At 68.8% G+C, this 115,343-nt stretch carries 94 protein-coding genes, 2 tRNA genes, 1 other RNA gene and 2 pseudogenes (1 of these 99 running past the window's edge); 22 read left to right on the forward strand and 77 right to left on the reverse strand.

Annotated features, from left to right (window positions below; genetic code table 11):
* Window positions 1-267: 267 nt before the first annotated feature.
* From KIH73_RS02510 to KIH73_RS02530, 5 genes are all read right to left on the reverse strand, one after another.
* Window positions 268-344, reverse strand: a tRNA-Arg gene (locus KIH73_RS02510).
* A gap of 27 nt (window positions 345-371) precedes the next feature.
* Window positions 372-445 (reverse strand) — tRNA-Arg (locus KIH73_RS02515).
* Window positions 446-542: 97 nt separating this feature from the next.
* Window positions 543-1,205, reverse strand: a complete 663-nt coding sequence (locus KIH73_RS02520) for a hypothetical protein (RefSeq protein ID WP_219080220.1) — start codon at window positions 1,203-1,205, stop codon at window positions 543-545.
* Window positions 1,206-1,216: 11 nt separating this feature from the next.
* A complete protein-coding gene (locus KIH73_RS02525) occupies window positions 1,217-2,569 on the reverse strand; it encodes a hypothetical protein (protein ID WP_219080222.1) in 1,353 nt (450 codons plus the stop codon).
* Entirely contained in the window at window positions 2,566-3,312 is a 747-nt protein-coding gene (locus tag KIH73_RS02530; protein ID WP_219080224.1) for an ABC transporter ATP-binding protein, read from the reverse strand. Before KIH73_RS02530 ends, KIH73_RS02525 begins: the two co-directional genes overlap by 4 nt.
* 165 nt (window positions 3,313-3,477) lie before the next feature.
* On the opposite strand from KIH73_RS02530, the gene KIH73_RS02535 reads away from it, so the two are divergent.
* The gene (locus KIH73_RS02535; RefSeq protein ID WP_219080226.1) at window positions 3,478-4,122 is read left to right on the forward strand and encodes a response regulator; all 645 of its coding nucleotides are present in this window, start codon (window positions 3,478-3,480) and stop codon (window positions 4,120-4,122) included.
* 5 nt (window positions 4,123-4,127) lie between these two features.
* Entirely contained in the window at window positions 4,128-5,417 is a 1,290-nt protein-coding gene (locus KIH73_RS02540; protein ID WP_219080228.1) for a sensor histidine kinase, read from the forward strand.
* A gap of 38 nt (window positions 5,418-5,455) precedes the next feature.
* Here the strand turns inward: KIH73_RS02540 and clpX are convergent, their stop codons facing one another.
* The 12 genes from clpX to KIH73_RS02600 all read right to left on the reverse strand — a co-directional run bounded on the left by clpX (window position 5,456) and on the right by KIH73_RS02600 (window position 19,182).
* Window positions 5,456-6,790 carry an ATP-dependent Clp protease ATP-binding subunit ClpX gene (gene clpX, locus KIH73_RS02545; protein ID WP_219080230.1) on the reverse strand — a complete coding sequence of 445 codons (1,335 nt, stop codon included), beginning with the start codon at window positions 6,788-6,790 and terminating at the stop codon, window positions 5,456-5,458.
* Window positions 6,791-6,915: 125 nt separating this feature from the next.
* The gene (locus KIH73_RS02550; protein WP_219080232.1) at window positions 6,916-7,617 is read right to left on the reverse strand and encodes an ATP-dependent Clp protease proteolytic subunit; all 702 of its coding nucleotides are present in this window, start codon (window positions 7,615-7,617) and stop codon (window positions 6,916-6,918) included.
* Between the two features lie 17 nt (window positions 7,618-7,634).
* Window positions 7,635-8,243, reverse strand: coding sequence for an ATP-dependent Clp protease proteolytic subunit (locus tag KIH73_RS02555; protein WP_219080234.1), 609 nt, complete (start codon window positions 8,241-8,243; stop codon window positions 7,635-7,637).
* 37 nt (window positions 8,244-8,280) lie between these two features.
* Entirely contained in the window at window positions 8,281-9,600 is a 1,320-nt protein-coding gene (locus KIH73_RS02560) for a chloride channel protein (protein WP_236022535.1), read from the reverse strand.
* Window positions 9,601-9,690: 90 nt separating this feature from the next.
* Window positions 9,691-9,864: a hypothetical protein gene (locus KIH73_RS02565; RefSeq protein ID WP_219080441.1), complete on the reverse strand. Its 174-nt coding sequence runs from the start codon at window positions 9,862-9,864 to the stop codon at window positions 9,691-9,693.
* Window positions 9,865-9,977: 113 nt separating this feature from the next.
* A complete protein-coding gene (gene tig, locus KIH73_RS02570) occupies window positions 9,978-11,363 on the reverse strand; it encodes a trigger factor (RefSeq protein ID WP_219080238.1) in 1,386 nt (461 codons plus the stop codon).
* Between the two features lie 53 nt (window positions 11,364-11,416).
* Window positions 11,417-12,700, reverse strand: coding sequence for an HRDC domain-containing protein (locus KIH73_RS02575; RefSeq protein ID WP_219080240.1), 1,284 nt, complete (start codon window positions 12,698-12,700; stop codon window positions 11,417-11,419).
* Window positions 12,693-13,325, reverse strand: coding sequence for a DUF3000 family protein (locus KIH73_RS02580; protein ID WP_219080242.1), 633 nt, complete (start codon window positions 13,323-13,325; stop codon window positions 12,693-12,695). The genes KIH73_RS02575 and KIH73_RS02580 overlap by 8 nt, the downstream gene beginning before the upstream one ends.
* A gap of 299 nt (window positions 13,326-13,624) precedes the next feature.
* Entirely contained in the window at window positions 13,625-14,506 is an 882-nt protein-coding gene (pflA, locus tag KIH73_RS02585) for a pyruvate formate-lyase-activating protein (protein WP_219080244.1), read from the reverse strand.
* Between the two features lie 193 nt (window positions 14,507-14,699).
* A complete protein-coding gene (gene pflB / locus KIH73_RS02590) occupies window positions 14,700-17,075 on the reverse strand; it encodes a formate C-acetyltransferase (protein ID WP_219080246.1) in 2,376 nt (791 codons plus the stop codon).
* Window positions 17,076-17,189: 114 nt separating this feature from the next.
* The gene (locus KIH73_RS02595; protein WP_219080248.1) at window positions 17,190-17,390 is read right to left on the reverse strand and encodes a hypothetical protein; all 201 of its coding nucleotides are present in this window, start codon (window positions 17,388-17,390) and stop codon (window positions 17,190-17,192) included.
* Between the two features lie 94 nt (window positions 17,391-17,484).
* A complete protein-coding gene (locus KIH73_RS02600; RefSeq protein WP_219080250.1) occupies window positions 17,485-19,182 on the reverse strand; it encodes an NAD+ synthase in 1,698 nt (565 codons plus the stop codon).
* A 129-nt stretch (window positions 19,183-19,311) separates the two neighbouring features.
* Between KIH73_RS02600 and KIH73_RS02605 the strand changes: the two genes are divergently transcribed.
* Window positions 19,312-20,190, forward strand: a complete 879-nt coding sequence (locus KIH73_RS02605) for a Cof-type HAD-IIB family hydrolase (protein ID WP_219080252.1) — start codon at window positions 19,312-19,314, stop codon at window positions 20,188-20,190.
* Window positions 20,191-20,586: 396 nt separating this feature from the next.
* Here KIH73_RS02605 and KIH73_RS02610 read toward each other — a convergent pair whose 3' ends face one another.
* The 7 genes from KIH73_RS02610 to KIH73_RS02640 all read right to left on the reverse strand — a co-directional run bounded on the left by KIH73_RS02610 (window position 20,587) and on the right by KIH73_RS02640 (window position 27,267).
* Entirely contained in the window at window positions 20,587-21,699 is a 1,113-nt protein-coding gene (locus KIH73_RS02610) for an SLC13 family permease (protein WP_219080254.1), read from the reverse strand.
* Window positions 21,700-21,944: 245 nt separating this feature from the next.
* The gene (gene pcp, locus KIH73_RS02615; protein WP_236022537.1) at window positions 21,945-22,601 is read right to left on the reverse strand and encodes a pyroglutamyl-peptidase I; all 657 of its coding nucleotides are present in this window, start codon (window positions 22,599-22,601) and stop codon (window positions 21,945-21,947) included.
* A 49-nt stretch (window positions 22,602-22,650) separates the two neighbouring features.
* Complete coding sequence (locus tag KIH73_RS02620) at window positions 22,651-23,595, reverse strand: DUF979 domain-containing protein (protein ID WP_219080256.1); 945 nt, start codon at window positions 23,593-23,595, stop codon at window positions 22,651-22,653.
* 4 nt (window positions 23,596-23,599) lie between these two features.
* Window positions 23,600-24,319, reverse strand: a complete 720-nt coding sequence (locus KIH73_RS02625) for a DUF969 domain-containing protein (protein ID WP_219080257.1) — start codon at window positions 24,317-24,319, stop codon at window positions 23,600-23,602.
* A 173-nt stretch (window positions 24,320-24,492) separates the two neighbouring features.
* A complete protein-coding gene (locus tag KIH73_RS02630) occupies window positions 24,493-25,314 on the reverse strand; it encodes an ABC transporter permease (RefSeq protein WP_219080259.1) in 822 nt (273 codons plus the stop codon).
* Window positions 25,311-26,045 carry an ABC transporter permease gene (locus tag KIH73_RS02635; protein WP_219080261.1) on the reverse strand — a complete coding sequence of 245 codons (735 nt, stop codon included), beginning with the start codon at window positions 26,043-26,045 and terminating at the stop codon, window positions 25,311-25,313. Before KIH73_RS02635 ends, KIH73_RS02630 begins: the two co-directional genes overlap by 4 nt.
* Window positions 26,046-26,100: 55 nt before the next feature.
* Window positions 26,101-27,267 (reverse strand): ABC transporter ATP-binding protein, encoded by a 1,167-nt coding sequence (locus KIH73_RS02640; RefSeq protein WP_219080263.1) that lies wholly within the window; start codon window positions 27,265-27,267, stop codon window positions 26,101-26,103.
* A 169-nt stretch (window positions 27,268-27,436) separates the two neighbouring features.
* Here KIH73_RS02640 and KIH73_RS02645 point away from each other — a divergent pair, with 169 nt between their 5' ends.
* Complete coding sequence (locus KIH73_RS02645) at window positions 27,437-27,940, forward strand: SRPBCC family protein (protein ID WP_219080265.1); 504 nt, start codon at window positions 27,437-27,439, stop codon at window positions 27,938-27,940.
* Between the two features lie 81 nt (window positions 27,941-28,021).
* Window positions 28,022-28,564 carry a peptidylprolyl isomerase gene (locus tag KIH73_RS02650; protein ID WP_219080267.1) on the forward strand — a complete coding sequence of 181 codons (543 nt, stop codon included), beginning with the start codon at window positions 28,022-28,024 and terminating at the stop codon, window positions 28,562-28,564.
* A 106-nt stretch (window positions 28,565-28,670) separates the two neighbouring features.
* Here KIH73_RS02650 and KIH73_RS02655 read toward each other — a convergent pair whose 3' ends face one another.
* Window positions 28,671-30,068 carry an ATP-binding cassette domain-containing protein gene (locus KIH73_RS02655; protein ID WP_338023938.1) on the reverse strand — a complete coding sequence of 466 codons (1,398 nt, stop codon included), beginning with the start codon at window positions 30,066-30,068 and terminating at the stop codon, window positions 28,671-28,673.
* Window positions 30,069-30,072: 4 nt separating this feature from the next.
* Between KIH73_RS02655 and KIH73_RS02660 the strand changes: the two genes are divergently transcribed.
* The gene (locus KIH73_RS02660) at window positions 30,073-30,432 is read left to right on the forward strand and encodes a hypothetical protein (protein ID WP_219080271.1); all 360 of its coding nucleotides are present in this window, start codon (window positions 30,073-30,075) and stop codon (window positions 30,430-30,432) included.
* A 1,095-nt stretch (window positions 30,433-31,527) separates the two neighbouring features.
* On the opposite strand, the gene KIH73_RS02665 is transcribed toward KIH73_RS02660, so the two are convergent.
* From KIH73_RS02665 to KIH73_RS02675, 3 genes are all read right to left on the reverse strand, one after another.
* Window positions 31,528-33,855, reverse strand: a complete 2,328-nt coding sequence (locus tag KIH73_RS02665) for a RelA/SpoT family protein (RefSeq protein ID WP_219080273.1) — start codon at window positions 33,853-33,855, stop codon at window positions 31,528-31,530.
* A gap of 74 nt (window positions 33,856-33,929) precedes the next feature.
* Window positions 33,930-34,406: a dUTP diphosphatase gene (gene dut / locus KIH73_RS02670; RefSeq protein WP_219080275.1), complete on the reverse strand. Its 477-nt coding sequence runs from the start codon at window positions 34,404-34,406 to the stop codon at window positions 33,930-33,932.
* Window positions 34,406-34,699, reverse strand: coding sequence for a DUF4193 domain-containing protein (locus tag KIH73_RS02675; protein WP_219080277.1), 294 nt, complete (start codon window positions 34,697-34,699; stop codon window positions 34,406-34,408). Before KIH73_RS02675 ends, dut begins: the two co-directional genes overlap by 1 nt.
* A gap of 154 nt (window positions 34,700-34,853) precedes the next feature.
* On the opposite strand from KIH73_RS02675, the gene sepH reads away from it, so the two are divergent.
* The gene (sepH, locus tag KIH73_RS02680) at window positions 34,854-35,813 is read left to right on the forward strand and encodes a septation protein SepH (protein ID WP_219080279.1); all 960 of its coding nucleotides are present in this window, start codon (window positions 34,854-34,856) and stop codon (window positions 35,811-35,813) included.
* Window positions 35,814-36,107: 294 nt separating this feature from the next.
* Here sepH and KIH73_RS02685 read toward each other — a convergent pair whose 3' ends face one another.
* Window positions 36,108-37,328 (reverse strand): alkaline phosphatase family protein, encoded by a 1,221-nt coding sequence (locus KIH73_RS02685; protein WP_219080281.1) that lies wholly within the window; start codon window positions 37,326-37,328, stop codon window positions 36,108-36,110.
* Between the two features lie 121 nt (window positions 37,329-37,449).
* On the opposite strand from KIH73_RS02685, the gene KIH73_RS02690 reads away from it, so the two are divergent.
* Window positions 37,450-40,161, forward strand: a complete 2,712-nt coding sequence (locus KIH73_RS02690) for a DNA gyrase/topoisomerase IV subunit A (RefSeq protein WP_219080285.1) — start codon at window positions 37,450-37,452, stop codon at window positions 40,159-40,161.
* Between the two features lie 50 nt (window positions 40,162-40,211).
* Here the strand turns inward: KIH73_RS02690 and KIH73_RS02695 are convergent, their stop codons facing one another.
* From KIH73_RS02695 to KIH73_RS02715, 5 genes are all read right to left on the reverse strand, one after another.
* A complete protein-coding gene (locus KIH73_RS02695) occupies window positions 40,212-40,844 on the reverse strand; it encodes an ABC transporter ATP-binding protein (protein WP_219080287.1) in 633 nt (210 codons plus the stop codon).
* Window positions 40,845-40,897: 53 nt separating this feature from the next.
* On the reverse strand, window positions 40,898-41,563 hold the full coding sequence (locus tag KIH73_RS02700) for a hypothetical protein (protein ID WP_219080289.1): 666 nt from the start codon (window positions 41,561-41,563) through the stop codon (window positions 40,898-40,900).
* A gap of 1 nt (window position 41,564) precedes the next feature.
* Window positions 41,565-42,251, reverse strand: coding sequence for a hypothetical protein (locus tag KIH73_RS02705; protein WP_219080291.1), 687 nt, complete (start codon window positions 42,249-42,251; stop codon window positions 41,565-41,567).
* The gene (locus KIH73_RS02710; RefSeq protein ID WP_219080293.1) at window positions 42,241-43,038 is read right to left on the reverse strand and encodes an ABC transporter permease; all 798 of its coding nucleotides are present in this window, start codon (window positions 43,036-43,038) and stop codon (window positions 42,241-42,243) included. The genes KIH73_RS02705 and KIH73_RS02710 overlap by 11 nt, the downstream gene beginning before the upstream one ends.
* Before the next feature lie 135 nt (window positions 43,039-43,173).
* A complete protein-coding gene (locus KIH73_RS02715) occupies window positions 43,174-43,593 on the reverse strand; it encodes a hypothetical protein (RefSeq protein ID WP_219080295.1) in 420 nt (139 codons plus the stop codon).
* 412 nt (window positions 43,594-44,005) lie between these two features.
* On the opposite strand from KIH73_RS02715, the gene KIH73_RS02720 reads away from it, so the two are divergent.
* Window positions 44,006-44,665, forward strand: coding sequence for a response regulator transcription factor (locus KIH73_RS02720; protein WP_219080297.1), 660 nt, complete (start codon window positions 44,006-44,008; stop codon window positions 44,663-44,665).
* A gap of 110 nt (window positions 44,666-44,775) precedes the next feature.
* On the forward strand, window positions 44,776-45,843 hold the full coding sequence (locus KIH73_RS02725) for a sensor histidine kinase (RefSeq protein WP_219080299.1): 1,068 nt from the start codon (window positions 44,776-44,778) through the stop codon (window positions 45,841-45,843).
* Between the two features lie 406 nt (window positions 45,844-46,249).
* Here the strand turns inward: KIH73_RS02725 and KIH73_RS02730 are convergent, their stop codons facing one another.
* The 9 genes from KIH73_RS02730 to KIH73_RS02770 all read right to left on the reverse strand — a co-directional run bounded on the left by KIH73_RS02730 (window position 46,250) and on the right by KIH73_RS02770 (window position 58,885).
* Entirely contained in the window at window positions 46,250-47,413 is a 1,164-nt protein-coding gene (locus KIH73_RS02730) for an ABC transporter permease (RefSeq protein WP_219080301.1), read from the reverse strand.
* Entirely contained in the window at window positions 47,401-48,072 is a 672-nt protein-coding gene (locus tag KIH73_RS02735) for an ABC transporter ATP-binding protein (protein ID WP_236022538.1), read from the reverse strand. Before KIH73_RS02735 ends, KIH73_RS02730 begins: the two co-directional genes overlap by 13 nt.
* An 86-nt stretch (window positions 48,073-48,158) precedes the next feature.
* On the reverse strand, window positions 48,159-49,037 hold the full coding sequence (locus KIH73_RS02740) for an efflux RND transporter periplasmic adaptor subunit (RefSeq protein ID WP_236022539.1): 879 nt from the start codon (window positions 49,035-49,037) through the stop codon (window positions 48,159-48,161).
* A 79-nt stretch (window positions 49,038-49,116) separates the two neighbouring features.
* Window positions 49,117-49,608 carry a hypothetical protein gene (locus KIH73_RS02745; RefSeq protein ID WP_236022540.1) on the reverse strand — a complete coding sequence of 164 codons (492 nt, stop codon included), beginning with the start codon at window positions 49,606-49,608 and terminating at the stop codon, window positions 49,117-49,119.
* A 158-nt stretch (window positions 49,609-49,766) separates the two neighbouring features.
* Complete coding sequence (locus tag KIH73_RS02750; protein WP_219080305.1) at window positions 49,767-50,153, reverse strand: hypothetical protein; 387 nt, start codon at window positions 50,151-50,153, stop codon at window positions 49,767-49,769.
* Between the two features lie 654 nt (window positions 50,154-50,807).
* A complete protein-coding gene (locus tag KIH73_RS02755) occupies window positions 50,808-51,350 on the reverse strand; it encodes a hypothetical protein (RefSeq protein ID WP_219080307.1) in 543 nt (180 codons plus the stop codon).
* Between the two features lie 119 nt (window positions 51,351-51,469).
* The gene (locus tag KIH73_RS02760; RefSeq protein ID WP_219080309.1) at window positions 51,470-56,347 is read right to left on the reverse strand and encodes an Lhr family ATP-dependent helicase; all 4,878 of its coding nucleotides are present in this window, start codon (window positions 56,345-56,347) and stop codon (window positions 51,470-51,472) included.
* A 63-nt stretch (window positions 56,348-56,410) separates the two neighbouring features.
* Window positions 56,411-57,586, reverse strand: a complete 1,176-nt coding sequence (locus KIH73_RS02765; protein WP_219080311.1) for an MFS transporter — start codon at window positions 57,584-57,586, stop codon at window positions 56,411-56,413.
* Window positions 57,587-57,700: 114 nt separating this feature from the next.
* The gene (locus tag KIH73_RS02770) at window positions 57,701-58,885 is read right to left on the reverse strand and encodes an MFS transporter (RefSeq protein ID WP_219080313.1); all 1,185 of its coding nucleotides are present in this window, start codon (window positions 58,883-58,885) and stop codon (window positions 57,701-57,703) included.
* A 562-nt stretch (window positions 58,886-59,447) separates the two neighbouring features.
* Between KIH73_RS02770 and KIH73_RS02775 the strand changes: the two genes are divergently transcribed.
* Window positions 59,448-59,939, forward strand: coding sequence for a DUF2975 domain-containing protein (locus KIH73_RS02775; protein WP_219080315.1), 492 nt, complete (start codon window positions 59,448-59,450; stop codon window positions 59,937-59,939).
* Window positions 59,939-60,151 carry a helix-turn-helix domain-containing protein gene (locus KIH73_RS02780; RefSeq protein WP_219080317.1) on the forward strand — a complete coding sequence of 71 codons (213 nt, stop codon included), beginning with the start codon at window positions 59,939-59,941 and terminating at the stop codon, window positions 60,149-60,151. Before KIH73_RS02775 ends, KIH73_RS02780 begins: the two co-directional genes overlap by 1 nt.
* 215 nt (window positions 60,152-60,366) lie before the next feature.
* On the opposite strand, the gene KIH73_RS02785 is transcribed toward KIH73_RS02780, so the two are convergent.
* The 3 genes from KIH73_RS02785 to KIH73_RS02795 form a co-directional block, all read right to left on the reverse strand.
* The gene (locus KIH73_RS02785; RefSeq protein WP_219080319.1) at window positions 60,367-62,688 is read right to left on the reverse strand and encodes a DNA gyrase/topoisomerase IV subunit B; all 2,322 of its coding nucleotides are present in this window, start codon (window positions 62,686-62,688) and stop codon (window positions 60,367-60,369) included.
* Between the two features lie 82 nt (window positions 62,689-62,770).
* Window positions 62,771-64,207, reverse strand: coding sequence for an RNA polymerase sigma factor (locus KIH73_RS02790; protein ID WP_236022541.1), 1,437 nt, complete (start codon window positions 64,205-64,207; stop codon window positions 62,771-62,773).
* 132 nt (window positions 64,208-64,339) lie between these two features.
* Entirely contained in the window at window positions 64,340-65,212 is an 873-nt protein-coding gene (locus KIH73_RS02795) for a hypothetical protein (RefSeq protein ID WP_219080323.1), read from the reverse strand.
* A 195-nt stretch (window positions 65,213-65,407) separates the two neighbouring features.
* Here KIH73_RS02795 and KIH73_RS02800 point away from each other — a divergent pair, with 195 nt between their 5' ends.
* Window positions 65,408-66,469, forward strand: a complete 1,062-nt coding sequence (locus KIH73_RS02800; protein WP_219080325.1) for a polyprenyl synthetase family protein — start codon at window positions 65,408-65,410, stop codon at window positions 66,467-66,469.
* Window positions 66,470-66,542: 73 nt separating this feature from the next.
* A complete protein-coding gene (locus KIH73_RS02805; RefSeq protein ID WP_219080327.1) occupies window positions 66,543-68,816 on the forward strand; it encodes a Stk1 family PASTA domain-containing Ser/Thr kinase in 2,274 nt (757 codons plus the stop codon).
* Window positions 68,817-69,752: 936 nt separating this feature from the next.
* On the opposite strand, the gene KIH73_RS02810 is transcribed toward KIH73_RS02805, so the two are convergent.
* Window positions 69,753-70,439, reverse strand: a complete 687-nt coding sequence (locus KIH73_RS02810) for a lysophospholipid acyltransferase family protein (RefSeq protein ID WP_219080329.1) — start codon at window positions 70,437-70,439, stop codon at window positions 69,753-69,755.
* Between the two features lie 57 nt (window positions 70,440-70,496).
* Between KIH73_RS02810 and KIH73_RS02815 the strand changes: the two genes are divergently transcribed.
* Window positions 70,497-71,045 (forward strand): hypothetical protein, encoded by a 549-nt coding sequence (locus tag KIH73_RS02815; protein WP_219080330.1) that lies wholly within the window; start codon window positions 70,497-70,499, stop codon window positions 71,043-71,045.
* A gap of 290 nt (window positions 71,046-71,335) precedes the next feature.
* On the opposite strand, the gene KIH73_RS02820 is transcribed toward KIH73_RS02815, so the two are convergent.
* From KIH73_RS02820 to hpf, 8 genes and pseudogenes are all read right to left on the reverse strand, one after another.
* Window positions 71,336-73,234, reverse strand: a complete 1,899-nt coding sequence (locus tag KIH73_RS02820) for an ABC transporter ATP-binding protein (RefSeq protein WP_219080332.1) — start codon at window positions 73,232-73,234, stop codon at window positions 71,336-71,338.
* Window positions 73,215-75,155, reverse strand: a complete 1,941-nt coding sequence (locus KIH73_RS02825; protein ID WP_219080334.1) for an ABC transporter ATP-binding protein — start codon at window positions 75,153-75,155, stop codon at window positions 73,215-73,217. The genes KIH73_RS02820 and KIH73_RS02825 overlap by 20 nt, the downstream gene beginning before the upstream one ends.
* 305 nt (window positions 75,156-75,460) lie before the next feature.
* On the reverse strand, window positions 75,461-76,141 hold the full coding sequence (locus KIH73_RS02830) for a sensor histidine kinase (RefSeq protein WP_219080336.1): 681 nt from the start codon (window positions 76,139-76,141) through the stop codon (window positions 75,461-75,463).
* 45 nt (window positions 76,142-76,186) lie between these two features.
* The gene (locus KIH73_RS02835; protein ID WP_219080338.1) at window positions 76,187-76,894 is read right to left on the reverse strand and encodes a LytR/AlgR family response regulator transcription factor; all 708 of its coding nucleotides are present in this window, start codon (window positions 76,892-76,894) and stop codon (window positions 76,187-76,189) included.
* Between the two features lie 113 nt (window positions 76,895-77,007).
* On the reverse strand, window positions 77,008-78,069 hold the full coding sequence (gene trpD / locus KIH73_RS02840) for an anthranilate phosphoribosyltransferase (protein WP_219080340.1): 1,062 nt from the start codon (window positions 78,067-78,069) through the stop codon (window positions 77,008-77,010).
* Between the two features lie 203 nt (window positions 78,070-78,272).
* A pseudogene (locus tag KIH73_RS11260) lies at window positions 78,273-78,455 on the reverse strand (SEC-C metal-binding domain-containing protein); the annotation flags it as partial.
* Window positions 78,456-78,623: 168 nt separating this feature from the next.
* Window positions 78,624-81,260 (reverse strand): annotated as a pseudogene (gene secA, locus KIH73_RS02845) (preprotein translocase subunit SecA); the annotation flags it as partial.
* 222 nt (window positions 81,261-81,482) lie between these two features.
* Complete coding sequence (hpf, locus tag KIH73_RS02850; protein WP_219080344.1) at window positions 81,483-82,154, reverse strand: ribosome hibernation-promoting factor, HPF/YfiA family; 672 nt, start codon at window positions 82,152-82,154, stop codon at window positions 81,483-81,485.
* Window positions 82,155-82,397: 243 nt separating this feature from the next.
* Between hpf and rnpB the strand changes: the two genes are divergently transcribed.
* An RNA gene (rnpB, locus tag KIH73_RS02855) (RNase P RNA component class A) lies at window positions 82,398-82,767 on the forward strand.
* Window positions 82,768-82,914: 147 nt separating this feature from the next.
* Here the strand turns inward: rnpB and KIH73_RS02860 are convergent.
* From KIH73_RS02860 to KIH73_RS02890, 7 genes are all read right to left on the reverse strand, one after another.
* On the reverse strand, window positions 82,915-83,640 hold the full coding sequence (locus tag KIH73_RS02860) for a regulatory protein RecX (RefSeq protein ID WP_420830211.1): 726 nt from the start codon (window positions 83,638-83,640) through the stop codon (window positions 82,915-82,917).
* Window positions 83,640-84,845: a recombinase RecA gene (gene recA / locus KIH73_RS02865; protein ID WP_236022542.1), complete on the reverse strand. Its 1,206-nt coding sequence runs from the start codon at window positions 84,843-84,845 to the stop codon at window positions 83,640-83,642. Before recA ends, KIH73_RS02860 begins: the two co-directional genes overlap by 1 nt.
* 270 nt (window positions 84,846-85,115) lie before the next feature.
* Complete coding sequence (locus KIH73_RS02870; RefSeq protein WP_219080348.1) at window positions 85,116-85,358, reverse strand: DUF3046 domain-containing protein; 243 nt, start codon at window positions 85,356-85,358, stop codon at window positions 85,116-85,118.
* Between the two features lie 124 nt (window positions 85,359-85,482).
* Window positions 85,483-85,995 carry a helix-turn-helix domain-containing protein gene (locus KIH73_RS02875; protein WP_219080350.1) on the reverse strand — a complete coding sequence of 171 codons (513 nt, stop codon included), beginning with the start codon at window positions 85,993-85,995 and terminating at the stop codon, window positions 85,483-85,485.
* A 63-nt stretch (window positions 85,996-86,058) separates the two neighbouring features.
* Window positions 86,059-86,592: a CinA family protein gene (locus tag KIH73_RS02880; protein ID WP_219080424.1), complete on the reverse strand. Its 534-nt coding sequence runs from the start codon at window positions 86,590-86,592 to the stop codon at window positions 86,059-86,061.
* Between the two features lie 77 nt (window positions 86,593-86,669).
* The gene (gene pgsA, locus KIH73_RS02885; protein WP_219080351.1) at window positions 86,670-87,317 is read right to left on the reverse strand and encodes a CDP-diacylglycerol--glycerol-3-phosphate 3-phosphatidyltransferase; all 648 of its coding nucleotides are present in this window, start codon (window positions 87,315-87,317) and stop codon (window positions 86,670-86,672) included.
* Window positions 87,318-87,339: 22 nt separating this feature from the next.
* Window positions 87,340-90,093, reverse strand: a complete 2,754-nt coding sequence (locus tag KIH73_RS02890) for a DNA translocase FtsK (RefSeq protein ID WP_219080353.1) — start codon at window positions 90,091-90,093, stop codon at window positions 87,340-87,342.
* A gap of 208 nt (window positions 90,094-90,301) precedes the next feature.
* Here KIH73_RS02890 and KIH73_RS02895 point away from each other — a divergent pair, with 208 nt between their 5' ends.
* On the forward strand, window positions 90,302-90,967 hold the full coding sequence (locus KIH73_RS02895) for a Fic/DOC family protein (RefSeq protein WP_219080426.1): 666 nt from the start codon (window positions 90,302-90,304) through the stop codon (window positions 90,965-90,967).
* Window positions 90,968-90,991: 24 nt separating this feature from the next.
* Here KIH73_RS02895 and KIH73_RS02900 read toward each other — a convergent pair whose 3' ends face one another.
* The 9 genes from KIH73_RS02900 to miaB form a co-directional block, all read right to left on the reverse strand.
* Window positions 90,992-91,840, reverse strand: coding sequence for an ABC transporter ATP-binding protein (locus KIH73_RS02900; RefSeq protein WP_219080355.1), 849 nt, complete (start codon window positions 91,838-91,840; stop codon window positions 90,992-90,994).
* Between the two features lie 28 nt (window positions 91,841-91,868).
* Window positions 91,869-92,954, reverse strand: coding sequence for a taurine ABC transporter substrate-binding protein (locus KIH73_RS02905; RefSeq protein ID WP_219080358.1), 1,086 nt, complete (start codon window positions 92,952-92,954; stop codon window positions 91,869-91,871).
* Window positions 92,955-92,989: 35 nt separating this feature from the next.
* On the reverse strand, window positions 92,990-93,820 hold the full coding sequence (locus KIH73_RS02910) for an ABC transporter permease (protein WP_219080360.1): 831 nt from the start codon (window positions 93,818-93,820) through the stop codon (window positions 92,990-92,992).
* A gap of 68 nt (window positions 93,821-93,888) precedes the next feature.
* Entirely contained in the window at window positions 93,889-95,019 is a 1,131-nt protein-coding gene (locus KIH73_RS02915) for an iron-containing alcohol dehydrogenase family protein (RefSeq protein WP_219080362.1), read from the reverse strand.
* 23 nt (window positions 95,020-95,042) lie between these two features.
* Window positions 95,043-96,389: an aminotransferase class III-fold pyridoxal phosphate-dependent enzyme gene (locus KIH73_RS02920; protein WP_219080364.1), complete on the reverse strand. Its 1,347-nt coding sequence runs from the start codon at window positions 96,387-96,389 to the stop codon at window positions 95,043-95,045.
* A 221-nt stretch (window positions 96,390-96,610) separates the two neighbouring features.
* A complete protein-coding gene (locus KIH73_RS02925) occupies window positions 96,611-97,786 on the reverse strand; it encodes a PucR family transcriptional regulator (protein ID WP_219080366.1) in 1,176 nt (391 codons plus the stop codon).
* A 50-nt stretch (window positions 97,787-97,836) separates the two neighbouring features.
* Window positions 97,837-98,553: a sulfite exporter TauE/SafE family protein gene (locus KIH73_RS02930; protein ID WP_219080368.1), complete on the reverse strand. Its 717-nt coding sequence runs from the start codon at window positions 98,551-98,553 to the stop codon at window positions 97,837-97,839.
* A gap of 181 nt (window positions 98,554-98,734) precedes the next feature.
* Window positions 98,735-99,838 carry a tRNA (adenosine(37)-N6)-dimethylallyltransferase MiaA gene (gene miaA, locus KIH73_RS02935; protein WP_219080370.1) on the reverse strand — a complete coding sequence of 368 codons (1,104 nt, stop codon included), beginning with the start codon at window positions 99,836-99,838 and terminating at the stop codon, window positions 98,735-98,737.
* Window positions 99,825-101,285 (reverse strand): tRNA (N6-isopentenyl adenosine(37)-C2)-methylthiotransferase MiaB, encoded by a 1,461-nt coding sequence (gene miaB / locus KIH73_RS02940; protein ID WP_219080372.1) that lies wholly within the window; start codon window positions 101,283-101,285, stop codon window positions 99,825-99,827. The genes miaA and miaB overlap by 14 nt, the downstream gene beginning before the upstream one ends.
* A gap of 91 nt (window positions 101,286-101,376) precedes the next feature.
* Between miaB and KIH73_RS02945 the strand changes: the two genes are divergently transcribed.
* Together KIH73_RS02945 and KIH73_RS02950 are read left to right on the forward strand one after the other, a co-directional pair.
* Entirely contained in the window at window positions 101,377-102,114 is a 738-nt protein-coding gene (locus KIH73_RS02945; RefSeq protein ID WP_219080374.1) for a GTP pyrophosphokinase, read from the forward strand.
* Window positions 102,115-102,295: 181 nt separating this feature from the next.
* A complete protein-coding gene (locus tag KIH73_RS02950) occupies window positions 102,296-103,132 on the forward strand; it encodes a Bax inhibitor-1/YccA family protein (protein WP_219080428.1) in 837 nt (278 codons plus the stop codon).
* 148 nt (window positions 103,133-103,280) lie between these two features.
* On the opposite strand, the gene KIH73_RS02955 is transcribed toward KIH73_RS02950, so the two are convergent.
* From KIH73_RS02955 to KIH73_RS02965, 3 genes are all read right to left on the reverse strand, one after another.
* Complete coding sequence (locus KIH73_RS02955) at window positions 103,281-103,733, reverse strand: NanQ anomerase/TabA/YiaL family protein (RefSeq protein ID WP_219080376.1); 453 nt, start codon at window positions 103,731-103,733, stop codon at window positions 103,281-103,283.
* A gap of 1 nt (window position 103,734) precedes the next feature.
* A complete protein-coding gene (locus KIH73_RS02960; protein WP_219080378.1) occupies window positions 103,735-106,752 on the reverse strand; it encodes a glycoside hydrolase family 2 TIM barrel-domain containing protein in 3,018 nt (1,005 codons plus the stop codon).
* A gap of 154 nt (window positions 106,753-106,906) precedes the next feature.
* Window positions 106,907-107,686 (reverse strand): DUF5067 domain-containing protein, encoded by a 780-nt coding sequence (locus KIH73_RS02965; RefSeq protein ID WP_219080380.1) that lies wholly within the window; start codon window positions 107,684-107,686, stop codon window positions 106,907-106,909.
* Window positions 107,687-107,960: 274 nt separating this feature from the next.
* Between KIH73_RS02965 and KIH73_RS02970 the strand changes: the two genes are divergently transcribed.
* From KIH73_RS02970 to KIH73_RS02980, 3 genes are all read left to right on the forward strand, one after another.
* Complete coding sequence (locus tag KIH73_RS02970) at window positions 107,961-109,310, forward strand: sensor histidine kinase (protein ID WP_219080430.1); 1,350 nt, start codon at window positions 107,961-107,963, stop codon at window positions 109,308-109,310.
* An 82-nt stretch (window positions 109,311-109,392) separates the two neighbouring features.
* The gene (locus KIH73_RS02975) at window positions 109,393-110,073 is read left to right on the forward strand and encodes a response regulator transcription factor (RefSeq protein ID WP_219080382.1); all 681 of its coding nucleotides are present in this window, start codon (window positions 109,393-109,395) and stop codon (window positions 110,071-110,073) included.
* A gap of 114 nt (window positions 110,074-110,187) precedes the next feature.
* Complete coding sequence (locus KIH73_RS02980) at window positions 110,188-111,372, forward strand: MFS transporter (protein ID WP_219080384.1); 1,185 nt, start codon at window positions 110,188-110,190, stop codon at window positions 111,370-111,372.
* A 593-nt stretch (window positions 111,373-111,965) separates the two neighbouring features.
* On the opposite strand, the gene KIH73_RS02985 is transcribed toward KIH73_RS02980, so the two are convergent.
* The 3 genes from KIH73_RS02985 to KIH73_RS02995 all read right to left on the reverse strand — a co-directional run.
* Window positions 111,966-112,898, reverse strand: a complete 933-nt coding sequence (locus KIH73_RS02985; RefSeq protein WP_219080386.1) for a DUF559 domain-containing protein — start codon at window positions 112,896-112,898, stop codon at window positions 111,966-111,968.
* A gap of 277 nt (window positions 112,899-113,175) precedes the next feature.
* The gene (locus KIH73_RS02990) at window positions 113,176-113,814 is read right to left on the reverse strand and encodes a sugar O-acetyltransferase (protein WP_236022544.1); all 639 of its coding nucleotides are present in this window, start codon (window positions 113,812-113,814) and stop codon (window positions 113,176-113,178) included.
* Window positions 113,815-114,415: 601 nt separating this feature from the next.
* Window positions 114,416-115,343, reverse strand: partial view of a glycoside hydrolase family 3 protein gene (locus KIH73_RS02995; RefSeq protein ID WP_219080390.1) — the 3' portion only. Its footprint extends 1,928 nt past the window's final position; only the last 928 of its 2,856 coding nucleotides appear in the window; the start codon falls outside the window, past its right edge — the gene reads right to left on this strand; it ends in the stop codon at window positions 114,416-114,418.

Consider the following 115,343-nt stretch of genomic DNA (forward strand, 5'->3'; position numbering starts at 1 on the left):
GGCTTCACCAACCTCGGCAACTACATCACCAGAAGCCTCCTGCACGCCGGAGGATTCAGACAAACCATACGGGAACGAATCTCACAACCATGAACCCGACACACACGAAAACCGGAAGAGCCGACAAACCATACGGGAACGAATCTCACAACCATGAACCCGACACACACGAAAACCGGAAGAGCCGCCATACGACGCCGGCCGGAAACGAAAAACCCGCATCCTTCCAGATGCGGGCCAATGCCTACTGCCAGTAGGCTTTCGAGGTGGTGCGCCAGACAGGATTCGAACCTGCGACCTTCTGATCCGTAGTCAGATGCTCTAATCCGCTGGGCTACTGGCGCATGCCGCGGTATCGCTACCCCGGCGAGTGCGCGAGACAGGATTCGAACCTGCGACCTGCTGATCCGTAGTCAGCTGCTCTAATCCGCTGGGCTACTCGCGCATGTTGTCTTCCGGCAACTCGAAATAAACTACACCAATGTGCTTCCTGATGCAAATCGGCGTGTTGCGCCGTTCCGCCCGCACCAAAGTCGCGGACGTCACATCACCAGCAATGGTCTGGCACCAAACCGACTGCGCGCGGCCATGACCACCGCGACCATGGACATCGTCAGGCACAGCGCCACCCGCGCCGCACCGCACTCGTCGACGTCCAGAGGAAGCAGCGACGCCCCGAACCACTGCCGTTGGAGGGAGCCCGTCGCCACCAACGCAATCAGCATGGCGAGACCAACCGCGCCCCCGCCGCACCCCACCGCCGACACGGCCATGAGCACGACCGCCATGCCGAACACCGATATGCAGCAGTGCAGCACGGCGACCGGCAACGCAGAGCGCGGGTCGTGCGACAGCAGCCACAGCCACGGCGTTCCGGCGGCGTACGCCATCAAGGCCATCGCGCACATGCCCTCATACCGCCCGCTCCCGTCGGCGACCGCATCACACCACGGCATCACCCCGACGCATCCACGCACCATGGCCGCCTCGCATACCAGCAGCAGCATGACGTTCATGCCCACATTGACCGCATCGGCCCCCGTCAACGCCTGGGGTACGCACAGCACGTCCAGCCAGGGCAGCGCGGCCGCGACGCATCCCAGACCGGCGAATACGCCGACAGCGACGGGGCGCCGGGCCCGAATCCACAGCCGCCACTCCGCCATCGGCGTCCGGGAGACCACCTGGCGGGATTCCCCGTCCACGCCATATGCATTCATCGGTTCCAGTCCTTCCACGACAGCGAACACGTCCGGATGGGCTCCCGCCTCGCCTCATACCATGACGCCGGATCCGACGCCATGCCCGGACCCGCATCGCCGTCGTCGGGAAACTCCCCATCGCGCAGATACGATTCAAGATCCCGCCACAGCAGGTAGGCGATGTCCGCGGACTCCCCCGAAGCCTCGCCGCACGCCGAGACGCCGGACAGGTCACGGGCGACGTCGCCAAGCACCATATCCCGATAACTCCGGGGCGTATCGGCATCGGACACGCCAAGTCCGACATCCGCGACCCGATATCCGTCAGCATCCGGCACACCCGGAACGTCACGCAGAAACGCCGCATGCAGTCCCGCGCCGATCACCAGCTTCGGAACCCCCGGTTCGAACCGCTCGTAGACATCGGACACCCCATCCGACACCGGCGACAGCAACGCCGAGTACGAGGATTCCACGCAGGTAAGAACCATCCCCTCGCGGCGGCAGACCGCCCGGGCATCCCGGTCGGGCACGACAAGGTTGGGCTGCATCGACGTCACGACCACGACCATGACCATCGGGGGCACCAGCCACAGCAACGACGCCGCGCGATGCGCCATGGACCCACGGGACAACCAGGCGCCCATCATCGTGACGGAGCACACCGCCGACAGCACGGCGAAGCAGATACGCGACACCGTCACCGCCACGGACAATGCATCACCGACGAACGGAAACTCCAACCCCCAGTATGGGGCCAGGGCCAACAGTGACACCCCGACGGGATTCGTGCTCAACGCCACCGGAACGGCGCAGCACGCCGCGACGGCGCCGACGGACACGGCCACGGCGATCAGTCGCGGACAGCGGCGCGACACGAGACCGGCGATGACGAAGGCCACCACCGCCAGCGTGCCGACCCCGAACGCGACGCTCAGATACGACAACACGTCGAACCTTCCGCCCGTGGCGACGCGCGAAGTTACCACGGCCAGGGGGATGAAGCCCACGGCATAGCACAGCGACACCCAACACCACAGCACGGCGGACTCGCGTGCCAACCGCTTCGCGACCGGCCGTCCTCCATATGCCGGTTCGATGATGGAGTCTTTCGACAGCACCGTGGCATGCACGGCCGCCGCGATCGATGACACCATGACCGCGGGGAGTTGGGATTCCCTCACCGTGGCCGCCACATCGTGCCATGTCCGCGGAGGCCAATCACCGCACAACCGGGACGAGGCCAGACCGACGACGACGATGATCAATCCCGGCGCCAGCAGTTCGGCCGGATGCCAGGGAAACACCAGCCCGGCGAACATGCCGCGACTGCAATCATGCCGCGGATTCCCCATCTGCGCCCTCATGCCCGTCCCGCCCCTTCCAGCGCACGGATATACGCCGATTCCCAGAGCGTCGAGTACGATCGTTCGTCCCCGAGGGAGCGGAACCGTTCGACCGACCCGTCGAACACCATGTGTCCGGAGTCAAGAACCAGCACGCGGTTCGCCAGCGTCGGAACCTCATCCACGATATGGGTGCTCATCAGGACGATCGCCCGCTCCGCATACCGGACAAGGAAGCGCCGGATCTCCAAACGCTGCCGGGGATCGATGCCCACCGTAGGTTCGTCGAGCAGCAGGATGCCGGGCGCATGGGCAATCGCGCACGCCATGCCCATACGTTGCCGCATGCCGCCGGAGAGACGGCGTGCGGCGGTACGGGCGTGCTCGCGCAGACCGGTCACGTCCAGGGCGCGGTCCGCGGCCCTCTCGCAGTCGCGTATGGCGACGCCATGCGACCATGCGCTGTACACGACGTTGTCGAGCACGGAAGCGTGATCCATGCAGGAGAATCGCTGAGGCAGATACCCGACCGCGGAGCGGAACCAACGAAGATCGCGTTCCGTCGCCACGGGGTGCCCCGCATAGGCGATCGTTCCGGCGGCGGCACGCAGTTCCGTGGCGAGCACGCGCAGCAGCGTGCTCTTCCCGGCGCCGTTAGGCCCCAGGATGATGGAGATGCCGTTCGGGGCGCGGAACGATATGCCGTCGAGCACCCGGTTCCCGGCATATCGATATGCGATATCCCGGCATGTCAACGCGTCCATGCCCGCACACCCCGTGTCATTCGACCCATCGCGTTCTCCTTTCCAATGGCGGGACGTTCGTCCGCGCCCTCCGTGCCGCGGTTCCGCGGTACGTTCTACAATGGCCGTGTACGGGCCTCGTCCGCAATGGTTGCCGTACCAGGAACGGCACGGGTTGGAGGGGATATGGCGATGACGGACGCCGTCACGATCGGGGTGGTCGACAACGACGACATGGCGCTTCGCGCTCTGCGCGCGATCATAGGCAGCCTGGACGCCGGTTTCTCGGTGGTCTGGGCGGTCACGTCGCCCTCAAGCGCGGCCCGCCGCTGCATGGTCCCGCGCACCCGTCCGGATGTCGTGGTGATCGACATGGCCATGAACGAGATGCCCGGGTACGAACTGTGCGGCAAGATCCGCGGGCTGTGCCCCGGCGTCGGTATCGTCGGCATCACCTCGTACCCGCTCGATCACTATCGCCGGCGGGCCGCATACCATGGCGCGCATGCGCTGGTCGCCAAGCATGATGTCGCGGCGCTTGCCGCCGCGATAACCGGCGCCGCCGCTCACGGACGCAATTCCATCCGTGAATCGGACGAACCCGCGGCCGCCGCAGCAATCACCGGCACCGACGGGCCGGCGGCATTATCGTCGCAGGAACTGCGCATCATGCAGGCCTATGCCCAAGGGTCGCGGACCAGCGACATCATGGCCATGTTCGGGATCACCAAAAGCACCGTAGCCTCATACGAACACCGCGCATGCGCCAAACTCGGCGCGCGCACCCGCGCGCACGCCATCGCCATCTGTATTCGCGAACACCTGTTCTGACAGTCATGACCGACCACGCTCCCGATGCGATGTCGCCGCCGCCGTACCGGCAGCCGATGGTCGCCGCCTGTGTGCTGACCTGCACGGCACTCATCCTCATCGAGGCCCTGATCGGGCATGCAATGATGATGGTGTCCGGCTTCTCCACGGCGTTCGCCCTGGTGCTGGCCTGCGCCGAGATGATGACGCTCCGGCTGCCGATCGCCGGCTCGTGGTGCACTGTGATGCTCGGTGTGGGCTGCCTGTGGGCCAGCCCGGCGATTGATGCCGTCAACGGCCTGTTCGCCGCATTCGCCCTGCAACCGACGGGAGCACCGACCCCGCCGGTTGCCATCGCTCTCGCCGTGCCGCTGGCGATGTACTGTCTGGCCTACCGGACGCGGGCCCAGGCCTTCATGGCGGGGATGTTGCTCGCCGTTGCGGCGGCCGTCCACATCGTCACCCAGAGCCGGTTCGGCCTCGCCCCCACGGCCGTTCCGCTCATCCTGCTGACGGCGGTCACCGCCCTGGCGGCGCTGCTGGGATTCCGCCACGCCGCCGTCCGACAACGTCACGAGCGACGCCGGGCGCAACGTCTCATCGCCGAGCAGCGCGACCGGATGCGCCGCATGCAGACCATCACCGGCAGATTGCATGATTCGGTCACGAACGATCTGGCGGCGATCATGCTCCTGTCGACACGGCGTCCGGACGGCGATGCGCCGGCGAACGCGCACGCACGCGATGACATCATCCACGACCTGGCGCACCACGCGCTTTCCGAAGCGCACCGCGCCATCCAATTGCTGGAGGGCGGAGGGCGCGACGGGACCGATCATCCCGGCACCCACTCCATGGACACAGCGAGTCCTTCGGAAATCCCCATGCAGGAGGTCCAGGACCTGCTCGATGCCAATGACCGAATACTGCACGCGCTGGGCCTTCGGGGCGCATCCAGCGTAAGCCCGGCCCGCACCGGCGCCAACATGGCCATCCCGTGCGACCGATGGCCGCTGGTCCGCACGGCGATCACCGAGATTCGCGGCAACATCGCGCGACATGCCGACATCGACGGCGGATACGACTGCACTGTCGTAGTGGATGCGCAACGGTGTGTGATCCTCGCGTCGAACCTCATCGGCCGGAACGCCGATCATCGCGATCGGGACGCACCCGTCTTAGGAACCGGACTGCGCCGGCTGCGCGAACGTCTCGGCGAGGTCGGGGGCATCCTATCCGCGCATGGCACCGACGAGGGCGAGTGGCTGGTCCGAGTGGTCGTTCCGTTCGAGGAATCACGCGATGGCGGTGTATGAGGCACTGCCATGGCCGTGACACCGGCCGCCGCCCGCCCTCACGCCACGCGGCGGCGTGCGGTCCGCCGGTCGTCGGCACGCACGAGCTTCGGCTCGCTGTCGCCGTTCACCGACGCGGCGTCGACGATGACCTGCGAGACGTCGTCCAGGCTCGGCAGCGTGAACATCGTGCCCTCCAGCGTCCGTTCGATGATCGAGCGCAGCCCGCGCGCGCCGGTGCCCTGCCGGATGGCCGTCGCCGCGATCGCCGCGATCGCCTCCTGGGTGAACAGCAGCTCGACGCCGTCCACCGCGAACAGCTTGCGGTACTGCTTGGTCAGGGCGTTGGCCGGGCGCGTGAGGATCTCGCGCAGGTCCTCCTCGCCCAGCTCGTCGAGCACGCTGACGACCGGCAGGCGGCCGATGAACTCGGGCAGCAGCCCGAACTCGGCCAGGTCGTCGGCGGTGACCTGCGCGAGCAGCTCGCCGCGGCTGACCTCGTGGTCGTGCCACGCCGCGCCGAACCCGCTTTCGCGCGTGCCGAGCCGGCGCTCCACGATGTCGGTCAGGCCGACGAACGCGCCGCCGCAGATGAACAGGATGCCGCGAGTGTCCAGCTGGATCGTCTCCTGCTCGCGGTGCTTGCGGGTGCCCTCGACCGGCACCGAGGCGATGGTGCCCTCGAGGATCTTGAGCAGCGCCTGCTGCACGCCCTCGCCCGACACGTCGCGGGTGATCGAGGTGTTCTCCCCCGACTTGCGCGCGATCTTGTCGATCTCGTCGATGTAGACGATGCCGTGCTGCGCGCGGCTCACGTCGCCGTCGGCGGCCTGCAGCAGCCGCTGCAGCACGGTCTCCACGTCGTCGCCGACGTAGCCCGCCTCGGTGAGCGTGGTCGCGTCGGTGATCACGAACGGCACGTTCATCATGTTCGCCAGCGTCTGGGCCAGATAGGTCTTGCCCACGCCCGTGGGGCCGAGCAGCAGGATGTTCGACTTGGCGACCTGCACGTCGGCGAGCGGGTCGTTCCGCCGCCGCGCCCGGATCGGCCGGCCCTGTCCCGAGGCGCCCAGCTCGGTCGCGGCCTCGCGCAGCTCCATGTTCACGCGTTTGTAGTGGTTGTACACGGCCACGGACAGCGTGCGCTTGGCCGCGTCCTGGCCGACGACGTAGCGGTCCAGGTACGCGCAGATCTCGGCCGGCTTGGGCAGCCGCAGCGTGTTGACCTCGGCGTCGCGCTCGCGCTCCTCGGCGATGATGTCGACGCACAGGGCAATGCATTCGTCGCAGATCGCGGCCGCCGGACCGGTGACCAGCTTGCGGACCTGGTGCTCGCTCTTCCCGCAGAACGTGCAGCACGGCACGTCCTCGTTGTAGCTGACCACACGTCCCATATCGTCTCCCTCGTCGTTCCCGGGCGTCCGCGGGCCGCGCCGCGACGCGACGACGCCCCCTCACGAAGAATACCGCAACGGGTCTTCGTCGGGGGCGTCCGAGTTGTAAAGGTCGTGCGCGGGTGTCAGGAGCGGTGCTCGAGCACCTCGTCCACGATGCCGTATTCCTTGGCCTGCTGGGCCGTCAGGAAGGTGTCCACCTCGATGTCGCGGCGGATGCGCTCGATGTCCTGGCCGGTGTGCTTGGCCAGCGTCTCCTCCAGCCATTCGCGCATGCGCAGCATCTCGCGGGCCTGGATCTCGATCTCGGTGGCCTTGCCGAAGCCCTGGTCGATGGCCGGCTGGTGGATCAGCACGCGGGCGTTCGGCAGGATCAGGCGCTTGCCGGGGGCGCCGGCGGCCAGCAGGATCGCGGCGGCCGAGGCGGCCTGGCCGAGGCAGACGGTCTGCACGTCCGGCTTGATGTACTGCATCGTGTCGTAGATCGCGGTCATCGCGGTCATCGAGCCGCCCGGCGAATTGATGTACATCATCACGTCGCGGTTCGGGTCCTGGCTTTCGAGCACGAGCAGCTGGGCCATGATGTCGTCGGCCGCGGCGTCGTCCACCTGCACGCCCATGAAGATGATGCGGTCCTCGAACAGGCGGGTGTACGGGTCCTGGCGCTTGTAGCCGTACGGGGTCTTCTCCTCGAACTGCGGCAGGATGTAGCGGTCCTGCGGGGCGAACGCGGCCTCGCGGGCCGCCCGGGGCATGAAGCCGACGACGCCCTGCGGGCCCGCAAGGCGCTCGGCGCGGGATGCGAACTGCGCTTCTTCACTTGCCATGTGGTGACGATCCTTTCTCAGTCGGCGTTGATGGTGTCGGGCGTGGTGACGATCTTGTCGACGAAGCCGTACTCCAACGCCTGCTGCGCGGTGAACCAGTGGTCGTACTCGTTGTCGCGGTAGATCTCCTCGACCGTGTGGCCGGTCTGCTCCGCGGTCAGCTCCGCCAGCGTCTTCTTCATGTCCATGATCAGCTCGGCGTTGATGCGCACGTCGGTGGTGGTGCCGCCGATGCCGCCCGAGGGCTGGTGCATCAGCACGCGGGCGTGCGAGGTCAGGTACCGCTTGCCCTTGGCGCCCGAGCTGAGCAGGAACTGGCCCATCGAGGCGCACATGCCCAGGCCCACCGTCGCCACGTCCGGCTCGATGAGCTGCATCGTGTCGTAGATCGCCATGCCGGCCGTGATCGAGCCGCCCGGCGAGTTGATGTACAGCCAGATGTCCTTCTTCGGGTCCTCGGCGGCCAGCATCAGCATCTGCGCGCAGATGCGGTTGGCCATGTCGTCCTTGACCTCCTCGCCCATCCAGATGATGCGGTCCTTGAGCAGACGATTGAAAATCGGGTCGACAGGCCCGGCCGGCGCGTCCTCGCCCGCCATGACCGGAAGCGTCAGAGTATTGCTCACCTTGTCTCCTTGTCGTACTGTGCTGATGTTCCTCAGACTACCGCCCCGAAGCGACCTCACGGCGCATTTTGCGCTGCCCGCATAGCGTCGGCAGCCGGCCGCCCAGCCACTTCGAGGTCAGCGCGCCGACGGCCACGGCCAGCCCCACCGGCACGAACAGGTTCAGCGGCGCGTCGGCCAGCTCCATGACCAGGCACATCGCCATCAGCGGCGCCTGCTGCGAGGCCGCCAGCAGCGCGCACGCCCCCAGCAGCGCGTACACGCCGATCGAGTTGGTGCCGAAGCCCTGCATCCACAGGATGCCCAGCACCGCGCCGAGCGAGGCGCCCAGGGCGATGCCCGGCGTCAGCACGCCGCCGGAGGCGCCCGCGCGGATCGTCAGCAGCGTCATCACGGCCTTGGCCGCGAACGACAGCAGCAGCACGCCGATCAGGGCCGTCTGCGCCGTCGCGCCGAAGCCCATCTGCGCGGTGGCGCGGCCGTTGCCCATCACCTGCGGCACCCAGACGGCCACGACGCCCGTGGCCACGCCGGCCAGCGGCAGCTGCCACAGGATCGCGCGCCCGGTCGCCCTGTGGCGCTCCGCCCAGGACGAGCCGAGCCGGAACAGCGTCCCGCACACGCCGCACACCGCGCCCGCGACCAGCGCGAACGCCATCAGGTCGGGCGTGAACAGGCCGTCCACCGCGCCCATGTCGTAGAACGTGTGCGTGCCCTTGAGCAGCGTCGCGACCCATGCGGCCACCGACGAGCAGGCAAACGAAAGCGCCACGGTCTCCAGCGTGACGTCGGCCAGCAGGATCTCCACGGCGAAGAACGCGCCCGCCAGCGGCGCGTTGTACACGCCGGCCAGGCCGGCGCCGGCCGCGATCGCGACCACCGTGCGCGTGTCGCGCCCGTCCAGGCGGCACAGCGCCACGGCGCGCTGGCCCGCCATCGCGCCGAATTCTCGCGGCGCGACCTCGCGTCCGATCGACATGCCCGTGCCGACGATCCAGATCTGCAGCAGCACGTGCACGACCGTCTGCCACACCGGCATCCGCGCGCCGCCCACGGCCTTGTTGACGGACGGCACCGCGGTCGTCCGCGTGCGCAGCAGCCACCACGCCACGGCGGCGACCAGCGCGCCGACGACCACCGACAGCGCGCGCCGCCACGCCGGCGTGCCGAACGGCCCCGGCCGGTCCGGATTCTCCACGAACCCCAGCGCCACCTGCTCGATGCCGTACAACAGCAGCGTCAGCAGCCCCGCGACCAGACCGATGACCACGCCGAGCGCCAGCGCCGCGGCGACCAGCGCGGCCAGCCGCCGCGCGCCGTCGGCCGGCCGCGCGTTCCTTATGTTGTCCTCATGCATACGCCCCACGATACGCGCGGCCGGGTATCGCCACGGCGCGTCGGCGCCGCTCATGCCGTCCACGCCGCCCGCGCCGCCCGATCGCGGCGTTCAGCCGCGTTTGGAGCCCTGCCGGCTGATGCCGCCCTTGTGGCCGGTGGCCTTGAACGGCATCGTGCCGCGGCCGAAGCGGATGCCGGCGTTGCGCCCGTGGTCCCTCGCCGCGCCGATGCCGCCGCCGGCGTGCGCGGCGCCGCCATGACGCCGATTCGTTGGTTTGCCCATGGCTCCGTTATAGCAGCGCCGGTACGACGAAGGACCCGTCGCACCGGCGACGGGCCCTTCCCATGCGTCACATGTCACGGCCGATGCGCCCGGCGGGCGCCCGGCCGGACGGCTCACTCGGCGTCGTTCGACTCCTCGGCGGCGTCGTCGGCCTGCGCGAGCTCGTCGGCGACGGCGGCAGCGGCGGAGGCGGCCTCGACCGACTCGGCCTCGGCGTCGTCCTCGCCGAGGAAGGCGCTCAGGTCGAGCGTCTCACCCTCGGAGACGAACTTGACGGCACGCATGCCGGCCAGCAGGCCCTTGGAGCGGCCGACCTCCTGCACGGCCGAGCCGAGCTGGCCGTTGCGGACGATCGCGTTGATGAACGCGCTCGGATCCATGCCATACTGCTGGGCGATGGAGGCCAGGAAGTTGGTCACGTCGGCCTGGGAGACGGAGACGGCCATCTTCTCGGCGAGGGTGTCGAGCACGATCTGGTCGCGCAGCTCCTTCTCGGCGGCCTGCTCGGCCTCGTCCTTCTGCTCCTTGGTGGCCTTCTCCGGATCCGGGGTCATGCCCTTGAGGTGCTGCTCGACGGCCTCGGCCTTGACGCCCTTCGGCACCGGGATCTCCAGGCCCTCGACGAGGCGGGCCAGGAACGCGTCGCGCGCGTCGGTGGCCTGGCGGGCCTCGAGGTCGCGCTCACAGGTCTTGCGGATGTCGGCCTTGAGCTCCTCGAGCGTGTCGAACTCGGAGGCCTCCTGGGCGAACTCGTCGTCCAGCTCCGGCAGCTCCTCGGCCTTCACCGAGTTGACCTTGACCTTGATCTGGGCCTTCTCGCCCTCGTGCTCGCCGGCCTCCAGCGTGCCCTCGAAGGTGGTCTCCTCGCCGGCGGACAGGCCGTCGAGCGCCTCGTCCAGGCCGTCGAGCATCGTGTTCGAACCGAGCTCGTAGCTCACGCCCTCCTGGGAGTCGACGGCCTCGCCGTCGATCTCGGCCACGAGGTCGATGTTCGCGTAGTCGCCCTTGGCGGCCGGGCGGTCGACGCCCACCAGGGTGCCGAAGCGCTGGCGCAGGCTCTCCAGGCGGCGGTCCACGTCCTCGTCGGAGACCTGCGGCTTGGCGACCTCGATCTCCATGCCCTCGAGCTCCGGCAGCTCGATGTCGGGGCGGCGCTCCACGGTCGCGGCGAACTTGAGCTTGGTCTCGTCCTTGGCCGACTGCGGGACCTCCTGCACGTCGATCTCCGGCTGGGCCATCGGGTGGATCTTCTTCTCCTCAAGCGCCTTGGAATACAGCTCCGGCACGCCGTTGTTCACGGCCTCGCCCGCGACGGCCGCGAAGCCGATGCGCTGGTCGATGATCTTGCCGGGCACGTGGCCCTTGCGGAAGCCGGGGATGGTGACCTGCTTGGCGATCTCCTTGCGGGCGGCATCCAGATACGGGTTGAACTCCTCGGGGTCAACGGTGACGGTGAGCTTCACCTTGGTGGGTTCGAGGTTCCTGACGCTGATTTTCACGCTTGCGCTCCTGAATATCTCGTATTCGACTTGTTCTGCCCTGTAGGCAACCGTTACATGATAGCGCGACTCACGGACGCGGCCACCAGCGACACCTGCCAGCGCCGCGCGCCCTGCTCGGCGAGGAACGCGGCCACGTCCCGCCGCTCCGGCTCGTCGGTCCAGCACAGGTTGCGGATGATCTGCGGTTTGACGATCATCTCGGCGGGCGTGCGGGTGTCTTCCGCTATCCGCGTGATCACGCGGCGCGCCGCCTGCAGACGCCGCAGCCGGTCGGGGTGCTTGGCCGCCCACACCTTCATCGAGCGCGGCGCGTTGCCCTGCGCGTCCCCGGCGGCGGCCGGCGGCGAGGGCCACCGGCTCGGCGGCAGCGCCAGGGCCTCCTGGATCACGGCCTTCCACGTCGAGGGCTTGACGGCGCGCTGGATCGGCGCGTACCGCTCGAACATCTTGTCCTGCTCGCCGCCCGTATGGATGCGCACGCGTTCGTTGAGCGAGCGTATCGCGCGGAACTCGCGGGCGTTGTGAGGCTTGCGCTGCGCGGCCTCGATGATCGCGGCGTCGGAGAGCAGCAGCCCCGGCGCGATGTCGTAGCGCCGCGCCAGGCGGTCGCGCTCCTCCCACAGCGCCTTGGCGACCGCCAGCCCGCGGCGGTCGCGGCTGAGCACGTTGATGTGGGAGATGCGCATCCAGGGCGTCGGATGCTCCCGGCGCGGTCGCAGCCCCTCATGCAGCGCGTGCTCGAACTCCTCGCGGGCCCAGCCGTCCTTGCCCTGCCGTTTGAGGTCGGCGCTCATCAGCGACTCCAGCTCGATCAGCAGCTCCACGTCCAGCGCCGCGTAGTTGCGCCAGTCGCGCGGCAGCGGGCGGTACGACCAGTCGGCCGCCGAATGCTCCTTGGCCAGCGTGACGCCGAGATACTGCTCCGTCACCGCAGCCAGGCCGAACCGGTGCATGCCCAGCAGCCGCGCGGCGATCTCGGTGTCGAACAGCGCACGGGGGCGCAGCCCGATCTGCGCGAACCCGGGCAGGTCCTGCGAGGCATCGTGGATGACCCACGTCGCGTCCGCCACCGCGTCGTCGAACTCCGACCAGTCGACCCCCGCCCGGGTCAGCGCCACCGGGTCGAGCAGCCCGATGCCCGCGCCGTCGCGTTTGAACTGGATCAGCCAGTCCTCATGCCCGTACCGGAACCCGGACGCCCGCTCGGCGTCCGCCGCCAGCGCGCCCGTCGACCCGCGCAGCGCCGAACAGTACCGCCGATACTGCTGGACCGTGTCGATGACGTCGGGGACTCCCCCGCGCGGCTCGGCCTGCAGCCTCGGTTCCCTATCCAAGCGTCTCCCTTTCGTCGTCGCGCAGCGATGCGCGCAGGAACCTCGCCCACGCCATCACCTGTCCGCCGGCGTCCACTCCGCCCGGCGTCTCCGTCGGCGTCCATGATACGCGCATCTCGCAACCGACGTGGGGCTCGTCCGGCGCCTCGCCGAAGGACGTGTTCCGGGCCACCGTCACCGTGCCCTTGACGTCGTCCGGGTCGGCGGCGCCCAGCGTGTCCATCATGTCGTCCCAGTACATCGCCGGGGTCAGGCAGTCGTTCGCCCCGCCGTCCAGCGGCAGCCGGGCGAAGGCCACGCAGCGCCAGCGCGACCGCCAGTCGGATCGCGGCCTGGCCGAATACAGCGTCATGATCCAGCCGGAGGCCGCGTCCTGCGCGGGGTCCGGCCCGGCCTCGCACGAGAGCTCCACGCCGATGCCGAAGTCGGCCAGCGACGACGAGACGGGGATCTCACGGTAGCGCACCCCGTCGAGCCGGGGCATGTCCCGGACGGATTCGACGGCGCGCCACACCGCGTCGGGCACGCCGTGCGGCCGCTCCAGCGCCGCGGGACCGTCCGCGCGCGACATCCCTGCCCGTCCCCCATCGGACGCCGGTGTCGGAAATGCAACGATGTCTGCCATATCTTCAGAGTATCCGCCGAACCCGTCCGCGCCCGGCATCTCACGTGCGTGTCCCGCCAAAAGGACGGGAATCGCCCGTGACGTCCGCTCCGGCGGAACGGACGTTGGCCACGCGATCCGCCGAGGATCGCACGCGCACAGGCAACGGCAGTTCGAGGACCACCCCACGCAGCAAACGGTCAGTAAACGACGAAACCGTGACGTTCGCTCCAGTGGAGCGAACGTAGCCGTGCGATCCGCCAAGGATCGCACGCGCACAGGCAACGGCAGTCCGAGGACCACCACCGCGCAGCGAACGGTCAGTAGACGACGAAACCGTGGTCCTCGAACTGCCTCGTCACGCGCGCCTTGAGCGCGGCCGAGGGGCCCTTGGCGTCCTCCAGCGGGTAAGGGATGCGCAGCTCGTGCCACTTCGGCCGGCCCAGCTGGTGGAAGCCCAGCACGTCTATGTGCTCGATCGCCTCGCCGAAGGTCTCGCAGATGCGCGCCACGTTCTCGACGTTCTCTTCGGAGTCGGTCAGTCCGGGCACGAGCACGAACCGCACCCAGATCTTCTTGCCGGCCCGGGCCAGGCGCTGGCCGAATTCGATGGTCGGCGCGAGCACGCCGCCGGTGACCCTATGGTAGGTCTCCTCGTCGCCGGATTTGACGTCGAGCAGGCACAGGTCGATGTCCTCGATCATCTCGTCGGTGTAGTTCTTGTTGAGGAACCCGGAGGTGTCGAGGCAGGTGTGCACGCCCATCTCCTTGGCGGCGCGGAACACGCGGGAGACGAACGCCGGCTGCATCATCGACTCGCCGCCGGAGAACGTGATGCCGCCGCCGGTGGCCTTGAACAGGTCGGCGTAGCGTTCGACCTTCTTGATCATCGCCTCGAGGTAGACGGGCCGGCCGTCGCGCATCTTCCATGTGTCGGGGTTCTGGCAGTACTGGCAGCGCAGCGGGCAGCCGCTCATGAACACGGTCATGCGCGTGCCGGGGCCGTCGACGGAGGTGTTGATGTCCCAGGAGTGCACGAAGCCGATGTCGCCGGTCTTCAGCGCCTCGATGCGGTCGCGCCGGTCCAGGCCGATCGGCGATTCGAAGCCCGACAGGCCGCCCATCAGGGTCTGGCTGGCGTACTGCCTGGAACGCTTGAGCATGTGACGAGTCGTGGTGCGGAATTCGGTGGTCTCGGACATCGTCGTCCTCCTTTCGCGCGTGGCGCCCGGTGGTCAATGATCCTGATGTCATCGTACGGCCATCGTCCGCGTGGACACGCGACCGACACGTGTGACCCTCGTCACCTTCGGCCGGCCCGGATGCGCGAACGCGCGCACCCCGGCGAACCGGGATGCGCGCGTTCGATTTCAGTCAGTTATGCGATCGTCGGAATCAGTCGACGACGGCGCCCTGGTGGAACGTACGGGAGATCACGTCGAGCTGCTGCTCCTTGGTGAGCTTGACGAAGTTCACCGCGTAGCCGGAGACGCGCACGGTCAGGTGCGGGTACTTCTCCGGGTGCTCGACGGCGTCCTCGAGCTGCTCCTTGCGCAGCACGTTGATGTTGGCGTGGTACAGGCCGTGGCCGTTGCCCGCGTCCAGGATGCCGACCAGGTTCGAGATGCGCTCGTCCTCGTCGCGGCCCAGGCCGTCGGGGGTGATCGTGTTGGTCAGCGAGATGCCGTCCAGCGCGTCGTTGTAGTCGATCTTGCCGACCGAGAACATCGAGGGCAGCATGCCGTGGGAGTCCATGCCGTTCTCCGGGTTCGCGCCCGGGGCGTACGGGGTGCCCTTCTTGTGGCCGGACGGGAACGAACCGGTGTTCTTGCCGTACTCGACGTTCGAGGTGATCGTCAGGATGGACTGGGTCGGGACGGCGCCGCGGTACACCGGCAGGCGCTTGACCTGGCCCATGACCGTGGAGACGACCCACTTGGCGATGTCGTCGGCGCGGTCGTCGTCGTTGCCGTAGACCGGGAACTCGCCCTCGGTGCGGTAGCCGACCACCAGATCGTCGTCGGCGCCCTCGACGTACTCGTACTCGTGGCCGGGCATGTCCTTGGCGTCCTTGTTGTAGATCGGGTAGACCTTGGCGTACTTCACGGCGGACAGCGAGTCGGCGGCGATGGACAGGCCGGACATGCCGCAGCCGAGGGTGCGGTACACCTCCTTGTCGTGCAGCGCCATCTCGATGGACTCGTAGGCGTACTTATCATGCATGTAGTGGATGATGTTCAGCGCCTGCACGTAGGTCTCGGACAGCCACTCGAGGGCCTTCTCGTAGTTGTTCTTGACCTTCTCGTAGTCCAGGGTGCCGTCGGCCTCCGGGGTGATCGGGTCGATCACGCCCTTGTCGATGACCTGCATGCCGGTCATCTCGTCGCGGCCGCCGTTGATCGCGTACAGCAGCGCCTTGGCGGAGTTCACGCGGGCCGCGAAGAACTGCATCTGCTTGCCGACGCGCATCGGGGACACGCAGCAGGCGATGGCCGCGTCGTCGCCCCAGTGGCCGCGGATCTCCTTGTCGGACTCGTACTGGATGGCCGAGGTGTCGATGGAGATGCGGGCGCAGAAGCGCTTGTAGCCCTCCGGCAGCTTCGGATCCCAGAAGATCGTGATGTTCGGCTCCGGGCCCGGGCCGAGGTGCTCCAGGGTCAGCGTGTTGAGCAGGCGGAACGAGGTCTTGGTGACCATCGTGCGGCCGTCGTCGCCGAAGCCGGCGTCGGACCAGGTCGCCCAGTACGGGTCGCCGGAGAAGATCGAGTCGTAGTCCTTGGTGCGCAGGAAGCGGACGATGCGCAGCTTCATGACGATGTTGTCGATGATCTCCTGGGCGTCGGTCTCGGTGATCAGGCCGTTCTTCAGGTCGCGCTCGAAGTAGCAGTCGAAGAAGGTCGACAGGCGGCCGATCGACATGGCGGCGCCGTCCTGGCTCTTGACCGAGGCGAGGTAGCCCATGTAGGTCCACTGCACGGCCTCCTGGGCGGTCTGCGCCGGGCGGGACAGGTCCAGGCCGTACTCGTTGCCGAGGTTGATCAGCTGCTTGAGGGCCTTGATCTGCTCGTCGTGCTCCTCGCGGAAGCGGATCCAGTGCTCGATCTCCGGCTCGGTGAAGTCGTTGCGGTACGGCACGGAGTCCTTGTCGCGCTGCTTGAACTTGATCAGGGCGTTCACGCCGTACAGGGCCACGCGGCGGTAGTCGCCGATGATGCGGCCGCGGCCGTAGGCGTCCGGCAGGCCGGTGAGGATCTTGTTGTGGCGGGCCACCTTGATGCGCTTGGTGTACACGCCGAAGACGCCGTCGTTGTGGGTCTTGCGGTACTTGGTGAAGATCTTCTTGATCTCCGGATCCGGCTCCTTGCCGGCCTCCTTGATCGCCTGCTCGACCATGCGCCAGCCGCCGTTCGGCATCATCGCACGCTTGCAGGGGACGTCGGTCTGCAGACCGACGATGACGTTGTCGACCTCGGGGCCGTCGATGTAGCCGGCCGGGAACGCGTCGATGCCCGCCGGGGTGTGGGTGTCCACGTCGTAGACGCGCTGCTGGCGCTCCACGGCGAGGTAGTTGTCGTCGAGGTACTTCCACAGGTGCTTGGTCTTCTCCGTCGCGTCGGCCAGGAAGGACTCGTCGCCCTCATAGGGGGTGTAGTTCTTCTGGATAAAGTCGCGAACGTCGATGTCCTCCTGCCAATGGCCACCTTCGAAGCCGGCCCAGGCCTTGGCGTTCAGCTCCTCCGGGGAGACCGCGGTCGCATCAACTGCTGTCATATCCACTCCTTTTGGGTGATCCGTGGCGACGCATCGTTACGCCGTCGTTGCTATTCGATTGTAGCGACCCCCGTTGGCAAAGCGGTTGGAATCCGACGTGAGATTCGTCACATTTCACTGGGCGTCGTCATCGTACCAGCGGCGCCACTCGCGGTCGTCCTCGTCCCACGCGCGGTTGCGCTCCTCCACGGTCGCCCACGCGTCCTCGGCGTCCTCGCGGGTCGCGTACGGTCCCAGCCGGCACGTGTCCGGCCACAGCTTGCCCTGCGCGACCTGCCCGGTCGCCGTGTTGACGTACCAGCGTCTGTCGGGCATCGTCCCTCCCTGCCTTGGTCATGAATATCGGCCACGGGTGCATGGCCGGGGTGCCCCCGATGCGCGACGGGGACCCCGGCCGTGCGCGACGCGGCTACTCGCGGAACGCGTTGGTGACCGGCAGCCGGCGGTCGCGCCCGAAGGCGAGCGCGGTGACCTTCGGCCCCAGCGGGTACTGGCGGCGCTTCCACTCGGCGCGGTCGACCAGCCGCATCACCGTGTCGACGGTGCGCTCGTCGAAGCCGTCCGCCAGCAGGTCGGCGCGGCCGTGCGCATGCTCGATGTACGCGGCGAGGACGCGGTCGAGCAGCCCGTACTCCGGCAGGCTGTCGGAGTCCTTCTGCCCGGGCCGCAGCTCGGCGCTCGGCGCCTTGGTGATCGAGTTGACGGGGATCATCACGCCGTGCGGCAGCGGCGTGCCGGCGCCGCCGGACTCGTTGCCGACCACGGCGACGCCGCCGATGCCCACGCCGGCCGCCGCGGCCCGGTTGCGCCAGCGGGCCAGCTCCCACACGCGGGTCTTGAGCAGGTCCTTGATCGGCGCGTAGCCGCCGACGGCGTCGCCGTAGATCGTGGAGTAGCCGCAGGCCAGCTCGGACTTGTTGCCGGTGGCCAGGGCCAGCAGCCCCTTGGCGTTCGAGTAGGCCATGACGATGACGCCGCGGATGCGCGCCTGCAGGTTCTCGGCGGCGACCCCGTCGAGCGCGAGCTGGTCCTGGTAGGCGACGAACAGCGGCTCGATCGGCTGGACGTCGTAGTGCGCGCCGAGGTTGGCGGCCAGCTCGGCGGCGTCGTCCTTCGAGCCGTCCGAGGAGTACATGCTCGGCATCGAGATGCCCCACACGTTCGCGCCGCCGCACGCGTCGGCGGCCATCGCGGCGACCAGCGCCGAGTCGATGCCGCCGGACAGGCCGAGCGTGACGCCGGTGAACCGGTTCTTGCGCATGTAGTCCTTGAGCCCCAGCACGCAGGCGGCGTACACCTCCTCGTCGGGGTCAAGGGCCGGGGCGATCCGGCCCGGCGTCTGCCGGTCGGCGTCGGTGTCGAGGTCGAACAGGCCGAGGTCCTCCATAAACATCGGCGAGCGCTGCAGCAGCGTGCCGTCCCGGTCGACGACGAAGCTGCCGCCGTCGAAGACCAGGTCGTCCTGCCCGCCGACCTGGTTGAGGTAGATCACCGGGGCGCCGACCTCGGCGGCGCGCCGCGAGGCCAGCTCGAGGCGGGTGTGGGTCTTGCCCTCCTCGTACGGCGAGCCGTTCATCGTCAGCAGCAGGTCGACGCCCAGCCCGGCCAGCTCGGCCACCGGGCCGCCGTCCTGCCAGATGTCCTCGCAGATCGCCACGCCGATGCGGGCGCCGTCCACGTCGAGCACGACCGTGCGGTCCCCGGGCGAGAAGATGCGGAATTCGTCGAACACGCCGTAGTTCGGCAGGAAGTGCTTGTCGTAGCCGGCCCAGACGACGCCGTCGTGCAGCACGACGAGCCGGTTGCGCGGCTTGTCGGTGGCCGGGTCGGTGCCGACGGTGCCGACGGCGACGTACAGGCCGCCCATCCCCTCGGCGGCGAGCGCGGCGGCCAGCTCGTTCGCCTTGTCCCACGCCGCCCGGCGGAAGGTGCCGCGCAGCGCCAGGTCCTCGATCGGGTATCCGGTGAGCGTCATCTCGGGGAACACCACCACGCGGGCGTGCGCGGCCACGGCGCGGCGGGCGTAGTCGAGCACCTTGGCGGCGTTGCCGTCGAGGTCGCCGACGCAGGTGTCGATCTGTGCTAGGGCGAAGCGAATCTGTGTCATGCTGCCCAGTCTATCCCGCACATGTCACGGCCTGACACACGGCGGGGCGAACGTTGCGGCCCCTTTCTAGACTGGAGGCGGCATGGCGCCGCGGACGCGGCGCCGCTTCGAGCACGCGGAGGCACCATCATGACGACATCCGACATCCCCCACGCTCCCTTCATTCCCGGCCGAGACGGCGCCGAACGCGCCGCCGAGCCGGCCGCGCCGGCCGACATCCGCGCCGTGTTCTTCGACGTGGACGGCACGCTGACCAGCTTCGTGACGCACGAGGTGCCCGAATCGACGGTCCGCGCGCTGCGCATGCTGCACGAGCGCGGCGTGCTGACGTTCCTGTGCACGGGGCGCGCGAAGGCGCAGCTCGACGTAGTGATGCGGATGCTGCCGGTGGACTTCGACGGCGTCGTGGCGATGAACGGCCAGTACTGCTTCGACGACCACGGGTTCCTGGACGCCTGTCCGCTGGACGTCGAGGACGTCGCGACGATCACCGCATGGCTCGACCGGCACCCCGACATCGCCGCCGACTACTGCGAGGCCGACTACGTGTACTTCAACCAGATCACCGAGGAGATGCGCGCCAGCTGGCGGCAGCTGGGCAGGACCGCGCCGACGCGGCACGTCGACGACCCGCACGTGCGCCCGCTGACGCATGACACGTTCCAGATCAGCCCGTTCGTCACGCCCGAGCAGGAGGCCGAGCTGGTGGGGCTGTGCCGCAACACGATGGGCGTGCGATGGAACCCCGACTTCACGGACCTGATCCCGGCGGACGGCGGCAAGCCGCGCGGCATCCGCAGCTTCATGCGGCTGCACGGCTTCGCCCGCGAGCAGACGATGGCGTTCGGCGACGGCGGCAACGACATGGCGATGCTCGAATACGCGGGCATCGGCGTGGCGATGGGCAACGCGAACGACGAGGTCAAGGCGTGCGCCGACCATGTGACCGACGACGTCGACCACGACGGCGTGATGAACGCGCTGCTGCACTTCGGCGTGCTGGATTAGGCCGATGCGGACGGATGACACCGATGCATCGAAGCGGTTTGAGATAGGTCGGGGCGCCTGATGCCAATGCGACGGGGCCACGTCGGGCCGCCATCAGGCGCCCCGACGGCTTCGGTAGGCACTTCGGGGCTTCAGTAGGCACCCGTGTCACGGTATGCCGATATGACCGGCCTTGGAAAACCGCCGATTCGACCGTGCGGCATCCGATCAGGGGTGCCTACGGAACGGACAAAGTGCCTACGGAAGCCGCCATGGCCGTGATGAGGCACTGATACGGCCGGATCCCGGACACGATCGGCGGCCGGACATACCTGGGCGCCGATGGCGCCGATGTTCGGGCAGCGGTTCATCCACCACGCCGGCGACCGGCGCCGGGCACGCCTGGGCGCCGAAGCATTACAGCACCGCGGACAACGCCAGCAGCAGCGCCAGCATCGCGACGTTGGCGGCGGTGAACCACAGCAGGTAGCGGCCGCGGCGGTCCGGGTACTCGCGGGCGACCATCTTGTAGGAGATCAGGCTGGCCATCGAGGCGATCAGCGTACCGAGGCCGCCCAGATTGCATCCGATGATCAGCCCGGCCCAGTCGTCGGTGAACCCGGAGAGCAGCAGCGCGGCCGGCACGTTGCTGACGACCTGGCTGGCCAGCACCGACACGATCGCCACACGGCCGTCGAGCGCGGCCTCGAGCGCCTCGCGGAACGGGCCGATGCAGCCCACGTTGCCGATGAACACGAAGAAGGCGACGAAGGTGGCGAGCAGCGCGTAGTCCACGCTCGCCAGCACGCGGCGGTTCGCCACGAGCAGCACGGCGGCGATCGCCGCGGCGATGGCCGGGGGCGGCAGCACGGCGAAGATGCCCAGCATGCACAGCGCGAACCCGGCGATGCAGCACCACAGCGCCCTGGGATCGGTGAGGTCCGCGTCGACCGCCACGGCCCGGACCGGCTCGGGCCGGCGCAGCAGCACGGCGACGGCCGCGGCGATCACGACGCCCGCCGTGGCGACGTACGGCAGGGTCAGCGCGAGCAGCGCGCCGACGCCCATGCCGGAGCGCGCATATAGATACAGGTTCTGCGGATTGCCCATCGGGGTGAGCATGCTGCCGAGGTTCGCGGCGATCGTCTGCAGCGCCACGACGGGCACGACCAGCCGCTCGCGCCCGGCCATGCGCAGCACGACCAGCGCGAACGGCACGAAGGTGATCAGCGCGACGTCGTTGGTCACCACCATGCTCAGCAGGAACGGCAGGAACACCAGCGCCATCGCCATGCCCCGGGTCGTCGAGACGCACCCGAGCAGCCCGTTGCTCAGCCGCGCGAACACGCCGATCTGCTGGAACCCCTTCATCACGGCCATCAGCGCGAACAGCAGCGCCAGCGTGTCCCAGTCGACGTAGTCCAGATACGCGGCCGACGGCGGGACGAGGAACGCCGATGCCACGGCCAGAACCACCGCGACGCACAGCACGACCTCGTCGCGCATCGCCCTGACGCATGCGCCCACCATGCGAGCCATCATCCGATTCCCTCTCATGTCTCGTCGTTTCCGACGGGACGTCCGCCGCCGGACGTCCGCATCACGGGCACCCATATAACACGAGGGTGCGGATGCGGGGCGTCGGTTCGCCTCGCATCCGCACCGTATCATGGGCGCACGGGCACGCGCCTCCGCCGATGGATGACGCGCGTTCCCCGAGGAGCCTTCGCATCCGCACCGTGCCCGGGCATGCGCGGTCGCGGCGCCCGCAGGGCTCAGTGCGTGGTGCCCATCGCCTCGCCGTCGGCCGTCCCGGCGCCGCCGGACACCACGGCCTCGATGGCGTACTCCAGCGACCGGGCGATGGTCTCCAGCGGCATCGACGGCGTGCCCTCGGGCTTGTCGACGACCTGGCCGGGCTCGTAGGGCACGTGCATGAACCCGGCGCGCACGCCGGGGAAGCGCCGTTCGCACAGGTACAGCGCATGGTACATGATGCTGTTGCACACGTACGTGCCGGCCGTGTACGAGACGAACGCGGGCAGGTGGTGGGCGCGCACGTTGGCGACCATCGCCTTGACGGGCACGGTGGCGAAGTACGCCGCCGGGCCGTCCGCGCGCAGCGGCTGGCCGATCGGCTGCTCGCCGTCGTTGTCCGGGATGCGGGCCTCGGCGAGGTTGACGGCCACCTGCTCGACGGTCAGCGCGCTGCGGCCCCCCGCCTGGCCGACGCAGATGACGGCGTCGGGGCGTTCGCCCTCGATCGCGCGCTCCAGCAGTTCGGCGCTGCGGGTGAACACCGTGGGGATCTCGAGCTTGACGATCCGCGCGCCGGCGATCGTTTCGGGCAGCAGCTTGACCGCCTCGAAGGCGGGGTTGACGGATTCGCCGCCGAAGGGGTCGAATCCGGTGACGAGGATGGTGTCGATCATGTGACGCTCCTTGACGTTCCGTATGTTGCGTTCGGTTCCGGCCCGTCGCTCAGCAGGCGACGAGCATGTAGACGATCTGCACGACGATCATGACCAGGGCCGGCAGCACCTGGTTTTTGATGACGCCCATGCGGTCCTTCATCTCCAGCATCGCGACGGGCACGATGTTGAAGTTCGCGGCCATCGGCGTCAGCAGCGTGCCGCAGTAGCCGCAGGTCAGCGCCAGGATGCCGACGACGGCGGGGTTCGCGCCCTGCGAGAGCACGAACGGCGCACCGATGCCGACGGTCATCACGGTGATGGCGGCGAAGGCGTTGCCCATGATCATCGTGAACAGCATCATACCCAGCGCGAACACGATGATGCCGACGGTCAGGTTGCCCTGCGGGATGATGCCGCCGACGATCCCGGCGATGACGTCGCCGACGCCGGCCGCGTCGAATATCGCGCCGAGGCTGGCGAGCAGCATCGGCAGCATGCTCAGCGGGCCCATCGCCGACAGCAGGCGCTCCGAGTCGTCGAGGAAGACCATCGGCCGGTTGGCGTGGTTGAGCGCCCACAGGATGAGCGCGGAGACGAACACGCCGATGCAGCAGCCGGCGAGCGCGCCGACGGACGGAATCAGCGCGCCGGCGATGGCGAACACGCCGATGGCGAGCGCCGGGACGAACACCTTCGAGCCGATGCGCCTGAAGTTCGCCTCGACCTCGGCCTCGCCCGGCTCGGCGGACGAGCCCTTGGCCACGCGGCGGAAGATCGCCGGCAGCACCATGACCACGATGAGCACGCCGTCGATCATCGCCGGGATCCAGCGGCCGAAGGCGAGCACGACGCCGAGCAGCGTCCAGAACACGAAGGTGCCCCAGCGCGACGGGTTGGACTTGTCGCGCAGGTTGCGCACGCCGGCGTACACGCTCATGAAGCCCATGAACATGTAGAAGACCTCCATCAGCTTGTCGCCGAGCAGGATGTCGGGATCCATGAAGAACGCCATCGTGTCACTCCCCTTCCTTCGCGACGGCGACCGACGCGGCCGCGGCCGGCGAATCGCCGTAGTACCGGCGACGCAGCCCGTTGTCCTTGACGATGTAGTAGGCGGCCGTCACGCCCACGGCGATGAGCGCGACCGGGATCTCGATCAGCGCCAGCTGCAGCAGATCGACGTCGTAGCCGAGCGGCGCCAGCGTGGTTTTGACCAGGATCGCGCCGGAGGTGCCGACGAACAGCACCTGGCCGAAGAACCAGGCGACGTTCTCCATGCCGGAGGCCATGCCCTTGAGCTGTTCGACGTAGTCCTCGTCCGGCTTGTGGCCGGCGGCCTCGATGGCGCCGACGGCCATCGGCATGATGATCGGCCGCACGAAGCCGGCCACGCCGCCGAAGCTGACGTTGAACGCGGCGAACACCAGGCGCATCACGCCGTACAGGGCGATGATGATGCCCGGCGTGGCGCCCTTGGCCCGGCCGATCAGCTCGGCCGCGGCCTGCTTGAGGCCGTTGCGTTCCAGCGTGCCCGTCACGAGCAGGATGATGATGAACAGCGTCACGCTGCGGTTCGATACGAACGACTCGCCCAGCGTGGTCAGGAAGCCGTCGATGCCGAGGTCGCCGAGCAGCGCGGTCACCACGGCGGCCAGGAACACGATCAGGATCGCGTCCAGCCGCAGGGCGAAGCCGACGATGACCACGGCGATGCCCAGGAGCACAAGATATTCCATGACAATCCCCTTGTCCGTCCGCCCGCGCCGCTCCGGCGCGACGGGCACGGAGTCGGCACGGGCGGTTCACGTACCTATGACTGATCAGGCAGCACTCTACACGAGTGCATAGTCATACACAAAAACGCATAGGCATGCATGGTCGGGCGCGGGTCGGGGCGGCGGGGCCCGGGCTACAGGCCGATGCCGGCGATGGTGTCGTGGCGGCGGCTGACGGCCCGGCACAGGCGCAGGGTCGCGACGGCGGCAAGGCCCCATGCGGCGCCGACGGCGATGCCGACGCCGGCGCAGGCCAGGGCGCGCGTCGTATGCGCGGCGGCGGCGCGGGCCGCGTCGGTCGTCCAGGCGATGGGGGTCATGTACGCCAACGCGCGCCAGGGCTGGGGCAGGGCGCCCGCGGGCGCGACCAGGCCGCACCCGATGGGCAGCAGGTAGCCGGCGAGGTTGGCCGGGAACAGCGCGTCGGTGCAGGCCAGCGAGAGCGCGGCGATGCACAGGCCCATGCCGAGCGAGGCCAGGCACGAGACGGCGGTCAGGGCGAGCGCGGCCGGGAGCAGGGCCAGCGGCGTGCCGCCGGGCCATGCGTCGGCCGGCGTGGCGGCGAAGGTGGCGGCCAGCGAGGCGAGCCCGCCGAGCAGAGCGACCAGCAGCATCGCGGCGAAGCGCCCGGCCCAGGAGCGCACGCCCGTGCCGGCGGCGACGAGCTCGTGCGGCAGGGTGCCCTCATAGCGGTCCTCGGACAGCGTGGAGGCGACGAGGGTGACGGTCTGGACCGCGCAGGAGCCGACGAGCGCGGCCAGCGTCGCGCCAGCCCCGCCCGCTTCCGACTGCCCCTGGCCGCTGCGGGACAGCAGCAGGTAGAACAACGCCGTGAACGCGGGCGCGGCGAGGGTCTGGACGGCGACGGCGGCCGGCGAGCCGAATTCCGGCATCGTGCGCAGGGTGACGCGCAGGCCGGTCATGAACGGGCCGGTCATGAATCGTGACGTGCTCATGCCAGATCGAGGGTTCCTTCCTGCCGGGCGCGGCGCAGGGCCTCGCGCAGGCCGAACGCGGCGGCCGCGGCGTAGGCGGCGGACAGGGCGAGGCACCCGGCGGCCTGCACGGGCATGGCCGGGTCGAAGGCCCGATGCCGGGCGACGTCGACCGCGAAGGTCAGCGGGTGCAGGTGGGCGATCAGCCGCAGCGGCGCGGGCAGGGCGGCGGACGGCGCGACGATGCCGCACAGCAGCCACACCGGGATCATGATCAGCGGTTCGAAGGCGATGGCGTGCCGGGAGAGCACGACCGCGCACGACAGCAGCGCCGCGCTCGCGCAGCAGGCGACCAGCGCCAGCAGGTAGCCGGCCGCCTGCGTGGCCAGGGCGGACGGTCCGGTCGCGTCCGCGCCGCCGCGGAACGGCAGGGTGGCCAGCACGGCGACGGGCAGGCCGACCACGCCGATGAGCGCGGCGGCGGCCACGACCGGCAGGAACACGGCCCACGCGGGCTGCACGCCAGCGGCCAGGTACTGCAGCACGCCCTGGAAGCGCTGGAAGCCGATGATGCCGGTCGCCAGCGTGGTCGTGGCCCACAGGCCGGCGACCGCGGCGTCGAACCATACCGTCGGGCCGGCGTGCCCGTGGTCGGCGACGATCCGGAGCAGCGCGAAGCTCAGCGGCGTGGCCAGCGCCGTCTGCAGGAAGAACGCGGTGGACAGCAGGCTGCGCATATGGAACAGGGTCATGCGCGCGGCCGCCGCCCAAGGGCGCTGCCGGCCGGGCGCGGCCGGGAAGTTCCGCTCACGCATCGCCGGCCTCCCGCTCCCCCGCGGCCGATGCGGCGACCGGGGCCGCGGTCGTGGTGGCCGCGGCATCGGTGGTGTCCGGGGAGTCGGCGTCGTCCGGAGCGGCTGTGTTGCGAACGCCTGTGTTGTCCGGAGCGCCGGCACCGCCCGGCGCGTCGCCCACGGCATCCCCGCTACCCACGTCACCCGCGTCGCCCGTGTCGCCCGCCGCGCGGCGTTCGCGCAGGATCGCCAGATAGGTCTCCTCCAACGTGGGCTCGCGCACTCCCATGCGGCGCAACCCCTCGGGCAGACCGTCCGGATCCGGCTCGCGGCCGCGCCAGGCGACGTCGACCGACCACACGCCGTTGCGCAGCGCCATGTCCACGCCGCGCACGCCCGGCAACGCATCCAGGCCCGTCGGGCCGTCCGCGCCGAACAGGCCGGCCGGCGCCGTGTACGAGGTCACCCCGTCGATCCGGACCATGCCGGCCAGGTCCCGCACGCCGCCCGAGGCGATGATGCGGCCGTCGTCGATGACGTGGATCCGGTCGGCCAGCGCCTCGGCCTCGGGCATCGCGTGCGTGGTCAGCAGCACGCCCGCGCCCTCGTCGCGCATGCCCGCCACCAGGGCGCGCACCTCGAGCGCGCTCTCCGGGTCCAGGCCCGTGGTCGGCTCGTCCAGCAGCACCAGCCGCGCGCGGCAGACCAGCGCGCGGGCGATGTGCAGACGCTGGCGCATGCCCCGCGAGAACGTCTCCACCCGTTCTCGCGCGTGCCCGCCCAGAGAGACCCGCTCCAGCGCGGCCGCGATCCGGGGCTCCTGCTCGGCGCGCGGCACGCCCGCCAGCTGGGCGAAGAACCGCAGGTTGTCGACCGCGCTGACGCGCAGGTAGAAGCCCCGCTCGCCGCCCAGCACCAGCGACAGGTCCGCGCGCGCCCGGCGCGGCTCGCGCACCGCGTCCACCCCGCACACCCGTATCTCGCCGGAATCCGGCACCAGCAGCGTCGACGCCATGCGCACCGTCGTCGTCTTGCCCGCGCCGTTCGGCCCCAGCAGGCACACCACCGAACCCGCGGGGACGTCGAACGAGACGCCGTGCACCACCTCGCGGCGCGCGGCCCCGCGGCCGAACGAGCGGCGCACCTCGCGCATCGACAGCACAGGTACAGTACGATCCATATACCCCCCAGTTTCTGCGAAAACAGCATCATCATACGGCACGCTCGCGAACGACGCCATCCCCGCCTTCCCCGGCGGCGCACAATCGATGCGTCCCGCCGACGGCCATACCCCGCCGGACGTAGAATGGCATCGATTTGCCGTGCGAACACGACGGAAAGGATTCCCCATGACCGATAACACCTTCACGTACGACGAGCTCATCGACCTGCCCATCGACGCCGTGTGGTCGGCGATGAAGCGCACCAGCGAGCTCGACGTCCTCGGCGGGCAGCAGGTCATCGAGCGGGACTCGGACGCCGACTGGACGTGCCGCACCGACGAGCGCAACACCTCGCGCTGCCATGCGGACTATGACGAGCCATCCCGCACCGTGACGGTGACGATCGCCTCGACCGCCAAGCGCGTCAAGGACACGACCACCATCGAAGCCAGGGCGGAGGGCGACGGCACGCGCGTCGCGGTCACCGCGGTCATCCGCGGCGGCGCCGTCGTCTCGGCCATGCTCAAGCTCATCGGCCGCGCCGGCGTGCAGAGCGTGAACAGGCGCATCGTGGCGAACATCGCCACGCTCGCACGGGGCGGCGCCACCCATACGATGACCGAGGAGGAGATCTCCGCGGCGGCCGGCGACCGGCTCGACGCGCTCAGGGAGCGGTCCGGGCGCCGGTGAGGGGCCGGCCCGCGGCCTTGCGACGCGGCCTTGCGACGCGGCCGCGGACAAGGTCGCGAGACCATGCGAAACTTGAGGACCATGAGCACTACAGTCATCATGCACACCTCCGAAGGTGACATCACGATCAACCTGTTCGACGACCAGGCCCCGGAGACGGTGGCCAACTTCGTCGGCCTGGCCACCGGCGAGAAGACCTGGACCGATCCGATGACCGGCGAGAAGCGCAACGACCCGTTCTACGACGGCCTGACGTTCCACCGCATCATCAAGGACTTCATGATCCAGGGCGGCTGCCCGCTGGGCACCGGCACCGGCGGCCCCGGCTACGACTTCGACGACGAGATCGTCCCCGAGCTGAAGTTCGACCACCCCTACCTGCTGGCGATGGCGAACGCCGGCCTGCGCCGCGGCATGGACGGCAAGATCCACGGCACCAACGGCTCGCAGTTCTTCATCACCACCGTGCCGACCCCGTGGCTCGACGGCCACCACACGATCTTCGGCGAGGTCGCCGACGACGAGTCGAAGGCCGTCGTCGACAAGCTCGAGTCGGTGCCCACCGACCGCTCCGACCGCCCGATGGAACCGGCCGGCATCATCTCGGTCGAAGTGGTGAAGTGACCGTTTCCCCGTCGCCGCGATAGGCGGTAACGACGACGAGGCCCCGCCCAGGCGGGGCCTCGTTGCGTATCCGGGCGGTCACGCGCCTACGGATGGACGTGTTCCGTTACCGGATGTCGTCGTCCGCGCGGGCGACGTCCACGACAGTGCCGTCGCGCATCGTCACGATGGCGCTGGCGTGCCCGGTCAGCCACGGGCTGGCCCGGTGCGTGACGATGACGGCGCAGCGGAACGCGCCGGCGATCACCCGTTCGAGCCGTTGTGCGGTGTCGGCGTCCAGTCCGGTGTCGAACTCGTCGAGCAGGCAGCACCCATAGCCCTGCGCGAAGACGCGGGCGAGCAGCAGCCGCTGCCGTTCGCCGCCCGACAACAGGTTGAGGCTGTCGTCCACGACCGCATCCAGCCCACGTTCCCGCGCCCACCCGCCCAACTGGGCGGCGTCGAGCGCCCGCAGCACCGCGGCGTCGTCCATGCGTTCGTCGAACAGCCTCACGTTCTCTCGGATCGTGTCATGGAACACATGGCTGTGCTGCGACAGGTACCCCGGCCGCATCGGCGGGGCGTCGCGGCCCGTCGATGCGGCGTCGCGCATCCGCGCGATTCCCCGATAGTCGTCGTCGAGTCCGGCAAGCGCCCGCAGCAGCGACGATTTGCCGGCCCCGGACGGTCCACGCACGACGATGACGCCGTCCATCGGCAGATCGAGGTCGAACGCCCGACCGGCGCCGTGCAACCGCAGCGCGCGGCAGACGAGGCGGACCGTGCCCGCCGCTCCCCCGGCCGACGGTTCGCCCACGACGCCCGTGGAACACGTGCCGCTCGCCGCGGCATCCAACGGGCCGGAGGACGGCGCTGCGGCAACCGGCACCGCTGCACCGCGCGATTCGGATGCCGGCACCGTGGTATCAGACGATTCCGGCGTCGAGCCGCAAGACGTCGCTCCGCCGCGATTCCACGATGCGACCTCACGTCGCAGTGCCGCCAGCGTCTCGCATCCGGCGTGCCATTGGGCGATCAGCCCTGACATCTGGAACAGCGGCACCGAGATGTTGCCGATCAGCGCGTACATGGCGACGATGCGCGCGACATCGAGGTTCCCGCGCATGACCAGCGCGCCGCCGATCAGCCAGATGCCGAAGATCAGCACATGGCTGAGCGCGTTGACCACAGCATCGACTCCGGTCTGCACCGCGGCGTCCGTTTCCGCCCTCTGCAGCCAGGATTCATTGCATCGGGCGAAGCGCTGCACGACCTGCCGGCCGCGGCCGAACAACCGCCAATCGGCCAGACCGCGCAACAGGTCGCCGAGGCGGGCGTTCAGGTCGTTTTCCGCCTCGACCAGACCGCCGCGGGCGCGTTCCACCCGGCTCCGCGCGGCGATCGGCACCAGCGCCATCGGCACGCATAGCACCAACGCGCACATGCCCAGCAACGGGCTTATCGCCATGATCGCGGCGATAGCGAAAGCGACCTGCGACGCCAGTATCAGACCATAGAGCCCCACGTCGATGAGGTCGGCCCTTGATCTGGCCCAGTTGGGCCGTCATCTGCGAAAGCAACCGGTCGGCGTCGATGCCCGCCAGTCCGGAAAGCGGCACGTCATCGAGACGCAAGAAGACGCGCGAACGCAGTTCGGCAAGCAGCCGACGCGCCAGCCGTTCGGCGCACGACTGCCGCCGCCAGTAGACCAGCGCCTCGACGGCGACCACCGCCACCGCCGCAGCGGCGCAGACGGCGAACCGTCGTCGCCCGCCGCCCTCGACGGCCCCGATCAGCGCCTGCAGCACGAACGCATCGGCCGATATCAGCATGCCCAGCACGACGGTGAGCACGCAGCACATGGCCACGAACCGTCGCTGGGCGCATAGGATGTCCTTCATTGCATATACCCCAGTCATTCCGGGGCGTCGGTTCATCGTCGCCGTCGGGTGGCGCGGCATTCATGGCCGGGCGACGCCCATGGCGGGCGTGCCCATGGCTGACGCAATGCCTGATTGCACGGTATCCAGTTGGCGCGCGGCCCGGCCGGCACAATGCCCAGCCAACGCAATGCCTGCCCGCGCGGTGCTGGGCCGGTTGGCTATGGCGTCCCCAGCCGGCGCGGCACGCACTCCCCGGTCGTTTCCCGATGGGGCGTCGGTTCGGTAGCACTTGTGGCGGTACCTGTGCTACCGAACCGACACTGGGGATCACCCAGTGTCGGGTAAAACGCAGCCGCCCCGTTGTTTATCAACCAAAACCGACGCTGGCAGACACCGGGCCCCGCAACCATCGGACCGCAACCACCGACCCGCAACCACGGGCCTACGGTCACCTGCACCGCATCCACAGACCCACGGTCACCGGGAACTGACGACAGCACGGTTGGTATCCGGAACGCCCGCAGCCACGGGCCCACGGTCACCGAACTGCACCACAGTCACCGGACGAAACCTCCGGACACGGTCACCGGACCACAGCCACCTGACAAGACCGGACCGACCACTGCTCGGGGACGCGTCCGAAACGGCCGCCGAACATGACGCCGGACTCTGGACACGGGCGGACGCCGGAGAACGGCGAACGTACCCGGCCGTCAGGCAGGCGAAAGTCGGGCATGCGCAAGCGAACACAACCGCCCACCCTTGCGGCGGACGGGACGGCCGTGCCCTGAGACACGGCGACGATGGGGCGACGCCCCTCATCCTTCATTACGACAACACCGGCCGCAAAGGCCGGAATGCGAAACCAGACGGCGGCGCGCCCACGGGTGCGGGCGACGCGGGCCGACGATTCTGGTCACGCAACCGGATGGATGTCGAACAACAGCGCGTGGTACATAACAACCCCCAAATCGGATCCCGGGCGCGGCCATGCGGCACTCGCTCCGGAACCATGCCGATACTCCTGTGGTTCCAGACGAACCTCGTTCATCCTACCATCACACGACTCCGACACGGGCGCGACCGCCCACGGAGCGCCCGCTACTGCATGCGGCGCAGGCGCGGCTCGGCGGAGTCCTTGGCGCCGGTGATGCGGTAGACGTCGAAGACGCCGTCGATCTTGCGCACGGCGGCCAGCAGCGTGTTCAGGTGCTGCGGGTCGGCCATCTCGAACGAGAACTGGCTGGTGGCCACGCGGTCGGCGCCGGTGGTGATGTTGCCGGACATGATGTTGACGCCGTGGTCGGAGAGCACGCGCGTCACGTCGCTGAGCAGATGCGGCCGGTCGAGCGCCTCGACCTGGATCTTGACCATGAACAGGCCCTTGGTGCTCGTCCACTGCACCGGCACGACGCGCTCGGGCTGGCGGCGCTGCAGGTCGATCATGTTCTGGCAGTCCGTGCGGTGCACCGACACGCCCTGGTTGCGGGTGATGAACCCGACGATGTCGTCGCCCGGCACCGGGGTGCAGCAGCGGGCCAGCTTGACCCACACGTCGCCCACGCCCTTGACCGAGATGCCGAGCGCGTTGGTCGGCTTCTTGCGTTCGGGGGCGCGCAGCGGCAGCAGCTCCTGCTCGGCCTCCTCGTCGACCTCGTCGCTGCCGGCGTCCTTGACCAGGTGGGCGATGACGTTCTGCGTGGAGACCTGGCCGTCGCCGATCGCGGCGAACAGGCTGTCGGGATTCGGATAGTTGAGCTCGTCGGCCACGCCGATCAGCGCCTCGTTGGTCATCAGCGCGGAGACCGGCAGGTTGCGCTTGCGCATCGCGCGGGTCAGGTCGTCGCGGCCCTCCTCGATGGCCTCGCTGCGGCGCTCCTTGCTGAACCACTGGCGGATCTTGTTGCGCGCCTTCGGGCTCTTGACGAAGCTCAGCCAGTCGCGCGAGGGGCCGGCGGTGTCGGACTTCGAGGTCAGCACCTCGACGGTGTCGCCGTTCTCCAGCTTGGTGTCCAGCGGAACGAGGCGCCCGTTGACGCGCGCGCCCATGGTGCGGTGGCCCACCTCGGTGTGCACCGCGTAGGCGAAGTCCACCGGCGTGGCCTCCGCGGGCAGGGACACGATCTTGCCCTTCGGCGTGAACACGTACACCTCGGCGGAGCCGAGATCCTCCTTGAGCGAGCCGAGGAACTCGTTGGAGTCCGGCGTCTCGCTGGTCCAGTCGGCGAGCTGCTGGATCCACTTGAGGTTGTCGGCCTCGCTGAGCTCCTGGTTCTCGCCGCTCTCGCGCCGCCGGTCGGCCTTGTCCGGCGAGCTGAGCGCGCGCCCGGCCTGGCCGTTGGCCTTGTACTTCCAGTGGGCGGCGATGCCGAACTCGGCGCGGCGGTGCATGTCCCACGTGCGGATCTGGATCTCGACCGGCTTGCCGCCGGGGCCGACCACCGTGGTGTGCAGGCTCTGGTACATGTTGAGCTTGGGCATCGCGATGTAGTCCTTGAACCGGCCGGGCACCGGGCTCCAGCGCGCGTGCACCGCGCCCAGGGCCGCATAGCAGTCGCGGATCGAGTCGACGATGATGCGCACGCCCACCAGGTCGTAGATGTTCTCGAAATCGTGCCCGCGCACGATCATCTTCTGGTAGATCGAGAAGTAGTCCTTCGGCCGGCCGGTGACGTAGGCCTTGATGTGCTGGGCGTCGAGGTCCTCGTTGATCTCGGCCAGGATCTGCTTGAGGTAGACGTCGCGCTGGCCGGCCCGGCGGGCCACCAGCACCACGATCTCGTTGTAGATCTTCGGGTACAGGACCTTGAAGCTGAGCTCCTCGAGCTCGGTCTTGATGGCGTTCATGCCCAGGCGGTTGGCCAGCGGGGCGTACACATCGAGCGTCTCGCGGGCCTTCTTCTGCGCGCTGGCGGTCTTGACGTAGCGCCAGGTGCGCGCGTTGTGCACGCGGTCGGCGAGCTTGACCACCAGGACGCGCACGTCGCGGCTCATCGCCACGACCATCTTGCGGATCGTCTCGGCCTGCGCCGAGTCGCCGTACTCCATCTTCGAGAGCTTGGTGACGCCGTCGACCAGGCCGGTGACGGTGTCGCCGAACTCGGCGCGGCACTGCTCCAGCGTGTAGTCGGTGTCCTCCACCGTGTCGTGCAGCAGGCCCGCGGCGACCACCAGCGGCCCCATGCCCAGGTCGGCGAGGATCTGCGCGACGGCGAGCGGGTGGATGATGTACGGCTCGCCGGACTTGCGGCGCTGCGGCGAATGCTGGCGCACGGCCCGCACGTAGGCGCGCTCGAGGATCCCCATGTCCTCGCCGGGGTGGTGCGACCGGCAGGCGGCCATGATCGGCTCGAGCGGATCGAGCGGATTGGCGCTGATCTCGCAGCCCAGCATACGAGCGGAGAAATGCTCACCATCGATGTCAGCCATACGCCCCATGCCTCCTCTCGTATGCACAATATCCTACCCGCGCCGTCCTGCGGCGACGCGGCGGAATGTCGCGGTCAGGACGCCACCCCGGTCGACCCGAAGCCGCGTTCGGCGCGGTCGGATCCGGGCAGCCGCTCGGCCTCGACGAACCGGGCCTCGACGTAGCGCTGGATGACCAGCTGGGCGATGCGGTCGCCCGGGTGAAACACCGCCGTGTGCTCCGGGTCGAGGTTGATCAGCGGCACCTTGATCTCGCCGCGGTAGCCGGCGTCCACCGTGCCGGGCGCGTTGAGCACCGTCACGCCCTGACGGGCGGCCAGGCCCGAGCGCGGATGCACCAGGCCCACGTACCCGGCGGGCAGCGCGATGGCCACGCCCGTGGGCACCAGGGCGCGCTCGAACGGGCGCAGCGTGACCTCCACCGTGGTCGTCAGGTCGGCGCCGGCGTCCCCGGCGTGGGCGTAGCGCAGGCGCGCGGGGTGCTCGGGGTCGAGGGAGCGGACCAGGACCTCGGCGTTCTCGGGCTCGTTGTAGGACTCGACGAAGGCCATCAGGCGGCGCACTCCCTGCACACCGGCTGGCCGTCGGCCGTGGTGTGGGCCAGCTGGCTGCGGTGCTTGACCAGGAAGCACTCGGAGCAGATGAACTCGTCGCCCTGCATCGGGATGACGGTCACCGACGCGTCCTCGTTGCTCAGATCGGCCCCGGGCAGCTCGTAGTCCTCGGCGATGGCGTTCTCGTCGTCGTCGATGTCGCTGGAGTTGTTCTGGGCACCCTTGCCAAGCGCCTGCAGCGATTCCTCGTCCTCGTCCTTGTTGCGGGGGGAGTCATAGTCCTGAGCCATGGATGTTCCTTTCGACGTGCGGTGCGACGTGGTATGCGCCACAGCATACATGACATGTACCCCGCATAGGATACACGATTTGAAATACTCGTAAAATACGACACGTAGGGCACAATGGAATGTGGAACAAATCAACGAGGAAAGTGGTGCGCTCATGACTGAACATCAGCCTGATCAAGCCCGGTTCGACCACGTCGACGAAACGGGTGCCCTGGTGTTCGCCGCGGGCGAGGCGAGGTTCGTCGTCCAGGTCGACGACACGCTGGAGCGCGCCATCCTCGAGGCCAAGCAGATCGCCTCCGAATCCGGCGGCGCCAGGCGCCGGCCGAGCGGCCAGTCCCTGCCGATCTCGCAGATCCAGGCGCTGATCCGCGCCGGGGCCGAGCCCTCCCGCGTCGCCGAGCGCTACGAGCTGAGCGAGGCGCTGGTGCGCCGCTTCTCCGCCGCCGTGGAGACCGAGAAGCAGTACGCCATCGAGCAGTTCCTGTCGGTCCCGGCGCCCAAGGACAGCCGCATGCACACGGTCTCCGATCTCATCGAACGCACGCTCGCCGCGGCGCGCGTGCGCCCCGGCGACGTGCAGTGGCGCGCGACACGCCGTGGGCTGGAGCCGTGGCGGATCTCGGCGCAGTTCACCTCGGCCGGGCGCACGATCCGGGCGGAATGGACCTGGAACATGCACGACAACGCCGTCGTGTGCATGAACCGCACGGCCAAGATCCTGCTCGGCGAGCAGAACCTCGACAAGCAGGGCTCCACGATCTCCTCGCGCAAGGACGCCGCCCCGGGCGACGACGAGGGGTTCTCCGTCGCCATCGACCTGCCCGGCGACTCCGCACGTTCGGCGCGCATCGAGCAGGCCGTCTCGGCGTGGAGCGCGCCGGAGCCCTCGATGCCGGCGGCGAGACCGGAGCCCCGCACCCAGCCGGCGGCCGGCGACGCGGCCGGCGACGGCGACACGCCCCGCTCCCCCGCCTCCGAGGCGGGCGCCGACGGCGACGCGGCCGGCGGGCAGACCGAGCGACAGGACAACCCGCCCGCGACGAAGCCGGCCAAGCGCCGCTCCGGGCGTTCCGCGGTCCCCAGCTGGGACGAGATCCTGTTCGGCGACTGATTTCCGCGCCCCGCCGCACCTTGACACACATTGTGCATGCGGGACTACCGTGCCCAAGGGCGGAATCACGGGCTTCATGCACGCAGATCTTCGCACACATTGTGCGCGCGGGACGACCGTGGCCGGGGGCGGAATCACGGGCTTCGCGTACCAGCATCTTCATACACATTGTGCGCGCGGGACCCTGATGACGCCCTCCCTATGCGGCGTCGGCATCGGCATCGGCGTTGTGGCCGGGCGCCCCGCCGCAGCGCGCGGCGGGCGGTCCCGCAACCGTTGGGCCGGGGAATCAGCTCAGGTCAGGTCGATCAGGCAGGGGATGTCCATCTCCAGCATCGTGCGCGAGCCGTGCACGCTGGGCAGCCGCGTCGCCGCGTCGCTCTGCGTGCGCGAGTCGACGATGGTGGCCGCCCCGAGCGCGTAGACCAGCACGTCGCCGATCATCGAGCCGGCGCGCGGGTCGAGCGGGCCGAACACGCCCTGCGAGCAGGCCTCCTCGCGCGTCATCACCAGCGCATGGCCGCCGAGGAAGGAGCGCCACCGCTCGGCCACCTCGCGCGCGTCCACGCCGTCCTCCACGTACAGCATCGGGGCGCGGGCCTCGCCGCCGACCAGCGCCACGCCGCGGCGCAGCGCCTCGTGCTCGGCGATGTCGACGCGCAGCGCCGGGTCGGCGGCGATCATGCCGTGGTCGGCGCTGATCACGATCAGGGTGCCCCTGGGCACGCTGCGGTGCAGCAGCGCCAGCTGCGCGTCGATGCGCTCGAAGGTGCCGATCCACTTCTCCGAGTCCCAGCCGTAGGTGTGCCCGACCTTGTCGGCGTCGCGGATGTACAGGTACGTCAGTCCGGGCTCGGCGGCAGCCGCCGCGGCGACGCGCACCCGCTCGGCCGGCGCGACGTTGCCGATGTAGTCGCCGCCGCGCAGCGCCGCCTCCGTCAGCGGCGAGGCGGCGAACTTCGGCAGGCCGGAGCTGGTCACGCGCACCCCCTGCGCCGTCAGACGCTCGAACACGGTGGGCTGGCGTTGCAGGTCGCGCGGGGCGATCGAGTCGCGGAACTGGATGAGCTGCGCCAGCCCGCCGGTGCGCGGGTTGCGCTGCGTGTAGCCGGTCATGCAGGTCAGCCCCGGGCAGGTGCCCGTGCCGAACGTGGACATCGCGGCCACGGTGGTGCTCGGCGTGCACGTGCTGATCGGGCGCAGGTTCGCGGGCTCGTTCATCAGCGAGCGCAGGTAGGGCGCGTGCCCGAGCCGCATCGCCAGGTTCCAGAAGCCCAGCCCGTCCACCAGCACGACGACCGCGGAACGCGCGTCGGGCAGCCCGAGCGCCCGCTGCACCGCCTTCGGGTCGCGGTGGACCTCGGTGGGCACCGGGTGGCCGATCGCCGCGGACAGCGCGGGCAGCACGCCGGACAGGTGGCGCGCGCCGCCGCGCCCCCCGCCGCATCCGTCCCCATAACCCGCGACCGGCACCGGGCCCAGCAGCTCCTCCATCCGTGGCACATCAACGCTCATACCGCCATTCAATCACCGCAGGGCGAAAAAGGCCCCCGCGCCCGGACCGCATGTCGGACGCTTGGCGGGGCGGTCGGATAATATGGTTCGGTTCGCAAGTCAGTCGTTGGGAGCTTCATCTATGGCATCACATCGCAAACCGGCGCAGCCGGCGTTCGACCCGCGCACGATCAAGGAGAACATCGTCGAGACGCCGCTGAACGAGGAGATGAGCAAGTCGTTCCTCGAATACGCGTACTCGGTGATCTACGCCCGCGCGCTGCCGGACGCCCGCGACGGCCTCAAGCCGGTGCAGCGCCGCATCGTCTACCAGATGGGCCAGATGAACCTCACGCCGGACCGCCCCTACATGAAGTCGGCCCGCGTGGTCGGCGAGGTGATGGGCAAGCTGCACCCGCACGGCGACTCGGCGATCTACGAGGCGATGGTGCGCCTGGCGCAGCCGTTCGCGATGCGACTGCCGCTGGTCGACGGCCACGGCAACTTCGGCTCGCTCGACGACGGCCCCGCGGCCTCCCGGTACACCGAGGCCCGGCTCGCGCCCGCGGCCCTGGGGATGAACGCAGACATCGACGAGGACACCGTCGACTTCTCCCCCAACTACGACAACAAGCTCAAGGAGCCGACCGTGCTGCCGGCCGCGATCCCGAACCTGCTGGTCAACGGCGGCTCGGGCATCGCGGTGGGCATGGCCACGAACATGGCCACCCACAACCTGGGCGAGGTCATCAACGCGGCCAAGCACCTGCTGGCGCACCCCGACGCCACGCTGGAGGAGCTCATGCGCTTCGTGCCGGGGCCGGACTGGCCGGGCGGCGGCGTCATCATCGGCCGCGACGGCATCCGCGACGCGTACGCGACCGGCCGCGGCACGCTGACCACGCGCTCCGCCGCGCACATCGAGAACGTCACCGCCCGCAAGAAGGCCATCGTGGTCACCGAGCTGCCGTTCATGGTCGGCCCCGAGCGCGTGCTCGAACGCATCTCGGAGGGCGTGAAGAACCGCAAGCTGGAGGGCATCTCCGGCGCGATCGACCTGACCGACCGGCACAACGGCACGCGCATCGTCATCGAGATCAAGTCCGGGTTCGACCCCAACGCCGTGCTCACGCAGCTGTTCAAGCACACGCCGCTGCAGGACAACTTCACGATGAACAACGTGGCGCTCGTCGACGGCCGGCCCCACACGATGGGCCTCAAGGAGATGCTGCAGGTGTGGATCGACCACCGCCGCACGGTGGTGCGCCGGCGCAGCGAGCATCGCCGCGCCAAGGCGCAGGAGCGGCTGCACCTGGTCGAGGGCCTGCTGCTGGCGATGGTCGACATCGACGAGGTGATCCAGGTCATCCGCTCCTCCGACGACGCGGATGCGGCCAAGACCCGGCTGATGGCCGTGTTCGACCTCGACGAGATCCAGGCGCAGTACATCCTGGACCTGCGGCTGCGCCGGCTGACGCGCATGAGCCGCATCGAGCTCGAGGCCGAGCGCGACGACCTGCGCCGGCGCATCGAGGAGCTGGAGCGGATCCTGGCCTCGGATACGGAGCTGGACCGCGTGGTCGTCGCCGAGATGGACGAGGTCGCGGCGAAGTACGGCACGCCGCGGCGCACCGTGCTGCTCGACGTCGGCCCCGACGGCGAGCTGACCCCGGTGACCGCCGCCGGCGACGAGGGCGTGCCGGCCTCCGCGATGGAGGCCGTGCGCGCCGCGCACACCGTCTCCTCCGCCGAGGCCGACGTCAAGGCCGCCGCAGCGGCCGCGCGCAAGGCCGGCGACGAACAGGGCGCGACCGCGGCGCTGCAGCTGGACGACGAGCCCTGCGTGGTGATGATGGGCGCGACCGGGCTGATCGCGCGCACCTCCCCCAGCGCGATGGACGTGTGGCGGGCGCGTTCGGCCGCCGACCCGCGCGTGCCCGAGGACCAGATCGTCGCGCTGTTCGAGACGACGACGCTGGCCTCGTACGCGCTGATCACCTCCGCGGGCCGGCTCGTGCTCGCGCATGTGGCCGACCTGCCGGCGCTGCCCGCCTCCACGACGCTGAGCGTGGCCGGCGGCGTGCGCGCCGACGAGCTGCTGGGCGCGACCGAAAGCACCGACCCGGTCCCGGGCGAGCACGTGGTCACGGCGATCGCGATGGGCGCGGCGAAGTCCGGCGGAAACGCGGGCGGCGCGGACGACGGGACCGGCGCCGCGGCGCTGCCGCCGCTGGCGATCGGCACGCGCCACGGCGTGGTCAAGCGCTGGAACCGCGAGTCGCCGACCACGATGGACTCCTGGAGCGTGATCGACCTCAAGGACGGCGATACCGTGGTCTTCGCCGCGCCGGCCGCGGACGAGGACCGGCTGGTGTTCGTCTCCACGGACTCCTCGCTGCTGACCTTCGAGGCCGGCAACGTGCGCCCGCAGGGCCGCACCGCCGGCGGCATGGCCGGCATCAAGCTGGCCGAGGGCTGCCGGGTGGCCGCGTTCAACGTGGTGAGCGCGGGCAGGGTGGCGTGGACCTACGACGAGGGCGAGAACGGCCTGTTCTCCGCCTCCGGCGCGGTGGTGCTCACCGTGGCCGGCGACGCCGACGCGCTGCCCGGCACCGAGAACGGCTCGGCCAAGGTCACGCCGCTGGAGATGTACCCGACCAAGGGCCGCGCCACGGGCGGCGTGCGCTCGCAGCGCTTCCTCAAGGGCCAGAACACGCTGATCTTCGCGTGGGTCGGCGAGTACCCGATCCACGCCTGCACCGAGGGCGGCCACCCGGTCGAGCTGCCGAAGCCGGACATGCGCCGCGACGGCTCGGGCACCGACCTGGCCGCGCCGATCGCGTTCGCGGGGTGAGCGCCGGCCCGTCCGCCGTGCGCGGCCGGAGGCGGACCGGTCCGCGGCGGCTAGTCGACGGTGAGCCGGCCGTCGGCCATCATGTAGATGTGGTCGGCGATGCGCGCCAGCTCGCCGCTGTGGTGACTGGCGATCAGGATCGTGTTGCCGGCGGCGCGCTGGCGGTCCATCTCCTCGAGGAAGCGCTCGACCGAGGGCTCGTCCAGGCCGTTGGTCGGCTCGTCGAGCAGGATGAGCCGCTGGTGCTCCATCAGCGCCTGCACGATGGCCAGCTTCTGCCGCATGCCCAGGGAGTACGACCGGACCTTCTCGTGCTCGTGCCCGCGCAGCCCGAACAGCTCCAGCAGCCGCTCCGTCTCGACGCGGTCGAACCGGCGGTTGATGCCGGCCAGGTATTCCAGGTTCCCCATCGCGCTCTCGTACAGGACGAAGCCCGGATGCTCGATGATCACGCCGATGTTCTCCGGCGGCCGGCGGTTGAACTCGACCGGTTTGCCCCCGATGCTCACCGTGCCGCGATCCGGCCGGATGAACCCGCAGATCGCGCGCAGCAGCATCGTCTTGCCCGACCCGTTGGGCCCGACGATGCCGTACACCGCGCCGCGCTCGAACCCCGCGTCGATGTCGCGCAGCACCACCCTGCGCCTGATGGTCTTGGTCAGACCGGTGATCCGCAGATACATGACTTGCTCCTTCTTGCTCGTGCGGTGCCGGCGGCGTGGCCCGCCGGCACCGGTCAGATGATCTCCAAACGCCGGAACCGGCACAGGTCGAACGCCGCCGCGGCCACGCCGGCGACGGCGAGCGCCGGCACCCAGTTCGGCACCGACCCCGCGCCCGTCCCGACCAGCCATGCCGTGGCCGCGGGGACGGACACCGGCGCCGCGTAGGCGACGACGGCCATGAAGTACCCGAACGCCCGGTTGCCCGCCAGATAGCCCGCGCCGACCAGCAGGGACAGCACCAGCAGCGTCCACCCCGCGCACAGGGCCGACGCCGCAAGCCTCACCGGGTCGGCGAATGACGCCACTCGTATCGCCACGGCGAGCTGAATGGCGGTGAACGCGCAGCAGTACGCGGCCGTGATCGCCAGGTACCTAAGGAAATGCGCCGCGGTGCGCGGCCGCCTGACATAGACCAGATAGTCGGGCGAGGCCAGGTACTCCAACGGCTGGTCCATCGGCAGCGCCAGGCCCGCCGCCATGAAGGCCAGCGGGAAGATGTTGTACGCCAGCGGAGGAACGCCGGGATCGTTCGACGGCCTGAACATGCCCATGAACACGGTGAGGTCCTGGCCGGTCTGGTAGTACTGCCAGACCATCACGGCGTAGATCGCCGCCACCAGCAGGCGCAGCTCGTTGCGCGCATGCAGCATCTGTCGGAACCGGGCCCACGCGCGCATGTCAGCCCTCCAGCCGTTCGCGTCGCCCGAACACCGCGACGTTCGCCACCGCCATGAGCACGCAATAGCCCACAAACGGCAGCAGCAGGTCCACGGCCACCGACCGCCAGTCCGGGGCGACCGGCTGCCAGAACCAGCACAGGTACCGGACCGGTTCGCCGGCGAGGGGCAGCAGCAGCCACATCGCGATCGCGTACCAGCCGATGAGCACGGCCGTGACGTGCTCCCAGACCAGGCCGCAGTTCGTCAGCAGCAGCTGCACCGCGCCCACCGAGGCGTTCATCATCAGCAGCTGCACGGCCAGCAGCGCCAGAAACGGCAGCTCCGCCGCAACCAGCGTCCCGCCGATCGCCTGCATGGCCGCGAACGCCGCGACGGCCACCGCGACCTCGGCCAGATCCACGACGACCAGGTGCGCCGCGTTCGCCAGCAGCTCCCTGCGGATGTCCACCCGCACCGCCTCCTCGACCCGGTAGCGGACGTGGAACACGTACGTGAGCAGCAGATACGCCGGCAGCACCGCGTTCGTGGCGGGGTACCGCAGGAAGCCCGCGTAGTCGATCGGAATGCCGTGCGGACGGACCAGCGACATGCAGCAGTAGGCCAGGCAGGCCGCCGACGCGCAGCACGCCAGCAGCGCCATGCCCGGGGAGATCCGGCGGCGGACGCCGCGCCCGTCACCGTTCATCGCGCCGCTCCTGCGCCATCAGCAGCCCGACGGACGCCCCGGCCAGCAGGACGACCGTCAGCGCCAGGCCGACGACGTTCTGCGCGCGCAGCCCGTCCGTGCTGCCCGGGCCGATGGACAGGAAGATGACATGGCTCCACTGGTCCGGCACCAGACCGCCGGTCAGCGCCGGCAGCATCCACCACGCCAAGCTCGCCACGAACGGGACGATCAGCTCCACGTACCGGCGCCGCACGAAGAACGAGACGCCCACCCCCAGCGCGGCGTACAGGCCGGATATCGCGGCGACCAGCAGCACCACGACGACGATGCACAGCACCTGGTTTACGCGGTAGACCGGGTACATCCACGACATCGACGAGATCAGCACGTACCGCTGCAGGAACATGCCCTGGGCGTCGAACTCCGTGCCGTCGATGAACTCCAGATGCGGGTTGCACGCGGCGGCCCAGCACAGATTCAACACCAGCGGCAGCACGCCGCCCACCGCGCCGGATATCCAGCCGGACACCATCGAGGTCCGCAGGAACCGCGCCCGCCCGTCGCGTACCACCACCTCGCCCAACCGGGAGTAATGCCGCTCGGTCGACACGGCGCCGCTGCCGGCCAGCGCCGCGAGGAACGGCAGCAGGAACAGGTACAGGCCCGAACCGGTGCCGTACTGGCTGAACAGCATCACGTCGCACAGGAAATTGGGGGCGCTGTCCGCGATGACGTAGCTGGCGTGGTCGGTGGTCCACCATTGCACCCCGATCAGCAGCAGCGACGCCAGGAGTATCACCGCCATCCTCGGGCTCAGCAGATCGCGGCGAAGCCGCCGAGCCAGTATGTACCGATCCATGCCTTCCCCCTCCCAACGGCAGTCGTTGTCCGGCATCACTGTGCCGTGGTGCCGGACAACGATCATGCGGCAATCTCAAAGTCAGCGGCTATCCGGGCTCCATACACCGGCCGCTTCGGTGCCTGTAGAGTAGTATTGAGTATTCTGCAGTCGCATATGCACCTGCTTGGGGCCGTCAAACAACTGATACGCCTGATTGGTGACATACCCGGAGGTTCCGGACTGCAAAGTCACAGTGCCCGACCTGACATCTTCGTTGGAATAACCCAGCATCCACGCGCGGATGGTGCGCCCTCCAGAAACATGATCGGCTCGGATGAATCCGTTGGAGGTGTCCTGCTTCTGACGATTGGGCGTATCGGACGTGTTCCAACTGGTCAGATAGGCACTCCATGAGGACTGCGAAGTGTTACCGGCAATGGCTGGAGCCGCAAAACACAACGAGGCTGCGACGACCGCCAGCACCGTTGCCGCTCGGGTCCACACACTTCGAGTGTTCATGATCAAAATCCTTTCTCTTCGTTGCGAATATGGACAATAAAATCGTGCTCTACCAACACCCTGTTAAACAAACTCATGTCACAATAATTGCGACACTATGAACACCACCAATCTGGAAGCCATGTGGGGCAATCAGCTGTGATGATGTTAACCGCCCCGTTCCCGAAAACAGCAGACACTGCAGCCGCATTAAACGGTAAACCCACCGCAAAGAACAAACACAACCCGATGCACCCCAACCGTATCGTCATTATCGCTTCCTTATACGAACATGCTGAATACCATTACCTTTTGCCAGACGCAATGCTTGTAATTCCACGTTGTGTCAAGAAAATCTTGACAATTCCGTTAATTCCGAACAGCGGCATGTTATGGTGATTCGGTTGGTAGAACTTTCACCGCGAAAGAAACCATGAGAGAGAAGACAACCATCGGGGTTCTGGACAATGATATCTGGAGCGCACAGTCAATCGCCGACTGGATCAGTCGCAGCGGACAGCGATTCCTGGTCATCTGGTCGTGCACATCAGTAACACAGGCGCTCCACCATTGTCTCTTCGATAGCAGCCGCCCGCAAGTGCTGATTCTGGACATGGCATTGAACGGTACCAGTGGCATCGATGTGTGCCGAATAATCCGGCAACGCACCGCGGATATCGGCATCATTGGCATCTCCTCTTATAATCCCAACCGGTATCGGAATGATCTTGCCGCTGCAGGAGCTCAAGCGCTTCTTTCCAAGGACCAAATCACCCAACAATTGAACGCAATCATCCCCGTTGTGGCGCAAGGAGATACGCCCGAATCGGAAACATTCATGACCGCCCTCCAGGCCCATCAGCGCTTTGCCCAAACCACCAGACACTGCACAAACGCTGTACCAGCACTAAGCTTCCGTGAACTGCAAGTTCTGCATATGTACGACCAAGGCCATACTACAGAAGAAATCGCACAGTCCCTGCGTATATCTGCCAACTCCGTCTTCACTTACGTACATCGCGCTGCAGCCAAGCTGGGAACTACCGATCGGAGACAGACAATCCGGAAAGCCAAAGATTACGATCTCATATGAACAGCACATCAATACAACGACTCTTCCAACAACGCAATACCTCATCGTTGCCGCCTATGTGCGGGGTATGGTCCATTGGATTCGCTGCACTGTCCGTCATGCTGTGCATCGTGGAAATCACCATCGGATACAACGTACCGGATTCCCCTTCGGCTTGGGTATTTTGGGGAATGACAATACTCGCCATCTTGATTCTTGCAGTGATTCCGCCATACGGAGCGTTATGCATCGTCATCTGCTGGCAAATCAGTTACTACATCCCGTTCCCGACTCCCAGCATGCTCATCGTCATCGGCTTCGTACTCATGGTATTCCTAGGGTTCCTTTCCCTGCCAATCGCTCTAATAATTTCTCTCATCTCCACAATCTATAAAATCATTGCCATTCCCGCCGGCGTTTCCGATGCATCGATGAACGACACGGTGCTCTTCCTGTCGACCATGGTCGCATTGTCTGCAACCGGGTTCGGTATTCGCCGTTATCGGGAATACTATGCGTTCCTGGTTCAACGTGAACAACAACGACGCAGGGACCACGTCATCGCGGACCTGCACGACTCCGTCTGTAACGATCTCAATCTCGCGCTCATCCAATTGGAAACGTACGAGGCGAAAACCGATCTGGATGCACGACGCAATCAGTTGCGTCACGTACATGATGACATCATGAGAGCACTAGCTAAAACCCGAGCGGTGCTCGACACTCTGCAGGATGATGTCCAAGATCTCGCATACCCTCCCATTTCAACAAACAAGGTTCCATTGGGTCCTCTTATCCATGAACAACGCCAACGATTGGAAGAGGCCGGATTCTCCGGCATCCTGCTGGCACATGATTCGAATACAGCCGATGCCGACATTGCAACGGATGAGAACCGGGCGATCGTCATCACTGGATTTATCCGGGAGACGGTCAACAACATCATCAATCATGCGGATCATGCGCACGAATACATCATGCTCATCGGAGTCAGAGGTGACACGTTACATATCGAAGTCTCCGATACGCCACGTCTCAATGCCGCGCCGCATAGGACCAATGGCATGGGACTAAGCTTTTACCGAAATCAAGTCGAATCCCTCGGCGGCGCCATAACCGTCCAACGGGATCCCCAGCTCTGGTCGATGCAGGCAACCATCCCATTATCGGGCAAAGCTGCCATTTCGCAGTGCATGTGATTGTGTTCCTCATCAATTGAATGAAGCACATATTCGTTACGGATGGAACACGACTGCAATCGAACATCTTCTTGATATCTGTCTTAACGCGCACATGGCACGTTTCGTTTCAATCAGGTATCGCGAGCAACACCGTAAGGCACCATACGCCAAACATGCATAAGGAAAACAGTCATTCAATAGCGAATGAGACAGTCCTATAAACACATGTCCTCGTACGATAAACCAGGCAATCAAAAAGGCGACAAGCCCGTATGGTCACGCATAGAACGAGTTCACACACACTGGATACTTCAATGCCACCGACCAGCTACTCCTCAAACGCTACATCCAGTTCCTGCGGGCCAGCATACCGTTGTCGGATTGAACCGCGACGCTGTGACGGCATGCCGGCGATGCGGCCTGATCATCGCAGCGCCAACGCGGGCTGCAGGGACGCGGCTTTGACGGCGGGGGCGAGGGAGCCCAACAGCGCGGTCGCGGCGGCCGCAGCGCAGGCCGCCAGCGCCGCCACGGCCGGATACGGCGGCATGTCGACAAGGCTGTCGTCCAGCATGGTGTTCGATACGACGGCGACCACCACTACGGACAGCAGCGTCGACGCGACGGCCACGATAAGGCTCAGCAGCACGGACGAGCCCACGACCAGCAGCATGATGTCGAGCCGGGTCGCGCCGAGCGCGCGGCGGATCAGCAGCTCCCGCGCGCGTTGTTCGATGCCGGCGAGTCCGATATTGACCACGCCTATGCCGGCCACCATCAGCAGCAACGCCGCGCAGGCCAGCGTGCCGAACTGCAGGAAGGCGATGACCTGTTCATAGGTCCCGGCGTTGTCGCTGCGCGTCCAGTCGGCGAGCCGCCCTCCCACCGTGTCGTGCACCAGGTCGTCGATGGCGCTGTGCAGGGTCTGCTCGTCGATGCCATCGGACGCCGGGTGGCAGTGCAGCGTCAGCTCGGTCGGATTCCACATCTGCGGGAAGAACTGTTCCATCGCCGCCGCATTCACGTACACCGCGGGCTCCCGAATGCCGTCGTCGACCACGCCCGCGACACGCAGGACAGCCTCGTGCGTGCCGCCATGGACGCCCAACGTGATGGAACCGTCGCCGGACACCATTGTCCGGGCCGCCGCGTTGACCACCGCCTCGGGGCCGGACGGCTCCCCCTCCGCCGTCAGCCATCGCCCTCGTTCGCGCGCCATCGGGAAGACATCGCTCCACGAATCGGTCGTGATGACGATCGTGGCGTCGCCGGGGACACCGCCCGCCAGTCGCACGACCAAGGCATCTACCCGGTAGCGCACGGCGAGATCCCCCGGGGCGAACGTGTCGGCCGCGTGACGCAGCGCGGTGTTTCGCTCCATGTCGGTCAACAGGGCGCCGTCGACCCGGGCGGTGTAGGTCGGCGCCCATCCCGACAGCCGCGCGTTGACCGCCTCGAGATAGTCACGGCCGATAGTGCCGATCACCACCGACGCGATCAGCGCCAGCACGCCGATTCCCATCGACAACGCCGTCAGCGTCGTGCGCAGTGGCGACACCCGCAAGTCGGCCACGATCATGCGGAGCATGACAGCCTCCCCCGCTCCATGACCAGCCGACGCTGGCAGCGTTCCGCCAATCGCACGTCATGGGTGACCAGCACCAATGTCACGCCATCGGCGCGGACCCGGTCGAACAGCATGTCGGCGACCTCGTCGCCCGTCGAGGTGTCCAACGCTCCCGTGGGTTCGTCACAGATCAACATGTCGGGATTATTGACCAGCGCACGGGCGATGGCCACGCGTTGCTGCTCCCCGCCCGACAACACGACCGGTCTGGCGTCGGCCTTGCCGTCCAGGCCGACGCCCGCCAGCGCACGCAGCGCAAGTCTGCGCATCCGGCCGCGCGACAAACGGCGCCGGGAGTACTCCAACGGTATGGCGACGTTCTCCCATACGCGCAGATGAGCAATCAGAGAATAGTTCTGGAACACGAATCCGACGTGGTCGCACCGGAACCGGGACAACTCGGCATCCGACCACCGGTGCACGGGTCTGCCCTCATACAGCAGACGCCCGGAGAACCGCGTGTTCAGCAGACCGATGATCGATGCCAGACTCGTCTTGCCGGACCCGGACCGCCCCACGATCGCCGTCGACGAGCCTCGGCGCAGCGTCAGGGTCACGCCGTCCACGGTCGTCAGATCCGACCCGTCCGCCAGACGCACCGTCGCGGTCACCTCACGCATCGCCACGATGGGAACGGCGCCGTCATCGACATCGGCACCGATGTCCCGCCCGGCGTCGCCGATGGTTCCGCCTTCGGCCACGCCGTTCATGACGCTTCGCCGCCGGCGATGAGGTTCGGCGCGACCGACGACACCATATCCCCTTCCGCCAGCCCGTCCAGGATGATAATCGACGTGCCGTCCGAGGCACCGAGCGAGACATCGACGAGCACGTACCCATCGCCGTCCTTGCGCAGCACCTGCCCACGGCCGGCACGCCCCGCCACCGCGGACACGGGGAGCAGCAGCGCATCCTCCACGGCGGGAGCCGTCACCACCGTGACGACGCTCTGCCCGGAGGAGACCGCCGCGTCCTTGGGGAACAGGCATTGCACCACGGTCGCACCAGACGCATCGACGGCTCCCTCGGCCGCCGTACCATCCCCCGCGGGCACGACGGCCACGCAATCGGTCGGTCCCTGGCCTCCGGTCACCTGGAAGCGGCCGGACAATCCGCCCCGGGCGTCGCCGGTGCGCAGCAGCGCGGACACGTCGACCTGCGATGACATGCCGCCGTACCGCAGCAGCATCACCGGATACCCGACCGCCACGTCGTTGTCCGGCGCCAGCGATTCCACGACGCCGTCCGCCACAGCCGTCAGCGGCTCGCCGTCCACGGTTCCCAGAACGTCGCCGGCAGCGACGTATTCGCCGTCGGCGACGCCGCCGTGGAACATCCCATGACGGGGCGCAGCGATGGCGAAAGGCTGCGATACCAGCACCGTCGACGTGGACGACACCGTGGGGACGAGCCGGCCTCGGGACACCTCGATCGCCTCGGCGGGTTCGGTCGTCGCCACGCCGTCGGCAATGCCACCGTCGGGTCCGGAGGCACACCCGACGCACGCAAGCAGGCATGCCGGCGCAACCATGCACAGTAGCGACGTCATCGTACCGCGCAGGCGCGCCGTCGCACGACGGAACATACGGCCCCGCCTCCGCGGTCGCGACGCATGGCCGGCGCGACGGGACGAAGGCGGCGAGCCACTGACCGGGACCCGCATGTCACAGTCCGTTCACCTGGCGATACCAGCGGCAATCGGTGTCGTATTGCTCACGCATCACCGAGGTGTCGCCCAGCGCCGACTTATCGATGACCTCACGTTCAAACCCGTGTTCGGGATCCTCGAAATACGTGGCGAACCATGTGGTGTCCACGACTTGTCTGAGCGCTTCCACCGACTCGTAGGCGGCATCCGGGTCGGTGGGCATGGTCTCGAGGACGTGACGCTCGACCGAGCACATCCAGTAGAAGTAGGCCTGCCCCTCGCCCCAGCCATGCTGGTAAAGGTCGCTGCCGCCTTCGCCCATGTCCGCAGGGAACTCGTCGCCTCCCATCAGCGGGAACGGGAAATCGGCGACTGTGGCCTGATACTCGGCGTTGGCGTCATCCCAGTCCATGAACTCGTCCGCCCCCTGCGATGCCGCCCCGCATCCGGCAAGCAGCGTGGCACACGCCACAACGGCGATACCCGCTCGCACCATCCTGTAATCCATGAATATCTCCCTTCGTAAACGACCGACGACGGCCCGCCTTGTAAGCTAGCGTCGTCGGCGTTCAGAGAGTTTCCTCATCCAATCTCATGCGTAGCCCGCTTCGCTATCGAAACGGGCTACGATAACATATGAACGACCAAGCATTCACATACGTCGGATTACAGGACCATTTTTCCTTCCCACTTGTTATCCGCGCCGCTTCGGGGACCCATCCTGCCGTTGAGGGCGTAGCTTCCAGTTGAGCCAAGCCCCCAGACCTTCCTCACGTTGATTTCAGACGCTTTGAACTGAATGGTAGGAGTCTGCTGCACGTCATCCGTGCCACGAAGTCCGAACTGGCTGTATGTTTCAACGTTGTCCGATAACGTCATACTCATCTCTCCCGAAGTATGCCAACGGAACGTTGAATACTGCACCAAGTAACCTCCAGTATTCAGATAGCCGGATACATTGTATTGTGCAGCCTGAGCGGATATCGGCATGACCATCGCGATGGCACAAACGCCGACAACGCATGCAAGCATCCGACGAACTTTGTTCCCCATTGTTGTTCTCCTCATCGATAACTAAAACAATGTAGTTGATATGCCGGCATAATTTACCTTAGAAGACGGGACCTCGCTACTCCACACTGCGTCAAGCATCTCATGACACAACGCGGCGGGCAGCGTCGTATATGTCGACATACAGCGCATCCGGTATATCCGCGGACCGACAATACATGTGTCACAGTCGCGAGCTTCATCGTCGTAGCAGGTCATAGTTCTCCACAGATTCTGATCGATTCCACACAGTTAGGTGCACCAAGCTCCTTCGTAACGCGATGCATATGGGTGGACACCGGGTTGACGATGATATCCAATCGACAAACGATGTCCCTGATAGCGGTGTCACCGTCTGTATAACCTCGCACAATTTGCCACTCCCACACGTTCAACCGGACCACCGTTTTCTCTAGATGGCCCACGAAAAACGCCGCCAGCACGCGATGCGGCTGCTTCGCAATTAACATACTGACATGGGTGCTTCACGACCTTGGCGAGATGATCCTCGCCATCGCGAACGGGGTCGCATCCATACCAACTCTCTCTCCATCGCGCACATCCCCGTTATGCCATGCAAGAGACCACAACACAATATAATTCCGCCAAACCCCACCGTCCCGCTGTCGACGGCAACGGTTGCCCCTCAGCAACGGTTCACTGCCCTGCACTTCCCGCGACAAAGCCGAGGACGGTTTTCGGATTCCGGCAGTCGCATCGCACCGACTCTCCCGAGGAGCAAACGATCAACACGCCGGGAATCGGCCCGCGTATGGCTCGGATCGCCACAACGCTCGACAGCGGGATCGCAACCGACCGACGAAGAAACGGGTTCCAACGCATTCCGTGCCATTCGACGCGATCGGCATAGACGGTCAGGCATGCATGCATGGCGCAGTACAACCGTACGAGCAACGATGCCGCGACGATGGCCAGCAGCGCGGCGCATGACCAGAGCATCGCCCTGGTTCCGATGCCGAATCTTGCGACGTTGCGAATCTCGCCCTGATTGACGTATCCCTGCGTGCCGTCGGCGAATGTCGTGAGATAGGTTTCGCCGGTCTGCACATAGATATCCCATCGGGACAGCGACACCGCCACCAGCAGCGCCGACAACATCGCTGCCGCCACGATCGCGCCGGCCATGATCACACACGCCGATGCGCGGATTCCCCGTGAATGGTAGAGCACTTGCGTCATCGTGACCTCGCCGTGTCGACATAGATATGACGAGCGCCATGATGCGCATATGCCGCACTGCATGCAAGCCGCTGTCAAGGTTCGTTGTCATGACGGCGACCGCTGCCGCGCCTTCCGCGCTACCGGTACAGCTTCATGCCCTGAGGGCAAGGGGTGAAGCCGGCGGCGTGCATGATGCGGGCGCGCTCCGACCGGGCGGTCAGCGGTTCGCCGTCGATGTCGGCGAAGGTGACGGCGCCGAAGTCACGGCTCTGCAGCGCATAGGCGAGTTCGGCGAACGCGCGGCGCAGCACGTCGGCGTCATCGACGAACGTGACGAGGTGGCGGCCCTTCACCGCGGCGTAGACGACCGGCGCGCCGCCGTCGAACACCACCAGCGAGCCGGCGCGGCGCGCCGGTTTGACCGTCTGCGCGTCCTCGCCGCGCGTCGAGGGCTCCGGCCAGGGCACGGCGGCGCCGGTCAGGTCGGCCGGGTCGGTCACATCCACGGCCACGCATGACCGGCCATGCTCCTCGCCCTGGCGGCGCAGCTGGTCCACGGTGTCGCGCCGGGCGAACTGCGCGGCGCCGAAGCCGCGCACGAACATGCCGCGCACCAGCGTGCCGTGTTCCTCCATGCGCCGCAGCACCGGGTACAACGCGGAGAACCCGCCGGGGATCTCCTCGGCGTCAATCAGCGGCGCCGCGATGATGCCGTAGCGGTCGAGCAGCGCCTCGATCCGGGCCAGCGACCGCTGCTCGTTCGTGGCCGTCGTGGACGGCACCGCCGACCACAGGCCCTGCATGCCGGCGGGCGTCGGCGCGGCGACGCGGACGCGACGGCGCATGCGCCCCACGGACACGCTGCGCGTTCTGCGCGCGGAGGTCGCCGCGGTCATCGCGCGAATCGGCGCGAACGAGCTGTTGGTCACCCGTCCCTGCCAGACCAGCGACCACAACGCCTCCTCGAACTGGTCGGACGACCAGGCCCGCTGCACGATCTCGCCGGTCTGCGGGTCGACCGTCTCCTCGCCGGCGCTCCAGGCGGCGCGGGTCAGGTCGGCCAGCCGTTCCGCGCGGAACGCGCCGCCCGCCGACAACACGCGCATCACGGCCTCCGGCAGGGTCGGCATGTCGCCGTCCGGCGCGTTCGCCTCGTCCGGTGTACTTGCCCCGCCCGGTATCACGGTGCCGGGTGCGGGGAGCAGTTCCGAATCGGCCGGGTGGAAGGCGATGCGCCCCGGTTCCCTGGCCTTGGTGTCGGCGGTCTTCGAGCCCACCCACACCACGTCGCCGGAGGCGAGCAGCTCGTCCAGCATCGCAGGGTGGTAGCCGCGCACGCGCGCCGGGAACACCGACCGTTCCCAGACCTGCGCGGGCAGGGCCACGCCCTCGAGCTGCTCGATGACGCGCATCAGCCCGTCGGGGCCGTCGTGCCGTTCGCCGCCGACCGGGCCGACGCCCTGCCTGTCGAGCAGCATCGCCTGGTATGCGGACGGCTCGACGGGCCTGACGGCCTGGCGCGCCTTCCTGAGCGAGCGCGAGCGGATGCGCCGGAACACGTCGCGATGCAGATACTGCACGACGCCGTCGGCCGCCTCGCCGACGAACGTGCCGGCCAGCACCTCGCCCCGGGTCTTGAGCCGGTCGAGCTCGTGCACGGCGCCGGCCGCGTCGATGCCGAGGTCGGCGATCATCGCGTCGGCGGTGAACGGGCCGTGCGTCTTGGCGTAGCGGGCCACGCGCCCGGCGACATCGTGCGCGTCCAGCTCGTTCCAGAACGTACGGTCGCCCAGCTCGCGCTCGACCTCGCGGATCACGCCGGGGTCGAGCACGGTGGACATGTCGGTGGTGCCGAGCAGCCGCTCCAGGGCGTCGAAGTCCAACGACAGCAGCGAGGCGCTGCGTTCGGCCTGCGGCTGGTCGTACTGGTACATGACCTGCCCCACGTAGCCGAACAGCAGGTTCTCGGCGAACGGCGACGGGTCGCGCGTCTCCACGTCGACCAGCCCGATCGTGCCGTCCCGCAGGCCGGCCATGACCCGGCGCAGCGCCGTCATGTCGTAGACGTCCTGCAGGCACTCGCGCGTGGTCTCCAGGATCAGCGGGAAGTTGCGCCGCGTCCGCGCGGCGTTGAGCAGTTGGGCGGCGCGCAGGCGCTGCTGCCACAGCGGCACGCGCCTTCCGGGTGTGGCGCGCGGCAGATACAGCGAGCGCGCCGCGCATTCGCGGAACCGCGAGGCGAACAGTACCGACTCCCCCACCTGCTCGGCCACCTCGCGGTTCACGTCGTCCGGGTCGAACAGGAACAGGTCGGCGGCCGGGATGCGCCCGTCGCCCTGCGGCAGGCGCACGATGATGCCGTCGTCCGCGGCGTACACCTGCCCGTCGTAGCCGTAGCGCTGCTTGATGCGGTTGCTGACGATCATCGCCCACGGCTCGTGCACGCGGCGGCCATAGGGCGAATGCAGCACGACGCGCCAGTCGCCCTCCTCGTCGGGACAGCGTTCGACGACCAGGTTCCGGTCGCTCGGCACCGTGCCGGTCGCGGCACGCTGCTCGTGCAGCAGACGGGCCAGGTTGTCGACGGCGTTGTCGTCCAGGCCGTCGTCGCGCAGCCGCGCCAGCGCGGCCGGCGTGAACCGGGGTCCGGCCGGCCCGGCGTCCGCCCCGCTGCCCGACGCGCCGCCGCCATCGGGCCCGCCGTCGACCAGTTCCACGGACAGCTCACGGACGAACCGCCCCTGCATTGCGCCGAAACCGGCGTCGCGGCCATTGCCCTCGCCATGCCAGAACGGCAGGCGCGCCGTACGGCCAGGAGCCGGCGTGACCATGACGCGGTCGCGGGTGATCTCCTGGATCTGCCAGGTCGAGGTACCGAGCGTGATGACGTCGCCGACGCGGGACTCGTACACCATCTCCTCGTCCAGCTCGCCGACCCGGCGGGGTCCGGGCCCGGCGTCCGACTCGGGCAGGACCACGGTGTACAGGCCGCGGTCGGGGATCGTGCCGCCCGAGGTGACGGCGAGACGCTGCGCGCCGGGGCGCGCGGAGACGACGTCGTCGTCGCGGTTCCACACCAACGCGGGGCGGAACGCGGAGAACTCCTCGGAGTTGTAGTCGCCGGCGAGCATGCCGAGCACCGAGTCGAACACCTGCCGGTCGAGGTCGGCGAACGGCGCCGCCCTGCGCACCGTGGCGTACCAGTCGTCCGGCTTGAGGTCCTCCATGGCGGCCGCGGCGACGGTCTGCTGGGCGAGGATGTCCAGCGGGCAATGCGGCACCGCCAGCGGTTCGATCGCGCCGGCCCGCATCGCCTCGACGGTGGCGGCGGATCCGATGATCTGCTCACGGGTCAGAGGGTAGAACAGGGCGTGCGAGACGCCGCCGACGCGGTGGTCGGCGCGCCCCACGCGCTGCAGGCCCGAGGAGACCGAAAGCGGCGGCGCGATCTGGATGACCAGGTCCACGCTGCCCATGTCGATGCCGAGTTCGAGGCTGCTGGTGGCCACGACGCACCGCAGCCGGCCGTGTTTGAGATCCTCCTCGATGCGCTTGCGCCGGTCCTTGGACACCGATCCGTGGTGCGCCATCGCGATGGCGTGGTCCGGGTCCTGCGGCGGGATGAGGTTCGTGGACGAACCGAGCAGCGCGTCGTAGTGCCGACCTCCCCCGAGGGCGGCGGCGCGCGGGCTGGCGTTGCCGTCCGAAGCGCCGGCGGCCTGCGGCACGCCCGCGCGCCCCCGGCCTTCCGCCGACGATGCGGGGTCCGGGGCGCCGCCAGGCTCCCCGGCCGCATGTCCGGGCATCGCGGCGTACAGGTCGTTCAGCCGGGCGGTGAGCCGTTCGGCCAGGCCGCGGGAGTTGACGAACACCAGCGTGGTGCGGTGCGTGAGGATCTCGTGGAGTACGTGGCGTTCGACGATCGGCCAGATCGACCCGGCCCGCTCGTCGCCCCCGATGCGGGCGTCGGCGATGTCGCAGGCGACCGGGCGATCCGGATTCTGCGGGCCTTGCCGCCCCTGGCCGTCCGGGTCGCGCCGATCACGCCGCGTCGCGCCGGCGCCGGAACCGGAGGAACCAGCGGAACTCGCGGACTGCGCGCCGTCCGGCAGCGCGCCCCGGCGTTCGGCCAGTCTGCGCATCGCCGGCGTGACGCCGCTGATCGGACGGGCCCCGATGCCCTCCGCGGGCACGCCGCCGGCACGCGCCTTCGCCTTGTCCTCATTCGGATCGGGCATCGCCGCGGCGGGCTCGACGATCCGCAGGTCCATGGCCGGCGCCGCCGACGCGTCGACCACCGTGACGGCGCGGCCGCCGCCGAGGTAGCGTGCCGCCTCCTGCACCGGCTGCACGGTGGCGGACAGACCGATGCGCTGCGCCGGCGAGCCGGTCAGCAGGTCGAGGCGCTCCAGGCTCAACGCCAGATGGGCGCCGCGCTTGCTGCCGGCGACGGCGTGGATCTCGTCGACGATCACCGTGCGCACCGTGCCGAGCGTCGCCCGGGCCTTCGAGGTCAGCAGCAGGTACAGCGACTCGGGCGTGGTGACCAGGATGTCCGGCGGGTGCGAGGCCATCGAACGACGCTCGCGCGATGTGGTGTCGCCGCTGCGGATCGCCACGTCGATGGACGGGGCGGGAACGCCCATCGCCTCGCAGGCCGCGGCGATGCCGTCCAGCGGCCGCGTCAGGTTGCGTGCCACGTCGACGCCGAGCGCCTTGAGCGGCGAGATGTACAGGACCGTGACGCCCTTGTTGCGCTTGACGCGGCCGCGATTCGACCCGCCGCCGGCGGACCGCTCCGGTGCGGCGTCCGCATGCCGGCGCATCAGAGCGTCGATCGCGTAGAGGAACGCGGCCAGGGTCTTGCCCGAGCCGGTCGGAGCGACGACCAGCGTATCGCCCCCGGCGGCGATGACCGGCCAGGCCCGGCGCTGCGCCTCGGTCGGCCCCTGTACGAACGCATGCCCGAACCATGCCCGGGTGGGCGCCGAGAACAGATCCATGCATTCGTACATATGTTCGATTATGGCAGGACCCCGAAACGACACGCCGGAACCGGGCGGAACGCCTCCGGCCGTTCAGCCGCGCACGCGGCGCAGGCGCTCGTGCATCACCACCATCAGCACAAGGAACACGCCGAGGAACACCGGGAACAGCGCGATGCTGACATGGTTGGCGATCAGGCCGAACACCGGCGGCATGAGCATCGAGCCGACGTAGGCGCTGGCCATCTGCACGCCCACGATCGCCTGCGACTTGTCCTCGCCGAAATACGCGGGCGTCGAATGGATGATGCACGGGTAGATCGGCGCGCATCCCAGGCCGACGACGATCAGGCCGATGATGACGCCGACGTTGCTCGGCAGCGGCAGCAGCATCGCGATCACGCCGATGGCGACGGTGGCCTGGCCGATGCGGATCATCGTCGGGTCGTCGAACCGCATCGTCATGAAGCCGCTGAGGAACCGGCCGACGGTGATGCCCGCGTAGAACAGGCTGGCCCAGCTCGCCGCGGTCACCGCGTCGATGCCGTGGCCCAGCACCATGTAGCTGCTGGCCCACAGGCCGGAGGTCGTCTCCACCGCCGAGTAGCAGAAGAACATCACGAAGATCTCCTTGGCGCCCGGGATCGCGACGATCTGCCGCAGTGTCAGCGGCTTCTTCGGCCCGTCCGAGGCACCGCCGGGCCGGTCGGCCGCCCCGCCGCGCCGAGTCCGCCACATCGGCAGGCTCAGCAGCAGGATCGCGGTCAGCACGACCTGCAGGATGCCGATGTAGCGGTACCCCCACTGCCAGCCCTGGCCGTTCGACAGCGCGAAACCCATCACATACGGGCCAAGGGAGGCGCCGATGCCCCACATGCAGTGCAGCCAGCTCATATGGTGGCTCTCGTAGTGCAGCGCCACGTAGTTGTTCAGCGCCGCATCCACGGCGCCGGCGCCCAGACCGTAGGGCACGGCAAGCAGCATGAGCACCCAGTAGTTCGGCGCGACCGAAAAGCCCAGCAGCGCCAGCGCCGTGATGCCGACGGAGACCGCCGTGACGCGGCCGGCGCCGAAGCGCAGCGTCAGCCGGTCGCTGAGCAGGGCCGAGACCACCGTGCCGGCGGAGATGACCATGGAGATGCCGCCGGCGAACGAGACCGGCACGTCGAACTGCCGATACATCGTCGGCCACGCCGACCCCAGCAGCGCGTCGGGCAGTCCGAGACTGATGAACGCCAGATAGATGATGGCCAACAGCAGACCGACCATGAAATCTCCTTTGACATACCAACCGGTTAGTAACTATCCGCCATTCTGCCAGCGCACCCGCCGCGACATGCCGGACCGGGCGCCGCCGCCGCGAAGGGCCCGGCGCGGCCGCCGTCACCGGCGCAGGGACAGCAGCCGCTCGTGCATCACCACCATCGCCACCAGGATGACCAGCAGATACACGGGGAACAGACCAGCCGACACATGCTGCGCGATCAGACCGAACAACGGCGGCATAAGCAGCGTGCCCACGTACGCGCACGCCATCTGCACGCCCACGATCGCCTGCGAACGATCCTTGCCGAAATAATCGGGCGTCGAATGGATCACGCACGGATAGATCGGCGCACACCCCAGACCGACTAGCGCGATGCCGGTCAGCGCGCAGGCGATGCCGGGCACCGGCAGCAACAGCAGCACGACGCCCGCCGCCAGCACCGCCTGACCGATGCGGATCATCGCGTGGTCGTCGAACCGCATCGTCATGAAGCCGCTGAGGAACCGGCCGGCGGTGATGCCGATGTAGAACAGGCTCGCCCAGCCGGCCGCCGCTCCGGCCTCGACGCCGTGCCACAGCGCCAGGTAGCTGCTCGACCACAGCATCGCCGTCTGCTCGACCGCGCAATAGCAGAAGAACATGATCAGGATCTCCTTGGCGCCGCGGATGGCGAGCACGTCGCGCACCGACAGCGGACGTCGCTCCGGCGCCGTCTGCCCCGCGTCGGACGGGTCGCCGCCCGACGCGTCGTCGTCACGCCCCTTCCACAGCGGCAGGCTGAACACCAGCACCGCCGTCAGCACGATCTGCACCAGCGCGATGTAGCGGTACCCCCACTGCCAGCCCTGGCCGCTCGAGAGCGCAAAACCCATCACGTACGGGCCGGCGGTCGCACCGAGGCCCCACATGCAGTGCAGCCAGCTCATGTGGCGGCTGCTGAAATGGATCGCCGCATAGTTGTTCAGCGCCGCGTCCACGCCGCCGGCGCCCAGACCATACGGCAGTGCGAACACCAGCAGCAGCCAGTAGTTCGGCGACACCGAGAAACCAAACAGTGCAAGCGCTGTCATAGCCACTGACGCCGCCGTGACACGGCCGGCGCCGAAGCGCAGCGTCAGCCGGTCGCTGAGCAGCGCGGAGACGATCGTGCAGGCGGCGATCGTCATGGAAATGCCGCCCGCGAACGAAACCGGCACGTCGAACTGCCGATACATCGTCGGCCACGCCGAACCCAGCAGCGCATCAGGCAGTCCGAGACTGACGAACGCCAGATAGATGATGGCGAGAAGCAAGCTGGCCATGACCACCTCCAAAACGGCACCGATCGGTTAGCGACATCGCCATTGTGTCATCGCTGTCATGCCGACATGCCGATATCCCGCGCTGCATCCACCCACAGGTCGCCCGGCCACGTCCGACCGCCGCCATGGGTCACGCCGGAGCGAAGCCGTGGGCAAAGTACCCTCCGATCGACACGGAGTATCCCCAGTCGGCGTGGAGCGTTCTCCGGCCGAACCCGCGCGCCCTTTGGCCGATATGAGTCGCCCCCCGACCGGACTGGCGCATCCTCCGGACGAAGCCGGGCATCCTCCGATTCGGGCCCGGCCGTCATCGGCACGCAATCGCGACCCCGAGCGTCCGTAGCTCCTTCCGCGCCATCCTTTCCGGGCGCACGGCGGATCCGCGACGACCCTTGCTCGGTATGTTGTGACGCACCCACAATACCTATCGTTATTCGATAGAGATATATCGACTCTCGATTGCTTCACAGAATTGACATATCGTTATTCGATAGATTATTATCGATTTGCGATACAGTCCCCAACCAAACCACCACCAGGAAACAAACGCAAAGGAGACACCATGTCGCAACGATTCCACCCCGCGACGATCGCCGTGCTCAAAGCGCTGCTGGCGCTGCTGTTCGCCGGCGCGCTCGCCTCGCAGATATGGGTGCTGCCGACGCTGGCGGCACAATGTGCCACCGACGACCCGCCGCACGCCTATCTGCGGATCCCCTATCTCGTCGTCTGCATCGTCGTGGTGCTGGGCTTCGAGACCGCCCTGGCCTCGGTATGGCGGCTGCTGTCGATGACGGCCGGCGGCCAGGTGTTCAGCGGCCGCGCGCTGCGCTGGGTCGACCTGATCATCGGCTGCGCGGCGGCGGACACGGTGTTGGTCGCCGGATTGTTCCTGCACGTCGTGGCCGTGGCGCAGGTCGGGCCGTTCCTCGTCGTGGCGCTGATGGCCGCCGGCGTGGTGTTCGGCGTCGCGTTCACGCTGCTGATGCTCGTGATGCGCGGCCTGCTCGTCGTCGCCACCGGACAGCATGACGAACTCGAGGCGGTGATCTGATGGCCATCCGCGTGAATCTCGATGTGCTGCTCGCCCAACGCCGGATGAGCGTCAACGACTTCGCCGAGGCCGTCGGCATCACGCCCGCGAACGTCTCGGTGCTGAAGAACGGCCGCGCCAAGGCGGTCCGCTTCTCCACGCTCGACGCGATCTGCCGCGTGCTCGACTGCCAGCCCGGCGACGTGCTCGAATGGGTGGACGACGCGGACTGAACACGTCCGGCCCACCACAGTAGGCACATGCCGCGTTCCGTAGGCACCCGCCCCGCGCGATGGCGCCGGCGGCATCGGCGCGATCGCCGGCATTCCGCGGCTCCAATCGCGCACCGCTCCGGCGCCGGGTGCCTACCGAACGCCCAATCTGCCTACCGAGCCCCAGACACGTGTGCGGACCGCAGCGGATGCGGCCCGCACACGTCATACCGCCGTCAGGTGTCGATCTTGGAGCGGTCGAAGTCGTCGGCGTTGTCGACGATGAACTGCTTGCGCGGCGGCACGTCGTCGCCCATGAGCAGGCTGAAGATCTCGCTGGCCTGCTCGGCGTCCTCCATGCGGATGCGCCGCAGCATGCGCGTGCGCGGATCCATCGTGGTGTCGGCCAGCTGGTCGGCGTCCATCTCGCCCAGGCCCTTGTAGCGCTGGATGTCGTCGTTGTAGGCGATGTGCCGGCGGTCGAGCTCGGCCAGACGGCCGGCCAGCTCGTCGTCGGAGTACGTGTAGATGTATTCGCCCTTGTGCGGCCCGGCGAGCGCGATGCGGTGCAGCGGCGGCACGGCGGCGTAGACGCGGCCGTGCTCGATCAGCGGCCGCATGTACCGGTAGAACAGCGTCAGCAACAGGATGCGGATGTGCGCGCCGTCGACGTCGGCATCGGTCATCATGATGACCTTGTTGTACCGGGCCTGCTCGATGTCGAAGCTCGCGCCGGAGCCCGCGCCGACCACCTGGATGATCGCCGCGCACTCCTTGTTCGACAGCATCTGGCTCAGGCTGGCCTTCTGCACGTTGAGGATCTTGCCGCGGATCGGCAGCAGCGCCTGGAACGAGGAGTTGCGTGCGGCCTTGGCGGTGCCCAGCGCCGAGTCGCCCTCGACGATGAACAGCTCGGCCACGTCGTCGTTGCCCGGCTGGCAGTCGGACAGCTTCGGCGGCATCGACGCGGATTCCAGCGCGTTCTTGCGGCGCGTGACCTCCTTGGTCTTACGCGCCTGGATGCGCGCGTGCATCTCGCCGACGATCTTCTCCAGCACGCGGCCGGACTGCTCCTTATAGCCGCGCTTGGAGCCGGTGATCATCTCGCCGAACTGCCTGTCGGTCATGCGGGCGACGATCGGCCTGACCTGCGCGGTGCCGAGCACGTCCTTGGTCTGGCCCTGGAACTGCGGCTCGGCGATGCGCACGGTGACGACGGCGACCAGGCCGGCGAGGATGTCGTCGCGTTCGACGCGCATCGAGCCGTCCTTGAGGTTGACCTTGAGCCGGCGCGCGTTGTCCTCGACGGCCTTGCGGATCTGCTTGGTGATGCCGTTGAGGAAGCCGTCGACGTGCATGCCGCCGCCCGGCGTCTCGACCACGTTGACGAAGCTGCGCATCGTCGTGTCGTAGCCGTTGACCCAGCGCAGCGCGATGTCGACGCCGCAGGTGCGGGTCACCTTGCGCGCGTGCAGGTCGCCGTTCTCGTCGACGGCCTGCGTCTCCTCCTCGTACGTGTCCTCGCCGGTGATGCGCCAGATGTCGGACACCGCCTCGCCCTTGGACAGGAAGTCGACGAAGTCCCTGACGCCGCCGGTGTGGAGGAACTCCTCGACGCGCGCATGCGGGTACCGGCGGGGCCCGGCGGCGGGATCCGCGGCCGCGCCGCCGTCGGCGGGCGCCGGGGCGGTTGCGCCGTCCTCCGGCGTGGCTTCGGCGTCGGACGCGGCCTCGCCGGGCGCCGGGGCGTCCGGGACCGCGGGCTCCGCGGGGGTGGCCTCCCCGGCGTCGCCGCCCTCGACGCCGTCGATCTCGCGCACCGCGTCCACGGCGTCGTCGCCGGTTTCGGGGATGTTCTCGTCGATGACGGTGATCCGCAGTCCGGGCACCAGGAAGCTGGTCTGCCGCACGCGGTCGATGAGCTGCTCGTAGCTGAATTCGGCGGTGTCGTTGAAGATCTCCGGATCGGCCCAGTATCGGATGCGCGTGCCGGTGGTCTTCGGGCTGACCTTGCCGATGATCTCCAGTTCGGTCGCCTTGTTCTTGCGCGTGCGCTTGAACGGCGAGTCCGGCGACGGATGCGCCGGGTCGGGGTCGCTGTACACGCCCGGGTGCCCCTGGTGGAAGGCCATGTGGTGCGTCTTGCCGTCGCGGTCGACCTCGATGTCCAGGCGCGAGCTCAGCGCGTTGACCACCGAGGAGCCGACGCCGTGCAGGCCGCCGGCCGCGTTGTAGGAGGCGTTGCCGAACTTGGCGCCGGCGTGCAGCTTCGTGAGCACGACCTCGACGCCGGTCAGCTTGGTCTTCGGCTCGATGTCGACCGGGATGCCTCGACCGTTGTCGGCGACCTCGATCGACCCGTCGTCGTGCAGGGTGACCGTGATGTGGTCGCATGCGCCGGCGAGCGCCTCGTCGACCGAATTGTCGATGATCTCCCACAGGCAGTGCATCAGCCCCTGGCTGTCCGTGGTGCCGATGTACATGCCGGGGCGCTTGCGCACCGCATCGAGTCCCTCAAGGACGGTCAGACTGTCGGCTCCGTAGTTTTCCTTCGCCATGGTCCCCATTCGTTCGTTCATCGATGTGCCTCCCCGCGACGGGGGGAGGCACCTGGTCGTCATCGCTTCCGTCCCGGCCGGATCACTGGTCGAGGAAGTCGCGCAGGGTCTGCGAGCGCGACGGATGGCGCAGCTTCGACATGGTCTTCGACTCGATCTGGCGGATGCGTTCGCGGGTCACGCCGTACACGCGGCCGATGTCGTCCAGCGTCTTGGGCTGGCCGTCCTCAAGGCCGTAGCGCATCTTGATCACGCCGGCCTCGCGAGGGCTGAGCGTCTCCAGCACCTGCTTGAACTGCTCCTGCAGCAGAGAGAACGCCACGGCGTCCGACGGCGCGATGGCGTCGGTGTCCTCGATCAGGTCGCCGAACTCCGAATCGCCGTCCTCGCCCAGCGGGGTGTGCAGCGAGATCGGCTCGCGGCCGTACTTCTGCACCTCCTGCACCTTCTCGACCGGCATGTCGAGCTCGCGGGCCAGCTCGTCCGGCGTGGGCTCGCGGCCCAGGTCCTGCAGCATCTGGCGCTGGACGCGGGAGAGCTTGTTGATGACCTCGACCATGTGCACGGGCACGCGGATCGTGCGGGCCTGGTCGGCCATGGCTCTGGTGATGGCCTGGCGGATCCACCACGTCGCGTAGGTCGAGAACTTGAAGCCCTTCTTCCAGTCGAACTTCTCGACCGCGCGGATCAGGCCGAGGTTGCCCTCCTGGATCAGGTCGAGGAACAGCATGCCGCGGCCGGTGTAGCGCTTGGCCAGCGAGACGACGAGTCGCAGGTTCGCCTCCAGCAGGTGGTCCTTGGCCTTCTTGCCATCGTTGGCCGCCCACTTGAGCTCGCGCCTGCGCTTGAAGTCCATCGTGTCGCCCTCGGTGTCCAGCAGGTGCTGGGCGTACAGGCCCGCCTCGATGCGCTCGGACAGGTCGACCTCCTGCTCGGCGTTCAGCAGGCTGACGCGGCCGATCTGCTTGAGGTAGTCCTTGACCGGGTCGGCGGTGGCGCCGGCGGCGACCACGCGGCGCTTCGGGTTGCCCGACGGGGTCAGGTTGTCGTCGTCGTCATCGTCGCGCACGATGAACGCGCCCTTCTCCTTGGGGGTTTCGGGCGCCTTGCGCTTGGCCTCCTCGTCCTCCTCGTCGTCGTCCTCGGGTTCGGCGTCGTCCTCGTCGTCGAGGTCGGCGTCATCGTCGACGCCTCCGTCCACGTCGTCGAGGTCGTCCTCGAGGTCCTCGAGGTCGGCGTCGTCGACCTGGTCGTCATCGTCGAGCAGCTCGTCGTCCTTCACCTGCTCGTCGGCCTTCGGCGCCGCCTTCCTCGCGGTGGCCTTGCGCGGGGTCTTGGTCGCGCTCCGCTTCGCCGCCGCGGTCTCCTTGGCGGCGGTCCTGGCCGTGGCGCTTTTCTTCGTCGCAGACGTGGCGCGCTTCGTCTTCGAGGCGCTCTTGCGCGCAGTGGTGGCCTTCTTCGCGGATGAGGCCTTCACTGCGGTCTGCTCGCCCTGTTCCGTCGTTTCCTTCGTGGCCAAACTCGTCCTCCTGCATGTTCCTGCCCGCATGCGCCTACCATAGAGACACACTTCTGGCAAGGGCAAATCGTCAACTATTGGAGTTAACCACCTTCCAAGGACGATTATTCCCGCGTTTTCCCGCTCCGCGTATTATGCCCCTGCCCTCGCGCGCGGCGCCGGACGGGCCGTCGGCTCCCCATGCCACGCCGGGTACATGCCCCGGCGCAGCGCGCCCAGCACGATCGAGGCCAGCGAGCACCGCCCGTCGAGCGCCAGCGCCTGCAGCGCGTGCCCCATGGCCGAGGCGTCGCCGTTCCACCAGCGCACGTATGCGATCGCGGCGAGCGGCTGGACGCGGAACCGGTCCGGCGCGCCCGCCGCCATATGTTCGAGCATCGCGACGCCCTTGAGGCACCGCGACCGGTCCGGCCGACCGTCCGGGTCGCGGAAGGCGCGGGACAGCATCCCGCCCATCCGCCCGCACGCCCGGGGCGTGTGCGGGCGGCGGACGAAGTCCATCAACACGGTCTTGTCCAGCCCGTCACCGCCCGTCACCAGCGACACGATCAGCGCGTCGCGGACGGCCAGGGTCTCCGCCATGCCGACCGTCAGCGCATCCACGCTGACGGGCCGCAGGCGCCGGCGGGCTCCCGTGAGGTTGTCGACCCAGTCGTCGATGGCGCCGCCGGCCCATTCGCCGTCCGCCGTCCGCGGCCCCCGTTCCCTGCGGTCGGCCCGATACGCGGCGGCGAGCCGTTCCAGACGCGCTCCACGGTCCTCGCCGCCACATGCCGCATCATTATTGCGGATCACCACGCCCGCCGTGGCGACCTCTCCCGGCACGGCGGTCTCTCCCGGCACGGCAGATGCACCGGTCATTGCGGCCGTACCGGTGACTGCGGCCGCCCCCGTCACGGCGGCCGCATCCGCCGTCGCGGCCTCACCCATCGTCGCGGCCTCACCCATCGTCGCGGCCGCATCCACCGCTATGGCCGCATCCGTCATCGTCGTCATATCCGTCATGGCGTCCCCCTTGTCCGTCGCCGTGATGCACCCCTCGCCGGCGCCGCGCCGGCCCTCGCCCCGGATGTCACGCCCCAGTATGCCGGATGCGGCCCCATGCGCGCCATGTATATGGGCCATTGTGGTCGAAGGTTTTCCTTCGCCGGCGTTCCGCCGTTCTTGTCTTGTCGGGCGACTGTGGATAACCTCATAGCTATGAGCAACCCGGATTTGGATCTGATCGAGCGGCGCATCGCCGACCTGGTCGAGGGCTTCGCCACCGCACCGGACGCGGCGACGGCCGACGCGACGTGCACGCGGATGCTGGAGGCCACCGCGCGGCAGGCCGTGGCCTCCAGCGAGGGCGGCAAGCGGCTGCGCGCGCTGCTGGCGATGGACGCCTACGCCGCCGTCGGGGGCGACGACGCCCGGACCGACGCCGTGCGCGACCTGGCGTGCGCGATCGAGGTGTTCCAGACCGCGGCGCTCGTGCACGACGACATCATCGACGACTCGGACCTGCGCCGCGGCAGGCCCGCCGCGCACAAGGCCCTCGGGGCGCAGTCCGGCGACCCAGCGCTCGGCGTCGGGCTCGGCATCATGCTCGGCGACATGCTCGCCACCGCGAGCGTGGACATCGCCGACACGGCCGCCCGCGCGCTGCCCAACGCCGACGAGATCGTCCACGCGTTCCTGGCCATGCACCGCGAGGTGGAGATCGGCCAGGTCCTCGACCTCGCCGCCGCGCTCGGCCCGCTCGACGACCCCGAACGCATGGCGGCCACCGCGCTCGACGTCTCCCGCTGGAAGACCGCCAGCTACACCACCATCGCCCCCATCGAGCTCGCGATGCTCGCCGCCGGCGCGAGGCCGGGCGACGCCCGCGAGCGCGCCCTCGCCATCGGCGGGTCGCTCGGCCTGGCGTTCCAGATCACCGACGACCTGCTCGACGTCGTGGGCAACAACACCGGCAAGCCCATCGGCGGCGACATCCGCGAGGGCAAGCGCACCGTGCTGCTCGCCGACGCGCTGGCCCGGGCGACGCCGCAGGAGCGCGACGAGCTCGTCGCCGCCTACGGCGCTCCGTCGCGCGACGACGGCCGGGTCCGCCGCGTCATCGCGCTGTTCGACGCCACCGGGGCCGTCGGGCGTTCCCGCGAGCGCATCGCCGGGCTGTGGGAGCGCACGCGGGACGCGATCGACGCCCTGGGGCTGCCGCAGGAGGGCCGGGACCGGCTCGTCGCGGCATGTGCCCGTTTCGTGCCGACCGTGCGCTGACGACGTTCCGGCACGGCCAGCATGTAGACTTTGAACAGGACCATCCGCAAGACAAGGAACCGTACATACCGCCATGACTGAAGCCGCGAACGCCCCCGAGGGGCTTGTGATCGAAGGACGGTACCGCATCGTCCGCAAAATCGCCGAAGGCGGCATGGCCACGGTGTACCAGGCGGTCGACGAGCGCCTCGACCGCACCGTCGCGATCAAGATCATGCACACCCAGCTGGCGCAGGGCCCCCACCGCGACCAGTTCGTGGAGCGGTTCCGCCGCGAGGCCAAGTCGGCCGCGGCCATCGCCAACCCGCACATCGTGCAGGTCTACGACACCGGCGAGTACCAGGGGCTCGACTATCTGGTCATGGAATACGTGCACGGCGTCAACCTGCGCCATGAGATGAACGTGCAGCACACGTTCAGCGTGCGCGAGACGCTGCGCATCGTCTCCGAGACGCTGGACGGCCTGTCCGCCGCGCACCGCGTGGGCGTCGTCCACCGCGACATCAAACCGGAGAACATCCTGCTCAACGACCGCGGGCATGTGCAGATCACCGATTTCGGCCTGGCCAAGGCGGCCTCCCAGGCCACGCTCTCGTCGACCGGCATGCTGCTGGGCACCGCCGCCTACCTGGCCCCGGAGATGATCGAGCACAACCAGGCCACGCCGCAGGGCGACCTGTATTCGGTCGGCATCACCGCGTGGGAGATGCTGGCCGGCGTCGTGCCGTTCACCTCCGACAACCCGGTCACGCTCGTGTTCAAGCATGTGCACGAGGACGTCCCCTCGCTGCTCGGTCCTTGCCCGGACATCGATCCGGCAGTCGCCCGGTTCGTCGCGCACCTGACCGCGCGCGCGGTCGACGCCCGTCCGGCCGACGCCTCCGAGGCGCTGCGCGAGCTGCGCGAGCTGAGCGCCACGCTGCCGATCCCGTCATGGCAGTACCGCCGGCAGGACGACGCCGCGGCCGATACGCCGGTCGGCTCCCCCGCGATCGCCCCGCTCCCCGCGCCTCCCGCTCCCCCGACGGCCGGCGAGACCGCCCAGGCGGCCGCCGACGAGACTTCAGCGGCCGTGCCCGCGGATTCCGCCCCGGCCGACGCGCCGGCCGGAATCGCCGAGGCGCAGGCCGCCGCGCAACCGCCGGCGCCCACGCAGACCCTGCCCGCCGCCGCGCAGACCCGCGTCATGCCGCAGCAGGCCGCCGGACCGACCGACGCCGCCACCCGCATGATGCCGGCCGTCGGGCGGTCCGGCGAGTCCACGCAGGTCATCGGCGCGCAGGACGGCGCGCCGGCCGACGACGCGGCCGATAACGCCGTGGAGGCCCCCGATGTGTCCGACGGCGCGACGGCCCCGCGCCGCAAGCGCCGCCGCGCCGTCGTCATCGCCGTCGTCGCGGCGGTGCTCGTCGTCGCGGCCGCGGTGGGCGGCGCCGGGTTATGGTGGTACTTCCGCGGCCCGGGCAGCTACTGGACGTTGCCGCAGCCCACCGACGTCACCTGCGCCGAGAACGAGGCGTGCCCGGTCACGAACGCCGACTGGAGCGAGTACGAGAGCACGCTGAAAGTGGCGGGCATCCCGTACACCGTCAAGGAGGACTACAGCGACACCGTCGCCGAGGGCGACATCATCGCCACCTCCCCCGCGAACGTGGGCGACCATGTGAGCAAGCGCAACGACGAATCGGTGACGGTCACCGTGTCGCGCGGCGTGCGCCAGGCCACGATCCCCGACGACATCCTCGACCCGACCAGCGACGCCGGCAAGGACCCGATCTCCGCGCTGCGCAGCGCGGGCTTCGACAATGTGACGCACGACGAGGCCGACGACGAGTACTCGCTGACCGTGCCCGAGGGCGCGGCGCTGAGCGTCAGCCCCGACCCGGGCACCACGCTGGACCACAACGCCGAGGTCGTCGTCACGCTGTCCAAGGGGCCGATGCCGGTGACCATGCCCACGGTGGTCGGGCTGACGCAGGACGAGGCCGAGTCGGCGTTGTCCGCGCTCAACCTCGCCGCGAACGTGTCCGAGGAGTACAGCGACTCGGTGGCGCAGGGCGAGGTCATCTCCGCCTCCGCGAACGAAGGCGACGAGCTGCACTGGGGCGACAGCGTGGACCTGGTGGTCTCGCGCGGCCCGCAGATGGCCTCCGTGCCCAACGTGGTCGGGCAGAGCCGCGATTCCGCCGTCCAGCAGCTGGAGCAGCTCGGGTTCTCGGTGAAGACCGAGGGGCTGTTCGACGGCAACGGCATCCTGGGGCTGGTGCAGCAGCAGAGCGCCACCGGGTCGACGCGCCTGCGCGACACGAGCGGCAACCCCACGGTGATCACGCTGACCATCGTGTGAGCCTCGCGGGACGCGGACCGTCTTTGCCCGGGCAACGGGCATTAGGCCATCCTTGCATGAGGCCGGCGGCCGTTGCGTGAGTCGGCATATGGCTCGCGACAATCGGCATGGGCCCCCACAGCCGACGTATGGTCGGATCGTAACCGGCGCCGCATCGGCATGGGCCATGCATCGAGGGCGCACGACGGCGTGGACTGTACGACCGGCGTCCATCGGCATGGAAACCGATTCAGAACCAGCACGAAAAGTCCGCACGAGGCCGGGCAAGAGCCCGCGTGATGCAAGAGCCCGCGTGATGCAACAGCCCGCATGATGCAAGAGCCCGCATGATGCAACAGCCCGCATGGGACCGGTGCACAAGCCTGCATGCAGCCGGCCGTGGTACGGAATCCCATCATCGCCGCATCAGGGCTTCCGTACCGTACCGCGGTACGGTACGGTATCCACAGCGTTGGAATCAAGCCATTTCTGGCACCGTACCGTACCATGGTACGGTACGGTGCGATTCAGAGGGCGCTCAGGCGGTTCCGTACCACGAGGATGGATGCAGATAAGTCATCTACGCCATCCGTGCCTCATGCGATCCGCACATGACTCCGGAAAACAATCACCCGCACAAGCAAACGCATCTGCGCCTTGTGTAATCCGAGCATGATGCAGGGTTCGAATCGCGTCATCCAATCGTCTGTGGCGTCCAGGCCCATGAAGGCCGGGCCGAGCGATGCCGCAATCGGCAGCCTCGATGGCGCCCAGGCCCACGCGGTCCGGGCCGCATCGTGCCCGGACCTTGCCTTATCCGGACCATATATCGACCAAGACGCATGCCGTCCGGCCGCCGGGATCTCCAAGCCATGCCCATCGGCGACCGCATGCGCACTGATCCCCACGCGGTCCCGTCAGGCCCGGAACCGCCACGGACCACCTGCCCGGGCCGCCTTACTGCGCGGCCTGCTGCTCCTTGAGACGCTTCTTGACGTCCTGCGCGTACTCGTCGACGTACTCCTGACCGCTCATCCGGCCGATCTCGGCCACGATGCGGTCGGTGAGCGCGCGCAGCTCGTCGTGCGTGACCTCGGCCTTGCGCTCCACGGGGATCGGCTTGCCGTAGATGATCGTCGTGCGCCCCTTGCCCGGGATGACGGTCCCCGGCTTCTGCAGCTCGCGCGAGCCGATGATCGCGGTGGGGATGACCGGGCAGCCGGTCTCGAACGCCAGGCGGGCCGCGCCGGTGTGGCCGCGGTACAGGCGGCCGTCCGGGCTGCGCGTGCCCTCGATGTGGATGCCGAACAGGTGGCCGTCCTCGATGATCTCGCGCGCGTGGTTCAGCGCGCCGAGCGACTTCGAGCCGCCGGAGCGGTCGACCGGGAACACCCCGACCGACGTGAACCACCACTTCTTGAACCTGCCCTTGATGCCCTTGCCCTCGAAATACTCGGCCTTGCCCATGAAGTGGATCATGCGCGGGCAGGTGATCGGCAGCAGCGCGTCGTCGATCACGGCCAGATGGTTCGCCGCGACGATCGCGCCCCCGTGCCTCGGGATGTTCTCCAGCCCCTTCACCGTCGGTCCCAGACGGCGCCGCGCGACCCAGCCGAATCCTTTGACGAAGAACCAGTACAGCATCGTAAAATTCCTCCTCCTGAACGCGGGATGGCGTCACGCTTGGCTAGAGTGGTGGCTATGACTGAGAACAACAATAGCAACGCGGACGACGAACGCCCAAACACCGCGCCGCAGGGCGGCGGCCCGGATTTCGACGCCGACTGGGCCGCGTTCGCCGCCGAGCACGCCGACGATCTGGGCGACGTCGAGCGCTCGCGCAACGCCAGGCGCTTCGAGAAGCACGCCAAGCGCAAGGAGAAGGAGGCGCTGCTGTCCGTGGACGACCTCGACGCGAGCGCCTTCGCCGGGAACGCCGGCCACGGTCCGCGCGACTTCACCGGAACGAGCTGGCTGGACACCGACGACGTGATGGACCGGTACGGCGACCCGTTCACGCCGCCGAATCCCGAGATCGGCCCGGTGAAGGCGTCCCGTCTGGTGTTCTGGATCCTGCTGGTCGCCGGCGTCGCCGGGGTCATCGCCTCGGTGTTCGTGCCCGCGCTGACCGGCGTGGTCGGCACGATCGCCGGCGTCTGTGTGCTCGTCGGCGGCGCCGGCCTCATCTTCCAGCACAAGGGCCACAGCGAGACGCGCACGGACGTCTTCGACGACGGCGCCCGCGTCTGACCGGCCGGCGGTCGGCCCGCGGCACGGGCAGACGAACGACGCCATACGAACGACGCAAGGAGCGCGTGCACCCACCGATACGGGTGCACGCGCTCCTTGCGTATGCGGGCCGAGCCATGCCGGCCACGGACGAGGCGTCACGTCCCCGCCCGCCGTGTGCGCGCGGGGGCTGCGACCGGCTGGATCGTCCCCACGATGAGCATCGCGCTCCCGCTGTATGCATGCGGGGTTACGCAGGAATCGGCCGTCCCCGAAGCAATACCTGCAGTTCCCGCCGTGTGCGCGCGAGGCTACGCCTCCGCCGGCGTGGTGTAGTACTGGGCCTGCGCGTGCCACAGCTCGTGGTACAGGCCGCCCTCGTCGGCGACCAGCTCGTCGTGGGTGCCGGACTGCACGACCGCGCCGTGGTCGAACACCGCGATCCGGTCGCAGAACCGGCACGACGACAGCCGGTGGCTGATGTACACGGCGGTGCGGTCGCCCACCAGCTCGTCGAACCGCGCGTACACCTCCGCCTCGGCGACCGGGTCGAGCGCGGCGGTCGGCTCGTCCAGGATCACGAACGGCGCGTCGCGGTACAGGGCGCGCGCGATCGCGATCTTCTGCGCCTCGCCGCCCGAGACCTCCACGCCGTCCTTGTCGAGGTCGCGGTACAGCGAGGTGTCCAGCCCCTTCGGCAGCGTGGCCAGGCGGTCCGCAAAGCCGGCCTTGCCCAGGCAGTCGACGGCCCGCCGCCGGTCGACGTCGACGCCCGCGGCCACGTTCTGCCCCAGCGGCAGCGACAGCAGCCGGAAGTCCTGGAACACGACCGAGAACAGCGCCATGTACTCGTCGTAGCGGTACTTGCGGATGTCGATGCCGTTGAGCAGGATCTCGCCCTCGGTCGGGTCGTACAACCGGCACAGCAGCTTGATGAACGTGGTCTTGCCCGAGCCGTTGGGCCCCACCACGGCCAGGCGCCCGCCCACGCGGAACCGCAGGTTCACGTGCCGCAGCGCCCACATGCGTGAGCCCGGATAGCGGAACGAGACGTCGCGGAACTCGACCTCGTACCGGCGGTCCGAGCGCTTCTCGGTGGTCAGACTGCCCTGGTACATGCGGTTGGGGATGTCGAGGAACGCGAACGACGTGCCCAGGAACTCGGCGTTGTTGCGCATCTCCCCCACCTGCGTGAGCAACGCCGACAGCCCGGCGAACAGGCTGGTGACCGCACCCACGTACTGGGTGACCGCGCCGACGCCGAACGCACCGCCCCACGCCTTGAGGCAGACGAACAGGTAGGCGGCGGCGGTCAGGCCGACCGTCAGCACCCGGGCGGCGACCATCCACGCGCCCATCGGGCCACGGGCCAGGCGGCCGATGACCGAATGGTACCCGAAGGTGTTGTTGCCCCTCAGCATCGGGCTGCACAGCTGTTCCTGCTGCCGGTAGATGCGCAGGTCCAGCGCGTTCCTCCATGTCGACTTGTACCCTCCGAACGCCGCGAAGACGCGGTTGCCGAACCTCGCGTCCTCGGCGTGCCTCGCCCAGAGCCGGTTGCCGTTGTCCTCGCACTTCGACGCAATCACGACGATGGCCAGCATCACGGCGATGAAGACGATGCCGCATGCCGGACCGTTGAGGGCATCGAGGGGCGACCCGTCCGGGACGTCGGCGACGAACAGGCTCACCGACAATGCGATGCCGCCCAGGATGCGGAACACGGCCGTCAGCAGGTCGTCAAAGATGTAGCCCACGTAACGTATGCCGTATCCGGCCCAGTTGTCGTTCTGCACGACGTTGAGGAATGCGTCGTACGACCGCTGGTCGTCGACATCCTGATAGTCCATGTCCATCATCTTGGACATCAGTATCCGCTTGTGAGACCAGGAGGTCGTCGCCCCCTCACGGTTCTTCCAATGCTGCGCGGCGGAGGTCGCCAGCGACACCGCGGCCGACACGACCAGCGTCAGCACGGTCCACTGCATCAGACGTCCGGGATCGCGCCGTCCCGCCAGCTCGTCGACCAACCGGGCCGACAGCCAGATGGTCACGTACGGCCCACACGCCACAAACAGCGAGCTGACCGCCGTCGCCGCGAACCATGATGGGCATTGCCTGGCGTAGATGGCGCACGCGCGCCACGTCCGCCGCAACACCTCCGGTAATCCGATGCGCTGCCGCGCTTGCTCATCCACGTGAGACGTCATCGCCGGCTCCTTCCTTCTCCATCGCCGCGGTCCCGTGGTCCATGTCGGTTTGCCCGGAGTCCCCACCGCTGCGGTAATACTTGCGTTGCACATCGAACAGCTTCGCGTACCCGCCACCGCTGGCCAGCAGCGACTCGTGCGTGCCCTCTTCCACGATGCGGCCGTCCTTCATGAGCAGAATGCGGTCGCAAAACCTCGTTGAGGCCAGACGATGCGAGATGAACAGCGAGGTGCGTCCGTCCGTCATCGCGGCGTACTTGCGATAGATGTCGTCCTCGGCTATCGGGTCCAGCGCCGCGGTCGGCTCGTCGAGCAGCAGGATCGGGGCCCCTTTGTACAGCGCCCGGGCCAGCATGAGCCGCTGCGTCTGTCCGCCGGACAATTCCACGCCGTCCTCGTAGACGGCGCGCCCCAGCGGCGTATCCAGACCCTTCGGCAGCGCGGCGACATCCTGCGTCAGTCCGGCCTTGTCCAGGCACCACCGCACCCGTTCGATGTCAACGCCGTCGATGCGCTGTGCGACGTTCTGCGCCACGGTCACGTCAAGAACCGAGTACTCCTGGAATACGGCGGAGAACAGCGCATAGTAGTCCCTGCGGTCGTACCGGCGGATGTCAAACCCGTTCAGCAGAACCCGTCCCTCGGTCGGATCGAGGAAGCCGCTTGCCAACTTGACCAGCGTGGTCTTGCCCGCGCCGTTCAAACCGACGATGGCCACCTTCTCCCCGGGGTGGATGGTCAGGTTGATGTCGTGCAGCACCTCCGGACCATCGGGGCGATAGCGGAACGACACGTGCTCGAACCGTATCTCGTAGGTCTTCGCCGTATCGCAGGGCAGCGGTTCGCCGCCATCGAACGCGAACGGCTCGGGCCATGCCAGGAACTCGCGCAACGTCGACAGGTCGAGGCTTTGCCGATGCAGCGTCGAGCACTGTTCGAGGATGCCCGCCACCCATGTCGTGAATCCGGTGACGGCCGTGAAATACAGCAGGAACCGCGACGCCGACATGCCCTGCGACAACGCAATCCACAACAGGTACGCGTAGGCCACGCCGTTGCGCATCAGCGTCAGCGCGACATCCACGACGTTGGCCCACAGGTACATGCCCTCACGTCGCGCCAGAAACCCGCGGTACAGCCGCATCGTGCCGTTCCACAGATCGTCCAGCCAACGACGCAGGCCGAAGACGCGGATGTCCTTCGCGTAGTCACGGCTGGTGGCCGTCCGATAGAGGTAGTACAGCCGGTTGACGTACCGCTCCTCCTCGTCGCGATGCCGATAGCCCCAGCCGTTGAGCCGGAGACCGACGACGTAGCTGACGATCGTGGTCGCGACCACCAGCGCGATCAGCCAGCCGTTGAGGCCGGACAGCACCATCAGATACGCCGCGAAGGCGATGACGTCGGCGAGGAGCGTGCTGTACGTGGTCCAGATGGCCTCGGTCGGGGCCTGATTGTTGCTGCAGCTGTCGGTGGCCTTGGACTCCGCCTCGTTGAATGCGGCATCCAGCGTGTTGGGGTATGAGGTCCGGGCGTCCTTCTCGTTGATCAGTCGCAGCAGAGAGGTCCGCACCTCGACGTAGCTGAACAGTTTGTTCGTATCGCAATATGCGGAGACCGCATTGGCGAGCATCAGACCGGCGACGAACAGGCCGATGACGGCGAACAGCGACGTCAGCGACGCGTGTTCCTCGATGGTCGTCAGCACGGTCGGTGCCACGAACAGGTTCAGGATGCTGATGGTCGCGGCGCTCAACGCCGTGCCCAGGCAAATGGCCAGTGCGCTCTTTCGCCCCCGCCATGCCTGAGCCATCATGAAGGCGGTGTTGCTCAGCATGCCGTACCGCGGCCGCTGATTCCGGCGCGCGGATGCGCCGTCGACGCGACCGGACGAATCCTCGGCGTTGCGTTGATCTGTCATCGTGTCTCCTTCCCGTCGAATACGTTATATCGCGTCCGACGTCGCCGCCGTGCGTCCTGGGTGACGAACCGCACGTTCCCGGTGACGACACGCGCGAGTTAGGGAGGCCGCCGAACGGGAGGGAGAGCGGAAGCGTGCAACAGACGGGGCAATGACGTTGGCGAGCGGGCGGACGGCGCGGACAAATAAACCGGACAAACGGGACAACCGGCGCCGGCGCCCCGCGGCAGCCGCATGCGCCTGACGCTCGGCGACTGCTGCGGGTCGGTGCCGACGCACCTGCCGTCACCGCACTCGCCCGGCGCTCAGCCGCCCTGCGGCAGCAGGATCTCGGTGGTGAAGGCGCCGTCCTCGGAGTTGCGGTTCAGGTAACCGTCGAGCCGGTCGACGATGGCGTCGACGTGCATCAGCCCGTAGCCGTGGCCCTTCGCGCGCTTGGTGCTGCGGAACCGGCCGCCCACCTTGGTCCGTTTGGCCGACGCGGTGGCGTTGGTGAACGAGAGGTACAGCATCGAGCCCTTCATGTCCATGTAGACGCGGATCATCCGGCTCTCCGGCGGCAGCGGGTCGTTCGCCTCGATGGCGTTGTCGAACAGGTTGCCGATGATGCAGCACAGGTCGATGTCCGGGATGTCCAGGCGCACCGGGATGTTCGCGTCCACGTGCACGTCGATGCCGTGCTCGGCGGCGAGCGACATCTTGCTGTTGATGATCGCGTCCGCCATCGTGTTGCCGGTCTTGACGCGCATGTCGAGCGCGGTCAGGTCGTCGTCCAGCCCGTCCAGGTACTCGCGGACCGCGTCGACGTCGCCCTGGGCGGCGAGGATCTTCATCGTCTGGATGTGGTTGCGCCAGTCGTGCCGCCACATGCGCATCCGCCGGTACATCGACTCCACCTCGCGGTAGTGCGTGTCGAGCACCTCGCGCTGGTAGTCCTCGAGGTCGCGCCTGACGCGCCGGTCGCGCAGCCATCGCGTCAATCCCATGTCCTCCCCTTCCGTGCCGCGCCGCCGGTCGGCGGCGGTCGGCCGTCAGCCGTGCGTGATGATCGCGCGGTTGAGCGTCTCGTAGGCGCCGCGCGGCAGCCGCAGCTCGGTGCCGTCGTCCAGCAGCACCGTCGTCCTGGTGACCCGCCGCACCGCCGCGAGGTTGACGACCAGTCCCCTGCCGACGCGCACGAACCGGTCGTCGAGGTCGCGCGCCGCGTCGCTCAGCGAGCGTTTGGCGGTGTAGTCGCGGTCGGCGTGGATCGTCACGTAGTTGCCGCGCACGTCGAGGTAGCGGATCAGGCGCATCGGCACCCGCGCGGTGCCGCCGTCGGCGTGCACGTCGATGCACCGTTCGTCGGTGCGCAGCCGCGCCGCGGCGCGGTCGAGCACCGTCGCCAGCTTGTTCTCGTCGATCGGCTTGACCAGGTAGTGCAGCGCCTCCACGTCATAGCCGTCGGCGATGTACTCGGTGTAGCCGGTGACGAACACGATCTGGACCGCGTGGCTGTCGCGCCGGATCTGCCTGGCCAGCGTGACGCCGTCCATCGCGCCCATCTCCACGTCGAGCAGCAGGATGTCCCAGGCCTTGTCCTCGCCGTAGCGGAACAGGAATCGTTCGGCGGAGGGGAACGTCTCGACGTCGGCCGCGACGCCGCGCCGCCCGGCCCACCGCTCGACGAGCGTGCGCACGTAGCCGGCGTCGGCCGCGCTGTCGTCGCACACCGCGATCCGGTACGACTCCCCCGCCATGGCTTCCTCCGTCCTCTCGCGCCGCCGCCCGCGCGGGCGCGGCGCCTCCATATGCAACAACGTACACCCCTCAGTTGCGGGATGTACGTTGTTCGCGGGGGATGTCGCCGAAATCAGGCCCGGGACGCCTTGGACCGGGCCGTGTCGAGCCAGCGGCGCAGCAGGTCCGCCGCGGCGCCGGAGTCCACGGCGGCCTCGGCCATCGCGTAGGCGTCGCGGAAGCGCTGGGCCAGCGTCGCGTCCGGGTCGGGCAGGCGGCGCGCGTCGGCGACAATCGCGGACGCGGCGTTGAGCAGCGCGGTCGTGCGGAAGGGCACGGCCTTGCCGCCGAGGAAGTCCAGCATCGCCTGCGCGTTGACGGCCGGCTCGCCGCCGCGCAGGTCGTCCAGCGTCACGTGCGCCAGGCCCAGCTCGACGGTCGGGTCGAACTCGGTCTCGCTCACCCGGCCGTCGCGGATCTCCCACACGCTGACCGGGCCGGTCGGCGCCAGCTCGTCGAGGCCCTCGTGCGAGGTGTAGACCATGCCGCTCTGCCCGCGCGACGCGTACACCTGCGCCATGATCGGGCTGACGGCGCGGTTGGCGCAGCCGATGGCCACATGGTCGGGGTTGGCGGGGTTGGTCAGCGGGCCGAGCACGTTGAACACGCACGGCACGCCCAGCGCCGAACGCACCGGGCCGACGTAGCGCATCGCGGGGTGGAAGACCTTGGCGAAGGCGAAGGTGATGCCGACCTCGTTGCCGATCTCGGCCACGGCCCGCGGGTCGAGCTCCATCGGCAGGCCGAGCGCCTCCAGGCAGTCCGCGGCGCCGCACTTCGAGGACGCGGCGCGGTTGCCGTGCTTGACGATCGTGACGCCGGCCGCCGCGGCCACGACCGAACCCATCGTCGACAGGTTCACCGTCGCGGCGCCGTCGCCGCCGGTGCCGACCATATCCGTCGTCTCGCCCTCGATCCGCAGCGGCACGGCGTGCGCGACCATCGCGTTCGCCGCGCCCCGCACCTCCTCGGCGGTCAGGCCCAGCTGCTGCTGGGTGGCCAGCACGGCGCCCACGGCCGCCGGGTTCGCGTTGCCGCGCATCAGGTCGTCGACGAACCACCAGGACTCCTCCGCGCTCAGGTGATTGCCGGCAACCAGTGTGGTGAGAATCGATTTCCATGTGATCTCGGCCATGATGCCCTCCTTCGAAGCACGGTAGTGATGGTGGTTGTCGTCGCGCTTCATTGTAACCATCCGGCGTTCCGGCGCCGGCGGGGAGTCCATATCACGGGCGCGAAAACGGGCAGGGCGCCGGATTCCGCTGGAATCCGGCGCCCTGCGGCGTCATTCATGGACGGACGTCACACGCGCGGGACGGCGTTCGCCGCCCAGGGCGCTCACTGCTCGTTCTGGCCGTGGCACATCTTGTACTTGCGCCCCGAACCGCACGGGCACTGGGCGTTCTTCGAGGTGCCCGGGAACGTGCGGCCGTCGGACCACGGGCTGTGCAGCTCCTCGGACTTCGGACGCTTGCTGGCCGGGACCTTGCCCTCGGCGTGGCTCATCGGCGCGGGGCCGACGATCACCGGCTCGGCGCGATGCCCCTCGTCCGGCTGCTCCTCGGCGGAATCGGCCTCGGCGGCGTCCACGGCCTCGGGCTGCGCTTCCGCGGACTCAGACCCGACCTCGGCCGGGGCGTCCGCCTGCCCGTCGGCACCGGTTGCGGACTCCGGCCGCTCGGCGGCGGCGCCGTCCTCGTCCGGGCCGCTCGAGATCGTCGCGTCGTCGGCGGACGCGCCCTCGCCGCCAATGCCCATCGCGGCCTCGGCGGCGTCCACGGCCTCGTCCTCGTCGCGCTCGGTGGCGAGGTCCTCGGTGCGGGCCACGCGGTCGATGTCGATGTGGAAGAGCAGCTGCACGCTCTCCTCCTTGATGCCCTCGATCATCGAGTTGTACATCTGGTAGCCCTCGCGCTGGTACTCGACCAGCGGATCGCGCTGGCCCATGCCGCGCAGGCCGATGCCGTCCTTGAGGTAGTCCATCTCGTACAGGTGCTCGCGCCACTTGCGGTCGAGCACAGCGAGCACCACGCGGCGCTCGAGCTGGCGCAGGCCCTCCTCGCCGAGCTTGTCCTCGATCCGGGCGTACTGCTCCTTGGCGTCCTCGACGATGCGGTCGCGCAGCGCGTGCACGGCCTTCTCGCCCTTGAGCTTGCCGACGGCCTCCCTGGCCTCGTCCTCGGTCAGCGCGACCGGGTACATGGCCGACAGCGCCTTGAACAGGCCCTCCCAGTCCCAGGCGGACGGCTTGTCGGAGCCCTTGTTGGCGCCGCGGACGTAGCTCTCGACGGTGTCGGCGATGAAGCGCTCGATGTCGTCGTGGATGTCCTCGCCCTTGAGCACGGCCTGGCGCTCGGCGTAGATCACGCTGCGCTGCTTGTTCATCACGTCGTCGTACTTCAGGACGTTCTTGCGGATCTCGAAGTTGCGCGACTCCACGGCCTTCTGCGCGGTGCGCACGCCCTTGGAGACGGCCTTGGACTCGATCGGCTCGCCCTCCGGCAGGCCCTTGGCCATGACGCGGGCGACGAGCTGCGTGTTGAACAGGCGCATCAGGTCGTCCTCGAGGCTCAGGTAGAAGCGGGACTCGCCCGGGTCGCCCTGACGGCCGGAGCGGCCGCGCAGCTGGTTGTCGATGCGGCGGGACTCGTGGCGCTCGGTGCCGAGCACGTACAGGCCGCCGAGCTCGACGACCTCCTCGTGCTCGTCCTTGACCTGCTCCTTGATCTCGGCGAGGGTGCCCGGCCAGCGCTTCTCGTACTCCTCCGGGGTGTCGTCGGGCGAGTAGCCCTCGGACTTGAGCTTCTGGTCGGCCAGGAACTCGACGTTGCCGCCGAGCATGATGTCGGTGCCTCGACCGGCCATGTTGGTGGCCACGGTGACGGCGCCCTTGCGGCCGGCGACGGCGACGACCGCCGCCTCCTTGGCGTGCTGCTTGGCGTTGAGCACCTGGTGCGGGATGCCGGCCACGTCGAGCAGCGAGGAGACGACCTCGGAGCTTTCGACGCTGGCGGTGCCGAGCAGCACCGGCTGGCCCTTGGCATGGCGCTTGGCCACGTCCTTGACGATGGCGGCGAGCTTCTCGCGCTTGGTGCGGAAGATCAGGTCATCCTGGTCCACGCGGATCATCGGCTTGTTCGTCGGGATCGGCAGCACGCCGAGCTTGTAGGTGCCCATGAACTCGGCGGCCTCGGTCTCGGCGGTGCCGGTCATGCCGGCGAGCTTGTCGTACATGCGGAAGTAGTTCTGCAGCGTGATCGTGGCGAAGGTCTGGTTCTCGGCCTTGACCTCCACGCCCTCCTTGGCCTCGATGGCCTGGTGCAGGCCCTCGTTGTAGCGGCGGCCCGGCAGGATGCGGCCGGTGTGCTCGTCGACGATGAGCACCTCGCCGTGGGTGACCACGTAGTCGCGGTCGCGCAGGAACAGCTCCTTGGCCTTGATCGCGTTGTTCAGGTAGCCGATCAGCGCGGTGTTGTTCGGCTCGTACAGGTTGTCGATGCCGAGGAAGTCCTCGACCTTGGTGATGCCCGGGTCCAGGATGCCGACGGTCTTCTTCTTCTCGTCGACCTCGTAGTCCTCGTCGCGGGTGAGCTTGGGCGCCAGGCGGGCGAACTGGCGGTACCAGCGGGTCACGTCGCCCTCGGCCGGGCCGGAGATGATCAGCGGCGTGCGGGCCTCGTCGATGAGGATCGAGTCGACCTCGTCGACGATGGCGTAGTGGTGGCCGCGCTGGACGAGGTCGCCCTTCTCCCAGGCCATGTTGTCGCGCAGGTAGTCGAAGCCGAACTCGTTGTTCGTGCCGTAGGTGATGTCCGCGTTGTACTGCTTGCGGCGCTCCGCCGGCTTCTGCTCGGTCAGGATGCAGCCGACCGACATGTTCAGGAAGCGGTAGATGCGGCCCATGAGCTCGCTCTGGTAGCTGGCCAGGTAGTCGTTGACGGTGACGACGTGCACGCCCTTGCCCTCGAGCGCGTTCAGGTAGCTCGGCAGCGTGGCCACGAGGGTCTTGCCCTCGCCGGTCTTCATCTCGGCGATGTTGCCCCAGTGCAGGGCGGCGCCGCCCATCAGCTGCACGTCGAAGTGCCGCTGGCCGAGCGTGCGCACCGAGACCTCGCGCACGGTGGCGAACGCCTCGGGCATGATGCTGTCCAGCTTCTCGCCGTTGTCGAGACGCTGCCTGAACTTCGCCGTCTGGCCCTTGAGCTCCTCGTCGCTCAGGGCGGAGATCTGATCCTCCAGCGCGTTCACGGCCTTCGCCACGTTCTCGAGCTTCTTGATCTGGTGGCCTTCGCCCATGCGAAGGGCCTTGTCAACGATATCTACCACGTTCGCTCCCTTGTCGGTTACCGTAAACGAGCATAGCCCAATCTGCTGGGATTGGGCGCAAACCTCGACCAATAGTACGCGAACGTTGGGATTTTCGGTGCGGCGAAACCCCGCGCGGACATGAACGGCGCCCATGCGGACGCAAAAACGCGGCATCCCGCGCGGGTGCTCCGCGCGGGATGCCGTTTCGGTCCTGGCACCGGCCCGTTGCCGGCCGTGACGTCAGTCCTTCTTCACGTTCTCCGGGGTGTCGATCTCGAACACGCCGTAGCTCCAGCCGTGGCGGTGGTAGACGACGGACGGGCGGTTGGTCTCCTTGTTGACGAACAGGAAGAAGTCGTGCCCGATGAGCTCCATCTCGTACAGCGCCTCGTCGATGGTCATCGGCTCGGCGATGTGCAGCTTGCGGCGGATGACGATCGGGGTGTCCCCGACCTGCACCTCCACGGACTCGCCGGGGCCGAGATCCGAGGCGACGGCCGCCTGCGGGCTGTTGATCGGCTCCTCGACGGGCTCCGGCTCCTCCGCCTTCGGCTCCTCCGGGACGATGGCGCCCATGTCGACGGGCACCGGGTTCGTGTAGCCGCGGCGATGGTCCTTGCGACGGTCGCGGGTGCGGCGCAGGCGCAGCGTCAGCTTGTCCAGCGCCATGTCCAGCGCGCTGAACTCGTCCGTGCTCGACGCCTCGGCGCGCACCACGGTGCGGCCGGCGATCACGGTGATCTCCACGCGCTGGGCCGTATCGGCCTGCCGCGGGTTGCCCTCATGCGTCAGCACGATCTGGACGCGCTCGGCGTCCGGGGCGATAGCGGTCACACGATTCATCTTGCTTTCGACGACATCACGGAACCTCTGCTTGATCTGCGTGTGGCGTCCGGTAACGACGATTTCCATGTGGACCTCCTTAGCTCAAGCGGGCCGGACCCGCTTTGTGTGTGCCGAACCGCATCGTTGCCGTCCGGGTACGTCTCATTGTAGCGGAACGAACCGGCGACGTCGCGGACAACTCGCGGGAAGAGAACATGTCGCGCGGGGCGGGGCGCGACGCCTGGAGACACGCCGGAAACGCCGGGCAGCCACGGCCGCGTGACGCGCGGACGGCCGGCCTGGGACGCGCATGCGCTATCCTTGACGGACTGAGACCCCTTGATGGCCGCGGCCGCGCCGGTCCGCCGGCACGGCTGAGGAACTTCCGGGCTCCGCAGAGCACGATGGCGGATAACGTCCGCCCAGGGCGACCTGAGAGATAGCGCAGCAGAGAACAGACCGCCCGGCGTTGCCGGGTAAGGGTGAAACGGCGGTGTAAGAGACCACCGGGCCGCTGGTAACAGTCGGCCGCATGGCAAGCCTCATCGGGAGCAAGGCCAAGCAGGAGGCGTTCGAGGGCTGCTCGCCCGAGCCTCCGGGTAGGCTGCTAGAGCCTGGCGGCGACGCCAGGTCGAGATGGATGGCCATCCGTGCCGCGCATGCGGCACGACAGAACCCGGGGTATAAGGGGTCTCACTTTCTCTTTCCTCTTTTTCTTTCATTAGCCTTTGCCGCGAAACGGACCGTCAGGCCCGTACGCGCCCACCCCGGCCCACGCTCCCCCGAGCCGCCGGCGCGGAACGGCTTCCTGAATCCACATCGTTCGAGCGTCCTGCGACCCGACCGGCTAGTCGCGGAACAGCTCCTCGGCGACGCGCCGCAGCGCGTCGGGGCTGTGTCCCTTGCGGCCGCCCGCCGACCAGAAGCGGCGCCGACGCACCGCCGGGTCCAGGCCGCGGGTCCTGCCGGCGTAGCGGCGCCCCAGCTCCCAGACGGCCTCCTCGAACTCGCCGCGCGCCTCCGCCTCCGCGGCCACGCGCTCGGCCAGATCCCGGGACACGCCCTTGCGCGTCAGCTCCATCACGGCGCCGCGACGCCCCATCAGTCGGCCGGCGCAGTACCGTATGGCCGACTCGGCGTACGCCTGGTCGTCGAGCAGCCGCACACGGGTCAGCCGTTCGATGACCTCGTCCACGACGCCGTCCGCATAGCCCTTGTCGAGCAGCCGCCGGCGCAGGGCGCCCGACGGGCGCGGCGCGGCGTCCAGCAGGCGAAGCGCCGCCTCACGGCATTCCTCCACGTCGTCGATGGAGTGCGACGACCCGCCGTCCGCGTCGCCGCCACCGGCAACCCCCGCGCCGCCGTCCGCGGACACGGCGGACACGACGCCGGAAACGGCGCCGGCGGCGATGAGGGACGCCATGCGGCCCGGAACGTCAGCACCCGGGACGCCACCGTCCGGGACGCTGACGTCCGGAGCACCGTCATCCGGAACACCGACGGCGGCGTCCCGGACGCCCGACGCCTCGATGCGCGGCGCGTGCCGCGTCAGAAACTCCTCGGCGGTGATCATCAGGACTTCGAGGCGGCCTTGTCGGTCGTCTTGTCCGCCGTCTTGCCGGATGCCTTGCCGGCGGACCTGCCGGCGCCGGACTTCGCCGCGTCCTCGGGCGCCGCGGCGTCGCCGGCCCCGTCGCCCTCGCCGTTGGCGAGCTGGTCGGGAATCTCGATCAGGCCGAACGCGGCCTTGACCTTGTTCTCGATCTGCTCGGTGACCTCGGGGTTGTCCTTCAGGAACTGGCGCACGTTCTCGCGGCCCTGGCCCAGCTGGTCGCCGTCGTAGGTGAACCACGAGCCGGACTTCTTGACGACGTTCGCCTGCAGGGCCATGTCGAGCACCGACCCCTCCTTGGAGATGCCCTCGCCGTACAGCACGTCGAACTCCGCGGACTTGAACGGCGGCGCCATCTTGTTCTTGACCACCTTGACCCTGGTGCGGTTGCCCACGGCCTCGTCGCCGTTCTTCAGGGTCTGGATGCGGCGGATGTCGAGGCGGACGGAGGCGTAGAACTTCAGGGCCTTGCCGCCGGTCGTGGTCTCGGGGTTGCCGAAGAACACGCCGATCTTCTCGCGCAGCTGGTTGATGAAGATGGCGGTGGTGCCGGCCTGGGCCAGCGCGCCGGTCATCTTGCGCAACGCCTGGCTCATCAGCCTGGCCTGCAGGCCGACGTGGCTGTCGCCCATCTCGCCTTCGATCTCGGCCTTCGGCACCAGCGCGGCCACGGAGTCGATGACGATGACGTCAAGCGCCCCCGAGCGGATCAGCATGTCGGCGATCTCCAGCGCCTGCTCGCCGTTGTCCGGCTGGGAGACGATCAGCGAATCGGTGTCGACGCCGAGCTTCTTGGCGTACACCGGGTCGAGGGCGTGCTCGGCGTCGATGAAGGCGGCGACGCCACCCTCCTTCTGCGCGTTGGCCACGACGTGCAGGGCCAGCGTGGTCTTGCCGGAGGACTCAGGGCCGTAGATCTCCACGATGCGGCCCTTGGGCAGGCCGCCGATGCCCAGCGCCATGTCGAGCGCGAGCGAGCCGGTGGGGATGACCTCGACGTTCTGTTCGGGCCGGTCGCCCAGGCGCATGGCCGAGCCCTTGCCGAAGCTCTTCTCGACCTGGGCCAGCGCCGTGTTCAGCGCGGCTTGCTTGCGCGGATCGATGGCGTGAACCGCCGTGGGGTTCTCCGCGGCGGCCTTCGCCGCGGCGCTTGTCTGCTGAGCCATGCTGTCTCCTTATGTCTGTGTATGGCGTTCGTCACGCTCCACCGTAGGGACCGGCGCCCGGGCGATGCAAGGCGCCGCGGCATTGTGGTCGAAGGGCGCGCCCGTCCACAACGCCGCCGGACGGCCGCTCCCCCCGGAATCCCGGGCCTGCGGGCCGCCGACGCCCTGCACCGCGGGTTCGCCCCGCGGCCGTTCACTGTGGACAACTATAGCCCAAGACACGAACATTTGTTCGAATCGGCGGGATGGCGCGCGTGCCTCGGCGTGCCGTCAGCCGACGCGCACGGCCGGCATCGGCGGCGCGTTGTGGTCGGCGCCCCACCGGCGGGAATCGGGCACGTCCATCTGATCGCACAGCACGTTCCACACCACGCGCGGCTCCACGCCGGCCTCCAGCGCCTCGACGACGGTCATGCCGTCCAGGCCGGTCAGCCGTTGGTCGCGCGACAGGCTGCGGCCGTAGCCGCGGCCGAACACCTCTTCGAGCAGTTCCCAGAATTCCCGTTCTCGCATGATGCCCCAGTCTAGCGCCGCCGGCGCGCCCCGGCGCACGCAAGCACCCCGCCGCCCATCAGGGTCGGCGGGGTGCCCGTCGCGGCGCCGCGTCGCAAGCCCGCACGCGGATGAGCCGCCGACGTTACGCCTCCAGCGAATCGAGGTAGTCGGCCACCATGCGCAGCATCTGGGAGGCGCTCAGCCCCAGCGACTCGGCGATCGAGCTCAGCAGCTCGGAGCTGGCCTCCTTCTGCCCGCGCTCGACCTCGGAGAGGTAGCCGAGCGACACGCCGGCCTTCTCGCTGACCTCGCGCAGCGTCTTGTGGTCACGGGTGCGCAGGTCGCGCAGCACATGGCCGATGGCCTCGCGCAGCGACACGTGCCTGGTCTCCCCCGCGACCTCGTGCTTGCGGGCGGCGCGCGAACGCGTCTGTTCGGCGGCGTCCTCCTCGCGCCACATGCGGGCCAGGGCCGCCTGCCGCTCGTCCTTGGCCTTCTTGGCGGCGCGCGCCTTGAGCACCTGCTGCTGGGCGAACATCACCGCCCTGCGCTGCGCCGGGGTCAGGTCGCGCATCCTCGCGGTACCGGCCTTCACGGGCGCGGGCGTCGCGTTCTTGCGTTCGACCTGTTCGGTCGTGCGGGTCATCGTTTCCATGGCGTCATCCTTTTCGGCTCAGTACGTTCTCGTTCCAATAAGAACAACACCGCGGACCCCGGTTTATTCCTGTGAAAACACTGTGAATCGGCTCACATTTTCCAGAACGCGCAATACCGTCAGCAGCCGGATATGGGGGCGGTCGCCGGCCAGCCGCAGCTCGACGGCCTCCGTCCGCGGCCGCGCCGCGGCGTCGCCCGCATCCGGCACGCAGAACCCCAGATACACCAGGCCGGCCGGCTTGTCGCCGTCGGGACCGGGGCCGGCCACGCCGGTCGTCGACAGGCCGAGCACGCGGCCGCGCCGCCCCGGCTGCGTGTACAGCCGCGCCGCCCCGACGGCCATCTGCCGGGCCACCTCCGGGTGCACGGCGCCCTCGCGGCCCAGCAGACCGCGGTCCACGCCGAGCAGCGACGCCTTGGCCGCGATGTCGTAGGTCACCGCCGACCCCAGGAACACGCGGGAGGCGCCGGGAATGCGCACGAACGCGTCGGCGAGCAGCCCCCCGGTCAGCGACTCCGCGGTCGCGATCGCCAGCCCGGCACGCTCGCAGCCGGCCAGCAGCGAGGCGGCCAGTTCGTCGCAGCGGGCGCGGATCGCCGCGTCGTCGGCGTCGACGGGCGTGGCGCCCGCGTCGGGCAGAGCTGCGGCGGCGGCGCGCACGGCCCCGGCGTTCACCGGGACGCCCCGGCCTTCGGCCGGTAGAACGTGTTGATCAGATACACGGCGCCGGAATACAGGCAGAGCACCAGCGCCACGTAGATCAGCGCATAGGTCAGCCAGTAGTAGGCGTCGAGCCACAGCGGGTTCTCCCCGACGCCGGGGGCGAACGCCCACATCGGGACCAGCAGCAGCGACAGGCCGACGCTCTGGAACACGGTCTTGAGCTTGCCCGGCCAGGCGGCGGCGATCACCTTGCCGCCGGCGTCGATGACGAAGAAGCGCATCACGGTGATGCCGATCTCGCGCACCAGGAACAGGATGGTGACCCACCAGGCCAGCTCGCCGAACGCCGAGGCCACCACCAGCGCCGAGCACATAAGCAGCTTGTCGGCGATCGGGTCCATCAGCTTGCCCAGCTCGGTCACCTGGTCGTACCTGCGCGCCATCCAGCCGTCGACCTTGTCGGTCGAGGCGGCGACGATGAACAGCACCGCCGCGATCCAGCGCAGCGTCAGGTCGTCGGCGCCCCACGCCCCCGCGGCGATGTCCAGCCCCAGGAACACCACGACCAGCACGATGCGCGCGTAGGTCACCAGGTTCGGCGGGCTGTTCCATCCGTCGAGCAGCGACGGCTTGGTCCGTTCGTCTTGTGTCTGCATGCTATTCACCTTACCCCGACCGTCAGTCGACATCCAACTGCTGCTGCTCCGGGCCCCCGGAGTCCAGCGAGTCCGTCTCGCCGCGGATGAACGCGAGCACCGCGGGCAGGTCCTGCGGCTGCACGAGCACCTGGCGCGCCTTCGAGCCCTCCGAGGGGCCGACCACGCCGCGGGACTCCAGCAGGTCCATCAGGCGGCCGGCCTTGGCGAACCCGACGCGCAGCTTGCGCTGCAGCATCGAGGTCGAGCCGAACTGCGTGGTGACCACCAGCTCGGCGGCCTGCAGCAGCACGTCCATGTCGCCGCCGATCTCCTCGTCGGGCTCGACGGCGTGCTTCTCCGCCTCCTTGGCCATCTGCTCGATGTCCTCGCGGTAGCGCGGCTTGCGCTGGGTGCGCACGTACTCGACCGCCTTGCGGATCTCCGATTCGGAGACCCACGAGCCCTGCACGCGGATCGGCTTGGCCGAGCCCATCGGCAGGAACAACGCGTCGCCCTGGCCGATCAGCGTCTCGGCGCCGACCGTGTCGAGGATGACGCGGGAGTCGGTGGCCGACGAGGTGGCGAAGGCCAGGCGCGAGGGGATGTTCGCCTTGATCAGGCCGGTGACCACGTCGACGGAGGGGCGCTGCGTGGCGAGCACCAGGTGCACGCCGGCGGCGCGGGCCAGCTGCGTGATGCGCTGGATCGAGCTCTCAACGTCGTTCTTGGCGACCATCATCAGGTCGGCCATCTCGTCGACGACGACGAGCAGGTAGGGGTACGGCGCGACCTTGCGGTTCGAGCCGGCGGGCGCGTGCACCTTGCCGGCGCGCACGGCCTCGTTGAAGTCCTTGACGTGGCGGAACCCGAAGAACTCGAGGTCGGAGTAGCGCGCGTCCATCTCCTTGACCACCCACTCCAGGGCCTGCGCGGCCTTCTTCGGGTCGGTGATGATCGGGGTGAGCAGATGCGGGATGCCCGCGTACGCGGACAGCTCCACGCGCTTGGGGTCGACCAGGATCATGCGCACCTGCTCCGGCGTGGCGCGCATGATGATCGAGGTGAGCATCGAGTTGACGAAGCTCGACTTGCCCGAGCCGGTGGCGCCCGCCACCAGCAGGTGCGGCATCTTGGTCAGGTCCGCGGTCACGAAATGGCCCTCGACGTCCTTGCCGATGCCGGCCAGCATCGGGTTGGGGTCGCCCATCGCCTTGTCGGAGCGCAGCACGTCGCCCAGGTGCACGATCTCGCGGTCCTCGTTCGGGATCTCGATGCCGATGGCCGACTTGCCGGGGATCGGCGAGAGGATGCGCACGTCGGAGCTGGCCACGGCGTAGGCGATGTTCTTCTGCAGGTTGATGACCTTCTCGACCTTGACGCCCGAGCCGAGCTCGACCTCGTACTGCGTGACCGACGGGCCGCGCAGGAAGCCGACGACCTTGGCGTCGACCTTGAACTGCTCGAAGGTGGAGGTCAGCGCGCGGATCACGCGGTCGTTGGCCGGCGTGCGCGCGGCGTGCGGCTGGCCCTTGGCGAGCATCCCCAGGTCGGGCAGCGCGTACGGCGCGTCGGGGGCGTCGGGCGCGGCGGCGACGCCGTCGGACGCGGCCGCGCCGGCCGGGTCGGCCGGGTCGGAGGCGTCGCCGCCGGCAAGTGCGTCCGCATCGCCGGCCGCGGCGCTCTGCACGGGCAGATCGGTCATCGACCCGTCCTCGCCGATCGCCGCCCACGGGTCGTCGCCGGCCGCCGCGTCGCCGCCCGCCGCGGGCATGGCGCCGACATGCCCGACAGCGACGGCCCCGCCCGTCGTCCCGCCGGCCGCGGAGGAGACCGTGCGGGGCGCCGGGGTGTCGAGCAGACGGGTCTCGGCGCTCTCGCCGTGGCGGCTGGCGGCCGTCTCGAACGGATCGTCGCCCGCGTACCGTTCGAGCCGGCCGTCATCGGACGCGGACTTGCGGCGGCCGAACAGCCGCGCGAGGAACCCGAGCCTGGCGGGGCGCTCGCCGCCGTCAGCCGCGTCGCCGTCATGGGAAGGCACGCCGTCGGCGAAGGCGATCGTGTCGTCGCCGACGCGGACCTCGTTGGGGAACTGGTCGGCGGCGCCCTTGCCGGCGTCGTCGCCCTGCCCGCCGCGCAGCCGCGACGCCAGCTCGCCGGCCCGCTGCGGGATGTCGGTGACGTGGGTGCGGGTGATCAGCAGCAGCGCGAACACCCCGACGACCACGAAGACGATGATCGCGAACGCCTTGGAGAGCCCCCACGCCAGCGGGGACCCGAGGACGAAGCCGAACAGCCCGCCCGCCCGCTGCAGGGCGGTGATGTCGAAGCCGGGCGCGTCGGAGGCGAGCGCCACGTCGATGATCGAGCAGACCGACCACATCAGCATCACCCAGCCGGTGACCACGCGCGGGTTGCCGGACTCCTTGCCGGAATGCCGCATCAGGCGGATCGCCAGGTACACCAGCAGCACGGGCAGCACCACGCTCATCACGCCGAGCACGCCCGAGGCGAAGGCGTGCAGCACCTGTCCGATGGCGCCGTCGACGCGGAACCATTCCGAGGCGCAGAAGAACACGGCGAGCACGATCATCAGGAAGCACCAGCCGTCGCGCCGGTAGGCGGGATCGTACGACCCGACGCCGGCGACGGAGCGCACCGCCGACCCGAAGGCGCGCGGGATCGCGAGCAGCGCGCGCTTGCCCAGTGATTCTTCCGCAGGCTGCGCCTTGCCCGCGGACGACCCCTTCGACGAGGATCGCTTGGAAGTGCCTGAGGATGATGTGGTTCGTGCCATAACGCATCAGATTGTACAACCCGGCGCGCCCGCGCGCCGCCCGCCGCAGCGATGCCATACAGCGCCCACACAAGGCCCCGCCGCACGGGCCACGCGCGCGGCGCCGGCGTCGCGCGCCCGCCCCCGATGCGGCTATCATCGGAATATGACTCCAGCCGAACGTGCGAGCGCAGTCGCATTTGCACTGAAGAACTGCGCGTTGGAAGCGATGGCGCCGAGCGAGGCGACGATGCGCGCGGCCATGGACTACGAGCGCGGGGACATCGACGTCAGCCGGCTCATCGACCGCGCCGACGACGACCCGGCCAGCGGCGTGTTCGCGCGCACCGTGCTGCTGGCCGAACGCCGCTGGCCGATGTCCTGCGACCTGGACGAGCTGCGGGCCATCCACCGCGGCCTGTTCGAGGGCGTGTACAACGACGCCGGCCGGCTGCGCATGCGCGACACGGCGCGCGACGCCGTCGACGACAGGCGCCGCGCCCGCAACCCCGAGGCGTTCTTCCCGGCGGCCCTGATCGAGACCGGCGCGCACAACATCGCGATGGAGCTCGCCGACAAGCGCAACCTGGCCGGCTACGACCGCGCCGACTTCGTCGGCCAGCTCGCCCATATCTACGACGAGCTCGGCTACCTGCACCCGTTCAGGGGCGGCAACGCGATGACGCTGCGGATCTTCGCGTCGCGGCTGGCGCACGACGCCGGCTGGGACCTGGACTGGGGCCCGGTGACGCGCGAGGAGTACCGCGCGGCCAAACGCGAGGCCTACCGCGGCGACGTCACCGGCTTCGAGCGCATGTTCGACGCGATCTGCCGGCCGGCCAACCCGACGAGGGTGTTCCTGATTGCCGGCTGGAGCCAGGGTCCGGCGCACTGAGCGGCCCCGGAGCCTCGGCCGGGTTCACATGCCCTGCTCGTAGATCTTGTTGGTGATCTGTGCGCACAGCCTCACGAATTCGGGTGCCGAGCGGATGTCCTCCGGCGTGGCGTCCTCGGGCAGGGTCGAGGCGACATCGACCGGCACGTCCATCACCACGGTTCCCGGATGCTTGCTCATCACGATGACGCGGGTGCCCAGGAACACGGCCTCGTCCACGCTGTGCGTGATGAAGAACACCGTCTTCTTGCGCTCGCGCCAGATGCGCAGCAGCTCGTTCTGCAGGTTCTCGCGCGTCAGCGCGTCCAAGGCGCCGTACGGCTCGTCCATCATGATGAGCTCCGGATCGGTCGCCAGCACGCGCGCGATCTGGCAGCGCTGCTGCATGCCACCCGACAGCTCGTACGGCCGCCGGCCGCCGGCGTCGGCCAGACCGACGAGCTCGAGGAACTCGTCGGCGATGGCGCTGCGCTCCTGCCTGGACTTGCCCTGCATGCGCATGCCGAACTCGACGTTGCCCTTCACCGTCAGCCACGGGTACAGCGTCGGCTTCTGGAAGACGACGCCGCGCTGCGGGTCGGCTCCGTCGATCTGCTTGGCGTTGGCCTGGATCCAGCCGGAGGACGGCTTCTCATACCCGGCGAGCATGTTGAGCAGCGTCGTCTTGCCGCAGCCGGACGGCCCCACCACGCAGATGAAGTCGCCGCGGTCGATGGTCAGGTTGATGTCCTGGAGCGCCACGACCTCCTCGCCCTGCTGCGTCGTGTAGATCTTCGACACATGCTCGATGCGCACCGCCGGCTCGCGTCGGGCCGACGTCAGGGTCTGGCCGTCGGTCGTCGTGCCGGCCGTCGCGGTCTTTCGCGTTTCCATGGTGTTCTCCTTCACTGTTGCCGCCCGGTCATTGGGAATCGGATGCGGCGACCGCATCCATGGCGTCCGTGTACAGCGCCGTGCCGTAGTCCTCGTTCACGGCGTCCAGCTCCCCCTGGCTTTGCAGGAACCGCGCGGTCGCCTTGAGCGTGGAGGCGAGCTGTCCGTGGAAGATGTCGGACTGCTCGAGCGCGTTCGGATATTCGTACCCGCCGAACTGCGTGAGCACGGTGTCGGTCGAGGACCCCAGCTGGTTGGAGATCGATTCCGCCGCCGTCTCGGGGTCGTCGGCGATCTGGCCGACCGCGTAGTCCTGCACGGCCGTCCATGTCTCCATGGCAGAGGGGTTGCGCTCGATGAACTCGTCGGCGGCGATCTCCATGTCGTAGGTGGCGCTGCCCATTTCGGCCGTGTCGGCCGAGGACATGACGATATGGCCGTCGTCGTCCATCAGTTCGCCGAGCACCGGATCCCACACCCATGCGGCGTCGATCTCGCCGCGGGTCCACGCCGCCACCATCTTGTCGGGGGCGAGGTTGATGAGGTTGACGTCCTCGTTGGTCATGCCGGCGTGCTCGAGGGCCGACAGCAGGCTGAAATGCGACGTGGAGCTGAACGAGACCGCGATGTTGCGTCCGGCGAGGTCCTCGATGGATTCGACGTCATCGTCCCGGGTCACCAGGGATTCCGCCTGCCCGATGATGTCGTGGATCCACACGATGCTCACCGGCAGGCTCAGTGGCGCCGAGACGGCCTTGGTCGCCGGGCTGGAGCCGGCCAGGCCGATGTCGATCGAACCGGAGCCGAACGCCTGGATGACGTCGCCGCCGGATGAGAACTGACTCCATTGGATCGTGGCGTTCGGCATGCAGGCCTCCAGCAGGCCGCGGTCCTTGACCAGCAGGTCGGCGTTGGCGATCTGCTGGTAGGCGATGCGCATGGTGCCGGTGAAGTCGGTGTTCACCGCGACCGGGCATTCGACGTCGTCCGAGGCGTCGATGCCGGCGAGCACGCTCGCCTTCTGCATGACGGCGCATCCGCCGAGGGACAGCGCCGCGACGAGCGCCGCCGCGGTCGCCGCCACCGCCGATCGGGTGCAAGTGTGCGTGATCATACCTTTGTCTCCTTACGCTTGTCGTGAGGCGGACCTCAGTCCTTGCCCTCCCACGGAATGATGAGTCGGGTGATGGCGCGGATCAGCCAGTCGAGCAGCACGGCCGCCACGCCGATGACGATGATGCAGGCGATGGTCAGCGGCGTGTCCAGCTGGGTGCCGGAAAGGTAGGCGAGCGCGCCGATGCCGGGAATGCCGTTGTTGAGCTCGGCCGCGACGACGGTGGTCCACGCGAAGCCGGTGGCGATGCGGATGCCGTTCATGATCGACGGCAACGCGCTGGGCAGCACCACATGCAGCACCGCCTGCACCCTGCTGGCCCCCAGCGACAACGCGGCGTTGACCCGGTCGCGGTTCACCCCCTCGATGCCCTGCACCGTCGAGATGGTGATCGGCGGGAACGCGGCGAGGAACAGCAGCCAGATCTTCGTGGCGTCGCCGATGCCGAACCAGACGATCAGCAGACCGATGTAGCCCAGCGGCGGCAGCATGCGCAGGAAATTGATGTACGGCGACACGATGCGGTTGACGATCGGCATCATGCCCAGCACGAAGCCGATGAGCACGCCCGCCGCGACCGCTGCGACCAGGCCGACGGCGATGCGGAACAGGCTCATCAGCAGATGCTGCCACAGGAAGTACTCCTGGGAACCGCACACGATGCGGGCGGAGCCCTCGGCGATCGGATGGCAGGTGTTGGCGTCGACGAACGCGTCCCACACCGCCGCGGGCGAGGGCAGATACAGCGCGCTGACGATGTTCGACGCCGTGACCGCCCACCAGACGAAGAGCAGGAGCACGATCGAGAACACCACCTGCAGTTTGGGCAGGTGAGCATGCAATCGTCCGGACAGTGTCGTTTTCATGATTGGTCCTCTCTGTGTGATGCCGTCCCGCCCGGCCGCGGGACGGCTGGAAATCCGGGGGACGACGGCTAGTCGGCCCGTGCGAGGTGCCGATACATCGTCTCGAGCATCTCGTCGGTGATGTCGACCGGATTGTTGTACAGGTTCGGGTGGCGGCTGATGCGCACCAGATCGGCGATCTGCCGATCGTTCAGCGCGAGGTCCCTCAGACCGGTGCGCAGGCCGATCGTGCGTTTGAGTTCGGCGATGGCGTCGGCCATCGCATCGGCGTCCGCGAAGCCGAGCAGCGAGGCGAACCGCTGCACGCGCCCGCCCTGGGCGTCCGCGTTGATGCGCGTGAACCAATCGAGCGTCAGGCCGCACGCCTCGCCGTGGGGGATGCCCAGGAGGTTGGTCAGAGGAAACGAGCAGGCGTGCGACGAGGTCGTCTTGGGCAGCGTGAAGGCGAGTCCGGCGATCACGGACGCCTCGCACATCTTGCTGCGCGCCTCGTGGTCGTTGCGGCCGTCGGCCACCGCGCGCGGCAGGTACTCGAACACCAGCCGCGCGGCATGCACCGCGCAGGCGTCGCAGATCGGCTGGTGTCCTTTGCTCCAATAGCCTTCGATCGCCTGGCTCAGCACGTCCATGCCGGTTGATGCGGTGGTGTGCGGCGGCACCGAGTATGTCATCTCGGGATCGACGATGGCGCAGGTCGGGAAGAAGCCGTCCGAGACGATCGGGGCTTTCTTGCCCTGGGCGCGGTCGCTCAGCACCGCCACGCAGGTCACCTCGCTGCCGGTGCCGGCCGTGGTGGGCACGGCGATGATGGGCAAGTGCTTGGTCGGCATGGTCCTGCCGGTGCCGTGGTAGGCGGCAATCGGCTCGTCGGTCAGGCAGATGCTGGCGGCGGCCTTGGCCACGTCCATCGCGCTGCCGCCTCCGAGCGCCACCACGAAGCCGGCATGGACCCGGCGCAGCAGGGCCGCGCATGCGTCGACCTCGGTGACGTCGGGGTTGGGTGAGAAGTCGCTGAATGAGGCGACCAAAGCGCCGTCGCTGCCGGCGATCATCGCGTCGGTGACGCCGCCCTCGTCGAAGAAGCGGTCGGCGACGACGACGCCGTCGCCCACCCCCAGCGATCCGGCGATCTCGCCGATCTCGGACACGCGCCCCTCGCCGAAACGGATGGCGACGGGCTGTTCATAGTTCCATTGCATGGCTGCTCCCTGTCCCGTGCCGTTCAGTCGCAGAACGTCTCGTCGACCCAGCCGAGCACCTCGTCAAGAATCGGCAGGTATTCGTTCAGCTCCTCCTCGGTGATGATCAGCGGCGGGCAGATGTTGATGTTCGTCTCACGTCCGAACGTGGAGAAGCCCTTCTCCTTGAGCCTGGCCATGATCCGGGGCATGACGCTGTCCGGCGCATGGTACGGCGCCATAAGCTCGCGGGTCTCCTTGTTCCTGACGATGGTCAGCGCGGCGAACAGGCCGATGCAGCGTGCCTCCCCCACGCACTTGTGACGTTCGACCATACGCTCGAGGAACGGCTTGAGGATGCCCTCCATCCGCTTGACGTGCGCGCAGATGTCGTGGTCGAGATAGTACCGTACCGAGGCGCAGCCCGCCGCGCAGGCCAGCGTGTGGCCCGAATAGGTCAGTCCGCACTGCAGCACGTGATCGGTGAAGTAGTCGGACACGGCCTTGGAGACGATGACGCCGCCCAACGGCACGTACCCGCAGGTCACGCCCTTGGCGAAGGTGATGAGATCGGGCCTGATGTCGAAGTTCTGCCAGGCGAACATCTTGCCGGTGCGGGCGAAGCCGGTCATCACCTCGTCGCAGATCATGAGGATGCCGTACTTGTCGCACAGGGCGCGCACGCCCTCCATATAGCCCTTCGGCGGCAGGATCACGCCGTTCGCGCCGACGATCGACTCCATGAGGATCGCCGCCACGTTGTCCGGCCCCTCGTACTGCAGCTGCTCCTCCAAACGATGCAGGTAGTCGCGGGTCACGGCCTCGTCGTCGACGCCGCGGGTGTAGCCGTCCTCATACATGTTCGGATTCATGAAATGCACGTATCCGGGAGCCATGCCGCCCAGTTCGGCGGCGAACCGCCGCCAGTCGCCGGAGGCGTTCGACGCGCCGTTGGTCGAACCGTGATAGCTGCGGTAGCAGCTGAAGATCTTCTGCCGCCCCGTGACCATGCGGGCCATCTTGATGGCGTTCTCGTTGGCGTCCGCGCCCCCGTTGGTGAAGAACACGCGCTGGTAGAAGTCGGCGCCGGCGATGTCGACCAGCATCTTCGCCAGACGGGACTTGGGCTCGGACGCGTAGGCCGGAGCCATGAAGCACATCCTGTCGGCCTGCTCCTTGATGGCCTCGACGATTTCGGGCAATTGGTGGCCGAGATTCGAACACACCAGCAGCGACGACATATCGGCGTACTTCCTGCCGTCATAATCCCAGAAATAGATGCCCTCGGCCCGCGCGATCGGCAGTGCCGGGGTCCCCTGCCTGCTCCACGATTGCATCACATAGTCACGCTGCAGCCCGGCCACCTGCGCGCCGGTCATCGTCTCGGCCATTCCATCGTCCTTTCTCGGGGAGTTCGTCGCCGTCGTCGCGGCGTTGATTCCCAGCGTATGGACGGTTTCCCGGGCGGTGCGCGAGACGGCAAACAGAAGCTTTTGTGCCCGAGCACAAGGCGCGGCGCGGAAACACCCCGGCAACATCGCGATAACATCGCCGACACGCAATCGCTACCCGTCGGCAACGACTCGCGTGCAGGATCGCGGGCGCCGCCGGGTCAGCAATCGAGGATCTCGGCGGCGCACAGACCGACGTTGAGCCGCTCGCGCACCCGGAAGTCCGACAGGTCCTCCCCCAGCACCGATTCGATCTTGCGCAGCTTGTAGGTCACCGTGTTACGGTGCACGAACAGGTCCGCGGCGGCGTCCCGCACGCTGCCGCTGTGGGCGAGATAGCACCGCAGCACCGCAGCCAGGTCGGTGCCGTTCAGACGGTCGTATTCAATCAGCGGTCCGACGGTGTGCTCGATGTAGTCCTCCAGCACATCCCGGTCCCCGATCGACAACAGCAGCTTGGTGACGCCCATGCGCGAATACGCCAGCGGACCGTCCGACGAGCCGCGCTTGCGCTGCAGCCGCGCCAGCTTGCGCGCCTGCGCGTGGCTTTTGCCGATGCACCGTGCGCTGCGGGTGCGCTTGCCTATGCCGACGTACAGACGCCAGTCCTCCCCGAGCATCGGCCGGCACGACTCGAGGCATCGTTCCGTCATCGCCTCCACGTCGTCCGCGCCGTACTGCGCAAACACGATGACCAGGCTGTTGTCCATCGACAGCGCGACGGCATGCCAGCCCTTGAAGATGAGCAGATTGTCGACGGCCTGCCCGATCCGTCCGAGGCCGCGGCCGTCGACGTCGACCCCGTCCCCGGTCACGGCCTGGGCCACCGCGACCGTGTAGTTCCAGTCGCGCGAGAAACCATTGTCCTCCAGGAAATCCAGATACAGGTCCTCCCGCTCGGGCTGCCTGATCGCGTTGCGCAACGCCGACGCCAGGCCGATGCCGTTGCGCTCCGACATCGTGATGTCCAGGCAGAAGCGGTGCATGATCTGCGCCATGTGAACATTCCACGGCACCCGGAACAGCGGCAGGTCGAGGTCGTTGCACAGCCGGACCACGGCCGGGTCGATGCTCCGGATGAACGGCCCGACGTTGACCACCACGCCGCTGGCATCGGCCTCGGCCACGCTGCGCACCAGCGACAGCAGGTCGGTCCGGCCGTCCAGCCCGACGCCGGTGACGAACGCGACCTCCTGCCCTTCCAGGAACCCGACGATCTCGACGTTCTCCACCATATGGACCCACCGCACCGGTCGGTCCAATCCGCCCGCGCCGGCGACCAGCTCCAGCTCCATGCCGCGGGCGTGCTCCACCAAATCGCGCAGCCGAACCGCCATCGTCCCTCCGTTCCTCGCCTCCGATGTGTCCGAGAGTCCCCGACCGACCGCTACAGCATGATCGAGGCTCCGGAAACCGCCAGCAGCACATAGGTCAGCGTCATGAACGCACGCTGGTCGAGCCGTCTGCCCAGCCATCCGCCGATCGCGACCGCGGCGCACAACGGCACCAGCCCGATGACGCTGAGCGCCACCGCGTGTTCGTCGATGCCGCCGGACGCCCCCAGCTGCGCCAGCATGACGATGTTCAACGGCACCCATACCGCGGCCATCGTGGAGCGGAACCGGTCCTTGTCCGGCAGGACCTGGGCGGCATACACCACCAGCAGCGCGCCGCCCGACACGAACATGCCGTGGATGACTCCGGCGGCCAGCAGCACGCCGGCGAGCGCCGGGCGCGACAGGGCGCGCCGCCGTCCGACCAGCAGGTGATGGAGCGCGACGACCACGATGAAGGCGCCGTAGACGCGACGCAGCACATCCAACGGCATCAGCGAGTACACCACCATGCCGATCGCCATGCCCACCGCCATGAACGCCACGATGCGCGACAACTCGCCTCGGTCGATGAAACGCCGCCCGCGCACCGCGATCACGGCGCAGCTGATCAGCGCCATCACGGCGAGCACGGCCCGGGCCTCGTCGGCACCGATGAGCAGCATCAAGAACGGCATGGCCAGCACGGTGCCGGCGAATCCCGTGATGGCCTGGATGACGTTGGCGACCAGCAGCACCGCGAAAAACGCCCAATCCCTTCCCGACAGCATGGATATCCCGCACCTCCCGCCGCACACCGGCGCGGCTTCCCGTACGGTACCCCGACGAGGTTACGGGCCGTTTCGACGATGCAACGTGCCGGTAACATGGCAGGTCCGTGCCACCCCGGCGCACGGGCCGCGTCCACGGCCGGCGGAGCGACGCGGCGTCGCCGCCCTCCGGCCGTACCGATCAGGCGGCGATGTCGCCCAGGTGGTGCTGGGTGTAGGCGTCGGCCCGCGCGTCGATGGCGTCGTAGTCGCCGGCGTCGGCATGCTCGATGACGGCCATCGCGTTGTCCAGCAGGTCCGGGTTCTGCGCGCGCAGCCAGTGGATGCGCGGGTCGCGGCCGAACCAACCCATCTGCTTGCGCGCGAGGCGCCGGGTCTTCCGCGCAATGTCGGCGAACGCCTCGTCCTCGCTCCACAGGCCGTCCAGATAATCGATGACCTGCTGGTAGCCGAGCGCGCGCGACGCGGTCGCCCCCAGGCGCGGCCGCAGCCGGCGCACCTCGTCGACGAAGCCGTCGTCGCGCATGGCCCGGGTGCGCAGGTCGATGCGCCGGTCCAGCTCCTCGCGCGGCAGATCGAGGCCGATCTGCACGCTCGGGATCACGTACCGGTAGCGCGGCAGGCTGGCCGAGTACGGCCGGCCGGTCAGCTCGATGACCTCCAGCGCGCGGATCGTGCGCCGGGGGTTGCGCGCGTCCATCCGGGCGGCGGCCGCCGGGTCCTTGGCCCTGAGCTCGTCGAACAGCACGCCGGGGCCCTCGGTTTCGGCGCGGCGCTCCAGCGCGGCGCGCACCTGCGGATCGGTGCCCGGGAACGTGATGTCGTCGATCGCGGCGCGCGCGTACAGCCCCGAGCCGCCGACCAGGATCGGCCGGACGCCGCGGGCGCGCAGGTCGGCGATGCACTCGCGCGCCAGCGCTTGGAACCGGGCGACGCTCATCGCGTCGTCGGGCTCGATGACGTCGATGAGATGGTGCGGCACCGCGGCCAGCTCCTCGGCGGTCGGCTTGGCCGTGCCGATATCCATGCCGCGGTACATCTGGTAGGCGTCGGCGTTGACGATCTCGGCGCGCTCGCCTCGGTCGGCGAGCGCGCGGGCGATCGCGATGCCCAGGCCGGTCTTGCCGGAGGCCGTGGGCCCGACGATCGAGACGACGCGGGGCCCGCGACGGGCCGCGGCGGGGACGGCGGAACCGACGTTGCCGGCGGCAGGCGCGGCGGCCGCGGCGCCCTCCCCCGCCGGGCCCGCGACGGGCCACGGCTCCCCGGGCTCAGTGGCGCACATGGTAGGTCTGCCCCGCCCTGGGATCGGGATCGGCGATGAGGTTGTGGCGGGCGGCGTGCGTCACCGTGGCGGTGACGAAATCGCCGACCTGCGGCATCGGCTCGCCCTCCGGCACGCCGACGTGCACGAGCACGCCGGTGCGCTCGCGCCCGGTGACGCGGTGCGTGGCGGCGTCCTTCTTGCCCTGGGTGCCGGTGATCATCACCTCGACGTCGCGGCCCTCGAACCGGGCCATCTCCTCCTCGGTGATCCGCTCCTGCAGCGCCACCAGCCGCTCGAACCGCTCCTGCACGACGTCCTTGGGGATCTGCTCCATCGCGGCGGCCGGCGTGCCCGGTCGCGGCGAGTACTCGAAGGTGAAGGCGGACGAGAAGCGGGCCTGCTCGACGACGCGCATCGTGTCCTGGAAGTCCTCCTCGGTCTCGCCGGGGAAGCCGACGATGATGTCGGTGGAGATCTGCGCGTCCGGCATCGCCGCGCGCACCTTGCCGAGGATGTCCATGAACCGGCGCGAGCGGTACGAGCGGCGCATCGCGCGCAGGATGCGGTCGGAGCCGGACTGCAGCGGCATGTGCAGCTGGTGCATGACGTTCGGGGTCTCGGCCATCGCGGCGATCACGTCGTCGGTGAAGGCCGCCGGGTGCGGCGAGGTGAAGCGCACGCGCTCCAGCCCGTCGATCGTGCCGCAGGCGCGCAGCAGCTTGGAGAAGGCGTAGCGGTCGCCGATGCCGTAGCCGAAGGAGTTCACGTTCTGCCCCAGCAGCGTGACCTCCTTGGCGCCGGCGTCCACGCAGCGCCGGATCTCGTCCAGGATGTCGCCGGGGCGGCGGTCCTGCTCGCGGCCGCGGGTGGTCGGCACGATGCAGAACGTGCAGGTGTTGTTGCAGCCCACCGAGATCGACACCCAGCTCGAGACCTTCGAGGCGCGCACCGCCGGCAGCTGGCTCGGGAAGTAGTCGAGCCGGTCGGCGACCTCGACCTGCGGGCGGCCGGTCGCGCGGTTGCGGTCGAGCAGGCGCGGCAGGGAGCCGATGTTCTTGGTGCCGAACACGGCGGCGACCCAGGGGGCGCGCTCGGCGATGCGCTCGCGGTCGAGCTGCGCCATGCAGCCGCCGACGGCGATCTGCAGGTTCGGGTTGCTCCGCGTCATCTGCGCCCACAGGCCGACCGTGCCGTACATGCGCTCGGCGGCGTTCTCGCGCACCGCGCAGGTGTTGAGCACGATCAGGTCCACGTCCTTGTCCGCGATCTGCTGCGGGGTCGCCGGAACGTAGCCGTCGGCCTCGAGCACGCCGGCGATGCGCTCGGAATCGTGCACGTTCATCTGGCAGCCGAGCGTGTTGATCTGGTACACGCCCTTGCCGCGCCCGCCTCCCGACACGCGCGGGTCGGCGGGATCGGCCGTCTTCGAGGCGCGCTCCGCCTCGGTCATCATCGCTTCGTCCATGAGTCCCCATGCTAACGGAGAGCACGGATTGCGCCCCCGCCGGCGGGCCCCGCGCGGCCGCGGACGGACGACGCGGCGCGCATTCGGGGCTATGATATGGAACGTGATACTTGACCGCCACAGCCGACTGAATTCCGCCGAACTCGAAGCCAGGCTCAAGGCCGCCAACATTGGCGAGGGCCGGTTCCCCACGAACGAGATCACCGCGTTCGTCAACCTCATGCAGGTCTACGAGGGCGCGATGTACGAGATCAGCACCAAGCTCGAGGTGCTCGACGAGGAGTTCCAGGTGCGCTTCGCGCACAACCCCGTCCACCACATCGAGCGGCGGCTCAAGTCGATCACCTCGATCCTGGGCAAGCTGGAGCGCAAGGGACTGCCGCAGACCGTCGCCTCGATCAAGGACAACCTGTTCGACGTCGCCGGCGTGCGCGTGATCTGCAACTACCGCGACGACGTGTATTCGGTGTCGAACTACCTGTCGGCGCAGTCGGACATCCAGGTGCTGCGCGTCAAGGACTACATCCGCACCCCCAAGCAGAACGGGTACCGCAGCCTGCACGTGATCTACGCGGTGCCGGTGTTCCTGTCCTCGGGCGCGCACTACACTCCGGTCGAGGTGCAGTTCCGCACCATCGCGATGGACTACTGGGCCAGCCTGGAGCACGCGCTGCGCTACAAGACCGACCTGCCGGACGCCAAGATCGCCGAGCACTCCCAGACGCTGCTCGACTGCGCGCGCTCGCTGCAGAACATCGAGGTGCAGATGCAGAACATCCACCGCGACATCAACGGCGCGCCGCGGGTCGAGGAGCCGCCGCGCACCTGACGGGCCGCGGGCCCTCCGCCCGCTGTCGGCCTGCCGGCCCATCGTCCCGCCGAACCGACGTCCCGACGTCCCGGCGGCCGGGCGCCCCCGTCGCAGCCCCTCCGCCGTCGGCGATCGTCACAATTCCTTCAGCATCGTCCCGTATGATGGTGCCAAATCGGCTACATCCAAAGGAGCGATGATGACATTCGGCCAGCAGCCGCGGAACGGCAGCGGCTTCAACCAGCAGCCGCAATCCCCCTACCAATACGACCAGCAGGCGCCGCAGTACCAGTACGGCGGGCAGCAGTACGCCTACGCCCCCAACGGCGGCGCCGCCATCGACGCGCAGGCCGCCTACTCCTACGAGGAGGCGCAGCGCGTCTCGGTGACCAGGGCGTACGGCGAGATGACCATCGGCCTGGTGATCACCGCCGTCGTCGCGGTGCTCGCGCAGATGAGCGGCGCGTACGTCGCGTTCGTCCAGTCCACCGGCCTGGTCGGGTTCATCCTGTTCGCGATCGTGCAGGTCGGCCTCGCGGTCTACCTCGGCGCCCGGATCATGAAGATCAAGGCCGGCACCGCCCGCGTCATGTTCTACGTCTACGCGGCGCTGATGGGCTTCACGCTCAGCTCGATCTTCATGGTCTACGACCTCGGCTCCATCGCGGTGGCGCTCGGGCTGTGCGCGGTGTTCTTCCTCGCGCTGACGATGTTCGGCATGACCACGAAGATCAACATGCTCAAGGCCGGCCCGATCCTGCTGATCGGCCTGGTCGTGCTGATCGTCGCCGAGCTGGTGCTCATGCTCCTGTTCCCCGGCGACACGACGCTGATGATCGTCTCCGCGATCGGCCTGGTGCTCTTCGCGGCGATGACCGTGCACGACGCGCAGCAGACGCGCGCGATCTTCGCCCAGTACCAGTCGCAGGGCCCGGAGATGGTCAAGAAGGTGTCGGTGGTCTGCGCGCTGAACCTCTACCTCGATTTCGTGAACATCTTCCTGTACATCCTCGAGCTGCTGGGCAACAGGGACTGACCCGGCATCCGGCGCGGCGCCCATGGCGCGCGTCGGGGAAGCGGACGGGGCCGTGGCGTAAGCCGCGGCCCCATTCACATATGGGCGGCGGACCGCAAGCCCGGACGGGCGCCGGTCGCCGGCGGCAGCACGCGCGCCGCGGCCGGCGTCACTTGCCGGGGAAGCCGTGCCCCTCGACGGTCACGTGGAGCACCGTCGCGGCGACGTCGGGGTCCGGCGAGACGCGGACGGCCTCGTCGATGTCGGCGATGAACACGCCGCCGCGCGGCACGGCGACCGGCTCGGCCGGGCCGACGAACCGCTCGCGGTCGGTCAGGTCGCTGTACGCCTCGGTCCGGGTCAGACCGCGCTTCGGGGCGACCATCACCGTCATGTCGCCGTCGATCGGGGCCAGGACGGTCAGATAGCGGCGGTGGCCGACCAGGTCGGGCGAGGCCAGGGCCGCGGTGGAGTCCCACCAGTAGGTCAGGCTGTCGCCGATCGAATGGGCGACGCCCCGCGCCAGGGTCGGGGCGAGGTCGATCGCCCGCCCGGCGCGCATCCACTTGCGCACGCCGCCCAGCCGCGCGTCGAACCGGTCGCGGGTCGGATACACATGCATGTCATGCCTCCTTGATCGGGGTGAGGGCCTGGTCCAGGTCGGCCGTGGCCAGGGGGCGCAGGGACAGGGCGAACCCGAAGCGCTCGAAGCGCACGCGATGGGAGTCCAGGACCTCCGAGCCCCAGGAGTTCGACCCCAGCCCCAGCACCCTGTCGTTGACGTTCACGGTGACGGTGCCGTGGTCGGACAGGTCGGTGACGTGCCGGGCCGCGTCGATCCGCGCGGCGGTGCAGGGCCACGCGGAGAACGAGAACGGCCGGAACTCCCCGTGGTCCGGCCTCGTGACGAGCAGGCCGTCGCCGTGCGGCGAGCGCAGCGCCACCCAGCGCACGTCCCCGCGGTTCGCGCAGTCCTGCGGCACGACGTAGGGCGTGAACATCGCGTCGACGTCGTCGCGGTAGCGGCCGACCACGCAGGCGGCCTGCGAGTCGGGATAGTTCTCCCCCGGCCCGCGGCCGTACCATTCGACGGCGCGGTCGACGCCGGGCACCTCGAAGGTGACGCCGATGCGCGGGATGATGTCGTGGTAGTCGCCGTACGGCTCGCCTTCGACCCCGAGGTCGACGCGGCCGGACGGCAGCACGGTGTACGTCATGCGCACGCGCATACCGAAGGCGTGCACCGGCGGGGCGACGCGCCTGTCGACCTCGACGACCACCGCATCGCCGTCACGGCGCCAGGACACCGCGCGCGTCGAGGTCTGCATGGCGTCGATGAACCGCGGCCTCCACAGCGCGTCGTACTCCTGCCGGTAGTTGTCGATCAGCGGGCGCCAGAACCCGACGACGACGTCGGAGGCGAGCACGTCGCGCCCGCAGTGGGTCCACGACTCGATGGCGCCGTCGACCAGGCCGAACCTCAGGCGGCCGTCCGCCGTGGTCACGCCCAGCGTCATGCCGTCCTCCACGACCTCGACCGCGGACCGCTCCCCCGCCTCGACCGCGGGGCGTGCGACGCGGGCGATCGGGAACTGGTAGACGCCCAGCTCGTGCATCGGGTCGCACCACGCCGTCGCGCGGGTCGTGTGCACGCGGGCGGTCAGCAGGGTCTCGCCGACCGCGGCGGCGCGCACGCCCACGTGCAGGTCGACGCTCGCGCGGAGCCCGACCGGCCCCGGCGCGAGCGTCGTCGAGGCCACGGGCTCGCCGTCCACCAGCGTGACCAGCGTGACCAGCACGTCCTCCAGCGTGGTGAACCAGCGGCGGTTCGTCACGGTCAGCGTGCCGCTCCCGGCGTCGTAGGCGAGCCCCACCGGGCAGATGACCTGCTTGTATTCGGTCAGCCCGGGGCCGGGCTCCTGCCACGGGAAGACGAGGCCGTCGATGCAGAAGTTGCCGTTGTTCGGGTAGTCGCCGTTGTCGCCGCCGTACATGTGGTAGACGCGCCCGTCGGCGGTCCGCGCGCGCAGCCCGTGGTCGCACCATTCCCAGACGAAATGGCCCTGGATGCTGTCCCAGCGGTCGAACACCCGCTGGTACTCGCTCAGCCCGCCGGGGCCGTTGCCCATCGCGTGCCCGTACTCGCAGATGATGCGCGGCTTGGGACCGGGGTGCTCGCCGAAGTCGTTCATCTGCGACACGCGCGAGTACATGGTGGAGACCACGTCGACGCTTTCGGCGTCGCGGTCCTCCTCGTAGTGGATGGGACGGGGGTCGAGCCGCCTGCAGCGCTCGGCCATCGAGCGGATGTTGCAGCCGTAGCCGGACTCGTTGCCCAGCGACCAGATGACGACCGAGGCGTGGTTGCGCTCCTGCATCACCAGCCGTTCGATGCGGTCGACGTAGGCGTCCCGCCACGCGGGGTCGTCGGTGATGGCGGCGATGTCGCCGGTGACCTCGAACCCGTGGCTCTCCAGGTCGGTCTCGGCCACGAGCATGATGCCGTATTCGTCGCACAGCTCGTAGAACCGCGGGTCGTTGGCGTAGTGCGAGGTGCGCACGGCGTTGATGTTGTGCCGCTTCATCAGCTCAAGGTCGCGGCGCATGCGCTCGACGCCGACCGCACGGCCCTTGCGCTCGTCGTGGTCGTGCCGGTTCACGCCGTGCATCTTGAAGTAGGTGCCGTTGAGCAGGATGCGGCCGTTCTCGATCGTGACCTCGGCCAGGCCGAGGCGGTGCGGGACCACCTCGCCGACCGTGCCGTCGCCGGCGCGCACGGTGATGGTCATGTCGTACAGGTACGGGTCCTCGGGGTTCCAGAAGCGCGCGCCGGCCACGGTCACGGCGGCGTGGCCGTCGGCGTCGAGCCCGGCCTGGGCGACCACCGCGCCGCCCGGTTCGGCGATCCGCCAGGACAGGCCGGCGGCGCCGGTCGAGACGGCGTCGAGCGTGACCTCGGCGTCCGCGCCGACGCGGCGGGTGCGCACGCGGAAGTCCTCGAGCCTGGCCGGCGGGCGGCGCATCAGGTAGACGTCGCGGAATATGCCCGAGGCCCACCACATGTCCTGATCCTCGATGTAGGTGCCGTCGCAGTACTGCAGCACCTTGACGGCGAACAGGTTCGCGCCGTCGCGCACGAGGTCGGTGACGTCGAATTCGGCGGACAGGCGCGAGCCCTTGGTCATGCCGGCGAACCGCCCGTTGACGTAGACCTCGGCGTAGCTTTCGACGCCGTCGAACCGCAGGATCTCGCGGGAGCCGTCGGCCGCGGGATGCAGGACGACATCGCGCTGGTACACGCCGGTGGGGGTGTCGGAGGGGACGAACGGCTGGTCCACGGGGAACGGGAGGCCCTCGTCGGTGTAGGCGAGGCGCCCGTAGCCGTCGACCTGCCACAGGTGCGGGACCTCGACCTCGTCCCAGCCCGGTTCCGGCGAGGCGAGCGCGGCGTCGGGCACCGCCTTGGGCCCGGGGAACAGGCGGAAGCGCCACGGGCCGCTCAGCGACACGAAGCCCCGCGACAGCTCGCGGCTGCGGGTCGCGGCCAGGCCCTCGTTCTCATAGCCCAGGAAGTAGGCGTGCGGCGCGAGCCTGTTCCTGTTGGTCAGACCGGGGTTCTCCCAATCATTCGCAATGCTCATCGGTGATGCTCCTTCGTCACCGGTGACAGGCCAATCGCGGCGTGCAACCGGTTGCCCACACCGTAGCATGCGAGCATCCCGGGCAACCGGTCGTCGTCCGGGCCGGCGCGCCCGGGCCTCTCCACCGGTCCGGACGCGCCGCCGCCCGCGACGGCTACAGCTCGAAGCTGCCGGTGACGCTCGGGGCGTCGGCGTCGAACGCGAACAGGTCCGACACCTCGACGCTCACCGGGGAGTCGTCGGCCAGCACGTAGCCGATCGTCGCGGTACCGGTTGCGCCGGGCTGCAGCTCGTCGAGCGTCGAGTTCGCGTCATAGCCCTCGGGGGTCTGCGTGTAGACGGCGACGTCGAGCTCCCGGCCGTTCTGGAACGCGGCGGCGTCGGCGACCACCATGAACGAGGTGTTGGCCTCGCCGGTGTTCGTCCACTCGTAGGTCACCAGCACGGTCGGCTGGCCGTTGTAGTCCTCGCCGCCGCGCACGGCCGAGACGATGCGCACGTGGGCGTCGGTCAGGTCGCCCTCCATGTCCTGCGCCCCGGACGCGCCGGTCGCGTCGGCGGCGTCGGCGGCCGCACCGTCCGAGTCGCCGTCCGAGTCGCCGGCCGCCGCCTGCTGCGAGGTCGCGCCGTCCAGCGCCTCGTCGATCGCCTGGCCGGCCGCGGCCTGCATCGCCAGCGTGACCGCCAGGGACAGCGCCGACAGCACGGCGGCGGCCACGGCGACCGCCTTGCCGCCCCTGCGGCCGCGGAACGCGCCCACCAGGCCGACGACGGCCAGGATCAGGCCGATGCCGCCCAGCACGAACGCGATGTTGTTGATGATCGGGACGAAGCTCAGGATCAGCGCGATGACGCCGAGCACCAGCCCGATGACGCCGCAGGCGGTCACGCCCGCCGGGCGGTTCCGGGACGGCTGCATGTTGGGATTGCTCATGGTTCCTTCTTTCTGTGCCCTGCGGCGCGTCGCGTCCCAGGTCGGATGGCTGTTCGGCTTCCACGGTACGCACGCCGCAGGCCGCGCGACAGTGGACGAACGGACATTCCCCGATGCCCCATAGGGCAGGGGGCGCATGGCCCTCGGGGCAATGGCGCGGCGCCGCGGGCAGCCCATAATGGTGACTATGAGCAATCCCGATCCGCGCGGCGCCAGGCGGCCGCCCCACGACGACGAGGTGCCGGTGCGCACCAGGGCGTGGTGCACCCTGGCCATGGTGCCGCTCGCCAGCTTCATGTGCATGGCGCAGACCTCGTTCGCCTCGCTGCGGTACACCGAGGGCACCCTCCCGTACCTGTGGGTCATGCTCAGCCTGTTCGTCGGCATCGCGTCGGGGTTCCTGCTCGTCGCGCGGGACGAGTACCCCGAGGCGACGTTCTGGACCGCCTGCGCGCTGGTGGTCGTCTTCCCGTTCGACCCGCTGATCGCGCTGATGGCGATGAGCGCGCTGCTCGCGCGGCGGGCCTCGCGGACCGTCACGGTGCGCTCCGTCGCCGTCGCGGCGGCCGTCGCCCTGTACGCGCAGCTGCGCGACGCCCTGAACCCGCCGGACGCCTCGCTGTGGCATCTGATCTTCGCGCGGCCGCACACCGGCGGCAACACGGGCGTGCCCATCGAGATGCTCACCGGCCGGACGCCCGTCGTCGTCACCGCAATCCTCGCCGCGCTGATCGAAACCGCCATCGCCGCGCTGGTCGGCCTGCACATCCGCTCGCGCGCCGTGCTGCGGGCCGCGAACGCGAAGGCCGACGCCGCGGCGAGCCAGGCGCAGAACCTGCGGCTCGACCTCGACAACCAGCAGCTCGCCGACGCCATCGCCGCCGAGGCGCACGACACGCTCGCCCATTCGCTCTCGCTCATCGCGCTCAACGCCAGCGCGCTGCAGGCGGAATCCGAGAAGCTGGCCAACGACGGGACCGACGCGGGCGACGTCCGCCGGCAGGCCTCCTCCATCGTCGAGCAGTCGCGGCGGATCCGCAGGCAGGCGGCCGGCGCGCTCGACGAGGCGCACAGCATCATCGACATGCTGCGCCACCCCGAGCAGGCGCACCTCCAGCTCGCGCCCAGCGACGACACCGCGCTGACCCGCGAGTCGCTCGAATCGCTGATGGCCGACGCGCGGCTCGCCGGCATGCGGCTCAACACCTGGATCGACATCCAGCAGCTCAGCGCGCTGGACGAGCACATCGGCAAGATCGCGTACCGCACCATCCAGGAGGGGCTGACCAACGCGCGGCGGCACGCCCCCGGAGCACCGGTCTCGCTGGAGGTCGGCGCCGCCCCGGCCGACGGCGTCCACATCCACGTCAGCAATCCGGTGCCGGACGCGCGGGGCGCTCGGGGACCGCGGGCCGAGGCGGCCGCCGATGCGGCGCAGGGCGACACGGCGCGGCGGCATGCCGGCGCTGGGCTGGCCGGAATCGGCGCCCGGGCGCGGTCGGTCGGCGGGCAGTGCGCGTACGGGCCGGACGACCGGGGCATGTTCCACGTCGACGTGCGGCTGCCGTGGAGGCCGGCGCCGGGCGAGCCCGGAGGTCCGGCGCGTCCGGGCGTGGCGCGCTGACTTTCCCGGCATGGGCCCGCCGGCCGAGGGCGACGGGCGCGCCGCGGACCGGACGGCCCGGCCTTAGGATGGAACGGTGAACATGAACGAAGCGACCACGCCGGTCACGGTGAGCGTGGTGGACGACGACCCGATGATCTGCCAGGCGATGCGGCTGATCCTCACCGACTATTCCGACGGCCGCATCGAGGTCGTGTCCACGTCGACGGACGGCGAGGCGGCGGTGCGGCTCGCCGAGCGCGAGCACCCGGACGTCGTGCTCATGGACATCGCCATGCCCGGCACCGACGGCATCGAGGCGACCGCCCGGCTGCGGGCGCAGCGGCCCGCGCCGCATGTGCTGATCCTGACCTCGCTGAGCCCGGGCAACACGGTCGAGCGCGCGGTGGAGGCCGGGGCCGAGGGGTTCGTCTCCAAAACCGACGCGCCGGACGAGATCATCCGCCGTGTGCTCGGTGTGTGCGCTGGCGCGCCGCAGTTCAACACGGCGAGCCAGCGGCAGCTCATCGGCGACCTCAGCCGCCAGCGCCCGCAGTCGCGGCGCGACGAGGCGCGCGCGATGCTCGACGCGCTGCCCGAGCGCGAGCGCGAGGCCGTGGTCCTGGCGGCGGAGGGGTACACCAACGCGGAGATCGCCCAGCGGATGTTCATCTCGGAACGCACCGCCAAGGCGCATCTGTCGTCCGCCGCGGACAAGCTGTGCATGGGCCGCGTGCAGATGGCGAGGCTGGTGGAGCGCGCCGACCTGCCGGCCCGGCCGTAGCCGGCGTCGGTCGCGGGACACGGCGCCGCGCCGTGTTCGACCTGGCACGGTACCATGGCCGAGGCCGCGGCGGACCGCGGCGCCGCCTGGAGAGGGAAGTCGAGGAAGGAAGCCATGGCCGGACGTCGCACGGCACGCACCGTGGTGTGCATCGCATTGCTCGTCGTGTTGGGATTCTCGTTGGGGTTCTCGGAATTCGCCGTCATCGGCATCGAGCCGGAGCTGGCCGAGGCGTTCGACGTGCCGCTGTCGCGCGTCGGCGAGCTGATCAGCCTGTTCTCGGTGGCGTACGCGGTGCTCACGCCGGTGCTCGCCGTCACGACCGGGCGCTTCCGGCGCTACACGCTGCTGACGGTGTATCTGGCGGCGTTCTGCGTCGCGAACGTTATGATGGCCCTCGCCCCGACGTTCGAGATCCTGCTCGCCGCGCGCGTGCTGCTCGGCGCCGTGTCCGGCGCGCTGCTGGCGGTCGGCGTCACGTTCATCCCCGACCTGGTCGGCGTGCGGCGCATGTCGATGATGATCTCGGTCGTGTACGCCGCGTTCTCGGTGGCGATGGTGGTGGCGACCTCGGTGGGCAAGATCGTCGCGGAGACGATGGACTGGCATGCGGTGATGGTCATCGCGCTCGTGCTGGCGCTGCTGGTCAGCGCGGCGCTGCTGCCGGCGATGCCCCGGACCGGCACGACCGACGAGCCGGCCACCGTGCGCGAGCAGGTCGGGCTGCTCGCCGAACCGCAGATCATCGCCGGCATCCTGGTCTTCCTGTTCGGCGTCGGCTCGGTGTATGTGTTCTACGGCTACGTGACGCCGTATCTCGAGGACGTGCTCGGCATGGACGCGGTCGGCGCGAGCGCCGCACTGATGGTGTACGGCGTCATGTGCTTCGTCTCGAACCTGATCTCCGGGTGGGTCGACCTGAAGTACGGCATGAAGGGCCTGCTGGTGGTCTTCCCCATCCAGGCGGCGTTGCTGGCCGCGCTGTTCCTCGTCGGCGGCGCGATGCCGCTCGCGCTGGCCCCGGTCATGCTGATCGGCCTGTCGATGTACGTGGTGTCGGTGTCCTGCATCTCGCTGTTCATGCGCGTGGCCCGCGAACGGCACCCCAAGGCGATGGTGCTGGCGAGCTCGCTGGAGCCCATGGCGTTCAACATGGGCATCGCGTTCGGCACGGCCGTCGGCGGGGCCGTGGTCGCCGGGACCGGCCTGCCGTACGTCGGGCTGGTCGGCGCGGCGTTCTCGCTGGTGGCGTGCGGCTGCGTCGGCGCGACGCTGGCGATCGACCGGCGCCGGGGCTGACCCGGTCGAGCCGACGGGCGTTCCGACCGGGCCGACCAATCTGGCTGAGTCTAACCGGGCTGACCAATCCGACCGGGCCGACCAATCCGGCCGGGCGGATTTGACCAGGCTGATTAATCCGACCATGCTGGTCCGACCGGTCCGATCAATCCGGCCAAGCGGGGGCCAATCGGACTGACCAATCTGGCCGGACGGGTCCTTCAGGCCGAATGATCCGGCCTGAAGGATGACCTGGACAAGCGGGCGGGCCGGCTGGACCGCCCAGGCAGGTCGGCATCCGCCCCATTCATGCCGCGGGGTTTGGGGGATGGTCCGCGGGGAATCGCAAGAAAACGCCATTCTTCGCGGACCAGCCCCCAAACCCTGCGGAAGACGTCGGCGTGTCGTCCACGTGGCCCTGGCCCGGCTGGCCATCAGCCGACCACCACACACCTTTACCTGCCAACATTCATCTGGCCCCGGCCCATCAGGCCAACCGGACCGACACGGCAACCGGGATATCCGGTCCGCCCCGCCAAACCGACGGCCCGGCAATCGGTGGGCCGATGGGCGGCCCCGACGCGACGTCGTCGCCACGGCCGGGGCCGCCCGGTTCATTGCCCGATCGTCAGCGTCGACCGGTCGATGAACTGCAGGCTTCTTCTTCTGTCGCCGAGCTCCCAGAGCGACTGCGGGGCGCGGATCTGATCGCCCATGCCGGCATCATCCAACGCCCGGCGGATGGACGACAGCAGTCCGTCCAGCGCATCCCGGTCATCGAGCATCGTCCCCCATGCCTGGAACACCGTCCAGCGACCGGCGGCGAGCTCGTTCGACCGCACGGCGTCCCTGACCCTCTGGTCCAGATGGTGCCGGCCGTGGAACTCGATGCCGATGCGGGGCTCCGGATAGGCCATGTCGAGGAACCGCTCGCCCCGGCCGGGCACCATCACCCGGTGATTGATCTCAGGTTCGGGCAGCCCGCCCTCCAGCATCCGCAGACGCAGACGCGTTTCGGCCGGCGAATCCGTTCCGGCGCGAGCCAGGGACAGCGCGCGCCGACCCATCCGACCGCCCTGCACGTGGCGGCCCGTCGCGATGAAGTCGTCAAGCAGCTCGACGGAACCGCGGCGCAGCAGCCGGTCCCGGCATGCCATGCGGTCGGCGAGCATGATGCATGCCTCGAACCCGCACCACCGCAGCAGATGCGCGAACGTCGCCTGCGGCGTCGTGCAGCGCAACCCGCAGACCTCGACGACGACGTCCCTGCGCGCCAGCTGGTTCCACGTGTGGCATGCGACGCCCGGCGGGAAATCACGTCTTTTGCCACGGTCGAACATGCCGATGTGGTGCAGGCCCGCGGGCAGCAGGCAGCCGTCCGGCGGGCCGATGCCCATCAGTCCCAGCGCCGTCGTCAGGACGAAGATCGGGTCGAACCCGAGCAGGCCGCGCACCCGCCGGCACCGCTCGACGTGCTCCTGCTGGATGCGCCATGCCTCATGGCGCATGATCTGGCCGGCGCCCGGCTCGTATCTGATTTCGTACATGCCGGGCACGATAGCGCATCGGACGGGTCGTTGGATAGCCGCACCGGGCATTGTGGTCGAACGATTGGCGGTACGACACGCGACCCGCCGACCGACTGCGCAAGGATCCGCATATGGTTCGCGGGGAATGGCGGAATATCGCCATTCCCCGCGAACCATCCCTCAAACCCTGCGGAAGACGTCGGCGTGTCGCGCCTCTGCCCGCCCGGGCCATCCCTGTCGCCATCTGCCCGCCAAGCCCAGCCGGTCGGGCAGTTGATCTGTCGGACCGGGTCGGTCAGGCGGTCTGCCCGGCCTTCCAGGCGCGGTACTCGGCGGCCTTGGCCTGCCAGTACTCGCGGTCCCGGTCCCCGATCTCGCGCACGACGCGGCAGGGGTTGCCGACCGCCACCGAATGGGACGGGATGTCCTTGGCGACGACCGAGCCGGCGCCGATGACGACGTCGTCGCCGATCGTCACGCCCGGGCAGACCACGACGTTGCCGCCGAACCACACGTCGTTGCCGATCGTGATGGGCAGCGCGCCCTCCATCTGCGCCGCGCGCACCTCGGCGTCGATCGGATGGTACGGCGTGTACAGGGCGACGCGAGGGCCGAAGAAGACGTTGTCGCCGATGGTGATCGGCGCGACGTCGAGGAAGATGCAGTCCATGTTCGCGTAGAAGTTCCTGCCGATGAACGTGTTCGAGCCGTAGTCGCAGTTGAACGGCGCCTCGATGAACGAGCCCTCCCCCAACGAGCCGAGCAGCTCATGGAACAGCTCCATGCGACGGTCGAGCGCATCGTACGGGGCCGTGTTGATCTCGTGGACGAGACGACGCTTGCGCATGTTGTCGGCGGCCAGTTGCGGATCGTTTGCAACGTAGAGCACGCCGTCGAGCATGCGTTCCTTTTCACTGGTATAGGTGTGTTCCATGGGCTTCATGCAACACCATTTCTCACCGCGACACGCCGATCTTCGCACTATTGTCGCAGAAATTATGACAACGTTTGCATACCGTGCGGCGCGGTCATGACCGCTCAGCTCTCCAGCCGCGGCCCGACCACCAGACCGGAGACGTCGATGTCGTCGGGCCGGGAGCGGCATACAGCACGGCGTCGGCGTTCGCCCGCGGATCCGGCCCCGCCTCGCGGCGGAACGCCTCGGCCGCCGCCCTAGCCGCCGACGGGGCCACCGTGCCCAGCAGCTCGGCGCGGACCGCGCCCGGGTAGATCGCCGTGGTGCGGATGCCGTTGCCCGACGCCGCGCGCCCGGCGCGCGACTGGCGGCGCAGGACCGGATGGACGATCCGGATGCGCCGGCGGGGGCCTCCTCGCCGCCCGCGTTCAGCTCCGACCGCGCGGTCGAGCAGGGATACGCCCTGGCCGCGTGACCGTGCCGGTGGACGACGAACGCGCCCGCGTCGTCAACCGGCTGGTCTGCCTGCATGACGAGCGCGGGCGCTTCGCCCCGATGATGCGCGGTGCGGCCCGGGCGCCGCGATGGGGCCGGCGCCCGGGCCGCACCGGGTGGGAGGTCAGGCCGCGCGGCGCCGCAGATAGCGGCGGACCAGCAGCACCTCGGCGCCCACCAGCAGCAGGCCGACGGCCACGTCGACGCCGATGACGGCCATCTTCCACGGCTCCATGCCCACGGTCACGTCGCCGTCCTCATACACCCAGCTGTTGACCACGGTGTACAGGATGTGGCGGCTCGCCTCGCGCATGTACTGCACGGTGCTCGCGTCCTCGGTGTTCCTCGGCACGTTCGGACCGGACCCGTAGGTGGACAGCATCGCGTCCACGCCGTTGGCGAGCGCCGCGTCGGCGTTCATGAAGCCGTGGCCGTTGTCGCGGAAATAGTCCGAGATCGCCATGCCGTCGAAGCCCCACTCGTCGCGCAGCACGGTTTTGAGCAGGCTGCTGTTCTCGCCGGCCCACTTGATGCCCAGGTAGTTCCACGACACCATGAGCGCCTGCGCGCCGCCGTCCTTGATGCCCATCTCGAACGGCCGGAGGTAGATCTCGCGGATCGCCTGCTCGTTGGACCACACGCAGACCATCTTGGAGTTGCCGTCGTACAGCGCGAAATGCTTGATGAACGCGTACACGCCCTGGCTCTGGCACCCTTCGATGGCCGCGGTCGCCATGATGCCGGACAGCACGCCGTCCTCCGAGTAGAACTCGTAGTTGCGCCCGCCGAACGGGCTGCGGTGGATGTTCACGCCGGGCGCGTACCAACCGGCGATGTTCATTTCGCGGCACATGCGGCCCATCATCTCGCCGTATTCCTGCACAAGCTGCGGGTTCCACGTCTGGGCGATCACCGTGGCGACCGGGAAGCCGATCGAGCCGGCTCCGGTGAAGTTGTTGTTGATGGCGGCGGGGCCGTCCGCATCGGTGACCTGGACCTTGCCGATCGAGTCGACGGCCGCGGTCTGGTAGCCGGCGAGCGAGGTCAGGTCG

This window comes from Bifidobacterium phasiani, assembly GCF_019331775.1.
Taxonomy (GTDB): Bacteria; Actinomycetota; Actinomycetes; order Actinomycetales; family Bifidobacteriaceae; genus Bifidobacterium; species Bifidobacterium phasiani.

Bases quoted from the DNA above. Each gene is read 5' to 3' on its own strand.
- KIH73_RS02525 (WP_219080222.1), bottom strand. From the start codon at position 2,569: ATGAGGGCGCAGATGGGGAATCCGCGGCATGATTGCAGTCGCGGCATG.
- KIH73_RS02530 (WP_219080224.1), bottom strand. From the start codon at position 3,312: ATGGACGCGTTGACATGCCGGGATATCGCATATCGATATGCCGGGAAC.
- KIH73_RS02535 (WP_219080226.1), top strand. From the start codon at position 3,478: ATGGCGATGACGGACGCCGTCACGATCGGGGTGGTCGACAACGACGAC.
- KIH73_RS02540 (WP_219080228.1), top strand. From the start codon at position 4,128: ATGACCGACCACGCTCCCGATGCGATGTCGCCGCCGCCGTACCGGCAG.
- clpX (WP_219080230.1), bottom strand. From the start codon at position 6,790: ATGGGACGTGTGGTCAGCTACAACGAGGACGTGCCGTGCTGCACGTTC.
- KIH73_RS02550 (WP_219080232.1), bottom strand. From the start codon at position 7,617: ATGGCAAGTGAAGAAGCGCAGTTCGCATCCCGCGCCGAGCGCCTTGCG.
- KIH73_RS02560 (WP_236022535.1), bottom strand. From the start codon at position 9,600: ATGCATGAGGACAACATAAGGAACGCGCGGCCGGCCGACGGCGCGCGG.
- KIH73_RS02565 (WP_219080441.1), bottom strand. From the start codon at position 9,864: ATGGGCAAACCAACGAATCGGCGTCATGGCGGCGCCGCGCACGCCGGC.
- KIH73_RS02580 (WP_219080242.1), bottom strand. From the start codon at position 13,325: ATGGCAGACATCGTTGCATTTCCGACACCGGCGTCCGATGGGGGACGG.
- pflA (WP_219080244.1), bottom strand. From the start codon at position 14,506: ATGTCCGAGACCACCGAATTCCGCACCACGACTCGTCACATGCTCAAG.
- pflB (WP_219080246.1), bottom strand. From the start codon at position 17,075: ATGACAGCAGTTGATGCGACCGCGGTCTCCCCGGAGGAGCTGAACGCC.
- KIH73_RS02595 (WP_219080248.1), bottom strand. From the start codon at position 17,390: ATGCCCGACAGACGCTGGTACGTCAACACGGCGACCGGGCAGGTCGCG.
- KIH73_RS02600 (WP_219080250.1), bottom strand. From the start codon at position 19,182: ATGACACAGATTCGCTTCGCCCTAGCACAGATCGACACCTGCGTCGGC.
- KIH73_RS02605 (WP_219080252.1), top strand. From the start codon at position 19,312: ATGACGACATCCGACATCCCCCACGCTCCCTTCATTCCCGGCCGAGAC.
- KIH73_RS02610 (WP_219080254.1), bottom strand. From the start codon at position 21,699: ATGGTGGGCGCATGCGTCAGGGCGATGCGCGACGAGGTCGTGCTGTGC.
- pcp (WP_236022537.1), bottom strand. From the start codon at position 22,601: ATGATCGACACCATCCTCGTCACCGGATTCGACCCCTTCGGCGGCGAA.
- KIH73_RS02620 (WP_219080256.1), bottom strand. From the start codon at position 23,595: ATGGCGTTCTTCATGGATCCCGACATCCTGCTCGGCGACAAGCTGATG.
- KIH73_RS02625 (WP_219080257.1), bottom strand. From the start codon at position 24,319: ATGGAATATCTTGTGCTCCTGGGCATCGCCGTGGTCATCGTCGGCTTC.
- KIH73_RS02630 (WP_219080259.1), bottom strand. From the start codon at position 25,314: ATGAGCACGTCACGATTCATGACCGGCCCGTTCATGACCGGCCTGCGC.
- KIH73_RS02635 (WP_219080261.1), bottom strand. From the start codon at position 26,045: ATGACCCTGTTCCATATGCGCAGCCTGCTGTCCACCGCGTTCTTCCTG.
- KIH73_RS02640 (WP_219080263.1), bottom strand. From the start codon at position 27,267: ATGGATCGTACTGTACCTGTGCTGTCGATGCGCGAGGTGCGCCGCTCG.
- KIH73_RS02645 (WP_219080265.1), top strand. From the start codon at position 27,437: ATGACCGATAACACCTTCACGTACGACGAGCTCATCGACCTGCCCATC.
- KIH73_RS02650 (WP_219080267.1), top strand. From the start codon at position 28,022: ATGAGCACTACAGTCATCATGCACACCTCCGAAGGTGACATCACGATC.
- KIH73_RS02660 (WP_219080271.1), top strand. From the start codon at position 30,073: ATGAGGTCGGCCCTTGATCTGGCCCAGTTGGGCCGTCATCTGCGAAAG.
- KIH73_RS02665 (WP_219080273.1), bottom strand. From the start codon at position 33,855: ATGGCTGACATCGATGGTGAGCATTTCTCCGCTCGTATGCTGGGCTGC.
- dut (WP_219080275.1), bottom strand. From the start codon at position 34,406: ATGGCCTTCGTCGAGTCCTACAACGAGCCCGAGAACGCCGAGGTCCTG.
- KIH73_RS02675 (WP_219080277.1), bottom strand. From the start codon at position 34,699: ATGGCTCAGGACTATGACTCCCCCCGCAACAAGGACGAGGACGAGGAA.
- sepH (WP_219080279.1), top strand. From the start codon at position 34,854: ATGACTGAACATCAGCCTGATCAAGCCCGGTTCGACCACGTCGACGAA.
- KIH73_RS02685 (WP_219080281.1), bottom strand. From the start codon at position 37,328: ATGAGCGTTGATGTGCCACGGATGGAGGAGCTGCTGGGCCCGGTGCCG.
- KIH73_RS02690 (WP_219080285.1), top strand. From the start codon at position 37,450: ATGGCATCACATCGCAAACCGGCGCAGCCGGCGTTCGACCCGCGCACG.
- KIH73_RS02695 (WP_219080287.1), bottom strand. From the start codon at position 40,844: ATGTATCTGCGGATCACCGGTCTGACCAAGACCATCAGGCGCAGGGTG.
- KIH73_RS02700 (WP_219080289.1), bottom strand. From the start codon at position 41,563: ATGCGCGCGTGGGCCCGGTTCCGACAGATGCTGCATGCGCGCAACGAG.
- KIH73_RS02705 (WP_219080291.1), bottom strand. From the start codon at position 42,251: ATGAACGGTGACGGGCGCGGCGTCCGCCGCCGGATCTCCCCGGGCATG.
- KIH73_RS02710 (WP_219080293.1), bottom strand. From the start codon at position 43,038: ATGGCGGTGATACTCCTGGCGTCGCTGCTGCTGATCGGGGTGCAATGG.
- KIH73_RS02715 (WP_219080295.1), bottom strand. From the start codon at position 43,593: ATGAACACTCGAAGTGTGTGGACCCGAGCGGCAACGGTGCTGGCGGTC.
- KIH73_RS02720 (WP_219080297.1), top strand. From the start codon at position 44,006: ATGAGAGAGAAGACAACCATCGGGGTTCTGGACAATGATATCTGGAGC.
- KIH73_RS02730 (WP_219080301.1), bottom strand. From the start codon at position 47,413: ATGCTCCGCATGATCGTGGCCGACTTGCGGGTGTCGCCACTGCGCACG.
- KIH73_RS02735 (WP_236022538.1), bottom strand. From the start codon at position 48,072: ATGCGTGAGGTGACCGCGACGGTGCGTCTGGCGGACGGGTCGGATCTG.
- KIH73_RS02740 (WP_236022539.1), bottom strand. From the start codon at position 49,037: ATGTTCCGTCGTGCGACGGCGCGCCTGCGCGGTACGATGACGTCGCTA.
- KIH73_RS02745 (WP_236022540.1), bottom strand. From the start codon at position 49,608: ATGGATTACAGGATGGTGCGAGCGGGTATCGCCGTTGTGGCGTGTGCC.
- KIH73_RS02750 (WP_219080305.1), bottom strand. From the start codon at position 50,153: ATGGGGAACAAAGTTCGTCGGATGCTTGCATGCGTTGTCGGCGTTTGT.
- KIH73_RS02755 (WP_219080307.1), bottom strand. From the start codon at position 51,350: ATGACGCAAGTGCTCTACCATTCACGGGGAATCCGCGCATCGGCGTGT.
- KIH73_RS02760 (WP_219080309.1), bottom strand. From the start codon at position 56,347: ATGTACGAATGCATGGATCTGTTCTCGGCGCCCACCCGGGCATGGTTC.
- KIH73_RS02765 (WP_219080311.1), bottom strand. From the start codon at position 57,586: ATGGTCGGTCTGCTGTTGGCCATCATCTATCTGGCGTTCATCAGTCTC.
- KIH73_RS02770 (WP_219080313.1), bottom strand. From the start codon at position 58,885: ATGGCCAGCTTGCTTCTCGCCATCATCTATCTGGCGTTCGTCAGTCTC.
- KIH73_RS02775 (WP_219080315.1), top strand. From the start codon at position 59,448: ATGTCGCAACGATTCCACCCCGCGACGATCGCCGTGCTCAAAGCGCTG.
- KIH73_RS02780 (WP_219080317.1), top strand. From the start codon at position 59,939: ATGGCCATCCGCGTGAATCTCGATGTGCTGCTCGCCCAACGCCGGATG.
- KIH73_RS02785 (WP_219080319.1), bottom strand. From the start codon at position 62,688: ATGGCGAAGGAAAACTACGGAGCCGACAGTCTGACCGTCCTTGAGGGA.
- KIH73_RS02795 (WP_219080323.1), bottom strand. From the start codon at position 65,212: ATGACGGATATGACGACGATGACGGATGCGGCCATAGCGGTGGATGCG.
- KIH73_RS02800 (WP_219080325.1), top strand. From the start codon at position 65,408: ATGAGCAACCCGGATTTGGATCTGATCGAGCGGCGCATCGCCGACCTG.
- KIH73_RS02805 (WP_219080327.1), top strand. From the start codon at position 66,543: ATGACTGAAGCCGCGAACGCCCCCGAGGGGCTTGTGATCGAAGGACGG.
- KIH73_RS02810 (WP_219080329.1), bottom strand. From the start codon at position 70,439: ATGCTGTACTGGTTCTTCGTCAAAGGATTCGGCTGGGTCGCGCGGCGC.
- KIH73_RS02815 (WP_219080330.1), top strand. From the start codon at position 70,497: ATGACTGAGAACAACAATAGCAACGCGGACGACGAACGCCCAAACACC.
- KIH73_RS02820 (WP_219080332.1), bottom strand. From the start codon at position 73,234: ATGACGTCTCACGTGGATGAGCAAGCGCGGCAGCGCATCGGATTACCG.
- KIH73_RS02825 (WP_219080334.1), bottom strand. From the start codon at position 75,155: ATGACAGATCAACGCAACGCCGAGGATTCGTCCGGTCGCGTCGACGGC.
- KIH73_RS02830 (WP_219080336.1), bottom strand. From the start codon at position 76,141: ATGGGATTGACGCGATGGCTGCGCGACCGGCGCGTCAGGCGCGACCTC.
- KIH73_RS02835 (WP_219080338.1), bottom strand. From the start codon at position 76,894: ATGGCGGGGGAGTCGTACCGGATCGCGGTGTGCGACGACAGCGCGGCC.
- trpD (WP_219080340.1), bottom strand. From the start codon at position 78,069: ATGGCCGAGATCACATGGAAATCGATTCTCACCACACTGGTTGCCGGC.
- hpf (WP_219080344.1), bottom strand. From the start codon at position 82,154: ATGGAAATCGTCGTTACCGGACGCCACACGCAGATCAAGCAGAGGTTC.
- KIH73_RS02860 (WP_420830211.1), bottom strand. From the start codon at position 83,640: ATGATCACCGCCGAGGAGTTTCTGACGCGGCACGCGCCGCGCATCGAG.
- recA (WP_236022542.1), bottom strand. From the start codon at position 84,845: ATGGCTCAGCAGACAAGCGCCGCGGCGAAGGCCGCCGCGGAGAACCCC.
- KIH73_RS02870 (WP_219080348.1), bottom strand. From the start codon at position 85,358: ATGCGAGAACGGGAATTCTGGGAACTGCTCGAAGAGGTGTTCGGCCGC.
- KIH73_RS02875 (WP_219080350.1), bottom strand. From the start codon at position 85,995: ATGGAAACGATGACCCGCACGACCGAACAGGTCGAACGCAAGAACGCG.
- pgsA (WP_219080351.1), bottom strand. From the start codon at position 87,317: ATGCAGACACAAGACGAACGGACCAAGCCGTCGCTGCTCGACGGATGG.
- KIH73_RS02890 (WP_219080353.1), bottom strand. From the start codon at position 90,093: ATGGCACGAACCACATCATCCTCAGGCACTTCCAAGCGATCCTCGTCG.
- KIH73_RS02895 (WP_219080426.1), top strand. From the start codon at position 90,302: ATGGCGCCGAGCGAGGCGACGATGCGCGCGGCCATGGACTACGAGCGC.
- KIH73_RS02900 (WP_219080355.1), bottom strand. From the start codon at position 91,840: ATGGAAACGCGAAAGACCGCGACGGCCGGCACGACGACCGACGGCCAG.
- KIH73_RS02905 (WP_219080358.1), bottom strand. From the start codon at position 92,954: ATGATCACGCACACTTGCACCCGATCGGCGGTGGCGGCGACCGCGGCG.
- KIH73_RS02910 (WP_219080360.1), bottom strand. From the start codon at position 93,820: ATGAAAACGACACTGTCCGGACGATTGCATGCTCACCTGCCCAAACTG.
- KIH73_RS02915 (WP_219080362.1), bottom strand. From the start codon at position 95,019: ATGCAATGGAACTATGAACAGCCCGTCGCCATCCGTTTCGGCGAGGGG.
- KIH73_RS02920 (WP_219080364.1), bottom strand. From the start codon at position 96,389: ATGGCCGAGACGATGACCGGCGCGCAGGTGGCCGGGCTGCAGCGTGAC.
- KIH73_RS02925 (WP_219080366.1), bottom strand. From the start codon at position 97,786: ATGGCGGTTCGGCTGCGCGATTTGGTGGAGCACGCCCGCGGCATGGAG.
- KIH73_RS02930 (WP_219080368.1), bottom strand. From the start codon at position 98,553: ATGCTGTCGGGAAGGGATTGGGCGTTTTTCGCGGTGCTGCTGGTCGCC.
- miaA (WP_219080370.1), bottom strand. From the start codon at position 99,838: ATGTGCGCCACTGAGCCCGGGGAGCCGTGGCCCGTCGCGGGCCCGGCG.
- miaB (WP_219080372.1), bottom strand. From the start codon at position 101,285: ATGGACGAAGCGATGATGACCGAGGCGGAGCGCGCCTCGAAGACGGCC.
- KIH73_RS02945 (WP_219080374.1), top strand. From the start codon at position 101,377: ATGATATGGAACGTGATACTTGACCGCCACAGCCGACTGAATTCCGCC.
- KIH73_RS02950 (WP_219080428.1), top strand. From the start codon at position 102,296: ATGACATTCGGCCAGCAGCCGCGGAACGGCAGCGGCTTCAACCAGCAG.
- KIH73_RS02955 (WP_219080376.1), bottom strand. From the start codon at position 103,733: ATGCATGTGTATCCGACCCGCGACCGGTTCGACGCGCGGCTGGGCGGC.
- KIH73_RS02960 (WP_219080378.1), bottom strand. From the start codon at position 106,752: ATGAGCATTGCGAATGATTGGGAGAACCCCGGTCTGACCAACAGGAAC.
- KIH73_RS02965 (WP_219080380.1), bottom strand. From the start codon at position 107,686: ATGAGCAATCCCAACATGCAGCCGTCCCGGAACCGCCCGGCGGGCGTG.
- KIH73_RS02970 (WP_219080430.1), top strand. From the start codon at position 107,961: ATGGTGCCGCTCGCCAGCTTCATGTGCATGGCGCAGACCTCGTTCGCC.
- KIH73_RS02975 (WP_219080382.1), top strand. From the start codon at position 109,393: ATGAACGAAGCGACCACGCCGGTCACGGTGAGCGTGGTGGACGACGAC.
- KIH73_RS02980 (WP_219080384.1), top strand. From the start codon at position 110,188: ATGGCCGGACGTCGCACGGCACGCACCGTGGTGTGCATCGCATTGCTC.
- KIH73_RS02985 (WP_219080386.1), bottom strand. From the start codon at position 112,898: ATGTACGAAATCAGATACGAGCCGGGCGCCGGCCAGATCATGCGCCAT.
- KIH73_RS02990 (WP_236022544.1), bottom strand. From the start codon at position 113,814: ATGGAACACACCTATACCAGTGAAAAGGAACGCATGCTCGACGGCGTG.